Below are 115,343 nucleotides of genomic sequence, written 5' to 3'. Positions count from 1 at the left end.
ACCGGCCAGATACAACGCCGCATGAAAGACGTTGCTGACCCATACCAAATTGGTTTTTCGCCGGACCAGAAATGGTTTGTGTCTAATTCTTTGCGCCTGGATCGCGTCGATTTTTATAAGTATGACGGTCAGGACATGAAGCTGGTGCAGCGCGTCCCTCTGGCCAAGTTGCCTAGTCATATGGCATTTGATGCTGCCAGCACCACCGTCTTTATTACCCAGCAGGGTAGCGACCAGGTGTCGGCCATTGATTTGGCAACCCAAAAAGTCAAATGGACTATTCCTGTTGGTAAATTGCCAGCGGGTATATCCATGACGCCGGACGATAAATACCTGCTGGTTGGTATCATGGGTAGTAATTATGTCGAAGTCATAGACTGGCGTGCACAAAAAACTGTCAAGAAAATCAAGGCGGGCGAGGGTACGCATAATTTCCGCGCCCTGGGTGACAAGCGTCATATCTTTGTGTCTAACCGCACATCCAACGAAATTAACATCCTTGACCAGCAGACACTGGAAATGGTCGGCAACATCCAGGTGCCGGGCGGACCTGATTGCATGGAAGTCAGCGATGACGGCAAAACCCTGTGGACCACATTGCGCTGGATAAAAAAAGTAGCCGTGATAGATATTCCATCCCGCAAGGTCATCAAGATGATACCGGTAGGCCGCTCCCCACATGGTGTGTATTTTGCAAACCGTGCCGGCAATATGTAAATTGCCTTTGCGCATGACACTGGCCGTGGTGGCCATGCTGGCCTTGCCCGCAGTTGCCGCCAATGCTGTCACCAATGCCACTAATACCAATGCAGGTATCTGCAAGGGCACAATCTACCTGACTTTTGATACCGGCAGCCAGTCACAGGCTGAACTGATTGCAGCTACCTTGCGCCGGCATCATATCAAGGCGACGTTTTTTCTTGCGAATGAAAAAACCGTGCAGGGCGATTATTCCCTCGACATGAGCTGGTTACCCTATTGGAAAAGCCTGGCTGATGAGGGCCATGCCTTTGGCACCCATACTTTTGATCATGTCTACGTCGTCGGCGATTTGCCCGATGGACGAATTGCGGTGAAGCCACAGTTTGGGGCACATGCCGGGCAAACCCTGCAATGGACAGCACAAGAATATTGCCAGGAATTGCAGCGCGTTGATCTGCGGTTTTTTGCCTTGACCGGCAAAAAACTTGACCCTTACTGGCGTGCGCCGGGTGGGAAGCTGACCCCGGGTTTGCTAAAAGCTGGTCAGGCTTGTGGTTTTCAGCATGTGGGCTGGGCTCCGGCTGGTTACTCTGGCGATGAACTGCCCAGTGAAAAATTCAGTAACCCCGTGCTGCTCAAGCGTGCGCTGGATAAACTGAAGGATGGCGATATTTTTATGGCGCATCTGGGCATCTGGTCACGCAAACCAGCGTGGGCGCCAGAAAACCTGGAGCCGCTGATTAGCGGGCTTGAGCAAAAATCCTTTTGTTTTGCTACCCTGCGTGAGCATCCGGCTTACCGTAATTTAAATCAACCGAAAAAATAATGATGATTTCTGATCTGTTCACAAATCTGCAAGCCTGGATTTTTGAAACGATAGTGCAGCCTTTGATGTTTTATCTGGGCCTGGGTGAGTTTGTCGAAGATTCTTTCGAAGGTGTTGAATGGTTCATCTTCGGCGTGTTGCAACTGATCATATTGTTTATTGTGCTGCGTCCGCTGGAATCCTGGATACCGGTGCATGAAATCAAGAATCGCTATGCACGCTGGAATGATTTCATCTATACCGCCTTACACAGGCTGGGGGCGTTTTCCATCCTGATTTTTTTCGTGCTGGACCCCTTGCTTGATCAACTGGCAGCCATCTTGCATCTGCGAGGTGTGAACCCCTTCAATCTGGAAAACATCTGGCCCGATATGCTGCAATATCCGGTCTTGCTGTTTTTTGCATACCTGTTTGTACTCGACTTTTTTGACTATTGGTATCACCGCGCTGAACATCAGTTCAACTGGTCATGGGCGCTGCACAGCTTGCACCATAGCCAGCGCGACATGAACCTGTGGAGCGATAACCGCAACCATTTGCTCGACGATTTTATCCGCGACATCTACATGGGCCTGATTGCCCTGGCCATTGGTGTTGAACCTGGCCAATACGTGATGCTGGTGATGGCATCGCAGATGCTGCAAAGCCTGCAGCATGCCAATGTACGTATTCATTTTGGTCGCATCGGTGAATACCTGCTGGTATCACCGCGTTATCATCGCACCCATCATGCGATTGGCATAGGCCATGAAACCCATGGCAAGGGCACGCTGGGCGGGCATAATTTTGCAGTACTGTTCCCGATCTGGGATATATTGTTCGGTACCGCCTTGTTCAGCAAAGAATTTGCCATGACCGGCATCCGCGACCAGTTGCCTGCTCCGGAAGGCAATGATCGCAACTACGGCGAAGGTTTCTGGTCACAACAGTGGCTGGGTTTAAAGCGCATGACAGGATTTGACAAGGAACAACAGCAATGAATATGACTTCCATCATGCGCGCCTGGGGCAGGGCAGTGGCAGGGCAATTGCATTACCGCATGCTCTTGCTGACTTTTATCCCGTTTATTGCGGCTGTGCTGTTATGGGGCGCTGCCATGTGGTGGGGCTTGCAAAGCCTGATGGATTTTCTCCAGACATGGTTTGGTGAGCACAATGGTTTTCAGGCAGCAGGCAGCGTACTCAACATGCTTGGCCTGATCGCCTTTAAAACCATGGTGGTGCCACTGGTGGCAATGTGGGTCTTGCTGCCGTTGATGATCTTTACATCCCTGGTTTGCATCGCGCTGTTTGCCATGCCAGCCATCAGCAAGCATGTGGGTAAGCGGCATTATCCGGCGCTGGAACAAAAAAACGGCGGCAGTCTGTTTGGGAGTTTGGCGCATTCATTTTCGTCTTTCGGTATTTTTGCCATGATCTGGCTGGTGACCTTGCCGCTGACCCTGATACCGCCCATCAGCCTGATCCTGCAGCCATTTCTGTGGGGATGGCTGACCTACCGCGTCATGGTGTACGACGCCCTGGCCCAGCACGCCGATACCGATGAGCGAGAGGCACTGGTGAAGCAGCATCGCGCCTCGTTGCTGGCGATAGGCATCATCGCCGGCCTGTTTGGTGCAGCGCCGGGTTTGCTGTGGCTGGGCGGGGTCTTGTCGGTCTTGTTCTTGCCAGTCATCGCGGCAGTGGCAATCTGGATTTATGTGCTGGTGTTTGTCTTCACCGGCTTATGGTTCCAGCACTATTGCCTGGATGCCTTGCAGGTACATCGGCAGCAACAGGAACAGCCGGCAACATAGCAGACTGTTACGGTTAAATCGAAATTGGCGCACAATAGAGGCTTCATGCATAACAAGGGGAGTGGATTGTGGCGATAGGTTTGATCATAGTTGGGGATGAAATTTTATCTGGCAAACGCGAGGACAAACATATGTCCAAGGTCATTGCCCTGCTGAAGGCACGCGGCATGCAACTGGACTGGGTAGAATACATAGGCGACAATCGTGAGCGCATTACCGCAACCCTGAAGCGCAGTTTTGCCAGCGGCGATATCGTGTTTTCCACCGGCGGTATTGGTGCCACGCCCGATGACCATACACGCCAATGTGCGGCTGCTGCACTGGATTTGCCGATAGTCCTGCACCCGGAAGCCAAACTCCTGATACAAGAGCGCATCATCGACATCGCCAAAGAAAAAGGTGAAGTAGCTGATCTGAATACCCCCGATCATCTGCACCGCTTGAAGATGGGCGAATTCCCGCAAGGCGCGGCCATTATCCCCAATCCCTTCAACAAGATTGCCGGTTTCTCAATACAGAATCACTTCTTTGTACCTGGCTTCCCGGTCATGGCCTGGCCCATGCTGGAATGGGTGCTGGATACCTATTTTTCTCATCTGTTCCATCAGTATGCACAATATGAGAAATCGGTACTGGTGTATGAAATTGCCGAATCCACGCTGACACCCTTGATGGAAGAATTGGAAGCCGCCTATGCGGGCATCAAGGTCTTCAGCCTGCCCAGTGTGGGTAGCGCGACAGAACGCCGGCACATAGAATTGGGCGTTAAAGGGGGGCAGCAAGAAGTGGCAATTGCTTATGAAAAAATGCTGGAAGGCTTGCAGCAACTGAAAGCTGACTATGTCCCTACACCACAAAAGCATGCAGAAGATTAAATTCACCCTGTTCAATCTGCGTGATTTGCTGGTCGCCTTTGGCCCGGTCACACTGATGGTAGTGATTGTCTGTGGCGTGGGATATTGGTTGGTGGACCCGGCACCGCCGCGTGTCATCGATATTTCGACCGGGCAGGCTAACGGTGCGTATGAACGCTTTGCCAAACGTTATGCGCAAGAGCTGGCCAAGAATCAGATCGAATTGCGTCAGCAATCTTCGCTGGGTTCAGAAGAAAACCTGACGCGCATCAGTGATCCCGATTCCGAGATCGAACTCGGCTTTGTCCGTAGTGGCTCCACCGATGAAGCGCAGGCGCAAGAACATGGGCTGATCTCGCTGGGCAGTCTGTTTTATGAACCGATTTGGGTGTTTTACCGCAACCCCAAAGAAGTCACCACCATCAGCCAGTTCAAGGGCAAGATTGTGAATGTCGGCCCCGATGGTACCGGCGTTGCCCGCTTATTTGATCAGATATTAGATGTCAACGGCATGACCACAGATGATGTCAGCATACAAAAACTGGCAGATACGCCGGGGACAGTAGCTTTGCTGGATGGCAAGGTGGATGTGCTGATCTTCAGTTCTGCCAGCGATTCACCGCTGGTGCAAATGCTGTTGCAGACACCGGGCATACGCCTGTTTGATTTTGTCCAGGCCGAAGCCTATACGCGCCGCTTTCCGTTTTTGTCGCATGTGATTTTACCGCGTGGCATCGTCGATATAGGTCGCGATATTCCGGCCCGCGATTACCACCTGATCGCACCAACGGCAACCCTGGTTGCGCATGAAAGCCTGCACCCAGCCTTGATAGGCTTGCTGCTGCAGGCGGCAAGGCGCATACATAGCGGGGCAGACTGGTTCAGCAAGCAGGGTGAATTTCCATCCGATAAATACACTGAAATCCCGGTGGCGCGGGAAGCCGAAAAGTTCTATAAAAACGGCCCGCCCATGTTGCAGCGTTACCTGACATTCTGGGTAGCGAATTTCTTTGAACGTATGTGGGTGGTGCTGGTTGCGCTGGGCGCGTTGTTCCTGCCGCTATCCAAAATCATTCCACCGCTGTATGTATGGCGGATACGTTCGCGCATCTATCGCTGGTATGGTCAGTTGCGACTGGTTGAACAATCGATAGAAAGCGTACCCCCGGCAGAATTGCAGGCCGTGGCAAGCAAACAATTGCGTCACCTTGATGAAATCGAAGAAAAGGTCAACCGTATCACCATACCACTGTCCTATGCCGAAGAACTGTATGGCCTGCGCAGCCACATCAACTTTGTGCGTGCACGGGTCGAGGCGATGATGAAGGCAGGGGCAGCCCAGGCTGCGACTTGATGGAATGCGTTTCATTGTTTTGCCGCCTTCAATTCTCCACTTTATTCAATGCAGAACCGTTTTCTGACTGACATACTCACCAATCGTAATAACAACGCCATACTAGACCGTTGGGATGCCCTGGCACTTCCCGATGGCTGGCTGGTAGCCGGGTGTTTGTTCCAGACCATCTGGAACAAACAGGCTGGTCGTCCACCTGAGGCGGACATCAAGGATTACGACCTGTTTTATTATGATGCCAGTGATTTGAGCGAGGCGGGAGAGCAAAACGTGCAAGCCCGGGTTGATGGCGTGCTGGCTGATTTGGGAATTACGGTCGAAGCATGCAATCAGGCACGTGTGCATCTCTGGTATGAATCATACTTCGGCCATCCTTATGAAGTGCTGGCTTGTGCAAGTGATGGTATCGACCGCTTTCTTATTCCTGCTACCTGTGTTGGCATTCGCCCAGATGAGCTTTATGCACCCAATGGCCTTGCCATGCTATACGAAGGCATACTGACCATGAATCCACTGACACCTTACCGTGATCTGTTTGAGCAAAAGGCGGCGTCGTATCAAAGCCGCTGGCCGTGGCTCCATATTGATCAGGGTGAGATAGTCAGAGCGTAAATACGCCACTGATCATCTGTGGCTGTAATTTTGCTGCCCAGCCCTTGCAAATGGCATTTCATCGCATTTAATGAAATGAGAGGGACTTGTATAACTAAAATACCAGCATATTCTTTTTGCGATTGGAAGCCCCATGTTGCGATTGACGATGTTGTTGATAGCGCTGACCCCCGGATATGTGCTGGCGGCAGATGAAGAACAATGGCTGTTACAGCTTGATCGCTGGGGTAATCATTCTTACCAGGCCATGATCCTGAAGGCAGCAGGCAATGCCATCAGCGGGCAACTTGATGGTGATAGCCTGACGGGCACCCGCAATGCTGGCCGTATCGCTTTTGCCGTGAAGGACAAGGATAATGTCACCTATACTTACAGCGGCACGGTGACCCAGGATGCGATACAGGGCGTGGCGGATTTTCCTGATACAAATAATCCACAAGCCAGGGCCAGCCATACCTTCAGTGCCCGTCGCTTGCCTGAGCGCCCTGCGGGGCCAGCGCGCGTCTACGACTTCCAGCCAAAAGACTATTCGAATGAATTCAGCCCGCATCGCCTGCCGGTGCTGACGATCTGGCCCGGTGATACTGTACGCACCAAAACCATCGATTCAGGTGGTGTGGATGAACATGGCGTGACCAAGGCCCTGTATGGCAACCCGCAGACTGGTCCATTTTATGTGTCCACAGCAGAGCCGGGTGACACCCTGATGATTCATCTGAAACGCTTGCGCCTGAACCGCGATTATGCAGACAGTCTGGACAGCATAGTCGGCAGGGCAATGGGACCAGGTTTGGCGGCCAAAGCCGGCAATTTGGGCAAGCCCATACGCTGGAAACTTGATCGTGAACGTGGCCTGGCAAGCCCGGAAAAACCGACAGCAGGCTTGCAATCGCTCAGCCTGCCGGTCCGCCCCATGCTGGGTGGGCTGGCGGTAGCACCTGGCAATGGTTCACCGCCCATTTCTACCGGTGACACGGGGCGTTTTGGCGGTAATATGGATTTCAATGAAGTGGTAGAAGGCAATACGGTCTACCTGCCAGTGCAGCAACCCGGTGCCTTGCTTTACCTGGGGGATGCCCATGCCTTGCAAGGCGATGGTGAAACTTCACAATATGCGCTGGAAACTTCCATGGATGTGGAATTTACAGTGGATGTCATCAAAGGTAAATCAGTCGCGACACCCAGGGTAGAGTCACCAACCCAGATCATGGTACTGGGCCAGGCCGGTTCGCTGGACGATGCGTTACGGGTGGCAACCAGCGGCATGGTGCAGTGGCTGCAACAGGATTATGGACTCAGCCTGTCCGAATGCGCCCAGATACTTGGTAGTGCCATCCATTTCAGCATCCCCAATCTGGCTGGGCGCAGTGTTGGAGTTGCTGCAAAACTGGATAAGGCCGTGCTGGCGACTTTGCATCGCAAGTAAATCCTGCGTATGGGAGATGGCCTCCATGCAGAGACATCAAGCCCCATCTCCGCAGTCAAATTCAAGCAAAGACGATCTGGGTTTTGACAGGCCGCGGGTGTGCTATATGGCCTAGCGGAAGACAGGAAGTTTGCTTGATTGTTTTCAGTGTGACGATGGATTTGACGCTTGCAACACTGGGTAATGGCAATAATTTCTTTTCCATAAATTCAGAGAACGCAGTCAAATCTGGCAATGCAATGCGAAGTACATAGTCAGCTTCACCTGTGACGGAATGACATTCAAGTACTTCAGGCATATCCATGATGGATTTTTCAAACAGGGCTGCATATTCACCTTGCCGGCTTAAGGTGATGTGTGTAAACGCCGAGACCCCAAGTCCTATCACTTCAGGATTAAGTACCGCGACATAGTGGGAAATCACTTTGGTTTCTTCAAGTCTTTGCACGCGGCGACTGACTTGTGACGTCGATAAATGCACTTTTTCTCCCAGTGCGCTATTTGTTGCCTTTCCATCACGCTGAAGTGCTGTCAGCAAATTAATATCATAACCATCAATTGTAACGGTGCTCATATTTTTCCTTTGTTAGATGTTTTATGCAAATTATATGCATAAACAGCGCTGTTTTCCGTTTTATTTGCGCACAATTTGCGTACGAATCGCACTAAACTATTTTTCCTATAAAAGCTTGATAAAAATCAAGATGGTGTAAAAAGACTATTAATTGGATAAAAAATGATGAATTCAGACGACATCGCGCAATTTCTGCAATCACGACCAATGTGGAAACTTGAGGAGCAGCGCGAAGCCATGACGCGCGAATATGTTTTTACAGATTTCATGCAGTCATTTTCATTCATGACGCATATAGCCATGTTTGCCGAGAAAAAAGACCATCATCCTGAATGGTTTAACGTCTACAACAAGGTCGTCATGACATTGACGACTCATGATGCCAACGGCATTACCGGCAAGGATATAGAGCTCGCTCAATATGCTGACCAGGTATTTTCAAAAATTGTTTTCCCTGTTTCTTGTAACAACGGCTGAGCTTGATCCCATTGCGGAAATGCTTCACCCAATTTTGATATCCCCACTCAACGGAACGACACCATGAATTTAAAAACAGAGACCGTCATGATCACCGGCGCATGCGGTAATTTAGGGCGGGCACTTGCCCGGAGATTTTCTCAAGAGGGAAAAAATCTGGTGTTGGTTGACCGGCACTTTTATGATCTGGTGAACGTTTTTGGCGCGGTCAACGAGCAATGTCTGCTTGTCCCGGCAGATTTATGCAGCAGGGATCAGGTTGAAAAGCTGCTTGAAATGAGTTTGAAAAAATATGCATCAATTGACGTATTGTGCAACGCGGCAGGTGGTTTCAGCATGGGGCATTCAGTGCATGAAACTGCAGATGAAGATTGGAATTTTTTGTTCGATATTAATGTCCGCAGCATGTTGCAAATGGCGCGCGCTGTGGTGCCTGGCATGATAGGCCGGTCAGGCGGGAAAGTTGTGAATGTCGGTGCTTATGCCGCTCTCAAGGGAGTTGCCAGAATGGGTGCCTATTGTGCGGCTAAAGATGCGGTTATCCGTCTTACTGAGTCGATGTCGGCAGAGTTGCGTCAACATAATATCAATGTCAATTGCGTATTGCCCAGTATTCTTGATACACCACAAAACCGGCTTGCGATGCCGGACTCTGACCCAGCTCAATGGGTTTCTCCGGATGCACTGGCAGATGTCGTCGCCTTCCTTGCATCTGACGGGGCACGTGCGATTCACGGTGCTGCCATACCTGTCACAGGTAATTGTTGATTTGGCTTAATACGGGCTCATGTCGTTGCATTTTTCTTCGGCATGCGTCGAACCCATCGTGCGCTGAGTGATCATTCGAATCCCTGGTGCCAGTTGTTTTTCATTACCGAACTAGTGGAGCTATTGCCGTGAAAAAAAACGCTATGATGTACGCCAGACTGGTCTTTGCTTTCGCCTTGCTGTTAGTTGCAATACCTGGTTTTAGCAGAACAACAGATACGCTGACAAAAATTCGGGAAAACCAGACAATCACATTTGCCTACCTGCAGGCGGCGCCGTTTTCTTTTACCACTGAAGACAACCGGATTACCGGATATTCTATCGATTTGTGTCTTAAAATTGCCAATGCTGTCAAGAAGGAACTTAAGTTAGCTAATCTGAAAATTCAATATGTCCCGGTAGATTCCATTTCGCGGTTCACCAGCATCATGGAAGGTAAGGCGGATATTGAATGCGGAGCAACCACCAATACGGCAGAACGACGCAGCCGCGTCAACTTTACCATTCCGCATTTCTTTTCTGGTGTGCGCATGGTAGTCAAGAAAAATAAAGGCATCAGAAATTGGCAGGACTTGAAGGACAAGACTATCGTCATCACCAAGAATGCAACAACCATAGATCTGGTCAACGCCCGCAGCAATGTCCGGGCACTTAACATCAAGGTCGTGGAAGCGCAGGATCACGAAATAGCATTTCACATGGTTGAGCAAGAGCAGGCAGATGCCTTTGCCATGGATGATGTCCTGTTGTATGGCTTGCGGTCAAAAGCAAAAAATCCTGATGAATTCGTCATCGTTGGTGATCCGCTTTCGATAGAGCCGTATTCGCTTATGCTTCGCAAGGGGGACGCAGCGTTTAAAAACCTGGTGGACCGTGAGATGACGAGATTGATACTGGATGGTGAGTTCGAAAAGCTATACAATGACTGGTTCACGAAACCCATTACCAGCCAGAAAGTGAATATGGCCATGCCCATGGGTTTTCTATTGCGCGACTCTATTCGTTTTCCGTCGGACAAGACCGCAGATTGATCTTGTCCGCGACGTTCAGAAAAATTGCCGCTGATTTATGCTGTTGATGTTATAGCGTATTCATGAAAGCTTTGCGTATCTGGCGACCGCATTTGACTGAAGCGGCATAGGCACCGGTGTCTTTGTCGTGGCGTGACAGGATGCCATAGTATTTTCTGTCAGGCGAAATCCATGGGTAGAAGCCCCATTTTCCTGGGCTGGAATAGGCATCAACGCTGCCATTTCCATTTTCGGATTCTACCCAGTGGTTGTATGAATACGTCCATGGTTCGTTCAGCAATTGTATGGGTGAATACGCCACTTTTCCGGGGCAGGCAGATGGTAGTGTGCAGATTGCCTGGTCACCCAGATAACGACCGATTTCCAGTTCCTGCTTCATAATTTTTTTCAGGAACAGTGCATAGTCGGTGGCAGCGCCTAACATACCACCTGCCATCAATGGATCGAGCGGTGCCATGTTGAAACCCTTGCTCAGACCTATAGTATTTTGGTATTCAGTATCAAGCTGGGCGGCGGTGAAATTACCCAGGCCCAGATCAACGCTGGCCAGTTTCTGGTCATGCCCACCGTCATAGTCAAACAGGTTGACCGTAGTCGGGTCAGGCTGGCTGGTCTTGCCGCTTGTATTGGCCATGCCAGCGATAAAACAGGCATTGATACTTAATTTACCGACGCAGGCTTCTTCATTCAGGCCGGTATAACCAGAGGTAAAGCGCAAGCCATTGCTGAGTGAAGTATTGCTGCGTACCTGATCTATGCCTTTCTTTTCCAACACATAGGCACCAAAAATCCACTTCGATGCAGAGGCGATATTGAAATTAGTCGTTGCCGTCACACTGCCTGCACCTTGGGAGGCGGATACCACAGGCGTGCTATCTGTCGCATTGCCAATTTCCCAGTAAAAATCACCGAGCTTGTCCACGCTGCACAATGGATCCGTGCTGGCAGCTGTTTTGGCAGCGGCAACAGCGGCGGCAATACGGGGGCTAACGCTGCCGGTGCTGGTACCTGCTGTTGTACCAGTCGTGCTCGCTGTACCTGTCGTACCCGTTGTACTCGTTGTGCCTGCGCTTCCGGTATTGGTCGTGGTACTGGACGATGCTGGTGGTGCCGCAGCACCTGTGCTGTCAGATCCGCCACCGCAGGCGCTTAGCAGGCTGCCAGCGGTTATCATGGCAGCGACAGTTAGCAGAGAAGAGAAAGGCAGGGACGGGAAAGAAGGGTAGGTCATGGTTATCTCCAGTAACGGTAAAAACGGCAAAAGGGTCAGTGAAATCTTGCAGTTACTGTAACCAGCGATTCTGTAATTTTGATGGAAGCGGCTTCTGTTATTCGCAATATGGCAAAATGAAGGCAAATTCTTTGTTACTACTTGTTTCAGCACCTATGAATCCTGCAATTCAAGTCTTGTTTGTCGAAGACGATCCCATGATCGCCCGTACCTTGAGTATGGGGCTGCGCTATGAGGGTTTTGCGCTCAGCCATGCGGCCAGTATTGCTGCAGCCATGCAGTTACTGCAACAGCAGGCATTCGAATTGATATTGCTGGACGTTGGTCTGCCTGATGGTGATGGTATCGCTTTATGTAAGCAATTACGTGAACTGCATTCTGACACGCCAATACTGATGTTGTCCGCAAGATCCGATGAAAGTGCAGTGGTTGCCAGCATAGAGGGCGGGGCAGACGATTACATACGCAAACCTTGTGGCTTGCGTGAAGTCAGCGCACGCATGCGACGCTTACTGACACGTTCTCAGTCAAATAGTCATGGCCGGACAGTAATTTGTTTTGGTACTATCCAGATGGATATTCAACGTCGTACCGTGAATGCTGCTGGTACGTCACTGCAACTGGGCAAGAAAGAATATGATGTACTGATGTTGCTGGTGCGTGCCAATGGTGATGCGATTACGCGTCAACAGATACTGGATCAGTTTGAAGACAGCAATGTCATTTACGACCGCACAATAGATTCGCACCTCAGTCATTTGCGCCGGAAATTAAAAGATGCCGGTGCTGTTGAACGCATCGTCGCCATCTATGGGATAGGTTATAAACTGGAGTCTGCATGAGTCGTTCCCTGTGGTTACGTTTTTTTGTGATCAGTGTGTGTTTTTCTGTTCTATTAAGCCTGATTTATATGTGGGTGAAACGGGAGGTGGTTACGCGCCCCAGTGAAGAAGTACAACGTAGCATGTATCTGTTCATCGCCCGCATCGTCGAAGCATATGACTATGCCGAGGGCCTGCACAAAGTGCAGACGTATCGCAGTGAATCACCTGCCATTCCGCTGGAAATGTGGGTGGTCAATGCCGACAATCAGGTGCTGGCTAGCAGTGTCGATGGGGAAAAACCTCCAGCCAGTTTGCTGGAGCGTAAAAAGCCAGATTCCATCCATGAAGTGTTGGCGCGGGGGCGCTTCTTTTCGGGTAATGCGGCTTCAGCAATTGTTCGTCTGCAGTCACCAGAGCCGGTTTATCTGTTGATCCAGAATCCTGGTACACCAGCCCGTAGTGCCTTTCTGACGATGGTCATCTTGTTTGTATTAACTCTGGCCACTGCCATTTTGCTGGGCTTGTTATTGCTGACCCTGTATTTGCGTGGTCGTTCGACTGAAGCAAGACGCGTTATTCATAGTATCGAAGCTGGTGACCTGACAGCACGGTTTACATCCGACAAGCTGGATGCCATAGGCGGCTTGATGCAACACTTCAATGTCATGGCCGATGAAATACAGCGACTGGTGATGCAATTGCAGGCAATTGAAAAGACACGGCGTGAATTATTGCAGGAACTGGGGCATGATTTACGTACCCCACTGACCAGTCTGCGCACGGCAATTGATACGCTGGCCGTGCATGGCGATGATATGGAACAGCAGGAACGCCAGGAATTTTTCGGCGTCATTACCAGTGAACTGGATTATTTCACCCGGCTCATCGATGACCTGTTCTTTATCGCCAATATTGACGAGCCACGTTACCGCAACCAGGCCAGCAGCCTGGATTTGTGCGACTTGCTGAAAGCCGAAACTGGTCATGCAGTACATGCCCAGCAACAAACAGAGCAGCCCATCATTTTCGAATTGCAAATAGATGCCGCCTGCGCGCAGACTGGCTATGTCAATGGTGACCCCTATCTCATCTCCAGGTTGTTGCGCAATGTGTTTGATAATGCCGCCAGGTATGCACAAAGCAGAGTACGCGTACGGCTAAAGGCAGTTGCCGAAATGCTGGAACTGGTGGTTGAGGATGACGGCCAAGGTATGTCGACAGATGGACTTTCCCATTTTGGGCAAAGACGTGACACGCGTTTGATGTTTGCCGGTTTGCCCAGCAGACAGTCTGGCATTTCCCTGGGGCTGGGGTCGGTGATCATCAAGACCATTATCGAATTGCACGGCGGCTATGTCGAGATAGGCAATGGTGAAATCCGTAGTGAATTCCCCGGCGCACGTCTAACGCTGGTTTTTCCCAAACGCCCGGTCAATATTGGCGACTGACGGTACGTTCTGTATTTGCCGGGGATGTACGTTCCGTGTTCGTCGGGGATGTGCGTTCTGTACGGACCGAGGGGTTATGTGCAATGATTGGTTTCAGTTGCAGATCAGTAATCCGGAAGTGATCTCTTTTATCACCCATCAGGGCACGCAATTCCTTGATACTGAGGCCGCTAGCCTCATGCATACTGATCATCAGCGACGCCCCGACGGGTAAACGGTGATGACGGATTTTGCTGATCACCGGAGGTGCCACTTCCAGCAAGCGTGACAAGGCGGCATCACTTTTTAAATGCAGACGCTTTATCAACGTATCAAACAAATGATTAGGGTCGTACTTGAACTTGGCTGATTTTAGATTAATTAAATTCACCATTTTTTCTTTCTCCACTTCTGAGATTGCAAACAGGAAATTTGACCAGATGCATATTCAATTTTTCTTAAGAAGAATTGAAACAATGAATAGAAGAATAATGAAGATTTAAAGACTTGTATGTGCGATAACTCACATAGTAACCAGGCCTGTGGGTGGGCCAAGGCTGAAGAGAGTGTGTAGCCAAGGCTAGCTGGCTGCTGACCTGTCTTTCAAGGCATCTGCCAGCAGGGTTAATGCCTGCAGGACAGTTTCATCATGCATGCTCAGCAAATTGTCACCCACATACCATTCAAACATGCACTGTTCAGGCAGGGCAGTGTGGACTGCATTATTGAATAACCATATTCCGTGTTCTTGTGCGATGCGGTTGCGGATGGTGATGGCAGTATCTCTGTCTGTGGGCAGATACAGGTGCAACATATTGCATTGTGGTACAGCCGGATTGGTCTTGAATTGCGGATAATTGTGCAAGATATCAAACAACCACTGCGTGCGGGCAAAGCAGGCGGGCAGGGCGGCCAGTCTTTCATCAAATTGCATGGCGGCTGCCACTACATAAGGGCTACGCCGGAACACGCTGCCACCTTGCCTGTGCATCCAGACCCTGGCCCTGGCGATGAATTCTGCGCTGCCCAATAGCATCGCACCACCCAGGCCGCCTATACCTTTGTAAAACGAAACGTAAGCAGTATCGAATCCGCGCGTAACATCGGCCAGGCTGCGTCCATATCCAACTGCGGCTTCCCACAGCCGGGCACCGTCCATATGCAGGTGGATATCGGTTTCACGACACCAGGATTTGATGGCTTCCAGTTCTTCCCATGCCGGCAATTGCCCACCGATTTCCCGCATCGGTAATTCATATTGGGCGGCGGCGAGTTTGTCCGGTATGGCCTGCAAGTCTTTCAGTAACCAGGGACGATGTGGGTTGCCGATTTGCAGGGCATTGAAATGTTGTAGCAACTGGTAGTTGCTTTTTTCGTGAACCAGGATGTGTGAACTGGTATGCAGTGCTACCAGGTCACTACCTCGTTCTTCACAAGCCAGTCGCAAGGCGGTGACCTGGGTCATCGTACCAGTCATGCAAAACAGGGCAGCTTCCATGCCCAGCAAGGTGGCGACTTTTTGTTCAAATGCCTGCACCAGTTCACCTTCGCCGTAGGTGTCGTGTTGCGCCTGATGCTGTTCACACCAGGCTGCCATGCGGGCAAAAGTCTGAGCGGGGGTCAGGTGCTGATGGCCGGGAAGTGTGGTGTGGCAGCTCAGGCGCAAGTCCAGAATGTCGGCGTCGGTCAAGATGGGTTCTCCTGCAATGCATAGTTTGCAAAATACTTGATGCAAAATGTTTCAATCGGACATGAGTATGCCACGCCAGTTGGCCTACTTGTGAGATAAAATCTCGCGCATCAACTATTTAAAAGTTTGCCCAGCATATGTCATCCGAGCCAGTCAGTGTAAGCAACGAAGCTAATCCAGCCAAATATATCAGTTCATATGCGACACCCGCATTTGGCACTCCCGGATTCGTCACGCCATATGAGGCAGGCAACCAAAACCAGACCACAAGCTGGAATGACTGCATTGCGTTTTATGAAATGTTGGCGACGCAGTTTCCTGCGATTTTACAGTTTTCGCAAATCGGTGTATCGGATAACGGGCGACCCATTCATGCCGGCATAGTGACCGCCGATGGCGTGTTTGACCATGACCGCATCAAGCAGGAACGGCGCCCGGTTTTTTTCAATAACAATGGTATCCATCCGGGTGAGCCAGAAGGTATTGATGCCTGCATGGCTCTGGTGCGTGATTTTTGCACACAACCTGAACGACTGGCGGCATTGGGTAAAACAGTCTTTTTGTTCATCCCCGTCTATAACGTCGACGGCTGCCTGAATCGCCAGAATACCTCACGCGTGAATCAGGATGGGCCAGAACAATTTGGCTTTCGCGGCAATAGTCTGCACCTGGACCTGAACCGTGACTTTATCAAATGCGATAGTGAAAACGCCCAGGTATTCAACCGCTTCTTCAGTGAGTGGAGCCCGGATGTGATGGTTGATACCCATACCTCGAATGGTGCTGATTACCATTACACCATGACCCTGATACAAACCCAGGCCGACAAGCTTGGGTATGGTCTGGGCCCATTCTTGCGCGACAGCATGTTGCCAGCGATTTATGCCGACATGCAGCAACGCGGCTGGCCCACCTGCCCATATGTCAATCCGGTCAAGGACAGTCCAGATCATGGCATAGAAGATTTTCTGGAAACACCACGTTTTTCCACAGGTTATGCGGCACTGCATCACACTATCGGTTTCATGCCGGAAACGCATATGCTGAAACCTTTCGCAGACCGCTACGCATCCATGCGAGCATTGGTGGAAAGTGTCTTGTCCTTCACCGTCGCCAATGCAGCACAGATACAAGACTTGCGCGCCAGGGCGCGTCAGGCTGCCAGCCAGTCGCAGCAGGTAGCGGTGCATTGGGTGGCAGATCACAGTCGGCCTTCGCAATTTTTATTCAAGGGCTATAAGGCAATATATATCCCCAGTATATTAGGTGATTATCAGCGCCTGGCGTATGACCGCAGTCAGCCCTGGGAAAAGCCAATTGCTTATTTTGATCGCTTCGTTGCCGACATCAGCGTGCAGCAAGCAAAAGCTTATCTTATACCGCAAGCCTGGCGTGCCGTAATAGAGCGTCTGCAATGGAATGGCGTACAGATGCAAAGACTGGAAGAAGACTGCAGCCTGCGGGCCGAGGCGTATCAGATACTTTCCGTTACATCACGCCCGCATGCTTATGAAGGTCACCTGTTTCATGATGACGTGCAATTGCAGGCAGATACCATCAGCATTGCTGCACATGCTGGTGACTATGTAGTACCGCTGAATCAGGATAAGGCCCGCTATATCGTTGAAACCCTGGAGCCACAGGCGCATGACAGTTTTTTCCGCTGGGGATTTTTCAATAGCGTGCTGGAAAAGAAGGAAGCCTATTCTGACTACGTATTTGAAGACACTGCCAGCGAAATTCTGGATGCCGAACCTGAAGTAAAACAGGCATTTGAGCAATGGAAGCAGAGCAACCCCGCGCTACTGGACAATCAACAAGCGGTACTGGATTTCATTTTCAGTCGCTGCCAGCGTTTCAATGAGCCTGAATGGCGTCGTTACCCTGTGTTGCGCCTGATGGCGTAAATGCTTGAAATTTGTTACAACTTTTACAGAATCATAATAGAATCTTTAACAGCATTACCTCGTTTCTTAACCCACGAAGTTAACTGGAAGGTGAATCAACATGTCTAAACTGCTTGAGTATTTGAATACGCTGGATAAAGATGGTTCTGCATTGGCCGCACACAAGAGCGACCCCGCCGCCGCCATGGACAGTTTTGGTCTGACGGCTGAAGAGCAGGCTGCTGTTTTGTCAGGCGACAAAGAAGTGGTTGCTGGCTTGCTGGGGATTTCTGCTGAAGAGCTTCCAGCGCTTGATTCGATTGAATATTAATAATGTAGTTGCAATAACTTTTTCGGTATAAGCGATGATATCAGGCTTGAAGCTAAAATTTTTCACGGCCATTTTGCTTGTTACCGGATTCTGCGCAGGCATGCCAGTGTCTGCGCGTGACGCGGAGAGTGTTGATGGAATGCTGTCGCAAATGGCGCAGGAAATCAGAAGCGCACCCGATGTGGTATCTGCAACCATTGCCCGCTTAAGCGAACTTGAACCCACATTCAGTGAAGCACAAAGAAATCGTTATTTCTTGCTGGCGGCTTCCGCCTATGGCTATAAAGGCCGTCACAAAGAACGTGTCGAACTGGTCGAATCACGTTTGAATTTTGTAAAAGATCCTGATTACCGGGTTCGTTACCTGTATCAGTTATCTTCCGGCTACACCAGCCTGGGTGAGTATGAAAAAGCATTGTTGGCAATCAATGAAAGCATCGTACTGCTGCCCAAATTAACCAACCAAATTGCCAAGGTAGATACGCTGCAATCGGCTATTACCTTGCTCAATTCCTTGCGTGCGTATGACGAAGCACTGAGTTATGCAGACCGCATGATGGCACTCGATGGTGATGTCGAAAGAAGTAGCTCCAGATGTGTAGCCATGGGAGATCTGGTTGAAATCAATTTTCTCAAAGGCGAGCGGCAAAAGGCGAGATCACTTTTGCCGGATGCCATCACACTTTGCGAATCGCATGGGCGGAATTTTTTCTCTCTATTGCTTCAGACTTTAGCCTGCATTGATCTGATAGATTCGGGCAATTATCAGCAAGGTAAAGGAGCAGGTTTGGGACTGCTGGCCGAATTTGCCAAAACTACGCAAAGCTCGGATTATCTGACGATGCTGGAAGAAGCAATTGCGCGATCGTTTCTGCATACCGGCAACCTGGAACAGGCGGAACGCTATGGCTTGCAAGCCTATCAGCATGCCAAATCAGGCAATGCCGTTCAGCTAATGGAAAAAACTGCTGAGACCATGGCCAGTATCAAACGCGCACAAGGACAGTTTGCCAACTCACTTGAATATTTTGAGACTGCACTGGCACTTAAAAACCGCGTGCTGGATGACCAGTTGCATAAAAATCTTGCGTTCCAGCGCGTTAAATTTGATACTCAGGATAAAGCCAATCAATTGAGCTTGCTGGAGCAAAAAAATAAAATCCTCGCCGTTGAACGCGAGCTGGAAAAAAAGAGTAATCAGAATTTGTGGCTGGTCATCATTCTCGTCATCATCATCATGGTGTTGATGATTTTGTGGTTGATCAAGACCTTGCAGCAAAAAAACCAGTTCCGTGAATTCTCGCAAACAGACGGTTTGACACAGGTGGCCAACCGCATGCATTTCATGGTTTCATCGAACGATGCCTTTAAAATGCGTACCAGTAGTATGAGCATTATTTTGTTTGACATGGATTTGTTCAAGAATATTAATGATTCTTTTGGCCATGCCACCGGTGACTGGGTGCTGAAAAATGTTTGTGAAACCATTAAGACCCACTTACGTAAAGAAGACTTGTTTGGACGTTTGGGAGGGGAAGAATTTGGTATCTGCATGCCGGATTCCAACCAGTCTTCTGCCTTGCAACTGGCAGAGCGTTGTCGTATGGCTATTGCCATGATAGATACAGAACCTAGCGGCTATCGCTTTCCGTTGTCGGCCAGTTTTGGAATCGCTACGGTGGATACCAATGGGCTGATCACTTTCGATGCCACGCTGGAGGCAGCAGACAAGGCTTTATATAATTCCAAAGCAGAAGGCAGGAATTGCGTAACAGTGTATCGATAGTTATTCTCAACATCAATAGTTAAAAAATGTAAAAATATGTTCTGTGCTGTCTAAAAAAAGTGATATAGAATCCTTGATGGCAATATTGCCAAATGTTTTACTCATCAAGGAGAATATGATGTCCAAGCTTTTAGATTTTCTGAATGCCTTAGATGCAAATGCTGCTCTGATACATGCATACAAACAAGACCCACACCAGGCGACCCGCGATTTTGGCTTGTCCGTTGAAGAGCAGGCTGTTTTGCTAAAGCAGGACAGAAAAGAAATTTCGGCTTTCCTCGATATTCCTTTCAAAGACTTCGATTCATTAGATACTACAGAAAGTCCTTTCGATATGGGTGGCAGTAGAATGTGTTTCGAAGAAGAGGCAGTAGCTGCCTGACGGCAGTTATGTTGTTTTCTATCGCTGAAGAACGAGTGTAAGGAAAATAATCAAAGAAATGAGCGAGGCAATATGGGTTGCCCTGCTCATGGTAGTCCGTTCACTATGCCGCATTGTTCAAAGTTGCCCTTATTGTAAAATCTATGACAAATCAAACTCAAGGTTCACTGGTCTGTGTTGGTACTGGCATGCGTATGGGAGGGCAATTGACGCCTATTGCGCAAAGCTATATTGAAAATTTTGATATCGTTATTGCAGCGATACCAAATGTCTTCGCCCGTAAATGGTTACAAGGTGTTGCCAAGGAATATGTTTGCCTCAACGATCACTACGATGACACCAAAGTGGATGGCAAGACACGTCGCGATACTTACCGCCGCATGGCTGATACCATCTTGAAAGAAGTCAGGGCAGGCAAGAAAGTCTGTGCAGCCTTTTATGGTCATCCTGGCATTTTCGCCTGTATCTCGCACATGGCGATCGCTGACGCGCGAGCCGAAGGTTTTGAAGCCCGTATGGAACCTGGCATTTCAGCACTCGATTGCCTGGTGGCAGACTTGGGCATGGATCCAGGCAACCATGGCATGCAGTCCATGGAAAGTACTCAGTTCATGATTTATCAGCGGCAAATAGATCCGACAGCGCTGCTGATTTTATGGCAGATAGGCATTGCCGGTGATTTGAGCCTGAAACGTTTTGATACCGAGCCCGCACACTTGCAGATCGTGGTAGATAAGTTGAGTCGCCATTATCCGCTGGACCATGAAGTGATATTGTATGAAGCCGCCACTGATCCACTGGAAAAAACGCGCAAGGAAAAACTCTTGCTGCGTGATTTGCCTAACGCAGCCTTCCGACAAATCACTACCTTGGTGATACCACCGGCACAGACCTTACAAAAGGACCAGGCTGTGATTGATCAGTTGAATGCCTTGGCCGCAAAAAGAAGTCAGGCGCAACAAGCGGCTTGATAAGCTTGGAGACAGGATGGGAATATAAGCTTTTACGGTTGATTGATGATTATTGCCGCATGGAAATTTCTGTAAATGGTTTAAAAATTTTTATCCGAAAATACTTTCCAGGTTACAAATATCCGCTTTCAATTTGATTTACTCTTATTTAGAATTGGTTGCGGAAGACAAAATGGTTTGTCGACATGTTGGGGGACCCTATGAAAAAAATGCTTAAGAACACACTTATTGGTCTGGCTTTGGCCGGTGGTTTGTCAGTCGCTTATGCTGAAGGCGTGGACACTTCTGTCGATGGCATCTTTACTGCCTTGACCAGCAGTTCCAACCTGCAGGCAACGGTAGACAGCCTGGTTGCCAGTGGCGCCAATCCGCAATCCATCGTTTCTGTAGCTGCTGCAGCCGGTATCCCTCTCGATACCGTCAAGGACTTGCAAGTCTGCACCAATTCCGCACCCGATGCAGCGGTATTGAGCGCTTCTTGCCTCAGACAGCGTAGCTTGGTGACTGCCTATGCGGTAGGCGTCAATGACCCGATGAAATTCCTCCCAGCCACCGCTGCGGGTAAGCGTCAAAGTAAAGAAGTCAGCAAAACGAACTAAGCTAAGTAAGTTGGTTGAACTGATTTAAAAGGCAGGCATGCTGGACATGTCTGCCTTTTGTCGTTTTGCGCTTTGGATGGGGGCGATGATTTGACGGTGTTGGCCAGTAGACCTGAATCAACATGCTGTTCTGAGTTACTTGTTCAGGGTTTCTTCCTGAGAGGGGCCAGCAATTCGCCCAGATCATTATGGTCGATCTCGTACATCAATTCCAGCAGCCGGCCTATTTCCCCCTTTGGGAAACCTTCTCTGGCAAACCAGCCTAAATAATGCCCTGGCAAGTCGGCAATGACTGTGTCTTTGTACTTGCCGTATGGCATTTTGAAACTCAACAGGCGTTGCAGGTCATCAGCTTGCATGGGGCTTATCTATTCTTACTTATTTGTTATTCGTCTGACTGCTTGACTACCGTTTCCGATGCCGTCGCCGGAGCCGCCGCATGTGTTGCTGACGGGGCGACCGTCACGGTTTTCTTGTCTTCTTCTGTATCGGGTATATTCGGTACGCTGTCCAGATAGCGTTCTAGCAGTTCAAAAAATTGCTCATAGAATTGGCCAGTGGGTATGGTTTCGCTGGCGACCTTGACCAGGGCATCATCGGTAGAACCAAAGGGCAGGGATACCGAACCAATCGCGCTGACACCGATACTGGCCGAGGTATTGCTTTTCTTTAAAGAATAACGGTCACGCACAGCATTGGCAAACACGGTAGTACTATTACTGCCCTTGCTGTCGGCAACGCAGACAACATTGAATTCGATCTCTGCATGCACGTCCGCATCCGGCTGGTATTTCCTGCGCCCCTTGAGGACAGAAGGCTTCCAGTCGCTGATGACATAGCCCTGGCTAAGCAGGGCGCGGCGGGCTGATTCACAAGCAGTTTTTTCGCTGCCAGGAAAGCTGCGGGTAAACACACCAGTGGCACCAAATTCTTCATGCTGGGTGCCTGCATGCTTACCGAAGCTGGTACAGGCGCTCAAGGTCGCCACGGAAAGTACTACAGGTAATAATACTAAGCGGTGAATCATCGTCATTTCTATTTTTTTGTTTCGTTTACGGCATGAAGGTAGTGGTGGCAAGCATGCTGGCATCAGGCCAGTGCTTCCTTGGCAGCTTCTTCCGGGCTGAGTCCATCAAAAAATAAATCGGTGAACCATTCGATCTGTTCTTCTATATGGTCTTGTGCCTGATGGACTGTGGCACCACCGGCAACCAGAAAGCCTTCGACTTCCGTGCACCAGGCAATCAGCGCCTCGGTTTCTGGATCCAGTTCATTTTTTTTAGCCATAATGTGTCTTTCTTGCAATTCCAGCAAATCGCTGCATAGCCGACATTTTAACTTGCCAGCCTGTTTGAGGTGTTACCAGTTGGTTACTGTATGTGCCTGATGACCCATAGATAACGCAGCAGGCGGTGATTCGGGTGACAGGGTGGTCGAAATATTTAAGACTGGAAAGCTCAAATAAGACCGTAATGCTCAACACAGAGACACAGAGGGGCACAGAGAAAAGCGGATTTTCAATTTACATAAGAATATCTTCGTTTTTAAAATCAAGTTTTTTGCCACCATGCCGCATACACATACAAAGACTCAAAAGATTTTCTCTGTGCCCCTCTGTGATAACTCTGTGCCTCTGTGTTGAGAGGTCTTGCAGTTAAAAACTACCCGCAAATTGATAGCGCTTGCCCGGGTGCCACATGGTGACGCTGGTGGCGATCATGTTTTGTGAGCGGGTTTTTCTGTGCAGGACCAGGCAGGCTTCTTTGGCCGGGATGTGCAGCATGTCGGCAATTTGTTTGGGAGGCAGCACGGCTTCTATGCGGTAATCAACGCCTTGCAAGGGGGCGACGGCGACCAGGTATTCATTCGGCGTCATGGTGCTGAAGTCTTGTTGCAGGTATTCTGGTGTCACGCTGGAATTGACCCAGCGGTCTTCGACCTGTATTGCCACTTCGTTTTCAAAATGAACAATGACCGAATGAAACAGCGGGTGCCCGGCCTTGACCTGGAATTCTGCGGCCAGCAGTTCAGTCGCCGCTTCTGCCTTCAGCTTATGCAATTCGCTGCGGTGGGCATGGCCACGGGAGCGGATTTCTTCGGCAATGCTTTTGATTGCCACCAGCGTGGCCTGGTATTTTTGTTGCGCCACATAGGTGCCTGAACCCTGTATGCGCGTCAGTATCTGCTCGCTGGTCAATTCGCGTATGGCACGGTTAACCGTCATGCGCGACACCCCAAACTGGCTGGCCAGGGCAGTTTCTGCCGGTATGGCATCACCTTCTTTCCACTTGCCTGACTGGATTTCCTTCAGCAGGGTATCTTTGATCACTTGAAAGGCTGGAATGTCTGGCTTGCTGGGTTTCACAGTATGGGCGGCAATAGAAAAATGGTGGATGCCTGCATTTTCTCATAGGCGGGCAGGGATGGCGAACATATCCACCGGTACCGCTTATTTTTTTCGCGGCAAGGCAGAAAATTTACCGGCGATATCCAGTTCACGAAAGCGCATGAGGATGAAGTCGACAAACAGCCGGGTCTTGGCGGGCATCAGTTTGCTGCTGGCATAGTACAGCGCAATAGGGCCAATATCTGCATGCCAGGCAGGCAGCACACGCACCAGCGCACCACTTTCCAGATAAGGCAGGGCATGCAGTCGCGGCACCATGGCCACACCCATGTCGAGCAGAGCAGCGCGGCACATGGCTTCGGGGTCATCCATGATGATGCGCGTCTTTAGTTCCATCGCCGCCTCTTCACCTGCCGCATTGCGCAATGTCCACGAGCGCAGCCTGCCACTTTGCGGTGAGCGCCGGATGATGCCATCCAGTGTCGCCAGGTCGGCAGGTGTGGTTGGCATTTTGTGGGCCGCCAGATAAGCGGGTGAAGCGACCGGTATCACATGGGCGCGCCCGATTTCACGCGCAATGACGCCAGGCACCAGTTCTATGCCACCACCGATGGCGACATCAAAGCCTTCAGCAATCAGGTCTACGCTGCGGTTATCAAAATGCAGGTCAGGGATAACATCCGGATAAGTCTTGGCGAAATCATTCACTGCCGGTAAGACATAATCGCGTCCGAAGGCCAGCGCAAGGCTGATCTTCAATACTCCAGCGGGTTTGCCAGCAACGTTTTCCACATTGGCCAGGGCCGCCTGTATGCTGTCCAGCCCACCCCTGATCTGGGTCAAAAATACTTCCCCTGCCTCTGTCAGCACCAGGCTGCGCGTACTACGCTGGAACAGCCGTATGCCCAGCCGCGACTCCAGCTTGGCGACATTCTTGCTGACCGCTGCCGGTGTCAGCCCCAGATTGCGTGCCGCTTGCGAAAAACTGCCTGCCTCGGCACTGCGGACGAATGATTCAATACTCGCTAACGTCTCCATGAATACACCTCTATTTTCAACCTTTGGTTGAAGGTAATGTAATCGATTGTGGACTATTTGTAATCATTTTAAAGGTACAAAATAGCTTCATCCAATCACGGATCTAAGAAATTCAACCAGAATCAAACAGGAGAGCGACATGACACAAATTTTGAACACACAAACAACACCCTCACTGACTGGCAAAGTGGCCCTGGTCACTGGCGGTTCACGCGGTATCGGTGCCGCCATCGCACAAAAGCTGGCACGTGATGGTGCGGCTGTGGCAATTACCTATGCCAGCAGCAGCGATCAGGCAGAGCAGGTCGTTGCCAGCATACGTGCTGCCGACGGCAAAGCCCTGGCAATACGCGCCGATGCCCAGGATGCAGATGCCGTCAGGCAGGCAGTCAATACCGCAGCCGCAGAATTGGGTGGACTGGACATACTCGTCAACAACGCTGGTGCAGTTGCTTTCGGTGGTATCGCCGACTTCAATATGGCCGACTACCAGCGCCTGCTTGCCATCAATGTGACCGCAGTGTTTGTCGCTACGCAAGAAGCGCAACGCCACATGAAAGAGGGAGGCCGCATCATCACCATAGGCAGCGTCAACAGTGATTTTGTACCTGTACCCGGCCTGTCTGTATATGCACTGACCAAGGGCGCGGTAGCATCCTTCACCCGTGGCCTGGCGCGCGACCTGGGCCCACGTGGCATCACCGTCAATAATGTGCAGCCTGGCCCGGTCGATACAGAAATGAACCCTGCCAATGGCCCCTTTGCTGACACCATGCGCACTTACATGGCGACAGGTAAATACGGGACCGGCGCACAAATCGCCAGTCTGGTGGCTTACCTGGCAAGTGAAGAGGCGGCATTTATCACTGGTGCCAACCTGAAGGCGGATGGCGGCTTTGATGCTTGATATTGCTCCTTCCCCCTTGAAAGGGAAGATTTGCAGGGTTTCGCAAAGCATGCTCGTCGGTGGAAGGCTCAATAGACATCGCATTGACCACGACGAGTATCGCTTGCGGCAAGGTATTCGCTTCAGGTTGATACTTTTCCAGGTTATCGGTCAAGCCTGAATTGTCGATGAACGGCACAGATAATTTTCAAGCAAAGTAACCAGCTCTGTAATCAGACTTGGATGACTGAGTAGCTCTGGTCGTTCAGCAGTCACATCATGGATGATTGCATGCACCGTGACGCCCATCATGTAAATTGCCAGATCTGGATCGGGCACATTCTTCATGAATGGTTTTAGTACCTCTGAAAATTGTTCCCGAAGCGCTTTCCTTCCTTCTTGCTTGCAGCGCACGGTGCGAGGCAGTTCTTCTGTAATGGCCTTATGCAAGGCTGGCGCGACACGATGCTCATCGACGACAAGTCTGACTATCAGTGTGAGCGCACTTCTGAGAGAGGGCTGTTGCGGCAATAGTTCAAGTGCTTTGTGTAAATCTGTATGTGTTGCTTCTGCGTGTCGGCGTTGCAATTCTGCAATGATTGCCTCTTTGTTAGGGAAAAACTGGTAAAGCGATCCGATATTGACACCTGCCCGTTCTGATATGGCATTTGTCGTCAGTCCTTCCCATCCAACTTCCGTCAAAATGTAAGTAGCAGCTTGAATAATCGCGTCAACTGTTGCCCGCGAACGCGCCTGCGCAGGGATTTTCCGGGGGATAGTGGCGGATCGGCTTTTGCTCAAGGCTTGCTCCAGAATGTGAGTATTATAAATTAAAGCTTTAGCTTACTATTTGAGGCATGAATACACAAGATACCTCGCGGCATTGGGCCGCATTCCAGGCCTCGAATCGTTTTCGCAGAGCGATTCGTCAATTTAATTCAACCCAGGTTCCAGAGGAGGATGTTTATGCTTTACTGACTGAAGCCGCATTTGCCCCTTCAAGCGGGAATCTGCAACCTTACGAACTCCACTGGATTCGGGATCCTTCCGTGAAGGCCAGTGTTGCACTGGCCTGCAATGGACAAAAAGCGGCTCAGTCAGCGTCTGATCTTGTTGTGGTTGTGGCAAGCCCGGCTTTGGGGGAGCAAACAGCGTTGGCGCAACTAGCCCATGTAGAAAGCTCTGCAGCGCTAGAGTCGAAATCAAAAGCCTATTATCGCAAGCAGATTGGTAAGTTTCAGAAAATTCTTGGGATCGGGTCTTCCGCGTTGTGGTCACCACTGCTCTTTATTGCTGCACTGATACGCCCCAGTATGTCCCTGCTTCCCGTGGGGCACATTGGCAGCCGACACTGGGCGGCGCGTAATGCAGTTTTTGCAGCGCAAACGCTGATGCTGGGGGCCGCGGCAAAAGGGATAGATTCTTGTCCGATGGAAGGATTTTCTGCGTCGAAGGTCGCTAAATGTCTGGGATTGCCGCGTGGTGCAGTGATCCCGCTGGTTATCGCACTTGGGTATCGTGCGGATGATGCAAGAATAGAAGATCAGTGGCGCAGACCAATGTCAGACGTAGTGGTTTCACACTAACTTGTTTCCATCGTGGGGTTGTTGCTCGTGGTTGTGATTTCATCGCAAAGGCAGTATCCATGCCTCCCAGCCGATATCTGGCTGCCCACCAAAGCGGCGATAAAATTGCCTGGCGTTTTCATTGCCAGGCAATACATCCCATTTCAAACGTCCGCAGCCACGTGATCTGGCATGGGCCAGCACGGCCTGCATTAATGCCGTGCCCACGCCCAGACCCCGGGCAGCAGGGCTGACATACAATTCCTTTAAGCGACAATCCGCGAGCAAATCATAGGTGAAGGCGATTTCTACCAGCACCGCATAACCCAGCAAGACGCCATCGGGGGATTCTGCCAGCAGGGCATGGAATTGGGCTGGCTCATGGCCCAATCCGCGTGCCAGCAAGTCTTGCTCCTGCACGCGAAAGCCTTGCAGATAGCCTTCAAATGCAGCCAGTTCACGCATCGTTGCCAGCAGGGCTGCTGCATCTGTTGCCTCTGCGTAACGCACGCCGCAAGTCGGTGGGTGAGGGACAGCCATACCTTATGCCAGTTCTGTCACTTCTGTCGTCAGGCTGAAACCTTCATCCAGCCAGCCGGTGATGCCACCTATCATGATTTTGACCGGGCGTCCCAATTGTGCCAGCTTGATTGCGGCCCGTGTCGCGCCATTGCAATGCGGGCCAGCGCAGTAAGTCACAAACAAGGTATCCGCCGGATAGCTGGCCAGTTTTGAGGCGATGATTTTGCCCCCGAGCAGGTTGATGGCACCCGGCACATGGCCCTTGGCATAGGATTCAGGACTGCGCACATCAAGCAGCACGAAATCGGCCTTGCCTTCGGACATGGCATGGTGGGTATCCCAGCAATCTGTTTCAAAACGCAGGCTGTCTGCAAAATGGGCGATGGCTTCTGCGCTGCTGGCAGCGGCGACTTCAGTGACGACGGACATGGGGGTTGCCTTTCATGGTGTGGTTGACGATGTATCCATTGTCGGCTTGCTTGCTGATCGCGCATAGTGGCGTTAACGGCATGAAGCGGTAAGATCGCGCCAATGTTGCTGCTATCAAAAAATATTCTTAACGCCATAAATATTCGCTTGCAAAAGTTGTATATACAACTTAAACTTTCTCTCAATGGTTCAAATCGGATCCGGTTTTATCTTTTGACTGGGTTTCTATATTGCATTTTTGCATTTGATGATGGAGATAGACATGAATAACGACCCTCGCTGGGATGCCAGCCGCGAAATCCACGCCCCGCACGGCGCAGAAAAAACCTGCAAGACCTGGGTAGCTGAAGCGGCTTACCGCATGATCCAGAACAATCTGGACCCTGCAGTTGCAGAAAACCCCAAGCATCTGGTGGTGTATGGCGGCATAGGCCGTGCTGCGCGCAACTGGGAATGCTATGACCAGATCCTGGCGTCGTTGAAAGAGCTGGATGAAGATGAAACCCTGCTGATTCAATCTGGCAAACCGGTCGGTGTCTTCAAGACCCATGCAGATGCGCCACGTGTGTTGATCGCCAATTCCAACCTGGTGCCCAAGTGGGCAAACTGGGAACATTTCAATGAACTCGACCGCAAGGGCCTGTTCATGTATGGCCAGATGACTGCAGGCAGCTGGATCTATATCGGCACCCAGGGCATTGTTCAGGGCACCTACGAAACCTTTGCCGAAGCAGGGCGTCAGCATTTCAATGGTGACTGGGGTGGGCGCTGGATATTGACAGCAGGCCTGGGTGGCATGGGCGGCGCACAGCCCTTGGCTGCCAGCTTTGCCGGTGCCGTGTCGCTGAATATAGAATGCCAGCAATCGAGTATTGATTTCCGTTTGCGTACCCGTTATGTCGACAAGCAAGCCAAAGACCTTGATGATGCCCTGGCCCTCATCAAGCATCATTGCGACCGCAAAGAAGCGGTATCCATCGCCTTGCTCGGCAATGCCGCAGAAGTGTTGCCAGAACTGGTCAGGCGCGCCAAAGCCGGTGGCATGAAACCTGATCTGGTGACTGATCAGACATCAGCCCATGACCTGATCAATGGCTACCTGCCTATAGACTGGACTGTCGCACAATGGAAGGCTGCGCAACAAGATGTCAGCCAGCATGCCAAACTGACTGCCGATGCCGCACAAGCCTGTGCCGTACACGTGCAAGCCATGCTGGATTTCCATGCCATGGGCATACCGACTGTGGACTATGGCAATAACATCCGTCAGGTGGCGTTTGATACCGGCGTCAAGAATGCCTTTGATTTCCCTGGCTTTGTGCCAGCGTATATTCGCCCCTTGTTTTGCGACGGTAAAGGCCCGTTCCGCTGGGTAGCCTTGTCTGGCGACCCTGAAGATATCCGCAAGACCGATGCCAAGATCAAGGAACTGTTCCCGCACAATAAAGGCGTGCACAAATGGCTGGACATGGCGTCTGAGCGCATAGCCTTCCAGGGGTTGCCAGCGCGTATTTGCTGGCTGGGCCTGGGCGAACGTCATATCGCTGGTCTGGCCTTCAATGAAATGGTCAAAACTGGTGAATTGAAAGCGCCTATCGTTATTGGTCGTGATCATCTGGACACAGGTTCAGTCGCCAGCCCCAACCGCGAAACCGAAGGCATGCGCGATGGCACCGATGCAGTATCCGACTGGCCTTTGCTGAACGCTTTACTGAACACTGCTGGTGGTGCCAGCTGGGTATCGCTGCATCATGGTGGTGGTGTCGGTATGGGTTACTCTCAACATTCGGGCATGGTCATCGTTGCCGATGGTACAGATGCGGCAGCCAAACGTCTGGCGCGTGTACTAGTGAACGATTGCGGTTCTGGCGTCATGCGTCATGCAGATGCAGGTTACGAGCAGGCTGTTGCCTGTGCAGAGCGTGAGGGTTTGAAGTTGCCTATGATTAAGAGTAGTAAATAAGCGTAAACCAGTCGTTGGATATTTAATCGGCGACAAAATTGTTTTTGCTTCTTTCCCTTGAAGGGAGAGGCATTTAGATAAGTTTAAGATGTTGCGAGTAGAGGGGCGTAGGTTGGGCTACGGTTTACCAGCCCAACACTCGGCGTTTAAAGAGCGTATTTTTTTCTAAGGACCAGTGTTGGGCTGGTAAACCGTAGCTTAGCGAGGCCAGGCCCAACCTACGAAGGTGGCAGCCCATCTAAAGGGGGGAATTTAAGAACTCAGTCACTTTGGAGTGATATTAGCGGTCTGGAAGGGATTTGATATTCCTGGCTGCACAAACGACACTGGGTTCCAGCCTGCGCTGGAACGACGACATTAAAAGTATTCAGGAAAAAATATGAGTAATCATTTTGAAATTCAACCAGGCGAATTCAGCCTCACTGATTTGCGTGCCATCTGGACCAAGGCACAACCGCTGAAACTGGTAGACAGCGCCTATGCCGCCATCAATGCCTCGTCTGCCACCATCGATAAAATCGTGGCGAAGGGCGATGCCGCCTATGGCATCAACACCGGTTTTGGCAAACTGGCCAAGACCCGTATCCCGGATGAGCAACTGGAACTCTTGCAGCGCAATCTTATTCTGTCGCATTCCGTCGGTTCTGGCGAACTGATTTCAGATGAAGTCGTGCGGTTGATACTGGCGATGAAAATCGGTAGCCTGGCACGTGGTTATTCTGGCATACGTGCGTCAGTCATCGATAGCATGATCGCCATGTATAACGCTGGCATCATGCCTACTATCCCGGTCAAGGGTTCGGTTGGCGCATCGGGTGATCTGGCACCTTTATCGCATATGACTCTGGCTTTGCTGGGCGAAGGTGATGCCCGTGTGAACGGCAAACTGGTGCCAGCCAAAGAAGCACTGGCGGCAGCAGGTATCAAACCCGTCGTGCTGGCTGCCAAAGAAGGTCTGGCGCTGATCAACGGTACACAAGTATCCAATGCGCTGGCCCTGAATGGCCTGTTTTTGGCAGAGCGCCTGCTGGAAGCTGCTACCATTACCGGTGCTTTGTCGGTCGATGCGGCAAAGGGCAGTGATGCGCCGTTTGATCCGCGCATTCATGCCAGTCGTGGTCAGCCCGGCCAGATCGCCACTGCCCAGATTTATCGCAGCTTGCTGGAAGGCAGCGAAATTCGTCGCTCCCACCTCGTCAATGATGAACGTGTGCAAGACCCGTATTGCCTGCGCTGTCAGCCGCAAGTCATGGGTGCCTGCCTGGACATCATCAACAATGCAGCCCGTACCTTGCTGATTGAAGCCAATGCGGTGACCGATAATCCGCTGGTGTTTGTCGAAACGGGTGAAGTCATTTCTGGCGGTAACTTCCATGCAGAACCGGTGGCTTTTGCGGCAGATACCCTGGCGCTGGCGATTGCAGAAATCGGCTCCATTTCTGAGCGCCGCATTGCCTTGCTGATAGATGCCTCGATTTCTGGCCTGCCGCCCTTCCTGGTGCCATCATCCGGCTTGAATTCCGGCTTCATGATTGCCCATGTAACGGCAGCGGCACTTGCGTCTGAAAACAAATCGCATGCCCATCCTTCTAGCGTGGACACCATACCGACATCGGCCAACCAGGAAGACCATGTCAGCATGGCCACCTTTGGAGCCCGCCGCCTGCATGAAATGGCACATAATACCGCCACCATCGTCGGCATAGAATTGCTGGCAGCTGCTCAGGGCATAGACTTCCATGCGCCCTTGCAAACCTCGGGCATGCTCAAGCAGGTACACCAGCTGTTGCGTGGCAAGGTGGCTTTCTATGACAAAGACCGTTTCTTTGCACCGGATATCGAGGCTGCAAAAACACTGGTGGTAGAAGGCCAATTGAGCGCACAATGTCAGCAGTTGTATCAGAACCTATACTTATTTTGATCTTGTTTCCAGACTAAAATAAGATAATGGCTTCTTCAACCTGAAGAAGCCATTCTGTGTTTTGTACTACAATTTTTGACGACTATGCGTAAGTGGACACGACAAGACTATCAAACCATGCCATGGAAAAATGGCGGTGGCAGCACGACTGAACTGGCGATTTTCCCGTCAGGCGCCAGTCTGGATCATTTTGTCTGGCGTTTGAGTACCGCCGAAGTCAGCAGCAATGGCCCGTTTTCGTATTTCAACCAGATTGACCGGACTCTGGCGATATTGTCTGGCGATGGCCTGATCTTGCATGGCGATAGCGAGCAGAGTCATGCCAGCAGCATATTCCTGAAAAAAGACAGTCTGCCGCATCAGTTCCGTGGAGAAACCCCGATCAATGCCGAGCTCTTGCATGGCACGGTGCTGGACCTGAACATGATGACCCGGCGCGATGTCTGCACCCACCATATGCAAAGGCTGGAAGCAGGTAGCCATTTCATCGAAGCCAATGACGCCCAGCAGCTTTTGCTGTTTTGTGCGGAAGGCAGTGCCCGCCTGTCCACCAGTGAAGTGCTGCAAGAGTATGATTGTTGCCTGTTTGATGAAGAGCATGAACACGGTGGCATACGCCTGAACCTGCATGCCGCTGAAGGGGCGGTGCTATACCTGATGCGGATACAATTTTTGAACATGGGTGACAGTTGATGGCGCAGACGGAATTAAGCTGGGACAGCCTGTGGATCAATGTCCATCTCGCGTGCATGACAGATGGTTATGCGGAAATCAAGGATGCTGCCATCGCTGTCAAGGATGGCAAGATTGCCTGGCTGGGTGTGCAAACTGAGCTGCCAGTTGGCTATGCCACGGCAAAAACCCATGATGGCAAAGGCTGCTGGCTGACTCCCGGTTTGATTGATTGTCATACCCATTTGGTCTACGCAGGCAATCGCAGCAATGAATTTGAAGCGCGTTTGAACGGCGTCGCCTATGAAGACATCGCCAGGCAGGGCGGCGGCATCAACGCCACCGTTCGTGCCACCCGCGCTGCAACCGAAGATGAATTGCTGGCAGTGACCTTGCCGCGCCTGCATGCCATGCTGGCCGAAGGTGTGACTACACTGGAAATCAAATCCGGCTATGGGCTGGACCTGGAAACTGAAGCACGTATCTTGCGCGTGGCCAGGCGCATAGGGTGCGAATTCCCGGTACGCGTCAAAACCACTTTTTTAGGTGCACATGCCTTGCCGCCAGAATATGCTGGTAAAGCGGACGATTACATCGAACTGGTCTGCACGCAGATGTTGCCAGCCCTGGTTGCTGAAGGTCTGGTCGATGCCGTTGACGTGTTTTGCGAAAAGATAGGTTTCACCCCGGCCCAGACTGAACGCGTGTTCCAGGCCGCACAGGCACTGGGCCTGCCAGTCAAGCTGCATGCCGAACAATTGTCTGACCAGGGCGGGGCGGCATTGACGGCAAAATACCGGGGCCTGTCTGCTGATCATCTTGAATACTTGTCGGATGCAGGCATTGCCGCCATGGCCGCCAGCGGCACGGTGGCTGTGCTGTTGCCTGGGGCTTTTTATTTTTTGCGCGAGACCAGATATCCGCCCCTGGCAGCATTGCGTGCGGCAGGTGTGCCCATTGCGCTGGCGACGGATTGCAATCCCGGTACCTCCCCCATGACTTCATTGTTGCTGACGATGAATATGGCCTGCACTCTGTTTCGCATGACCCCGCTGGAAGCCTTGCAGGGCGTGACTTGCCATGCAGCGCGCGCGCTGGGTGTCAGTGCAGAAACCGGCAGTCTGGAAGTCGGCAAGGCAGCCGATTTTGCATTGTGGGCCATCGCCAGACCGGCCGATCTGGCTTACCACATCGCGGGTAATCCTTCGCAGGCCAAGGTTTTTGCCGGGATTGTCAGTTGAAATTTTTTTGCTGATTGACATTCTTTAACCCCGTTCAGACGGGGGTTTCTCTTGGTACTCTGTCTATCGTTGCCAGTGGCGACTATAATGTTGTTCAGGTAGACACAAGCAAAGAATTGATCATGACAACAGTAAAGCAAAAAATCACGGGCGCGTATCAACGCTGGCATCTGCGCCGTTGGGCAATGGGTTTCGTGGGTTTGCTGTTATTGCTTGCTTTATTAAGCTGGGCCTTCCTGCCAGGTCTGGTCAGACGCATCGCTGCTGAAGAAGTGCAGCAGCAGATAGGCCGCAAGCTGGATATGACCGATATTCGCTTTTCACCTTTCCGCCTGGCGTTGACGATAGAGGGCTTGAACCTGTATGAAGCTGATCAGCACACACCGGCAGTCAAAGTCAAGGAGCTGGTGCTGAACCTGTCGATGGCATCCTTGTTCCGTCAGGCATTGATCGTCGATGAAGTCCGGCTCACCGAACCTTATGTGCACATCATCCGCACCTCAGGTGAGGGCTATGGACGCTACAACTTCAGCGATATTATCGACAAAATCGCGGCCATGCCCAAGAGTGATTCAAAGGCACGCTTTTCGCTGGCAAACTTACAGCTTGCAGATGGCAAGATAGACATCGACGACAAGGTTGTCAACGAACAATTCCAGGTGGAAGCCTTGCAAATCGGGGTACCTTTTGTCTCCAATTTTCCCAATCAGGTAGAGAGTTTTGTTGAACCCATGTTGTCGGCAAAGGTGAATGGTTCACACTTCGCCTTGAAGGGCAGGGCCAGACCATTTGCAAATACCTTAGATACTTCGCTGGCAATCGATCTCGATAACCTGGACCTGACCCAGTATCTGCCCTATGTGCCGGTGGCATTGCCGGTAAAAATCCAGAGCGCCAAGTTGTCTACCAAACTGGATTTGATTTTCAGCCGTAAGAACACCCATCCAGAACTGTTGCTGGCTGGTGATGTGCATCTGGATGAGGTACATGTCAATGACAAGGCGGATTCTCCTTTGGTGAAACTGGCCAGCCTGCACGCACAGATCAGGCAAGTCAATGTCATGACGGCTGCAGCCAGTATCGGCAAGCTGGAACTGTCTGCGCCAGAAATCTGGCTGGACATTAATCAACAGGGTCAGTTGAACTGGGCCAATATAACTGCACCCGCAAAAGTTGCTGGTAAAGTGGATGGCAAGACGGTTGTGGCGCCTGTTGTTGCGAATACTGCACATGCTGCTTCAGGTTCTCTGGCAGCCTCATCTTCAACATTAGCGGCAAGCAAGCCTGCGATGCCTTTGTTGCAACTGACTGAGCTGCAAATCGCCAAGGGGCAATTGCATTTCCGTGATACCAAACATGCGAGCCCTGCACAGACCATCAACCTGAAAGACATCAGCCTGACAGCGCAGCATCTGTCGTCTGCGGCAGATGCCAAAGCTGCCATCTTTAAATTGGCGCTCAGTGGTGAACATGATGAAAGCCTGAAGCTGGAAGGTGAAGTACAGCCACTGCATGCCACTGCCAAGGCACAACTCGTTTTAAGTTCCTGGTCGCTGGCGTCTTACCAGCCTTTGCTGAACAACTATATTCTGGCGAACGTCAGTGGGCAACTTGACGCCAAAGCACAACTGCAAGTGCAAAAAGGCGTAGTGCAAGTCGAAGATCTGGGTCTGAAACTCAGCCAGTTCAGCGTCAAGCCAAAATCTGCCGATGATGGCAGCATCAGCCTGAAAGCCTTGACGGTAGACAAACTCAGCATGAACCTCGAAAGTAAACAGGTCAATATCAACAGTATCTTGTTTGATGGCTTGGCGACGGACGTGCGACGTGATGAAAAGGCCGTGCTGAATCTGAAAAAATGGCTGCGGACGAATTCGACGCCCGCAGTCCCTGTCGCATCTCCAGCAGCAGTTGCAGCGGCCAGCACTACAACGATAGCAAGCAGCAATGCACCTGCCTGGAAAGTCAATCTGGCCAGCCTGGATTTTAAGGATGGGGCATTCAGTTTCAATGATAAATCCATGTCGCCAGAAGTAAAGCTGGCATTTGATACCTTTAATCTGCATGCAGAAAAACTGAGCAGCGATATGTCGCAACCAGTCAAAATGACATTGCAGACGAATATAGGGAAAAAATCCAAACTCAGCCTGGATGCAACAGCTTCCAACCAGTTAAAAAATATCACGGTCAACCTCGATGGCCAGGGTTTGCCGGTATCCGGCCTGTTCCCCTACGTGTCACCGTATGTGAATGCGGCGCTGACGCGGGGCAGGGCAGATGTTAAAGGTAAATTGAACCTGAACAATGTACTCGACAGTAACCGGCAGATCAATTACGAAGGCATGCTGGCGCTGAATGATTTCCATCTGCTGGAAAATGGTGCGGATGAAGATTTCCTGGAGTGGAAAAATATTGCCATGGAAGGTGTCAGCGCCCAGATCGGTGGTGACAAGCAATTGGTTACCCTGAAAAAGCTGGCACTCAATGATTTCTATGCGCGCGCCATTCTGTCTGCCAAAGGCAAGCTGAATATACAAACTATACTCAGCACAAAAAAGGCCGGTGCGGAAGAGGTCGGTGCTACAGAGCCTGCCACGACATCAGCAACGACATCAGCACAAACTGATGGTACAGCAGCCAAGCCCGTCACCAGCAAAACGGCGACCACGACCATCGTCACCGTACCATTGCCCGCCAAGCCGGAAAAAGCCAATCCTGTGGTGATACGTGTTGCCCAGACCACGCTACGTGGTGGCAATATCAACTTCACCGACAATTTCGTCAAGCCAAATTACAGCGCCAACCTGACCGGGGTGACCGGCACCATAGGCGCGATCGCATCTAACAACCCACAACCTGCGACCATAGAATTGAATGGCAAGGTCGATGATGACGCCCCATTGGTGATTTCAGGTTCGCTCAACCCGCTGTCCAATCCGGTTTTCATGGATATCAAGGCCAGCGCCAATGGGCTGGAACTGACCCGGCTGACACCGTATGCGGCCAAGTATGCTGGCTATGTCATAGAAAAAGGCAAGCTGTCCATGCAGGTCGCCTATCGCATAGAAAACCAGCAATTGCAGGCAGAAAATGAGGTGCGCCTTGATCAACTGACCTTTGGCGAACGGGTGGAAAGCCCAACGGCCACAAAATTGCCTGTCATGCTGGCGGTGGCCCTGCTACGTGATAATCAGGGGCGTATTTCCATCAACCTGCCGATCACCGGTTCTTTGTCTGACCCGCAGTTTTCAGTCGGCGGCATTATTTTCAAAGTGTTCGTCAATGTCATTACCAAGGCAGTGACATCGCCGTTTGCCATGCTGGGCTCGATGTTTGGCGGTGGTGGTGAAGAGCTTGCCTATAGCGAATTCTTGCCAGGTCAAACCAGCCTGACACCTGCTGCCACAGCCAAGCTTGACAATCTGGCCAAGGCGCTTAAAAACCGTAGTGGCCTGAAGCTGGACATCGTAGGCCGTGTCGAGCCAGCAAGTGATGCAGACGGTATACGCCAGTTATTGTTACTGCAAAAAATGCGTGAATTGAAATGGAAAGACGTGCACCAGAAAGACCGTACCGTCAAAAAAGACGATATTGTCATTACGGATGCAGAAAAAACCAAGTATATCGAAGAAGTGTATCAGGCGGAAAAATTTACCAAGCCACGCAATGCCATTGGCATGGCTAAAACACTGCCAACTGCAGAGGCAGAAAAATTAATACTTGCCAACACCGAAGTGACACCGGATGCCTTGCGCAACCTGGCGCAAAAACGCGCGGATACTGTGCGTGATTATCTGGAAGACGTGTCGGGTATTGAACGCGAAAGACTATTCCTGATCGCCCCCAAATTGAACGCCGACGGCATCAAGGACAAGGGTAGTCCGAACCGGGTGGATTTTAGCTTGAAGTAGACTGAACTTGCAGTAATGTGCGGGAGGCGATGGATAACCATCGCCCCCGCTGCAATCCCGTCACTTTGCTACACGTCTGTATGTTCCATTCTTTTTCCAGGCTGGCATCGTAGTATCGTTGCCAACTGCGTAACCCAGATTTAAAGTAAATTGCGCCTGTTGTACCATACCGCTTAAATCCCACGTCGGGTTGTAACGATCACGGGGGGTATGGTAGTCCTTTTTAAATGCTTTCATTCGTACTTCTTCTTGTTCTGCATCGTGATCGAACGCAAATGATCCGTCACCAGAAAACACGGCGGAACCAACATTAAATGCCGGTACGCCAGCCCGCACAAAATTGAAATGATCGGCGCGAAAGAAGGCACCACCTAAATCGGGAACGGACGGTGCAATGCGCAAGCCCATTTTTTTTGCAACGGATGCGGCGCTATCAAACAAGCTACTGTGTTCACTGCCAGCGACACCAATGTCACGCGTTTTACCGACAAAATTCATGCTATCCAAATTGAGATCAGCCGCAGTTTTTGCCAGTGGCCATAATGGGTGTTGAACGTAAAACGCGCTGCCAAGCAAACCCTGTTCTTCCGCAGCAGGCCACAAGAAAATTTGCGTCCGTTTCGCAGGATGTGTCACCGCAGCTTGTGCCATGGCCAGCAACGCAGCTGCGCCGGAAGCGTTATCGACTGCACCATTCCAGATTTGTGCGGGTTTGCCGGGTTCTTGCACTATACCCAGATGATCCCAATGTGCGGAATACACCACTGCCTGATCTTTAAGTTTTGCGTCATTACCAGGTACCATGCCGATGAGGTTTTGTTGCTCCACTTTACGCACGCTACTGTGCAATGTGACGCGAACTCTTGCATCGAGCGCGACAGGTTTGAAATCACGTGTTTCGGCTTGTGCACGCAGCGTGTCCAAATCTTGCCCCGCTGCGGCGAACAGTGCTTTGGCAGTATCTTCCTGTATCCAACCTTCCAGTGCGTTGCCGTTATTGTCATCGTTGGCAAGACTAAAGCGCTCGTGACTAAAAGATGTTTGTGGCACGTTCCAGGCGTAGCTGGCTGACGGTGTAGTGTGAATCAATAGCACACCCGCAGCACCTTGCCGGGCGGTTTCTTCAAACTTGTATGTCCAGCGCCCATAATAGGTGAGGGCCTTTCCCCCAAAACGGTTTGGCTCCGCCTTGGTCGGCTGCGGGTCGTTGACCATCATTACCAGCAATTTGCCTTTCAGATCGACGCCTTTGAAATCATCCCAACGCTCTTCTGGTGCTTGCACACCATAGCCGACAAACACCAGCGGCGCATCGACATCATTGTCGGCTTTGCCGTTGGACGATCCATACACAATGTCGGCACCCAAGGCTGGCGAGAGCGTGCCCTTGTTTGTTTCAAAACGAAGTTGACTGCTACTGAGCGTTTGGCTACCAACCAGTGTCACCGTTTGCCGGTAGCCATTTGCACCCGGTAGCTGCACCAGACCCATTGCCGCCGCTTGTGTTTCCAGATAGCGCACTGCGAGATCCCCTCCACGTTGTCCAGTACCACGTCCTTCCAATAAGTCGTCAGATAAAAATGCAAGATGTGCACGCAATGGTGCTTCCTGGACTTGCTGCGCTTGCGCCGACTGATTGAACAGAGCAAAATTTAAAACTATGTTGGTTATTGCGGTCAACATCGGGCGCATCAGAAATCCTGTAAGTTCAGTTAATTTGCCGCCAGATCATATTACAAAGCAGCTGTTTTTTTAACCAAAGATATGAAGTTTCCACGGAAACCGCAAAGCAGCCATTAAAACGCCGTTTTTACAGTACAAGATATTTTTACTCTCACATGGTCGTTATCATGCCAGAACATATGAGCAATTAAATTGAGAGATGTGTTCAGTTTCCACATTTCCAGCTTATGCTACGCGGGCGAACGCTCTGAAAAAAGAAACGTTAGCACCCCCAAAGGAGGGTAGTTTTTCCATCAATTACTTGCCTTGTATTAATGATAATCTGAATCGCTTGACAATCGAGTGCCTAATTATTTCAAAAAATGCATTTATTATGGGAGCAAAAAGAAGAATTTAGGCCCTGACTTGTTGCCAGGGACTCTGTGAATGATGATTATCCAGATAATGAACAGGATTTATTGTTGTTTTGTGGTTAATCTTGATTTATCCTGAAGCCATCCGTTTTACCTATCGCAATAAGGAGTAGTAATGACTTCTGCAACGCTCGCCAACATTCTGTATGTGGAAGACGATGCTGACATACAAACCGTGGCCCAGATAGCGCTGGAGGTTGTTGGTGGTTTCAGCCTGAAAACCTGTAGTTCGGGTGCACAGGCTATTATTGAGGTCAGTGGTGGGTTCGTGCCGGATCTGCTGTTACTGGATGTCATGATGCCCAATATGGATGGGCCGACAACACTGGCCGAATTACGTAAATTGCCCGGGACACAGGCAACACCGGTGATTTTTATGACGGCCAAGGTGCAGTCATCCGAGATGGAATTTTACAAGTCGCTGGGTGCTATTGGTGTGATCGCCAAACCATTTGATCCTATGGAGTTGTCAGCGCAGGTGCGTAAGTTATGGCAGGAGAAGCCGTAGATGTCAGACAAAATTGATAGTCTGCAAGAAAAACTGCTTGCTCTTGAAGCTGTTTTTTTGCAGAAGCTACCTTCAAAAATAGAAGAAATCCTGCATACCCTGAGGTCGGTGCAGGACCGCCCGGATGACAAGGAGGCCATGGTCGTTCTGCATCGGCATTTGCACACCATGGCAGGTTCTGCAGGGACCTTTGGCTTTGCCGAAATCGGCTCGCAAGCCAGGGTCTTTGAAGCCGTGCTGAAACCGCATCTGGAAGGCAAACCATGGACCGTGGAAGAGCTCAATGCCTATTCCAACGACATGAATCGTTATTTTGACTATGCCTTGAAACACGACACCACACCCGTGAACGGTGTAGCAGAGAGCGTGCAGGAAGAAGAGCGGTATTTGAGCGACCCTCACCTGATTTACCTGGTTGATGAAGACGAAGCGCAAAATCAGGAAATTACCGATCAGCTGGAACATTTTGGCTATGAAGTCATACGTATGAACCACCTGCGGGCATTGGCCACAGCGGTTGCTACCAGACGCCCGCATGTGATCGTGATTGAACTCAGCTTCCCGGAAGGCAAGGTTGCCGGTGCTGAAGAAATTGCCCGTATCAAGCAGATAGAACGCTTCCGTATTCCTACCATATTCGTGTCGCGTTCCAGCAGTTTTGAATCGCGCTTGCTGGCGGTGCGCGCCAGTGGGGATGGCTATTTCACCAAGCCAGTCGATGTGGTGGCATTGAGCGAGCGTATTGAAGGCATTTTGCAGCTCGATGAAAACAAGGGCTATCGCGTACTGATCATTGATGATGATGCCGTTACCTCAAAATTCTATGGCGCGATTTTGCGTGATGCCGGCATGAATGTGTATCTGCTGAATGACCCCACGCAGGTGTTGACGGTAATGACCGATTTCCGCCCCGAACTGGTGTTGATGGATGTTTATATGCCAGTCTGTAGCGGGGTTGAATTGTCACGTTTGATACGCCAGGATAATTCTTATGTCGATGTACCCATCGTATTTTTATCCAGCGAAGCCGATCTCACCAAGCAACTTGAGGCCGTACGCGCCGGTGCTGATGATTTCATCACCAAGCCGGTCGCACCAGAATACCTGAAGTCGTCGCTGACCAACAGGGCCGAGCGCTACCGATCATTGCGCACATTGATCATGCGTGACGGCCTGACCGGTTTGTATAACCATACTGCCATCAAGGAACAACTGGCAGCCGAGATATCTCAGGCCAATCGCAATGGCGCACCGCTGGCATTGGCGATGATAGACCTGGATCACTTTAAACAAATCAATGATACCTATGGCCATCCGGCAGGCGACCAGATTTTGCGTACGCTGGCGCGCCTGCTAAGGCAACGTCTGCGTCGTAGTGATATCGTCGGACGTTATGGTGGAGAAGAATTTGCCGTGATTTTCCCGGATACGACCGCGACCATGGCGCGCAGGGTGCTGGATCAGGTCAGGGTCGCATTTACCAAGATACAACAGCATTGTGAAAATGGTCATTTCTCTGCCAGTTTTTCTGGTGGTGTGGTCGACCTGGAATCAACGACAGATACCGATGAATTGATTGATGCTGCAGATGCCGCCATGTATGTTTCCAAACAGAGTGGCCGTAATCGTATCAGTATGGCTTAATTCTCTATGGTTGAATAAAATGGGCTGCCATCACGGTAGCCCTTTTATTTCGTGCACAATGTAATCGCACGTATGTTGTGCCAGGCAATGACGAAGATGCTGCATATTGCCTTGTTTTTTATCCTGCCGGAAGAATCTCACCTTTTTGTATTTTGTGCAGAAAGTCAGCGCTTGAAGGTAGCAAGCCGTAGTTGATCTGCATACGATTATGCTGGGTTCCGCATCTACATTTTACGTTCCAGACCCAAATCAAGCTTGAAGAACAGTTTTGCGAAACTGGATCACCAGCGGACGTTGTTCATCCGTGCGCCATACGAGGTGCACACTGACCCGCAGGTCCAGCCAGGGCAGTTCGCGAAAAATAACGTCTTCTGGCGTATAGTCATTGCCCAGGCTTGCCTGCACCAAGCTTAGCCCTACACCTGCACTGACCAGATGCAGCGACGACAGGGGATCTGAGGCTTCATAGACGATATCAGGCGTGAAACCTGCTCGCTGGCAGCCCGCCAGTAGTGCGTGGCGTATCGTATCGACAGGCTGACGGACAACGGCAATCCAGGGACGTTGATCAAGTTGTTGCGGCTGAATTTTTTTCGATTTACACAGCGGGTCATCCTTATGCATGGCGAGTAACAGTGGCTCGTCAATCATCACGGTGCTGCTCAGATCGGCTGATTGCTCCGGTGCCCGGTAAGTAAAACCGAGATCGAGGGTACGTTGGCGTAGTCGCTCGAATTGCGTCGCGGTGCCAAGCCCTTGCAAGGACAGCGCCGCCGATGGGCTGATGTGCCGAAACCGTCGCAGTACCGGGCTCAGGATATTCGCATGCAAGGCTCCTTCGACGTAGCCAATTGCCAGTCGTCCCACGGTACCTGAACCCAGGCGGCGACCAAATGCCTCGACACGCGAGGCATTTGCCATGAGTGCACGCACTTCACTCAGCAAGTCGTATCCTTCTTGTGTCAGGCGCAGCCGCTTCTTGTTGCGCTCGAAAAGCAGCACGCCGAGTTTGTCTTCAAGCTGCTTGATCTGGCGACTCAGTGGCGATTGCGAAATGTGGAGTATTTCAGCGGCGCGACCGACGTTTTCGGTCTCCGCCACTGCAATGAAATACCGGAGCTGACGCAAATCTAGCATAGTTGAGTCCTTTCAGGTCTTAACTATCCCACATTCCGTCTTGGACAGCAATCATCATTTGGCAGATTCTAGGCGCCTGTTCAAACACTTTTGACGATATCATGAAAAATTTGCTTGCCCTCGGGCTTCTGTCATGTACTTTTTTTACGGGGATGCTAGTCACCCCCGTTTCGGCGCACGCAAAGGAAGATGCACGCCCACACGCCGTTGCACAGATTGTCAAGGCCACACCAAATGTCACTGTCCACACTTTAGTTGCGCCGACAGCTGTTTTTGCCGTTACCAGCCACGTTATCGAATTCAAGAGCCAGTTGTTCGTCGTTGATGGACAATTTTTCGCACCCTATGCGGCAGATCTTAAGGCCTACATCAGCAAGCTCGGCAAGCCGGTCACCCGCTTCTACATTTCGCACGAGCATCCAGATCATTATCTAGGTATGGGCGACGCTTTCCCCGACGTCACAGTCTATGCCCTGCCTGGCGTCAGGCATCACATTGAAGAGGATGGCCCCAGGCAGATCGCCATATGGACAGCCCGGCTAGGCCCCAAGATGGTTGCACAGCACCTGACATTGCCAAGTCGCAATGCAACAGCGGGCAGCGAAGTCATCGAGGGCGTAACTGTAGAATTTGCGACTGTTAAGGATCATGAAGCTCCCGAGTCGCTGGTGATCAAGCTGCCGGAACTGGGTGTCTGCATTGCCCAGGATCTGCTCTACAACGGCGTTCACCTGTGGCTGCCCGGGTCAACCGATGGCTGGCGTGCTGCCTTGAAAAGTCTGCAGGCCGAGACCCGCTATACGAGTTTTCTGGCAGGACATGGGCAGCCTGCCGATCGTCAGGTCATTGAACAAAACCTCGCTTACCTCGATACGGTAGACCGGATCCGTCGCTCGGTAACTAATGCCGCTGATTACAAGAGCCAGTTGTTAAAGGTCTATCCGGACCTTGCCGGTGCAGCGCTGCTGGATATTTACTTGCCACTGGTCTATCCGGCCAACAAATAAGCAATTTTATTAGAGCAACTTTCCTTTTGGGAGCACTACCATGCAGGTTCTTCATATCGATTCCAGCATCCTGACGGATGCATCCGCGTCGCGGGCACTGACTGCCGCCATTGTTGACGAAATCCGGCGCGAGCACCCGGATGCCAGCGTGATTTACCGTGACGTCGTCGCCGATGCCATTCCTCATTTGGATGGCCCCATTGCTGCCGGTTTCCGACCTGTCCATAGCGATGTGCCTGCCGCCAGCGTGGCGACAGAGCATAACCGTTCGACAGCACTGGTCGCTGAATTGCTGGCCAGTGATGTGATCGTCATCGGTGCCCCGATGTACAACTTCTCGGTTGCGAGCCAGTTGAAGTCCTGGATAGACCGGGTGGTGCAACCGGGGCGCAGCTTCCACTATACCGACAAGGGGCCGGTGGGCCTTGCCACAGACAAGCGCGTGTTGGTCGCATCTACCCGCGGTGGCTCTTATTCCACAGGGCCAGCGACCACCATGGATTTCCAGGAAGACTACCTGAAAGCTGTCTTCGGCTTCATAGGCATCACCGACATCCGCTTCGTGCGTGCCGAGAACTTATCGCGTGGTGCAGAGGCCAGGGAACTGGCCATGCATACCGCCCATAAGGCGGTTGCAGAAGTCGTTCGCCAAACGACTGCAATCTGATTGTTACCCTTTCATCCTTGATCTTACGGAGAAACGCATGCTTTACCTTGTCACATTGATCTACATTCGTCCAATTGAGGAAGTGAATGCGCATCTTGATACGCATCGCGACTGGTTGGTCAAACATATACGTAGCGGCCAAATACTCATCGCTGGTCCACTGGAAGACCGTAGCGGTGGTTTTCTGATGGCACGCTGCGCCAATCGCGACGAACTCAATCACATGCTCGCGCTGGATTCTTTCGCGATACATTACCTCGTCGAGCCTCAGGTCAGGGGCTTTGACGTTGCCTTGTGCGTCGAGGCCTTTCCTGCGGAATGGGTTCCCGGTGCCAAGACAATTCAGTAAAAAGGAGTCTGCTATGCACATCGCATTGTGTCTACAGCGGTGGTCAGCATGGTGTATGGTGCTGGCTGTCAGTTTTGCAATTCCCTTATCTATTGCGGCGACACCCACACGCACGCCAAGCATACGCAACATCGTACTGGTGCACGGTGCCTTTGCCGACGGTTCTAGCTGGTTGCCTGTGATTAAAATCTTGCACAGCAAGGGTTACCATGTGACTGCGGTACAAAATCCGCTGACTTCGCTTGCTGATGACGTCGCCGCAACGCGGCGTGTTCTTGAGCGGCAGAAGGGTGGCGTTATCCTGGTCGGTCATTCATGGGCCGGGGCGGTGGTGACTGAAGCCGGCAACGCCGACAATGTACAGGGGCTGGTATACCTGTCCGCACTCGTGCCGGATGCGGGAGAATCCGTGGGCGAGATGCTGGACCGCCTGGCATCACCGATGGAAGGGCTGGCACCGGATAGGGAGGGACTGATCTGGCTCGACGATCCGGTCACCTATCGACAAGTCATGGCAGGGGATGTGCCTGTCCCCACGGTACGACTGCTGGCGGCGACGCAACAGCCGATATCTACCCTTACATTTGGCGACAAAGTGACGACGGCAGCATGGAGCAGGAAACCCAGTTGGTACCTCGTGACAGAGAATGACCATGCCCTTCCACCGGGGGTGCAGCACGCCTTGGCCCGACACATTGGTGCCACGACCATTTCGGTGAAGTCGAGTCACATGTCGCTGGTCAGCCAGCCTGAGGTGGTGGCTTCCCTCATTGAACGCGTAACACGCTCACTGGGAAAATAATGGATTGTGGGGTACTTCGGGGGAAACAATCGACAAATTAATGGAAGCCAGCACGCCTCTTTTGATTTGCCGACGTCAGCTTATACAATGCGTGATCATCCTCCAGATCAGCGACAGTGCCGGTATCCGAGAGTTTGATACTGTCTTTTTTATAATATGGGTCAATTACGTGATCATCGTAACAGGCTATGCGATTGCTCGCGTAGGTGCAGAAGAGGAGATGCAGAGACTTGCCATTGAACATGTATTGCGTTCTCGTACCGAATTTGGATGCATTTCCCATGAGGTGAGTCGCGACGTTCAGCAGCTACGCCGCTTCGTGTTTGTCGAACGCTGGACTGATATGGCAGCGCTGCAACTGCATTTTCGCGTAGAGGCATCGCGGTAGTTTGCAAAATCCTTGACTCAACTCTCTGACGAAAAGCCAGAGATGGCTATTTATCAAGCGGACGCCATTAATTTAACGTGATGCAAATCCCATCCTCGAACCTGCCTTTGCGTGAGTTGTGCTGTAGGCCTATGATAAATATGGGGCACAACTCATGTGCAATCGACACATGTCCTTTGTTTCTTCTGCTTACATATTAAAAAGGCAAGTACGATCTGCGTTCGGTGTACACTGGAGTATCTTCATCGTTGTTCAGGTTGATTAGTGTTTTCAAATTTTCTTCCAGGCAGCCCCACTCTGGGGGCCATGTTGTTGCTGTATCTGCTGTTGGCTTTCGCGAGTGTAGGCGTAGGCAGGCACAGCGCGCCCCAAAGCCAGTTGCGCAAACAGGTGAACGCCTGGTGGTTTCTTTTCCCCGTGGTCAGCCTGAGTCTGTTTTTATATCCCATTGGCCCTTTGCTGATGGCACTGCTGATCGTGGTGCTGGCGGTGCGTGAATTGTCGCTGCACTACATTGGGCCACGCTGGCGCTTCTTGTTGTCTTGCCTGGTGCTGGTGTTGCTGCAAGTTGGCTTGCAATATGTGCATGCCTTTGATGCCCGGCTGATTTTACCGGCCTTGTTATGCCTGCAAGCCTTGCAATTTTTCGTCTTGCGGCAACGTAATCAATTGTTGCTGATGCTGTTTCTGTTGCTGTGCTATGGCCTCAGTTTCATGCTGAATTTATTGACCTTGCCCTTTTCAAACGAAGTCCGGCTGGCCTGGTTTTTTTATCTGTTTGTCGTCACTGCCCTCAATGATATTGCCCAGTTTGTCAGCGGGAAGATATTTGGCAAGCAAACCATCGCCCCCACCATCAGCCCGAATAAGACCCTGCAGGGTTTGATCGGCGGGGTTGCAGTGTCCATGTTGGTATCAGCCGGTCTGGGCACCTATCTGCACCTGGCTACACCCCAGTATTTGCTGTTGATGGGCATCTTGCTGTCTGTCGGTGGTTTTGCCGGTGACCTGATATTTTCAGCGGCCAAACGCTATTTGAAGATCAAGGATTTTTCTGAATTGATACCAGGGCATGGCGGTATACTGGACCGGGTGGATAGCCTGGTACTGACTGCGCCATTGTTATATCTGGGATTACTGTTTTAAAAAAAGAACGTGCAACAAAGGAATATGCATGACTACAGAACTACAAACCAAATGGCTATGCAGTGAATCCGGCTTTGACAGTCACGACAGCACCCGCCTGTTTTATCGCATCTGGAAACCGCTGGCCATCCCGGCAGAGCAGTCGCAAAAGCCACAGAAAGCGCTGATATTTCTGCACCGTGGCCACGAACATTCTGGCCGCATAGGACCATTGGTTGAGCAGTTCGGCTTTGTGAATGACTGGGCCTTTGCATGGGATGCGCGTGGCCATGGCAATTCACCTGGCGAGCGTGGTGATGCGCCTGATTTTCAAACCATGGTGCGTGATTTTGATAGCTTCATTGATCATATCAGCAGTCACTATGGCATTGCCAAAGAAGACATGCTCATCATCGCCAACAGCGTGGGTGCGGTCATCGCTGCCACCTGGCTGCATGATTATGCGCCGCGTGTGCGTGGTGTGGTCATGGCAGCGGCAGCATTTGACATCAACCTGTATGTGCCGCTGGCAAAACCGGCATTGCGTTTTGCCACCTGCTTCAAGCCAGATCTGTTTGTCACCAGCTACATACGCTCATCCATGCTGACCCATTCTGCTGAGCAAGCGAAGGCTTACGATGCTGATCCGCTGATTACCAAGAATATATCTGCCCGGGTCTTGCTTGACCTGGCCGATACCGCCAAACGGGTGGTGCAGGATGCACAGGCGATAGATGCACCAGTACTGATGCTGGTCGCTGACAAGGATTACGTCGTCAAGCAGGGGCCGCAAAAGCAGTTTTATGACCGCATTTCTTCAACCCTGAAGCGATATGTACTAATAGAAAATTGCCACCATGCGATTTTTTACGAGAGCGACACCCAGGTGCAGCAAGCCATACAAACGGCCAGGGAATTTATTTTTGAATGTTATGCACGTGATGTGACGTCTGTACAGCATTACTTCAAAGCGGATACACAAAGCCAGAGTGCACAGCAATACCTGGCACTGCAACAAGGCAAGTTGGGTGGGGCGCTGGAAAATGCCTTTTATGGCGTGCAAAAATTCATGTTGGGGCACCTTGGCAGGCTCAGCAATGGCATGCGGATCGGCCTGCAGCATGGCTTTGATTCAGGCGCGTCACTCGATTATGTCTACCGCAACCAGGCAGGCGGACGTTTGCTGATAGGCGGCATGATAGATCGCAGTTATCTGGATGCCATAGGCTGGCGTGGCATACGTCAGCGTAAAATGCAGATGCAGCAAACGTTGTCAGACCTGATACAGCAATGTCCGGCAGACCAGCCAGTGCGCATACTGGATATTGCTGCTGGTGGTGGCCGCTATGTGCTGGAAACCATCAAACGTTTTCAGAACCGTGATATAGAAATCAGCCTACGCGACTTTGATCAGGCTAATCTGGATCAGGCGCGTCATCTGGCTGAAGGTTTGCAATTAAAAAACCAGATCAATTATCAGTGTCGTGATGCCTTTGCTGGTACCAGTTATCCGGTAGAAGAGGGCGAATATGACATCGTCATCGTATCTGGTTTGCATGAGTTATTCAGCGACAACGTGCTGGTGTTGGCTTCTTTGCGTGGCATACAGCGGCAATTGAAAGTTGGCGGCCATCTGATATACACCGGCCAGCCCTGGCATCCACAACTGGCGATGATAGCCAGGACACTGAATAACCACAGAGGGCAATCATGGCAGATGCGGCCACGTCCACAGGCAGAAATGGATGCGCTGGTCGCCAGCATAGGTTGCCGCAAAGTGGCAACCCAGTTGGGCATTGCAGGGATATTTACGGTGTCGGTGGCGCAGCGTGATGCGGCAATGCCCGTTTTATCCGATTGAACAAAGTCCATAGCAAGAGCAACAGGACGACGACCAATTCGGCATTGAGCCATATTGCTGTCACTTGAAAAACCACCAGCAGTGCCAGCAAACCAAAGGCAAAGGCGCGATCGCTTTTGCCCATGGGGCCATCAAAACGCCGGGCTGAACCCGCGAGTAAAGCGGCCACCCCGGCAAATTCTGCCAGCAAAGCCAGCATGGCAACGGCAATCAACAAGGGCAGGCAGATGCCGCTCACCAGCGCAAACGGCAAGACCAGGGCCGCATCCGACACCTGGTCACCCACTTCATTCAAGATCGCCCCAAAGGCTGTTTTTTGCTGTGTAAAATTGGCCAGCATGCCATCAATCGCATTCAGCGCCATACGCACAAACATGAATACCGGCAGACCTAGCCACAGTCGTTCATCTTGCGGGAAGCATGCCAGAGCGACGCCATACGCAATGGAAAGCAACATCGCCAGCAGCGTTACCTGATTGGGGGTGACGTGCCGTTTTGCCAGACCAGCCAACAAAGGCTGCAGCAGTTGCTGGAAGCGCGGTTTCAGTTGATAGATGGAAAAGCTCATTGTTTGCTCATTGCCTGCTTATTGCCTGATTAAGGTCCCTTGTGACATATACAGTTTGGCCAGCAATATACATCGGCTATAGCCCATGGCGCAATGCAGATAGACTATTTTTCCAGCCTCCATTTCTGCGCGCATGTATTGCAATATCTCACGTACAGTATCCGGTGTCGGCGACAACAAATCCATCAAGGGGAAATACCGGTAGGTATGGCCGCGCAGGGCAGGGGTTTCGCTCAATTCACTGGCCAGGTCGATGATGCTGCAATTTGCTGGCAAGAGATTGGCTTCGGCATTGCTCAAACGGCGCCCTACCCATAATTGTCCGGTCAGTTTAATGACTACTGGCTTGTGTCGCTCACGCCAGACCACAGCATGCCAGGTCAGCCGGTAACCCAGCAAATAAGGCGCATACATGAGCCAGATCCACCATGGATGCTGTCCATTGCGCTTGTGCAGAAAATTGCGGTCATGCCGGAAATACGCCAGGCTGATCAGCAGCAGACTACCCGTCACGTATAAGGCTAGCGGGTTATGCCAGGCAATAACGCCGGTAGACAAAAGCGCACATGCCATTACCAGATAGTAAAAGGCGACGTGAGGTTCTTTTTTTCTGGGGGTAATCATGATGATGCAAAAAAACGCCAGCAAGGCACCTCCCACCAGATCCAGTAAATGATGCTGGAAAGTGAAGAGGGTAGAAAGTGCCGTCAGCATTAGCCAAGCGGCAAGCGCTAGGCGTCCCAGATTGGAACGTATGTGCGTGTGCAAGGCCTGCCAGAACAGGATGCAGTAACCGACATGCAGTGACGGCAACTGGTTGTACGGTTTGTCCATTATGGCCAGATACGCGTACAGAAAGGCAAGCCAGGATGATTCAATGGCGGGTCTGGGCCAACTGAATTGCAGCGGATAGATCACAAACAGGAAGGTAGCGACCACCGTTGCCAGCAGCAGTTGTTGGCTGATGACGCGTAGTTGATCCCGGGTTTTTACCATGAAGAAGACCAGGCAGAAAAATATGCCCGAACTCAGGTAGGGCAGGATCATCCATGGCAAAAATGGGATATTCGTTTCAAACGGTAAGACTGCATGGCGCACTATACCCTGCTGCTGTGCCAGCAAATTGGCGCTCAGATAGCACAGCGCAAACGTCAAGGCATTCAACAACAAATGACGCAAGCGGTGTTGCACAGTTGCAGGTAGAGACGGCATTTATGGTGCGAATAGTCTTAACAGTGTGCTATTTTAGCAGTATGGATCAAGTTAAAAAATATAAACGCTGCATGGTGTTGGCCGGCGGTGGGTTTCGTTTTGGCATTTATTTAGGAATGTATGCGGCTGCCTGCGAAGCGGGACGTGCACCCGACATCTTGCTGGCAAGCTGCGGGGGTGCACTCGCGGCCAGCATCATTGCGGGTTTGCCTGATGATGCCCAACGCAAAGCCTGGCTCAGTTCTGAAGACATGTACCATTACTGGGGCGGCCTGAAGTCATCACCCAGGGCTGGCATTTTCCGTACGCTGGCCATGGCGGCCAAACGTGGTTTCATACATGACTCTGCCACCGTCATCCCCGACCTGTTTAATGAATACCTGTTTGAAATCCCGCCTGAATTGCCGCTGCCACGGGTTGCTGTCAGTGAGCAGTCAGTCGCCACGGCCATCATAGGCGGCAAACTGCTGTTTGATGAAAGCGAAGCAGGGCAAGCGCGTGGTCAGCGCAAACTGTTTGCCGAAACCGTGTTTTGCCAACCCAGGGCTGCTGCGCTGCTGCAAGGTATGCCGTCGCCACTGGCAGACCCGCGCTGGGGTGAACATGCGATTTCAGAAGAATTGTTATGCGACGTGCAGACTTCAACCAGCCTGGCAGCCCGTATCTCGATTACCGACATGTTTTACTTCCGTTGTCACGCCCACACAGATGCCCATTATTTTGGTGGTGTCTTGGACCTGTTTCCCATCGAAGTGGCAAAACATCTGGCGGACGAAGTAATCATGGAATTCAAGCAAAGCTTTGACCAGGCTTTTTCCATCCCGGCCTGGCGCACGGTGCTTGGCCTGGACGGCAATGACCGCCTGCGTTATGTGAACGGCCAGCCAGTCGATGTGCGTATTGATACTTCAGATGTGGCGACGGTTCTGGACAAAGAGGCAGTACAAAAGAAACTGGACTGGCTGCACAACCGTATCAGCCTGCAGTTGCCCAAAGATTACGCCACCTATGTCGCCTATATGGATGCACAGTGGCAGTACGGCTATACACGCGGGATGGAAGCCTTTACCCGCCAGACTAGCTATGACGAAACCCATATCCGCAATAGCGACAAATACAGCCGGGGCAGTGCATGAACATCATGGTCATCGGTGGGACCAGCGGCATCGGTCTGGCCCTTGCCCGGTACTACTTGCAGCGTGGTGACAGGGTGGCAGTATGTGGCCGTGATCTGCAGCGGGTGCCAGCTGATTTGCATGGCGCTGCCGGTTTGCTGTCTTTTCAGCTCGATATCGCAGACCGTGCTGCTGTGAAACTGGCTATTGATGATTTTTCTATGCAAGGCCTGGACATATTGATTGTCACCGCTGGCATTTATTTCAATACCCGCAGCCATTTGCTGGATGAAGCCACAACCCTGCGTATGTTGCAAACCAATGTCAGCGGCCTTGGCCATGCATTTGAATTAGCCGCTGCCAAAATGTTAGAGCAAAAGTCTGGGCAACTGGTCGCCATTTCATCGATTGCGGGTTTGCTGCACGATTATCCTGGCGCTTCTGTCTACAGCGCAACCAAGCGCAGTGTGCTGAGTCTGTGCGACACCTATCGCATGGCCTTGAAGCCTTTCTCCATTGGCGTTACTGCTATCGTGCCTGGTTATGTGGATACGGCCAAATTGCGGGCTTTGAATGAGGGAGATGCCAGTCATAAGCCTTTTATCATGTCAGAGCAGCGGGCGGTGGAATTGATTGTGGACGCGATTGCCAGGCGCAGAGATAGCCTGGTGTTTCCGTGGCAGATGAGGTGGCTGGTTGGGGTGTTGAATTTGTTGCCTAGGTGGGTGTTGAGGGTGAGGAAGTAGGGGGCTTGTATTGCAAATACCTAGGCAGATTGCAAGCCACGTTTTTATCAATCAACGGCAATCAAAAGAACCTTATCTCCATCCCAACCTGTTCACTGCATTGCTTGCAAACTGTCAGGATGGAGCAAGCTCCTTCGCTCACCTATTCACTCACCTCAACCACTCGCCCATTCAATGGCTGCACTGGACGTGCATTCATTTTGTAGAGTTTGTGGAACGCAGCGATCTGGCTAGCAGACAATTCGACAGGCTGCTTCAGCACTTGCCAGCGTACGCCATCGCTGCACGGTGGTGTTGTCAGTGAGCCGGTAAATTTGTAATACGCACGTTTTTCTGGCAACACAGCGGACGGGTCGAAGCTGCTTAGGGCGGCAGGTTTTCCTTCGGCTGGCAAGGCTGCAAATACTGGAGCCAGGGCGGCATTTTCCTTACCTTTTTTGAACAGGACCGCGACGACAGATAATTTACCGTCGGGCAGTTTGTGCACGAAATGCGCCACCATAGGGTAGTTGACACCGTTGATTTTCTCTTCGCTTGGGGTATGAAAGTGGAACTGAAGCAGATTGGCTTCTTCGTCGCCGGTTTTCAAGCTATTGCCAACGGGGACGCTGACCTGAATGGTGTGACCATTATTGATCACTTCTGCACTACTGCTGGTGTACTTGAAATCCAGAGCGGGCAGGGTAGCTTTTTTTGCACTGCTTGCGACAATATTGATGGGGGACTGTTCTTTGCTGAGTTTGCAGGAAGTGTTGGCCTCATCCAGCTCGGACCAATGTGTGGGACCTGCTTTGCCCTCATATCCCCAATGCGGGGCATGCTCTTTGTCATTGGCCAGGGCGGCATTGACGGAAAGAGCCAACAGGCCAACCAGTGTGGTATTGATTATTTTATGCATTTTTCTCTCTTTTTCAAAAATTGATCAATTGATTTATAAGGTACTTCAAATTCACCTCTGATTAAGACTTGTTTTGTAAAAGTGCCCTGGTATTCATGCCGGTTACGACTGGGCTACACGTACTTAAGCAGAGGCTTTCTAACAAAAATCTGTAATACGTCATTCAATTTGCGATGTTGTTAAAATTCATCCCATTCGTCACTAGCGACAGCGGCGCTTGATTTTGACTGTTTGAGTGGACGAACATTGGTTGGGAGGCGTTTTGCAGGAGCGATTTGAGGGCCAGTTTTCCTTGCGGCAGGCTCAGCGCGCCGACTGGTTTTAATTGCCGGGGTAGATTCCATCAGATTTCCAGGTATCTTAAAGACACTGACAACTTGAGTCAGTATTTGCGCCTGTTCTTCCAGTGAACCTGCGGCTGCCGCAGCTTCTTCCACCAGAGCGGCATTTTGCTGGGTGACTTCATCCATGTGTGACACTGCCTGATTGATTTGCTCGATACCAGAAGTTTGTTCCTGGCTTGCCAGAGTAATTTCCCCCATGATATCGGTCACGCTCTTGATACTTGAAACAACTGAATCCATGGTTGAACCTGCCTGATCAACCAGACGGGAACCAATTTCAACCTGCTCAACAGAGTCATTGATTAAAATCTTGATTTCCTTGGCTGCCGCTGCTGATCGCTGTGCCAGATTGCGTACTTCACTGGCGACCACGGCAAAGCCGCGACCTTGCTCGCCAGCACGTGCAGCTTCAACAGCGGCATTCAGGGCGAGAATATTGGTCTGGAAAGCGATACCATCAATAACGCCAATGATGTCGACAATTTTTTTCGATGAAGTGTTGATTGAACCCATGGTACTGACGACTTCAGTCACGACCGCCCCGCCTTTGACCGCAACTTCTGATGCCGAGATGGCCAACTGGTTCGCTTGCCGTGCGTTCTCAGCATTGTGTTTCACGGCGGAAGTCAGTTCTTCCATTGATGAAGCAGTTTCTTCCAGTGAGCCAGCCTGTTGTTCTGTCCGGGATGACAGGTCCAGATTACCAGACGCAATTTCGCCAGTGGCTGTATTGATGGTATCGGTACCGTTACGAACCTTGCTGACGATGTTGATCAGGTTCTCGTTCATTTCTTTCAGCGCTTGCATTAACTGGCCGGTTTCATCGGTAGATTTGACTTCAATTTCCGAGGTTAAATCGCCTTTGGCGACCGTTTTTGCCAGTTCAACTGCAAGACCAATGGGCACGGTAATAGCCCGTGTGGAAAACCATGCGATTGCTATGCCGCATGCAATCGCAAGTGCAGTGAGGGAAATTGTCATTATCAAAGCAGATTGGTAAGTTTTTGCTGCTGTTTCTTCATCGGTTTTACTTTTCTTTTCTTGCAGATCAATGAATTCTTGAATAGCATCTTGCCATTTTGTATTGGCTGGCCCTGCTTCCTTCAACAGGAATTGTGTTGCCTCATCTTTATTTGTTTTTGCCATGTCGGCGAACTTATCATTGAGAGTTCTCGCCGCAATCTGGTCTTCTTTTATTTTGGCAAGAAAGTTTTTTCCAGCTTCGTCCAGAGGCATTTTTTCCAATGCAGTAAACGCCTCGTTATAGCGTGCCCGTGCATCTACAATTTTTTGATGCTCTTGATTTCCCTGTGCTTCGTCAGTCAGTAAAGCGATGGTACGTATAACACGCGAAACGATGTGGACCGACTTTGACATGTTCTGGAGAGCGTCAATTTTTTTAACATTGACAGTCACGACGTGGTGCAAGGCGTCATTGGACTGCTGCATACCATTAATCCCGAGATAGGCGACACTAAGTAACATCAGCAATACCAGAGCAAAACCTGCTCCGAGTCGTGTTCCAATAGGTAAGTTAGACAGTTTCATAAATTCATCCCAGGTTGTTTGATATAAAGCGGTATCGCGTCCCGCCTAGTGATTCAATTAATTATTTTCTTAATTTCAATATTTTTTGTAATACATTGCAGACTACTTTTTTGCATTTTTGTGTCAGTTCTCTTTCAAATTCTCAGTGGAGACTAATTCCTTGCATTTTGTTGCTTTTGCTATGGCATTGAGCAGAACATCATCATTGACTGGTTTTTGTAAAACTGCGGTTACAGCAGATAAACTGTTTTCAAGTTGCCCAATTGTTATTTGATGTGCTGTTATGATGATAACTGGCAAATCTGGCGCACAAGTCTTCAATTCTTCAAGAACTGCAAATCCCGACATTTCCGGCATATGTAAATCCATGACAACACAAGAGGGCATACCTTGTTGCAAACTTGATAAAAAAACATGACCAGAATGAAATGCCTGTGCTTCCAGTCCAACTGAACGGAAAAGTCGTAATAGCGCGCGACGAATGCTTTCTTCATCATCAACGATTGCGATATGTGTAGTTTTATTTCCCATGAGAATCATATTAGGCGTCGATTGGCGATGTGGATATAGGACCTTGGTCCTATATCCTTCTTGCGATATGGTGGAGTGCAAGAAGACGGGGGCTTCTTTTAGCGGCACTTCATGACGCCGCACAGATTGGGGGAGGGGGAAAGCTGGCTGGAAAACTGCAAAAAAACTGAATTCAGTTTTTCAGCCTTTCTAGCTGATGGATGAGGGCGGCTACAGATTTTGCTTCCATCTTGGTCATGACGCGTGCACGGTGAATCTTGATGGTTTTTTCTGCGATACCCATATTATCTGCAATTTGTTTGTTGAGTTTGCCTTCAGTAATGTGGAGCAAAACCTCGTGTTCGCGTGGCGTGAGTTCGGCCAGATGTGCGGCAACTTTGTCACGCTCTGCACGTATCTGCCGCGCAGACTGGTTGCGGGCAAGGGCAGTTTGTATGGCGGCCAGCAATTTTTCGCCATCGACAGGTTTGGTCAGAAAGTCGTGCGCCCCCTTTTTCATGGCTTGCACGCTGCTGTCTATGCTGCCATTCCCCGTCAAGAATATAATGGGCATGTCGCTTGATGCATTCGCAAGATGTTCTTGCAGCATCATGCCAGTCATGCCGGGCATGCTAAGATCCAACACCAGACAACCAGGCTCGCTTGCATTGCCGCTTGCCAGAAAATCTTGTGCCGAATTAAATGTTTCTACTTCCAGACCCATGGAAGTGATCAGTCGTGACAATGCTTTCAGGATACTTTCCTGATCATCAACTAAAAAGATGCGGGGACTCAAGCTCATAATGAGTTTTTGCTTTGACTTGGTAAGTTGAAATGGAAGCTGGCACCGCTCGTGAGATTATTCTCGCACCATAGCTGACCACCTTGCGCTTCAACAATATTTTTGCAAATTGACAGGCCCAATCCCATTCCCGTTTCTTTTGTCGTGTAAAAGGGCTCAAATAATTTATTGATGCTTTCTTTTGCTATGCCTTTACCGTTGTCAGTGATACTGACAGTGACCTGCGCTGAAGTGACTGGTCCGGTTTTGACGGTAACTGTTCTTTCGCCAATTTCAAGATGAGAAACGGCATCACAGGCATTCATGATCAAGTTAATGATGACCTGTTGTAGTTGCACTGCGTCAGCAACAACTCTGGGACTTACCGGACTTAGTTCTGTCAACACATTGGTGCCACGGTTAACCAGATCATTGCGCAATATGTGCATGACCTCCATGATCAGGGCATTGATGTCTATGTCTTGTTCAAGTTTGTCATTTTTATTGAAAAGACGGCGCAAGCGCTGAATGATTTCACCGGCACGCTTGTCTTCATCAACGATGTCTTGCAAGATGTCACGTACTTCATTCAAATCAACATTCTTATGCATGAGAAAGCGTTGCGCCGCCTGGGCATTGCTGAGGATGGCTGTCAGGGGCTGATTCAGTTCATGTGCCAATGCGCCGGATAACTCACCCAGCGTGACTACGCGTGACAGATGGGTAACTTCGGCGCGTTTTTGTTCCAGTTCCAGTTCGGATTGTTTGCGTATAGTGATATCCAGTAGCACGCCGCGTGAAAATTTAGGTCTTTGTTTTTCATCAAATTCAACTTGTGAAACCGCAGCAATCCAGCGAATTTCACCATTCTCTACAACTATACGAAATTCAGCCTGATAACGGGATTTTTCAGTGATGCTGAAATTGCTGGTAAGTTTTTGCATCGCGCTTCTGTCAGCAGGATGGATGCGTTGTAAAACATCGTTCATGCCCAGGCGCTGATCCGGAGGAAAGCCAAAGATGGATCGCCATTGAGGTGACGCCCAAATTTCATCACGCTCGAGGTCACGAACCCAGACTCCCAAGTTGGCAGCATCACTGGCCAGGGTGAGGCTTTGTTGTACGTTGTGTAAATCGTTTTCTGTCACATGCAAACGGTCATTCAATAATTGTTCGCGTTGTTGACGCTCGTGCTCAACCTCAGTGACATCCCTGACAATGGCGATGACTGAGTCAGCATTGCTAGGAGCGATTCTGGCTTCAAAGATCATTTCCTTTCCATTGATGATGTTGGTAGAGAATTGAATTTCCTGCACTTGCTGGCTTTTATGCGCAGTTTCCACTGCTTGTATCAAATGGTTTGCTATTTTGGATGGGAATACATCTGAAAGGTTTTTATGTATCAGTTTTGTTGGGTCCGTGAAAATCAGTCCAGATTTGGGGGCGTGGACATCCAGATATCTTCCATCGTGACCGATTGTAAAGATAAGGTCGGGTATGGCTTGTATTAATGCCCTATTTTTGGATTCGCTTTCGCGCAATGCGGCTTCAGTCTGTTTGCGTTCTGTCACGTCACGAATGACGCCAACAAAATCAGTAAATTCGCCAGAATCATCGTGTACAGGGGATATGCTTAACTCATTCCAGAATGGGTTACCATTTTTCCTGTAATTTAATATTTCACCAGAAAATGCTGCTTTATTCTGGATGGCATTTTGTATTTCATTGAGGGTGGTGTCATTTGTTTGTGACCCATTTAAGAAAACGCATGCCTGATCCAGTACCTCTGCTTCTGTGTAGCCACTGATTTTTAAAAAAGCTGAATTGACAGACCGGATGATGCTGTTACGGTCAAAAATGATGACTCCTTGTGAGACCGCTTTCAGGGCATCGGCAGCGACGCGCAATTGTTTTTCAGCTCTCTTGTAGGCACTGATATCTTCTCCTACCGCTTGAAAAGAGACGAGTTTGTTCTGTGCGTTGAAAAATGCCTGATTGGTCCATCGATGATAAATCAATTCACCATTTGGCATGGAGTAACAGTGTTCATGGGTCTCAAATGCATGGTCTGGCGTCAGTGAAGCAAGTTTTGTTTTCACCGTTTGTTGGTCGGCAACGGGCAGGAGGTCAAAAAAATTCCTGTCAAGCAAATCAGCTTTCGACGAAGAAACCGAACTTGCAAATAATTTATTGACGTAGGTCAGCGTACCGTCTGGTAAAAAGGTGGTGACAAACAGGGGCATATCTTCTGCCAGAGTGCGGTAGTGTCGCTCGCTCTCCAGCAAGGCGGTTTGCGTGCGCTTAAGCACGGTCACATCAGTAATCAGTGCAAAAAATCCCAGTACGACACCGTCCACTTTATGCACAATATATTGTGCCCAGGTGTGACCGGTTTCACCGTTCGCCTTAATCAATGAACGTTCAAATTGCTGGTCCATTCCTTTTAAAGCACCATTGATATACGCAATATTTTTTTGAAATAACTCAGAGCCCATCAAGTCTTGCATATGGATGTTGCGCATTTGTTCAATACTGCGCCCAAACCAGGTCAGGTATTGCTTATTGGCAAAGGTGCAGCGCAAATCGGCAGTCCAATACGCCAGCATACCTGGAATATTATCGGCAATCAGGCGGTTGAACTGCTCACCAGCAGGCAAGGCCATCCCAGTATGTTGCTGATGACTAATATCTGATAAATAAATGCTGATCCATGGCGGGTGCTTGCTGCTATCGAGTCTGTGAAAGCTGAGTTGCACCAGGATCAGGGTCCGGTCAGCTCTCATGATACGTAAGTCATGTTGTGGCGTCGTGCCAGTTGCCATTACTTGTTGATAAGCCTCGGTAAAGATAGCTGCATCAGTCTCAAAGAAATAAGTACTGAGGTCTTTATGCAGCAATGTCAGGAGAGATGTCCCAAGCAGATTTGCCGAAGCCAGATTAGCCTGTCTGATGACGCCATCTGCCGAGATGCCCAGATGCGCTTGCGGTGAGTGAAGGTAAAAATCCTGGTGCAGGTCTGCCCTGACAGGCAGATCAGCTTTGTTAACCGGAGAACTGGTATCCAGACTATCTGTTGGCTTTAGCATGCCGTCGGCAGTTACATTGACCTGTTCAGTCATTGACGTTGTCCCTTATACGTATGATGCACACGTGTTTGCTACGTCGATTTTTCTTTATCTGTTCATCATAGTGCAATATGAGAACCCATCTCATACAAGGACTTACATAAGATGGTCCTGACTGCATTGCAGTTCTCGCTCTTTTTACAAGTTTATGCTACTTGTACAGTCATCACTGTGTCTTGTTGTGACAACTTTGCGTAAACCCCGTAAAAATGGCTTCATTAAGTTGAAGGTACTGACTGAAGCCATTGTGTAAAGAGCGAGGGAGTGTGGTTTTTACGTCAGTTTTACTCTTTCGCCACTATCCTCTGCAAGCTGCTAGCCTTGATCTTGGCTTCCAGTGCCTTGCCCTTGCGTGCACGGGCACCAATGTGAATGCCCAGGCCGCTGGCGCTCAGACTGACCTCTTGCGGTTTGCCGCCACGGCCCAGGCCGACGACACGCACGCCGCGCTGGCTGATGGCCTGGGTGGACAAGAGGCTTTCCTTGTCTTCCAGTTGCATCAGGATAACGCCACGGCCACCGCTGGACAGCTGCTTGATTTCTGTCAGGCCAAAGACCAGCAGGCGGCCTTTTTCTGACAGACAGGCAATTGCACTGGCGTCACCAGCAACGATGGCGGGTGGCAGTGGCACATCGCCTTCTTCCAGTGTCATGAAGGCTTTACCGGCTTTCATGCGGCCTACCATGTCGCCCAGTTTGGCGGTGAAACCATAACCTGCGCTGGACGCCAGCAGCAGGGTGATGTCGGCGTTACCGGCAAAGTAATGCAGGATTTTTGTGCCAGGTGCCAGGTCGATCAGGGTAGTGACCGGTACGCCATCACCACGCGCACCGGGCAGGGCAGCAACGGGCACGGAATACACGCGACCATTGGAGCCAAATACCAGCATCTGATCTACTGTGCGGCATTCAAACGTGCCGTACAGACTGTCGCCTGCCTTGAAGGTGAACTGACCGTTGTCATGGCCATGGCCAGTACGTGCACGTACCCAGCCTTTTTCGGAGATGACAACAGTCACCGGTTCATCGACCACTTTTTGTTCTACCGATGCTTTGGCGGCTTCTTCGATAACGGTGCGGCGGGCATCGCCGTATTGCTTGGCATCGGTTTCGATTTCCTTGATGATCATGCGTTTCATCGAGGACGGGTTGTCGAGCAGGTCGTGCAAGGTCGCTTTTTCTTTACGCAGTTCAGCCAGTTCCTGTTGTATCTTGATGGATTCCAGTCTGGCCAATTGGCGCAGGCGGATTTCAAGGATATCTTCAGCCTGGCGATCAGACAATTTAAACGCCTGCATCAACGCCGGTTTTGGCTCGTCCGATTCGCGGATGATGCGTATGACCTTGTCAATATTCAACAGTACCGCTTCACGGCCTTCCAGAATATGAATGCGGTCATCTACCTTCTTCAGGCGGAACTGGGTACGGCGTGTGACGGTGGTAAAGCGGAAACTTATCCATTCACTGATGATGTCGAGCAAACCTTTCTGACGCGGGCGGCCATCGCCACCTATCATCACCAGATTGATCGATGCCGAGGTTTCCAGCGAGGTATGCGCCAGCAGCATCTGCATGAACTCGGTCTGGTCCTGGTTCTTGGATTTAGGTTCCAGCACCAGGCGTACCGGCGCATCCTTGCCGGACTCATCACGTACCGTATCCAGCACAGATAGAATGACCTGCTTCAATGCTTGCTGTTCTGGCGACAGGGCTTTCTTGCCCAGCTTGATTTTTGGATTGGTTAGTTCTTCAATTTCTTCCAGCACTTTTTGTGAAGAAGTTCCTGGCGGCAATTCTGTTACCACGGCTTGCCATTGCCCACGCGCCATTTCTTCTATCTTCCAGCGCGCCCGCACCTTCATGCTGCCACGGCCGGTGGCATACATGTCGTTGATGGTCGACTGCGGTGTGATAATTTGTCCGCCACCCGGGAAATCCGGGCCGGGGATGTATTCCATCAGTTCAGCATGCTTCATGGCCGGGTTGCGTATCAGGGCCACGGCGGCCTTGGCCACTTCAGTCAGGTTATGCGAAGGGATTTCTGTCGCCATGCCAACTGCAATGCCGGATGCGCCATTCAGCAAGACAAAGGGCAGGCGACTTGGCAGCAGTTTGGGTTCTTCCGTGGTGCCATCATAGTTGGGCTGGAAATCAACCGTACCCTGGTCGATTTCATCCATCAGCAGGCGCGAGATCGGTGTCAGGCGGGCTTCAGTGTATCGCATGGCCGCAGCACCGTCGCCGTCGCGGGAGCCGAAATTACCCTGGCCATCGATCAATGGATAACGCAGCGAAAAGTCTTGTGCCATACGTACCAGCGCGTCATAAACAGACTGGTCACCATGCGGATGCAGCTTACCCAGTACATCACCCACCACAGCGGCGGATTTGCGTGGCTTGGCAGCGGAGTTCAGGCCCAGCTCATTCATCGCAAAAAGGATGCGGCGTTGCACCGGCTTTTGGCCGTCACAGACATCGGGTAGGGCGCGGCCCTTGACGACGGAGATGGCGTAATCCAGATAGGCGCGTTCGGCGAAAGTCGCCAGAGTCAGTGCTTCACCATCGCCGGGTGGTGGCGGGGCTTGATCAAATAAATTTGCTTGTTCGCTCATAATTCTTTTTCGTATTTTTGATACTTGTGTTCGATTCTGTTCAAGGCAGGGGGCTGATTAGATATCGGCTTCAACTGTATTCCCATGCTCTTCCATCCAGGCACGGCGGGCGGCGGCTTCGCCTTTGCCCATCAGCATATTGAAACGATCTTCAGAAAATGCCTGGTCAAATTCACCTAGCGAGACTGGCAGCAGGCGGCGTGTGTCGGGGTTCATGGTGGTTTCCCATAATTGACCGGCATTCATCTCCCCCAGACCTTTGAAGCGGGAAATAGCCCATGCGCCATCCTTGACGCCATCCTTGCGCAATTTATCTTCTATTGCAGTCAACTCGCCCGCATCCAGGGCATAGATTTTTTGCGCCGGTTTTTTTCCGCGCGCAGGTGCATCAACACGGAACAGCGGTGGACGCGCCACACAGATATGGCCACGCGCGATCAGTTGCGGGAAATGTTTGAAGAACAGCGTCAGCAACAAGACCTGGATGTGCGAGCCGTCAACGTCCGCATCAGAGAGTATGCAAATCTTGCCGTAACGCAGATTGCTCATGTCAGCAATTTCATTGAGACCATGCGGATCGACGCCGATGGCAACAGCGATATCATGGATTTCATTGTTGGCAAACAGGCGGTCACGTTCAGATTCCCATGAATTCAAGACCTTGCCGCGCAGAGGCAGGATAGCCTGGAATTCTTTGTCGCGGCCCATCTTGGCAGAACCACCGGCAGAATCACCTTCGACCAGGAACAGTTCATTGCGGGCGAGGTCACTGGATTCACAATCCGTCAGCTTGCCTGGCAAGACCGCTACGCCGGAAGATTTTTTCTTTTCAACTTTCTGGGCTGAACGCAGGCGTGACTGCGCTTGCTTGATGACCAGTTCAGCCAGCTTTTTGCCATATTCAACATGGGAATTCAGCCACAGTTCCAGCGGTGGCTTGGTGAAGGACGATACCAGGCGTACCGCATCGCGTGAATTCAGTCTTTCCTTGATCTGGCCCTGGAATTGCGGGTCCAGCACCTTGGCCGACAAAACGAAGGATACGCGGGCAAACACGTCTTCCGGCAACAGTTTTACGCCTTTAGGCAGCAGCGAATGCATTTCGGCAAAACTTTTGACGGCACCAAACAAGCCTTCACGCAAGCCGGATTCATGCGTGCCACCAGCCGGGGTAGGGATGAGGTTGACGTAGGATTCACGCACCACATTGCCTTCTTCGGTCCAGGCCACTACCCAGGAAGCACCTTCGCCTTCGGCAAAGCCATCGCTTTCGGAGGTGGCAAACTGTTCACCTTCAAACAGCGGGATCAATGGGTCTCCATGTGAAGACTGGGCCAGTGCTTCGGTCAGATAGCCACGCAAGCCCTGGTCATATTGCCAGGTCTGGCTTTCGCCGGTCTTGGCATGGGTCAGTGTCACCTTGACGCCAGGCAACAAAACTGCCTTGGAGCGCAGCAGGCGTTGCAATTCACCTTGTGGGATATTGGCGCTGTCAAAATATTTGGCATCGGGCCAGATGGTGACGCGGGTACCGCTTTTCTTGTCGCCACGTGCCTGTGGCTGGCTGCGCAAAGGTTCGATGACATCGCCATCGGCAAAGGTCAACTGGTGCAGGCCGGCTTCACGCCAGACTGTGATTTCCAGGCGTTTCGACAGCGCATTGGTGACGGATACACCGACACCGTGCAAGCCGCCTGAGAAAGCGTAAGCCCCGCCCGAACCTTTGTCGAACTTGCCGCCCGCATGCAGGCGGGTGAAAACGATTTCTACGGTGGGCACGCCCTCTTCGGGGTGCAAACCAACCGGAATGCCACGACCATCGTCTTCTACACTGATGCTATTGTCGGCGTTGACGGTGACGATAATGTGTTTACAGTGTCCTCCCAATGCCTCATCTGAAGCATTGTCGATGACTTCCTGAATGATATGCAGTGGGTTTTCGGTGCGGGTATACATCCCCGGTCTTTGTTTGACCGGTTCCAGACCTTTGAGTACTCGGATGGATGATTCGCTATAGTCGGACGGAGAAGTATTTTTTTTAGTGGCCATGCGAATGAAAATCTGTTGTTTTGGTTAATCTTGTGATGATATTTTGCAATTTTTTTGTCAGGCTGGCAGAATAAAGCGGTATTCTTGCAGCGTTTTTGCAGCTATTGTAGCTGCAATGATCGTAGCTGCAATAAGTAGGTGGAAAAACGATGTCAACAAAAACTCCAACGATCGCGATCCGACTGCTTGGATTTTCCCCAAAAGAGGAAGAAACCTTTTCAACCGTTCTTGCCGTTTTGCGCGAGAAGGGTTACCGCTATCTGGTCTTAAAAACCGGTAGTCTACAAGATCCTGACCTCCATATTGTCAATGCAGAGGATATTAAAGCATTGGCGACGCTGTCGGACTTAAATTTGGGCGATGCGCAACCAGTGTTGCTTATTGGCAAAACAACCATCAGTTTGCCCTATCCATTCATGCCACGCCCAATCCGCTGGCGTAAATTGTTTGATGTGCTGGATGAATTGATTGATCGCCGACAATTGCTCCTGACCACCCTGAGTGCCTACAGCGCCGTTGCCGTGCCCGAACGCCGCCGTCGTGAACGTCTGGATCTGGATTTGACTGACCCCGTCGATTACCAGAAGATGCGCCGCCCCACGGTTACCCGGGGCGGTATCATGATCGTCGACAAAGACATGCGTTTCCGCGAATATGTGGCCATGATCATGGATAGATACAATATTTCCGTGACCCTGGCCTGTGATGAGCGTAGTGCCCTGATGCTGGACAAGAACAACCGGCATGCCATGACGATGATCAACACGTCCACCCCGGGGCTGGACCCATATCGTCTGTGCAGCGAGTTGAAAAAGCAAAACACTGACCGCAGGACGACAGTAATATTTCTGGTGGATAAGACGTTTAATTATAAAGTTGCTAATGCGCAACAGGCGGGGTGTGAGGGGTTTTTGACCAAGCCTTTATCGCGTAAGCAGGTGTTGTCGACGATACAGAAGTTTTTGGAGTTGAGGTAGGAGGGCTTGCGAGCGTAGCTTCCGTGTTCCAGCGAAGACTGGAGTCTACCGGGTTAGAGCCCGGCGGTGTTTGCTGTATATCGGCCCAATTGAAATTCCCTCCCCTTCAAGGGGGAGGGTTAGGGTGGGGATGGGTTTCTTTTGATAAGCGGCAATCATAGCTTCGTCGCTCCAGCGCAGGCTGGAGCCTAGCGGCGTTCGTTGCATACTTGTGTTGTGTGTAAAACGATTGCCCTTCGTAGACACAAGCCGGGTCTCGGCCCGGCGGCCGAATTCCTTTCTTTGCTTCGCCAAAGAAAGGAATCAAAGAAAGGCGACCGCAGACTTGCCCTTCGGGTGCTTGCGCTACGCTCCAGCACAATTTGTGCATCACAAAAAATGGGAAAGCTTCGAAACTCGCTACGCTCAAACAACGAAGCTTTCTGATCCATTTTCTGTGATGCACAAATTGCTACGTCCCAAGCGGATTTGAGTCAAAAGCAACCCACAACGTCAAAACCGACGGCAACAGCAACCCCCCAACGTCAAAAACAACGTCATTTCGACCGGCATTTATATTGCCCTGTTATGCACTTCCGCACTTTTAATCTCACTTACTCAACAACCTCATCCCCCGTTCCAGCCCCTCTATAGTCACTGGAAACATGCGGTTACTCATAATCTGTTTGATGACGGAGATCGATTGCCGGTATTGCCATAGCCCTTCAGGTTCAGGATTGAGCCAGATGTATTTGGGGAAGGCAGAGGTGAAGCGTTGTAGCCAGGTGGCGCCGGCTTCTTCGTTGTTGTATTCGACGGAGCCGCCAGCCTGCAGGATTTCATAGGGGCTCATGGTGGCGTCGCCGACGAAGATGACCTTGGTGTCGGGGGTGTATTTGCGCAAGACATCCCAGGTCGGGAATTTTTCTGCGTGACGGCGGCGGTTGTTTTTCCAAAGATAGTCGTAGACGCAGTTGTGGAAATAAAAGAATTCCATGTTCTTGAATTCGGTCTTGGCGGCAGAGAATAATTCTTCGGTCTGGGCGATGTGGTCATCCATGGTGCCGCCTACGTCCAAAAGCATGAGCACTTTGATATTGTTCTTGCGCTCTGGCTGCATCTTGATATCGAGGTAACCGGCGTTATTCGCGGTGGCCTTGATGGTGGCGTCCAGCGCCAATTCTTCTTCTGCGCCATGGCGGGCAAATTTTCGCAGACGGCGCAGGGCGACCTTGATGTTGCGGGTGCCGAGTTCACGTTCATCGTCATAATCGCGGAAAGAGCGCTCTTCCCACACCTTGACGGCAGTGCGGCTACCGCCTTTGCCTCCTATGCGTATGCCTTCGGGGTTGGTGCCGCCGTTGCCAAAGGCCGAGGTGCCGCCGGTACCTATCCACTTGCTGCCACCTTCATGGCGTTCTTTTTGTTCTTTTAGCAGTTCCTGCAGTCTGCTCATCAGCTTGTCATAGCCAAATTTCTCGATGGCGGCTTTTTGCTCATCGGTCAATTCGCGTTCCATACGCTTCATCAGCCAGTCCAGCGGGATGTCGGGGCGCTTTTCAAAGATCGTATCTATGCCTTTGAAGTACAGGCCAAAGGCTTTGTCGAACTTGTCGTAATGCGCTTCGTCCTTGACCATGATGGTGCGTGACAAAAAGTAAAAGTCGTCCAGCGACATGCTGATCAAGCCTTTTTTCATCGCTTCCAGCAGCATCAGAAATTCCTTGATGGATACCGGGATCTTGGCGTCTTTCAGGGTAAAGAAAAAATCGATCAGCACTGGTCAGTCTCCCTATTTGCTACGCTTCATATTTAGTATGCATGTATTGCAAATTCTTTTTCACACCCGCCCATTCAGAATTCAGGATGCTGTATACCACCGTATCACGGACGCGGCCATCAGGCAAAATCATGTGATTGCGCAAGACGGCATCACGCTTGGCACCCAGGCGTTCAATGGCTGCCTGCGAGCGGCGGTTGAACCAGTCGGTACGGAATTCGACGGCAATACAGCCAAATTCTTCAAAGGCATGGCCCAGCAACAGCAACTTGCATTCGGTATTCACCGGGCTGCGCTGCACTCGTTGTGCATACCAAGTGTAACCAATTTCCAGGCGTTTGTTATTCATATCCATATTACAGTATCTGGTGGCCCCGACGATTTGGCCGCTGGCGTTTTCGCGCACGACAAAGGGTACGGCTTTTTGCTGCTGTTGCATCTCCAGTGCGATATTCAGCCAGTTCTGGGTATTGTCGGGCGCAGGGACGGAGGTAAAAAACAGCTTCCACAATTCGCCATCGGCAGCTGCAGCCTGGATGTCAGTGATATGACGCTGTTCCAGCGGCTCCAGCGTGACGTGTTTTCCGTGTAGTGTCAGTGGTGTGCAATTCATGGCTAAGCTTTCACATATAAAGGATTGAACAGGTAAACCAGGTAAGTAGGCGGTAAAATAGCGCATTGGTCACTCAGTACATTAGTTTTGCATCGTTTGCCCTCTGGCGCATAGATACAGTCAGGCATTTATTGAGCATGACAGTTGGGCAAATCCTGTCTTATTGCAGCATATAGGCACGGATAATTGCAAGAATCGACAGGAATGCTTGCTAACAAAAATAAATCCAGTTATACTGCAAAGCTGTATAGAATTTTTGCGACGTGGCATTTAATCAAATGTTTTGACCTCGTCGCTTTGACCACGTTTAGGAAATCTCATGGCAAATACCGCACAAGCACGCAAACGTGCTCGTCAAGCAGTTAAACTGAATGCACACAACTCCAGTCAGCGCTCCACGCTACGCACAGCGATCAAAGCTGTTCGTAAAGCAATCGAAGCTGGTGACAAAGCTGCTGCAACTACAATTTTCCAAAGCTCCGTATCGGTTATTGACCGTATCGCTGACAAGAAAATCATTCACAAAAACAAGGCAGCTCGCCATAAGAGCCGTCTGGCATCTGCTTTGAAAGCACTGGCTTAATTCTTTAAGCCTGCTTATAAAGCTTTTTGCGTTGGCAGTGCAGACTGCCAAGCTAGCCTGAAGTGAAAAAAACCGCAATCTATTGCGGTTTTTTGCTTTTGGCGTTGCCATTATATTTGTTAGTGCATGGAGGTAAGTGTACCTGCTACATGACAGTGGCTTGAAGTTGGCGGATTGATAATGGAGAAATGGCGAAATGCCTGGAGGGGTGAGAGGGTTGCTTTAATGCAATAAAAAAGGCAGGGGATAAGCCTGCCTTGCTCTTACACCAAAAAGTGAAAGAATTACATAGATGCAGAAGCGGATGCAGATGCTGCTTTTGCTTTTTTATGTTTTTTCGCTTTTTTAGCTGGTTTGGATGCATCAGTAGATGCAGCCGCTGCGGCAGATGCTGCAGGAGCAGACGCTTTGGCTGAAGGAGCGGATGCTTGGGCGAAAGCAGCAGAAGCAAACAGGCATGCAACCAGAGCGGCGATCAATTTTTTCATTTTAATGTCCTTCAAAAAAGAGTTGGTTAATAGTGATTCAATTGAATCAAGGTCAATAACGCGTCCGGTTACCCGGGCGTTGACAGGGATTCTAATTAATTTATATGGTTTCGGGCATTTTTTCTGAAATTTCGTGCAACTATTGTTTAAAGTTTAACTTCTTGCCATTCTCCGGGTAATAAAGGGTGGGTTTCGAGTGAGTATCCACCTATGCTACTTCTGACCAGGCGCAGGGTCGGCAAGCCAACTGCCGCCGTCATGCGTCTGACCTGGCGATTTTTCCCTTCGGATAAAGTCATGCTTAACCAACTGGTGGGAATGCTGGCCCTTTCACGTACGGGCGGCGTGCGCGGCCATAGCCATTCGGGTGGGTAGATGTGCTTGACGATACATGCCTGTGTCACAAAATCACCCAGGTCTAGCGGTTGGCGTAGTTTCTCCAATGCTTCCTTGCTCGGCGTACCTTCCACTTGCACCAGATAAGTCTTGGGCTGTTTGTGGTCAGGGTGACTGATACGGTTTTGTAATTGCCCGTCATCAGTCAGCAATATTAGTCCTTCACTATCTGCATCAAGCCTGCCTGCCGGATAGATATGTGGAATGTTGACGTAATCAGCCAGGGTAGGGCGGGTGGGATGTGCAGAGAACTGGCACATCACATTAAAGGGTTTATTGAGCAAAATCAGTTTCATGGCAATATGGTAACCGCAAAATGCCAGAAGCAAAACCGCAAGCCTGGCTTCATCTTACAATGCGGAATCAGTGACGCTGGAAACGAGAGAGTAAAATTTACTCTCTCGCTCGTTACCTATATCGGCGCACGAGGGCTCTTACCCACCGGAACAGGAATTTCATTGTTACGACATGGCTGCCGTTGCGTCGCACCGCATTTCGGCAAGTCTTTTGCGTGCGAGTAGGGCAGATACCCCAGTACAATGCTGGAGGGATGCGATGGATCATGCCAGATAGTATTTGTTGAAGCCACATCCAGGTTGCCGAATTGCCAGTACCCAGTTTGCGAGGGGGTATCAACAGTGATGCGAATACTCGATCCCTCCCGAAAAACATGAGCAAATTTAAATATCTCCAGACGCAGCAGAGCGGGTTCGTTTGGCGTCATAGGTTTTGCGGCACCTTGAGTGAAGTCTCCCCAGGCGCGTAGCGTGCCGGAGCGGGTGCTATCCAATTGCCGTTGCGAGGCCCTTAACCAACCCCGTTGCACAAACATTTCCATGCCATCCGGTCTTACCTCGGACAGGGTGACCTGGACATCGGTGTCAACGGCGGTTGTGCTCAACCATAGATCAGCAGAGCCCTCGCCATAAAAACTCAGGTCCTGCGTCAAGGCTGCTGTGGTAAAGGTGGCTTGTCCCTGAGTCGCTTTCACCATGCCCCAACCTTCATCGAAGGGATTGTTGACAGCTGGGCTGGTAACTGGGTATTGATAGTGAGATGTTTCACCAGTATTCGCAGGGATGACATCATTCAGGCCACCGCCGGGCTGCAGCCATAGCCGCATCGGCGTGACCTTGACTGGCAATCTGTCGAACTGTGTGACGTTTGTGGGTGTCAGTGCCGTCTTGCCGTCTGCCCCCTTGCTTGACTGCATTTCTTGCAGCAAATGGACATGCGGTTCCTGTTCGAAACCATTGTTCTCACCTTTGAGGAAATGGGCGTAAAAACGTTTCAAGGTATTGAACATATAGTCCGATCTTTCGCTCGTATGGTGGTCACCGTTGGAGCTGATTAACCACATCTTATCTGGTGCAATGGTTTCTTCGTAATACCCCATACGCGTTCCAACCTCTTCATCTTGCCATGCCTGCGTCCCCAGGGTGGGAATGTTGATTTTGTTGGTGATCAGTACCGCACTTTTCCCGGCGTAACGTGTTCCATAGTAATGATCTTCATTCAGCCACTTGTTCAAATCGATGTCCGGGCGCTGAAGTTTGGCAATATTGTCGGCGACCGTTTTTTCACAATCCATATCGCCGTCTACCTCTTTCGCAATCTTGGCTGCCGCTGCCCAATGCAAGGGAAATTGACTCCACCAGAGAGACGGAAAGCCTACGTTTTCAATTCCTCCGGGGTAGGCAACATCGCGGTATACGTCGGCGACATCTTTGCCAGGTGCAATTGCCACCAATCCTGCCGGACGTTGGGCTGCTACCCAGAGCTGGTCATAGCCAGCATAGGAATATCCAACCATGCCAACCTTGCCGGTTGACCAGGCTTGCCGGGCCGCCCATTCAACTGCCTGGGCACCGGCGGCTCCAACTGTCGCATCGAATATGTGATCGTCACCAGGGGAACAAGCTGTTCCTGGAACGCTTAGCCCCATGACAGCATATCCTTCTGCCACCCAGCGTTGTCCAACAGAAGTGGGTTCGGCACCGGCCGAATAGCCGTCATATTCGATCAAAACGGGGTAACTTCCCGTCGATGCCGGCAAGATGACTGAGTACCGCATCTTGCCACCGTCCGGCAGTGAAATATAACCCCATTTTTTAACCGGTCCGTCAGCTAGCGGCGGGTCCGATGTGACTGGCGGGGAACTGCTGCCGTGGCATGCAGCCAGACTGGTCGCTATCAGCACAAGACAGGTGATAAGACGCCAGCGTACTCTCTGGTTAAGAGTTCTCATAAATTTTCTCCATTAGAAATTTGGTAAGGTGTTTATTGCAGACAATAAATCGTCTCTAATCGGCCCAAACCGTGAAGCCATGAATTCATGTCGGCAGCGAATGAATTTTTAACAGCGCGAATACGATGCATCTGGGGGGGGGCTGGGTTGGTTCCTTAACAAGCAGGAGAGCAGGGAAGGTATCCGGTAGCAGCATGGCATTGGCCTCATAGAGTATCGAAAATGACGGATGCTTTTGTATCCGTTCTCAAGGATTTTGAACGAGGGATATTAAGAACTCTTTAACCTGGGCGGACTATCTACGCACGATGGGAAAAATAGTGATCGGATTGTCGCGGGATGATTTTTTGAATGTGTCAGGCAATATTGCACGGTACCGTTGCGGCTTGGACGATGTGAATTCGGGGGGGGGTCTACACTGGAGCGTGTGAAATATTTTCTATGTCATCAAAGTAGATCGATACGTTAAAGCCGCAACCATCCAATCCTTCGCCGGTTACTATCGCTGCCTGGTGCGAGTCTGCGATGCGCGCTACGAGTGACAAGCCGATTCCGCTACCATGCTGCCCGTTCCCTGCTACACGATAAAACCGGTCAAAAATGCGTGCTCTTTCTTCTTCCGGGATACCTGGCCCGTTATCGGAAACGGTCAGGCATATCTTGTTTTTTTCGCCAATTTTTGTATGCTTGCAAGACACGGTAATATGACCGTCTCTTTGTGTGAAACGACATGCATTGTCCAGCAGGTTGCGTAGCAAGGTGCCTATTTCATCGATGTCGCCCGACACTAAACAAGTTTCTGTATCAAGTGAAATCAGCTGATTTTTGCTGCTTGCAAAGAATTTACAGTCATCCAGCACGAGATTGATTAATCGGGAAATCTCAACAGGAGTATGTTGGCTGGTATCTGTAGAGGAATCAATTCTTGCAAGGTCAAGCAATTGTTCTGACAATCTTGCGCCGCGTTCGACCCCGGCTACCAGGTGCCGTAAAGCGTTATTTTTTTCATCCATTGTGGTAGCGCTGAGAGCAATATGGGCTTGGGCCGACAGTACAGCCAAAGGGGTACGTAGCTCGTGGGCGGCATCGGCAATAAAACGTCGTTCTCCAGCTATTGATTGGCCGAGTCGTTCAAGTAAGCGATTGAATGAATGCACCAAAGCCTGCATTTCTTTGGGTAGCCGGTTGACAGCCAGAGGAGTAAAGTCGAATGCTGGTTTGTCCTGTAGCGTGGCGCAAAGCTCTTTCACAGGTTTGAAAGATTTCAGGATGACCCACCAGATCGCTGAACCCAGTATGGTAAACATTAACGCAATATAGACTCCCCCTGAAATTAATCCGGATAGAATGTCTTGATAAGCGGTCGTGATCGGTCTGGCGATTTGAATCTGTATATGTTGATTGGGGTTGGATATGACATAGACCCGGGACGCTTCGTTATCTATGGTTTCGCGGGAAAAGCCGTCATTAAAATTCGCCTTCATCGGAGTGTCTGGCGCACCCGGTGACCGTATTGCAAGACGACGGTTGACCCACACCTGGAAAATGGTGGAATCTTTCTTGTATGAATCAGGAATAGGTGTCGCCCCTGCCCATGCAGAAGAGGTGCCAAGCACGTCTGTATTCGCTGGCAGCGAATAGAGTATGAGTTCTGCTGAACCGCGCAACATGGAATCGACCCATCCTTTATTCTCCCACCACATGAAATTGACCCAGAACAGACCCCAAAAAATCCAGAACATGACAATGGTCAGCATCAAAGCTGCCAGCAGGCGAATTTGTAATGATTTCATCGGTGATTTTCACCTAGTCGATACCCAAAACCGTGTACCGTGGTGATCAATTCGTCTCCCAGTTTACGTCGCAACTGATGTACATAGACGGCGATGGTGTTGCTTTCTATCGCAATATCTCCGCCATACATTGCATTTTCAATTTGTTCCCGCGTTACTACCTTTCCAAGACGTTCCATCAGCGTTAGCAAAGTACGGTATTCATGGCTGCTCAGTGCGACCGGTTTGCCAGCCTTCATGACGACACGTTGAGTTGGGTCCAACGTAACATCCTGATAGTTAAAAGAAGAGGATACGCGCCCCTGGGCACGACGTATGACGGCACGCAACCTGGCGTACAGTTCACTAGGCTGGAATGGCTTGACGATATAATCATCAGCCCCTGCATCCAGGCCACTTATCCGGTCACTCAACTGGTCGCGTGCAGTCACAATCAGCACAGGGGTGGGGTCGTAACTCGCCCGCATGGTTTTCAATATACTTAAACCCGACTCTCCAGGCAGACTGAGGTCAAGTAGTATGGCTGAATAATGGTGATCGATCAGGGCTATGCGAGCCGACCTGGCATCTGCGACCCAGGTCACTAACCAGTCATGTTGTTGCAAGCCAGTCCGCATGGCTTCGGCCAGCATGACATCGTCTTCTACTAACAAGATTTGCATCGTGTCCTCAAAATAATCTGACCCTGGCACTGGGCGAATTTACATACTTGTTTTCAATTTTGGAGGCGGATATCAACGTTGCTGCCAGTGACTGATGTTCACAAAGTGAAATGATGAGGTATGACTGCCAGCGACGCTTTATCGTTCCCGTCTGCTCAAGGATTCTAGTAGTCGCAAATTAAGAATTTATTAATACTGATTTGTTGATTTAGATACATATTGTTATATTGCTATTTCATATGCTAAAACGAGAATGGCAGAACTCGGATATTTATTATCTTGTTTGAAGCTTTGATCAGGGAATTGAGTATAAAGTTGCAAAGCTTGTATTTAACTTAAAAACAGGCATGTATTGAAATTTTTATAATTATCCTGCTGATGCTGGATCAAAACTCGTTGACGAGCGTTGTGCGCATCAGGTAACGAGGTATTAACTGCCTTGGCTACATGTTTTATTGAATTCAGGCACACCTGCCAATCACGCAATGACTATGATGGAAATTGCTGGAGGCAGGGTTTGTGAGGAAATCCTGTATATCTTGACGCCCGTAAAGCTGACAAACTGATGGCATACAGTAAAATAGTAGTGCATAATACGAAATGATGGTCTTGTGTCTTATAGAAGAGTGAATGCGCAAGTCATGCTGTCTTGATCTACCTGATCAGACAAATTGACGGCTGGCAATATATCGGCATGCAAGACAAATGAAGAGAAAAGCGCGACCCGCTTGATCGCCCAACTACGGAGAAAACGATGTATCAACATATTCAAGTACCTGCTGAAGGTAAAAAAATTACCGTCAATGCTGATTTTTCGCTGAATGTTCCTGACAATCCTATCATCCCTTTCATTGAAGGCGATGGTACTGGTGTTGATATCAGCCCAGTTATGATCAAGGTCGTTGACGCGGCCGTAGCGAAAGCCTATGCGGGCAAACGCAAAATCAGCTGGATGGAAATTTATGCTGGTGAAAAATCCACTAAAGTATATGGTCCTGATGTCTGGTTGCCAGAAGAAACACTGAAAGTCTTGAAAGACTACGTTGTTTCCATCAAAGGCCCACTGACTACGCCAGTTGGCGGCGGCATCCGTTCCCTGAACGTTGCTTTGCGTCAAGAGCTGGATCTGTATGTTTGCTTGCGCCCAGTACGCTATTTCAAAGGCGTGCCTTCCCCAGTGCGTGAGCCAGAAAAAACTGACATGGTCATCTTCCGTGAAAACTCTGAAGATATCTATGCCGGTATTGAATTCGCTGAAGGCTCTGACCAGGTTAAAAAACTGATCAAGTTCCTGGTTGAAGAAATGGGCGTCAAGAAAATCCGTTTCCCTGAAACTTCCGGTATCGGCGTCAAGCCAGTATCCCGTGAAGGTACAGAACGTCTGGTACGCAAAGCTATCCAGTACGCTATCGACAATGACAAGCCATCCGTGACCATCGTTCACAAAGGCAACATCATGAAGTACACCGAAGGTGGCTTCCGTGACTGGGCCTATGCTCTGGCACAAAAAGAATTCGGCGCAGAACTGATCGACGGCGGCCCTTGGTGCAAATTCAAGAATCCAAAAACAGGTAAAGAAATCACTGTCAAGGATTCCATCGCTGATGCCTTCCTGCAGCAAATCCTGTTGCGTCCGGCAGAATACAGCGTTATCGCTACACTGAACCTGAACGGCGACTATATCTCTGACGCGCTGGCAGCTCAGGTTGGTGGTATCGGTATTGCTCCAGGTGCCAACCTGTCTGACTCTATCGCTATGTTTGAAGCGACTCACGGCACAGCACCTAAGTATGCCGGTAAAGATTATGTGAACCCAGGTTCCCTGATCTTGTCTGCAGAAATGATGTTGCGCCACATGGGCTGGCTGGAAGCGGCTGACCTGTTGATCAGCTCGACAGAAAAAGCCATTACAGCCAAGAAAGTCACTTACGATTTCGCCCGTCTGATGGAAGGTGCTACCCAAGTGTCTTGCTCCGGTTTCGGCGATGTCATGATCGAAAATATGTAGGTTTTATTTGGTGACTGGGTTGCTGATGATGAAAAAGCCACGAGAGGTCGTGGCTTTTTCATTTTGCCAATAGAGGGTATTTTTGAAGGGAACGCATTTTATTGGCCGACACAAATCAAGCTTCTTAAATGTTTTTGAATTTTGTAAGATTTGATGGAATTTTTGCTTCTTCCAAAAAAACTCTATTTTTTGGATAAAAGCTGCATAATAGACAATCTGCTGCACTTCAGCTCTCTTTTGTTATGGTGAAAATATGAGTTTTTCTCCCTTCGATCCGCTTGAATTTAAAAATACAGTGGTAAGTGCTGCCGCTTTAGGTGCGCTAAAACGGGAAATAGAAAATATATTGAGTTCTTATGTAGGGTGGTACGATCCATTTTGCGAACTAATTCAGAATTCTCTTGACGCAGTGGAAGCGCGAACTGCTATGGAGATCGCCGCGGGAACAAATGCGGCATATTATCCCCTTGTTCGAGTCCGAATTGATCTAGATGATAACTCTCTTACTGTTAGTGACAATGGAATAGGTTTGGATCAAGCGAAATTCCAGCAGTTCTTGGCACCAAACTTTTCTTTTAAGTCAGGAGGTAAGACACGTGGACATAAAGGTGTTGGTGCAACATACGTCGCATATGGATTTAATTACATGCGTATTTCGACCAAGATACCAGGGTACATTGCTTCAGGAAGAATAATGGGCGCTAGGGATTGGCTTGGAAATAGTGCTAGCGCTGCGAATCCAAAGGTCGAACCTGACGATTCAGTTTTAACTGACACTGTTTTCAATGAATTTGATAGGGGTGTTTCAATTACGGTTCGATTTGATGCAAATACTCATCCAAAGCGACTGGACTGGCCTCAAGCGACTTCGGCAGAAACATGGGCGAAAATATTGGCTATCAAAACAGGAATTGGTTCAGCTATTCCAGATAAATCAATAAGAATCGAAGTTCTTGTAATATACCAAGGAAAAGTAACTACAGAAACCTTGAGTGGAACAGAATATTTTTGGTTACATTCTTCAGCACCAAAAAAATCTAGAGTGAGAGAGCTTTTTAACGCAGAGGAGATATCTTTTAAAAAATTTGGTATTGGTAGGCGGTTGTCGGATAAATACATGAATTTAGATTTTGTCTACGATACATGGCCCGCTGATGAAGTGGGTGTGTTGCTTGATAAGCGGTTGGATGAGGAAGAAGTTGATATTCTGAAAAAGTACAACCCAACAGTAAGTGTCGAATTTGGTTATACAGCAAAGATTTGGACGCAATTTAATGAGGCTTTGAAATTGCGGAGTGGTTATCGGGTGCTAAACAGTGGAATTCAGCTTGCGGCAAATAATATGCCGCAAGGTGAAACAATGCAGGTGCCACTAAATAAGAATATCGGACGCCAAAATCAGGTGCATTTCCTTATTCATTTTGAAAACTACACTCCGGATCTTGGGAGGAAAGGTTTTCATAGAGAGTTAGTAGATTTTGCAAAAAATGTAGCTCGACTTATAACTGACCATCACCTTTCAAGGCTTAAAAAATATCTAAAACCAAATACTGGTGTCGCACCAGACTTGATTCGTGAAATGGCAATTGGCGATTGGAAAAAGGACATGTTGGCACATGAAAGTGCTAGTCCAATTTTGTTGAAAAGTGAGCATTTTTTTATTCCAATCGAACGTATATCTATTACGTCTGCACCAACTAGGGAGCAAGATGTAATTGCATTGTTTCATCAATTAATCGCGGGTGGCGTCATTCGCGGGATAAATATAATGTCTACGAATGAGCGTTTTACGTATGACGGGTTATTTAAAGTGTGCTTCGATTTGGCGACAGATCTTTATGTATACGATGATTGCAAAAACCCGTTGGGGGTTCCGCAAGTTACTGCAGATGCCTTAGCAGGTAGGACTACTGATCCTCGGGTTTTAGAATACAAATTTTGCCTTGATGGACTTGTCGAGGATTTTGATAGTCAAGATAAGAACATTAAGGACATTGATTTATGTATAGTTTGGTCAACAGGAGACGTATATAAAGAGCGTTATGGAATAACATCTCTTTTGTTACCTGAGAACTCTGACCAGAGGCAGTATCACGGATTAACTCATATTTTGAGTGATATTGAAACAGGTGCAAAACACTGTGATTTGATTGTTTTGAGTGAACTTATAGATTATTTAAATGATGCTGAAGAAACTGCTGAAATTCAACGACAGAAATATGAATAGCATCTTCGGTCAAACAATCACATTATTCAACGCATACCGTATCAAATCCGCCTGACCCTCGATGTTGAGCTTGCGCTTGATATTCAGTCTATGGGTTTCCACGGTCCGGACACTCAGGCCTAATTCATTGGCGATGTGTTTGTTGGATTTGCCGGTGGCGATGCTTTTTAATATGTCTTTTTCACGCTGGGTCAGTATCTGGTTGTTGTCGGGTGTGCCGCTCTGTTTTTTCAGGCCGGAACTGAAATACGTGCCACCAGCGATGACGGTGTCAATGGCTTCGATGATTTCTACAGCAGGGGCGTCTTTCAGCACGTAGGCGCGGGCACCTGCCTGCATGGACTGGTTCACATATTCTGCTTTTTCATGCATGGACAGCATGATGACGGCAATGTCCGGGTATTCTGCCTTGAAGCGGGCTGTCAGGCTGATGCCATTGCCTGTGCCAAGGTTGATATCCATCAGCACCAAATTGATCTTGGTCGAGGCGGCAATGGCCAATGCCTCTTCAGCGTTGCCGGCTTCTCCGGCTACGTGAATGGAGGATATGGTTTCCAGTCGGGCGCGCAGGCCGTCCCTGACCAGTGGGTGGTCATCCACCAGCAGCAGATGAACCAGGGTTGGCTGTTCGTTGGTGCCGCCGGGCGCTGGTTCTGCCAATGCTGGCTGGACCGTTTGTTGGTCGGTCATGTGTCTTCTCCGTTTGGAATGAGGGCTATGACTGTCGTACCCTCGTTATTTGATAGTAGTTCCAGGCTGCCGTTGATGGCAGCCAGCCGTTCGCGCATATTACTCAGCCCTATGCCACGGTGTGGGTGGTTGGCTACGCCCTTGATGTCAAAGCCGCAGCCATCATCGGTAATGATGAGGCTGATACTGCTACCCTCGCAATTAAGTTGCATGTGCACGTGGCTGACTTTTTCGGCATGTTTGTGGATATTCATTAACGCTTCCTGCGCCACCCGGAACAACACGGTGTTGCTGATTTCACTGAGCGTGTGGAAATCGCCTTCGGCGTGAAAGCTGACTGGCAAGGAGGTGGCGCTTTCAAATTCGCTCGCCAGGTGCCCAAACGCGGCCACCACGCCCAAATCATCGAGCAGGGCAGGGCGGAGGTTGTGGGAAATGCGCCGCACCTCGCTAAGGGCTTCGTTGAGCTGATCGGTGGCACGCGCAAATGAAGTTTTTGCTGAATCCTGGTTGCCGCTGTTCTGGCTCAGTTTGGCCAGGCCGGATTCTATCTGCAACTTGATCGACACCAATAATTGGCTAAGGCCATCATGCAGGTCGCGCGACAGGCGGGCGCGTTCATCTTCCTGCGAGCTGACGACGCTTTGTGCCAGCACCTTGAGCTTGGCTTCAGCCAGGCGTGATTCGCTGATATTCAGCGCCAGACCGGATAAGGCAATCAATAAAGCACTGATCAGGGCGATGCCAGCAATCCATGACATGGTGCTTTGTATGTTTTTCGCCACTTGTATATCAATTTTATTGAGGGCATTGTCAACATCGTCGAGATAAATGCCGGTGCCCAGCATCCAGCCCCATTGATCCAGCATGACCACGTAGCCCAGCTTGGGCATGACCTTGTGCATGGAGGGCTTTTCCCACATGTAGCGGATGGCACCGCCGCCAGACTTGGCCTTGTTGATCAAATCCTGGATAGTGAAATTACCTTCGGGATCAGTCATACCCCATAAATTCTTGCCAACCATGTCTGGGCGGCGTGGGTGCATGAGGTTATTTCCCTGCATGTCATAGATGTAAAAATAACCGTCATCGCCAAAATCAAGTGCGGCCAGGATTTTTTTTGCCTCTTCGCGTGTGGCAGGGCTTTGCTGCTTGCTGTTATAAAGATGGGAAATGGCGGCTGTGCCCAGGGTTACGTAATGCTTGAGTTCGGCTTCCTTGCTGGCGATATAAGCCTGTTCGACGGTATTTCTTTGTTGCTTTGCGAGGAAGGTTGCCTGATAAAACACGGCTAACGCTATCCCGGCGAAGGATAGCAAGAAAGGCGCAACCGCCAGCAAGATAATTTTATACCTGAGTTTCATGAAGCGAATTGAGTTCCGGGTATTGCCACGACCAAAAGGAGTTCTACTTTAGCCTTGAACCGGATTTAAGGCAAAACGGAAGTGAAAGCGCTGCAAATGAAAAAAAACCCCGCGATAGCGGGGTTTTTCATAAAGCCAGAATCGGTATTAAGGATTTTGGATGTTGGAAGCTTGCTTGCCTTTAGGGCCTTGCGTGACTTCGAACGTTACTTTTTGACCTTCTTTCAGGGTCTTAAAGCCGTTCATCTGGATTGCGGAAAAGTGGGCGAACAAATCCTCACCGCCGTCATCCGGAGTGATAAAGCCGAAACCTTTGGAATCATTGAACCACTTGACGGTACCTGTTGCCATAATGCATCTTTCAAATAGAAACTAATCACACGAGCCGTAAAAGCAAGAAACCTAGCACTATGCTACCTCCCCCTTGACTTGCTCACTTCATATTGACGATTTAATACTAAACTTGTCAATAAATATCATTCTTGGCGGAAAAAAAGCTAAAGTCAAGAAACTTCTGGTTACAAATGGAGTAGTTTTGCAGTACTGTTGTATTTTTACTTAATGACAAGAAAATCCGGTAAATTAAGAAGAAATAAATAGATTTTTAAAAGAAACTTGATCTATGGGAATTAATCACCATCTGCGAGAAAGGCGGAAAGCGCGTAACATTTGATGAATGTGGAAATTAAGCTGTTTTTATTCACTTATTATTTATCTCTGGAATGAATCAACGTACTAGAATATACGTATGGGAAACAAGCAAGAAAACGGTACGATATTGGAACGTCAGGCTCAGAAGCTTAAGCCGCCTTCAATGTATCAGGTGATTTTATTGAATGATGACTACACTCCTATGGAGTTCGTGGTCGCCATCGTACAAGAATATTTTAACAAGGATCGTGAGACTGCCATGCAGATCATGCTCAAGGTGCACAGGGATGGCAAAGGGATATGTGGCGTTTATTCCAAGGATATTGCGCTGACCAAAGTGGAACTCGTTTTAACGCACGCTCGTAAGGCAGGACACCCCCTGCAATGTGTGATGGAGGAAGTATGATTGCGCAAGAACTGGAAGTTAGTCTGCATATGGCCTTTGTCGAGGCCCGGCAGGCTCGTTATGAATTCATCACGGTTGAGCATTTGTTGCTGGCCTTGCTGGATAACCCTTCCGCGGCGGAAGTCTTGAGGGCTTGCGCTGTCAATATTGACGATTTGCGCAAAACCCTGGGTAATTTTATTACCGACAATACGCCTACCGTGCCAGGTACCAGCGAGGTCGATACCCAGCCAACGCTGGGTTTCCAGCGCGTGATTCAGCGGGCCATCATGCATGTGCAGTCGGCATCGAATGGCAAGAAAGAAGTTACCGGCGCGAATGTGCTGGTGGCGATCTTTGGCGAAAAAGATTCCCATGCTGTGTATTATTTACATCAGCAGGGCGTGACTCGCCTGGATGTGGTGAACTTCATTTCGCACGGCGTGCGCAAGGATAGCCACAATGAACCGGCAAAATCGCCAGAGGGAAGCGAAGAAAACGCTGCCGAAGCCCAGGTCAAGGAAAATCCGCTCGACCAGTTCACGCAAAACCTGAACAGGGCTGCTGCCGAAGGCAAGATTGATCCGCTGATCGGCCGCGATAGTGAGGTGGAGCGCGTGATCCAGATCCTGTGCCGTCGCCGCAAAAATAATCCGCTGCTGGTAGGCGAGGCGGGCGTTGGCAAAACAGCCATCGCCGAGGGGCTGGCATGGCGCATCACCCAAAGTGACGTACCTGACATCCTGCAAAATGCCGTAGTCTACTCACTGGACATGGGTGCCTTGCTGGCTGGTACAAAATACCGTGGTGATTTCGAGCTGCGCCTCAAAGGTGTGCTGAAACAGCTGAAAGACACGCCCAACGGCATTTTGTTCATTGATGAAATTCATACCATTATCGGTGCCGGTTCGGCATCGGGTGGTACGCTGGATGCATCCAATCTGCTGAAACCGGCGCTGTCCAGCGGCCAACTGAAGTGCATCGGCGCAACGACCTACACGGAATACCGTGGCGTTTTCGAAAAAGACCACGCCCTGGCGCGTCGTTTCCAGAAAATTGATGTCAATGAACCAACCGTGGAACAAACCGTGCAAATCTTGCGCGGTCTTAAATCCAAGTTTGAAGAACATCACAACGTCAAGTATTCAGCTTCGGCGCTGGCGACTGCGGCTGAACTGTCTGCCCGTTTCATCAACGACCGTCATTTGCCCGACAAGGCTATCGACGTGATCGATGAGGCTGGTGCTGCTCAACGTATTTTGCCCAAGTCCAAGCAAAAGAAAACCATAGGCAAGGCCGATATCGAAGACATCATCTCGAAAATCGCACGTATTCCGCCACAGACCGTCAATCAGGACGACCGCAGCAAGCTGCGTACCATAGACCGCGATCTGAAAAACGTGGTCTTTGGTCAGGAACCTGCGATTGAAGCGCTGTCCTCTGCCATCAAAATGGCAAGGGCTGGCCTGGGCAAGACAGACAAGCCTATTGGTTCTTTCCTGTTCTCCGGCCCTACCGGCGTCGGCAAGACCGAGGTCGCCAAGCAACTGGCGTTCACGCTGGGTATAGAACTGATACGCTTTGACATGTCGGAATACATGGAAAGGCATGCCGTCAGTCGTCTGATTGGTGCACCTCCGGGTTATGTCGGTTTTGATCAGGGTGGTTTGCTGACTGAAGCCATTACCAAAAAACCACATGCTGTGCTGTTGCTGGATGAAATTGAAAAAGCCCATCCAGATGTTTTCAACATCCTGTTGCAGGTCATGGACCATGGTACGTTGACGGATAATAACGGTCGCAAGGCAGATTTCCGTAATGTCATCATCATCATGACCACCAATGCCGGTGCTGAAAGCCTGCAGAAACGCTCTATCGGTTTCAATGACAGCAAAGAAGCCGGTGATGAAATGGCGGATATCAAGCGTATGTTTACGCCTGAGTTCCGCAATCGTCTGGATGCTATCATCAGCTTCCGTTCGCTGGATGAAGAAATCATCCTGCGTGTGGTCGACAAGTTCCTCATGCAGCTCGAAGAGCAATTGCATGAGAAAAAAGTCGAAGCCACATTTACTGAGAATTTGCGTAAATTCCTGGGTAAAAAAGGCTTTGATCCGCTTATGGGTGCCCGCCCTATGGCACGTTTGATACAGGACATGATACGCAAAGCCTTGGCGGATGAGCTTTTGTTCGGTAAGCTGGTGACAGGTGGTCGTGTGATTGTCGATCTCGATGACAAAGACCAGGTCAAACTGGAATTTTCAGAGGGCGATGCAACTCCACCAGAAACATCACAAGAGGTGGTTGAAGTCGAATAAACTACCGGTATGGTCGATCCCGGGCATGGTCAATATGTCCGGTGCTTCCTTGTGGCAATGTACAATGGTCGCGTATCTATGCGCAAAGGAGACAAGTATGGCTGGTTTAAAGCTTCCCACCTATGTACTGGAATATACAACCAAGACCATCGATGCCGTGTTGTCTCAAGCGGCACTGGAAGGCAGCGAAGTAGAAATCGATGTGTATGAGCGCAGCGATGCCAGCAAAAAACATACGGCATCCGGCAAGCGTTTGAAAGAGGGAGATGGTGACATGTTTCGTGTTTCTGTCACCACACCAAACGGCTCGCATAGTGATGACTGGAATTATACTATCTTGCGAGAATCGGCAGGGCGTAGCCGCAAGATGAAAAGATAAGCAAGACAAAAAGCCCGGACACTCTCCGGGCTTTTTGTTTTTATCAGATTTTCTTCAGCCAGCGCTGGTGATGATCGTCGGTGAACTGGTGATGGTTTTGTGTACTGGGCATTTGGCAGCAATGGCTATCAATCTTGTGCGCTGTTCTTCGGTCAGGTCTGCACCATGCAGGATGACTTCTTTAGTAAATATATCCTGCACACCTTCTTTGTGGTGAGTCAGCTTGACTTCCACCTTGTCCAACGGCCAGGCATGTTGACGCGCATACCAGCGCACGGTCATGGCGGTGCATTCGCCCAGTGCCGCAGTCAGCAAATCATATGGGGCAGGGCCCAGGTTGCCACCTTCAGCATCCAGCGGTTCGTCGCCTTTTATGTGGTGGTTTGAAACGGTGATGTCAACAGCAAAATTGCTTTCGCCAGTTTCAATAACATGGGCAGAGATGGTCTTGTCAGTCATGGTTTTAATCCTGTTTTTATTGATGAACGTTATTCCGGGAGCGGTATAAATTCGTCGTCACCCGGCACTTTGCCAAGGCGACCCGCTTTCCAGTCCTCTTTTGCCTGTTCGATACGCGCTTCAGAGGTGGAGACAAAATTCCAGAAAATATAACGCTGCTCAGGCAGGGTAGCGCCACCCAGCAAGACCAGATGGGCATCGCTGGTGGCGGTGATCGTTACGTCTGCTCCTTCTTCAAACACCGGCATGCTGTGCTGTTGTATGGTTTCATCGCCGATACGCAATTCGCCAGATACCAGGTACAGGGCGCGCTCGGCATATTCGGCAGGCACCTGCAATTGGCTGCCGGCGGGCATTTTTGCTTCCACATAAAACAGCGGGCTGAATATTTTTACCGGTGCCGTATGGCCATAGGCAGAACCTGCAATCAGCTTCAATGCCACCTGGCCAATATTAAATGCAGGCAAACTCTCAGCAGCATGGTGATGGAATTCTGGTTCCACTTCCTCAAATTCTTTTGGCAGGGCGACCCAGCTTTGCAAACCGTGCAGGGTACGTGTCTGCCTACGCTGTTCCGGGCTGCTGCGTTCAGAATGTACGATGCCGCGTCCAGCCGTCATCCAGTTGACGGCACCGGCCAGTATCTCCTGTTCAGAACCCAGGCTGTCACGGTGGTACATATTGCCTTCAAACAGATAGGTCACCGTCGCCAGACCTATGTGCGGATGCGGGCGCACATCCATGCCTTGTCCGGATTCGAACTGGGCTGGCCCCATATGGTCAAGGAAGATGAAGGGCCCCACCATATGCCGTTTGGCAAAAGGCAGAATGCGGCCAACAGTAAAACCGCCAAGATCCTTGACGCGCGGGCTGATGATCAGGCTGATGACACTCATATGCATGGTCCTTTCCGGATGTGCCTGACAGAGAAGCCAAGGGGTAGTCCCCGGCAACCATCAACAGACATTGAAATTGTTTGTATTTGCTACGGATTGTAATTCCAAAGCATGTATCTTGCATTGCAACTATCTTGCACCGCAAAAATCCAGATTGAAATTATTATATTTGATATAATTTTTTGCATTGTATTGAAGGCAGTTCTTAGTGGCTTTCTCTTATTCCTCCGTAGAGATGTGACAGGCTCATGTCATCTACCACTCAACAGACAGCAGATCACTATGCAGGCATTAATAAAGCACTATTCAAGTTTGTTTTTCAGCCTGACTACACTTTTCAAGATGTTGCAAGGTCTGCTGAAGCATCAGTGGAATTTGTTGATCTGGATAATCTTATGTAATGGCTTGAGTGCCTGTTCCTTCGTCAAATTGAATGATGAGGCGAAGGTGTTTTATTCATCCACCGTATTTGTCGGCAGTATATCGAGTGACGTACCATGGGATAAGCCTGTCGTCGTTGCGGCCTACACCAAACATGATGGCCATCTGGAAATTGTGCACTATACCGTGCTGCATGAGCCCGGCGCCTATGAACTGATCGTACCCAAGGGGCAATACGGCGTGTTTGCCTTTGGTGACGCGAATGGCAACCTCCGGGTGGATGCTGGTGAGCCTGTCGGTCAGTATGTATCACCGTCGATTGAAGCATCCGGAACCGGTGTGGTGGCTGAACTCAATTTCGTCATTTCTGCTGCTCAAACTGCGGGACCTGCAGTATTCATACCGTTAGGTACCGTGATTGCCGAGCCACCAGCCAATGGCAAGCTACATAGCACACAGATAGGAGCGATTGCTGATTTGAATCAGCCCATATTTTCTTCAGAATCCGGCAAGAGCGGTTACTGGACACCAGTAGAGTTTTTCAAAAAGGCTGGTGGCAACATCTATTTTTTGGATAAATACGATCCAGCCAAAACACCCATCCTGTTTGTACATGGTGTCGCTGGTTCACCGCAAGACTGGAAATACTTTTTTGAACATCTGGACCGTAACAAGTACCAGCCCTGGTTCTTTTATTACCCGTCTGGCGCATCGCTGGATTCGATGTCTTACTTGCTGTACTGGAAGCTGGCCAACCTGCAAAGGCGCTACCACTTCGACAAAATTTACTTCACCGCACATAGCATGGGCGGCATGGTGGTGCGTTCTTTCCTGAGCAATTATGGCGCACAATTTCCTGCGGCCAAACTGTTTGTTTCTTTATCCACGCCCTGGGGTGGCGACACCATGGCTGACAATGGTGTGCGCTATTCGCCAGCAGTAGTGCCTTCATGGAACGATATGCAGTCGAAAGGGCGTTTCGTACAAACTCTGTTCCAGAAACCGCTGCCAGCTGATCTCGATTATTACCTGTTCTTTGGTCATGGCGGCAGTTATAGCCTGCTGCATTCCGCCAATACCGACGGTAGCATTACCCTGGCCAGCGAATTGCGCGCAGATGCACAGGCAGATGCCAGGATGGTCAAGGGCTTTAATGAAAGCCACGTTGGCATTTTGTCCTCGCCCGAAGTGTTTCGCCAATATACAGCGGTGCTTGCAGCTACCGACAAAAAGAATGCCGCCCATACCGATACCAAAGGCGCTAATGGTAATTTGAGCGTCGCCTTCACTTACGAAGTCAACGGTAGCGTACCCAAATCCGATCCTTTGTTGCTGCTGACACCGACTGATAGCAGCCATGAAAAAATCATCCTGCCCATGAGTACACGTGATAGCGGCACTGAGCTGGGATCTTTTCCACTGGGTGAATATACGGCAAACCTTGTTGCCTATGGCTTTAAAACCGTACCAGCCAACATTCCGGTTGTCATTGCTAACGGTAAAAAGGCCGAACTGAAATTTTCATTCGTCCCGCAAGGAGTGCTGTCGGGTTATATTGGAGCAGAAGTCAAATCTGGCGATAATCCGGCTGGCAGCTACCGTGCACCGCATCCACAACTACAGATAGAATCCATTACACTAATCGGCGAAAAAGAGAGCCGTACGCTGACAACAAAGAATGAAATCAAGGAGCGTGATCACGGTGCCGATGCTTACCTGGCAGGCCACGACTATAGTTTTCAATCCTTCTTTTCCTTCGTCGATCTGAAGGAAGGACAGTATGAATTACAAATTAAGGCGGCAGGGTATCAGCCATACAAACAAACGTATCATATCGTCCCCGGACAATATGCTTACCTGAAACCTATCGACCTGACGCCACTGAAAAACTGAAATATCCTGACCTTTTTGACTTTTTACCTGATACTGCCATGAAACTACTCGCCTTCGCTGCCAGCAGCAGTAAAAAATCCATCAACAAGCAACTGGTCACCTATGCCGCCCACATGGTTGCCGGTGCCGATGTGGAAGTGCTGGATTTGAATGACTATGAATTGCCGCTGTTCAGCGTGGATAAGGAAGCTGATCTCGGTAAGCCTGCATTGGCCCAGGCTTTCCTCGACAAGATTGCTGCCAGCGATGCCATCCTGATTTCCTTCGCTGAACATAACGGTTCTTACAGCGCTGCCTATAAAAACCTGTTTGACTGGTGTTCCCGCGCCAATGGCAAGGTCTTCCAGGGCAAGCCCATGGTCATGCTATCCACATCCCCCGGCGCACGCGGCGGTGCCAGCGTGTTGGCCGCTGCCACGACCTCTGCACCATTCTTTGGCGGGCAGTTGAAGGCAAGTCTGTCAGTGCCGACGTTTTATGAGAATTTTGATGTGGAGAAGCAGGAATTGAAGAATGAAGAGTTGAAGGGGAAATTGGTGGCGGCGTTGGCGACGTTGGCTTGAGGGCACCAAGCCGTTGCGCAGCTCTGCCAGATTGGTGTTGCGATTGAATGACGGCAATCATCATATCGTCGCTCCAGCGAAGGCTGGATACCACCGGACTGGCGCTCCAGCGGCGTTCGTTGCATGCTATCAACGTTAATTAAAACGATTACCCTTCGTGGACACAAGCCGGGTCTCGGCCCGGCGGCCGAATTCCTTTCTTTGCTTCGCCAAAGAAAGGAATCAAAGAAAGGCGACCGCAGACTCGCCCTGCGGGTGCTTACGCTACGCTTCAGCATAATTTGTGCATCCCAAAAAATGGGAAAGCTTCGAAACTCGCCTTCGGCTCAAACACGAAGCTTTCTGGTCCATTTTTTGTGAAGCACAAATTACGTCGTCCCAAGCGGATTAAAGTCAACGGCAAAGTCAACAGCAACAGCAACAGCAACCCCAACCCCAACCCCAACCCCATCGCTGATTAACGACATTCAGATAAATATGCATTACTGTTGTATTGACGTTGCTTTTGACGCTGTCTTTGACCTTAATCCGCTTGGGACGAAGCCATTTGTGTAGCGCAGAAAATGGATCAGAAATGACCGATGTTTGAGCGAAGCGAGTTGCGGGCATTTCCCATTTTTTGCGCTGCATAAATGGGAACTCCCGTAGGGAGCGAGTCTGCGGTCGCCTTTCTTTGAATACGTTCTTTGGCGAAGCAAAGAAAGTATTTCGGCCGCCGGGCCGAGACCCGGCTTGTGTCCACAGAGGGTGATCGTTTTAATTAACGAAACGGTGTACCATAAAACGAAACGGTGTACCATAAACGCCGCTGGAGCGCCGACCCAGTAGCTTCCTGCCTACGCAGGAATGACGTTAATGTGATTGCCGTTTATCGTCACCAAAGGACAGGCCCCATTCCCATCGCAACTCATCAACAGCCCAGATTGCAAGCTACCTGGATGCTACTGGCGCAAAACATGCTTTGCAAAAATCGGCAAGCTGGCCGAACCCAGCCACGTCAATGCTTCCCCGTACTCCCAAACCCCCCCTCACCACGCTCACTCTGCCCAAACTCGTCAACAATATTAAAGCCCACCTGCAGCACTGGCACGATGATCAGTTGTGCCAGTCTTTCCATGGGTTGCAGTGTGAATTCTGACTGGCCGCGGTTCCAGGTGGATACCATCAATTGGCCCTGGTAGTCGGAATCGATCAGGCCGACCAGGTTACCCAGCACGATGCCGTTTTTGTGGCCCATGCCGCTGCGTGGCAAGATCATGGCGGCGTAGCCCGGGTCGGCGATGTGGATCGCCAGGCCGGTAGGGATCAGGACGGTCTGGCCTGGTTGCAGGGTGATGGCGGCATCGATGCAGGCGCGCAGGTCCAGGCCGGCGCTGCCAGGGGTGCCGTAGGCGGGCAGCAGGTCTTTCATGCGGCTATCGAGGATTTTCAGGTCTATGTTTTTCATGGTATTGAGCAAAAAATAATGCCCAAAGAGCCTTAGCCCTTGGGCATGGATGGAAGCGTTAAATCAGGCTGGTACGCAGTGCGATTTCAGCCACCAGGTTTTGAGCCAGGGTTTGCTTGTCGGCGCGTGGCAGGGCGGTATGACCTTGCTCGTCAAACAGCACTAGTTCGTTATCATCCTTGCCAAAGGTGTGATGACCGATATTGCCAACCAATAGCGGGATGTTTTTCTTGAGTCGTTTGGCTGCACCGTATTGCAGCAGGTTTTCTGATTCGGCGGCAAAACCTACGCAGTAAGGTGCATCGGGCATGGCGGCAACGGCTGCCAGAATGTCCGGGTTTTGCGCAAATTGCAGTTGTGGGGTATCGCTGTCGCTGGTTTTTTTCAGCTTTTGCTCACTGGCATTGGCGACACGCCAATCGGCGACGGCAGCAACGGCGATAAAGATATCCTGCTTTTGCTGGCTTAATTGCGCCATCACTGCATCATGCATTTGTTGCGCGGTCTGTACTTGAACACGGCGCACACCATATGGGGTGTCCAGCGCAGTTGGGCCAGAAACCAAAGTGACGATGGCACCGGCTTCCCAGGCGGCCTTGGCTATCGCATAACCCATCTTGCCGGATGATAAATTGGTGATACCGCGTACCGGGTCTATCGGTTCAAAGGTGGGTCCTGCAGTGATCAATACGTGCTTGCCAGCCAGAGTCTTGGGCTGGAATGACGCGATGATTTCAGTCAACAACTGGTCGGGTTCCAGCATGCGGCCCATGCCGGTTTCACCGCAAGCCTGGTCGCCCGCAGCGGGACCCATGATCTGGATGCCATCGGCCTTGATCTGTTGTATGTTGCGCTGGGTTGCCGGGTTTTGCCACATTTCCACATTCATGGCTGGGGCGACTAGCAGGGGCAGACGGGCAGGGCGGGCAACGCACAGGGTGGACAGCAAATCATTGCAGGCACCATGGGCCAGTTTGAAGATGAAATCGGTACTGCAGGGGGCTATCACAATGGCGTCAGCATCCCGCGTCAGATCTATGTGTGGCATGTTGTTGCCAATGCGCGCATCCCACTGGTCGGTATAAACGGTATTGCCGGACAGCGCCTGCATGGTTACCGGGGTGATGAAATGGGTTGCCGATTCGGTCATCACCACTTGCACCTTGGCACCGGCCTTACCCAGCGCCCGCGTCAGTTCTGCAATTTTGTAGCAGGCTACGCCACCGGTCAGGCCCAGAACGATCTTTTTACCAGCCAGTTGCAGACTCATGGTGCTACTCCTTATTTTTTCACGCGGCGCAATTCATCCAGTATGAATAATGCCGCACCTACGCAAATCGCGCTATCGGCGATGTTGAAGGTCGCGAAATGATAAATTTCCTGGTAATGAAAATCCAGAAAATCAATTACATGGCCATACAGCAGCCTGTCGATCACGTTACCCAGCGCACCACCCATGATCAGTGCCAGCGCCGTACAAAACAGCTTTTGGCCAGAATGGCGCATCAGCAGGTAGATGATATAGGCTGCCGCTATCAAGCCAATAGCGGTAAACAGATAACGCTGCCAACCAGTTTCGGTCGCCAGGAAGTTGAAGGCTGCTCCCTTGTTGTAGGCCAGGGTCAGGTTGAAGAATGAGGTGATGCGAAGCGTTTCTGCATAGGCAAAGGCTTTGCTGATAGTGATTTTGCTGACCTGGTCAAGCAAGATAACGACGGCAGCCAGACCCAGCCATGGCACGAGGCCCGCGCCGGAAGAGCTGGAGCTTGAATAGTTATTTGAAGCAGCGGGACGTTTTTTGGTCGCCATGGGTATTGAACTCTTGTGAAGTCTTGGTGAATACAGGCTGGGTCAGCGAATTAATTATTGGCTACTGACCCAGCTTGCATGACAAATGCTTACTTATTTACTTACTTAGAACCTGTTTACGATCTGTAGCGAGCCCGCGTCAACGGGATCAGCGGGGTAAGGGTACCTAAGCGCAGCGCAAAAAGCGGAATGTACTTATAGTACATGAGCATTTTGAGCCGCACATGAGCCCCGCGTTGACTCCAATTGCGCACGCGCAGTAAGATCGTAAGCAGGTTCTTAGGCAAAGCGACGTGCTTCGCCAGAACCAAACAGATTGCTGACACAACGACCGCACAAGCCAGCGTGGTCCGCATGGCTACCGACATCTGCACGATAATGCCAGCAACGCTCGCATTTTTCATATTTCGATGGGGTAACGACCACGGCTTCTTCCGCTTCGCTGGCAACCTGTTCCACACCTGCTGCTGATGTGATCAGGGTAAATTTCAAGTCGTCGGCAAAGCTGTTCAGCACGTCAAACTTGCTGCCGCTGGCCTTGATTGTCACTTCTGCCTGCAAGGAAGAACCGATGCCACCGGCAACGCGTACTTCTTCCAGCTGCTTGGTGACATCATTGCGGACGGCACGCAGGGCCGCATACTTGTCAAGCAAGGCTGCGGCATCGGTGACCTCTGGCAAGCTGTAATAAGTTTGCGTGAAGATGGTTTCGTCACTGTCTTTATACGCATCGGCAGCAGCAAAGAACTGCCAGGCTTCTTCTGCGGTGAAAGACAACATCGGTGCCATCAGACGCAACAGCGATTGCGTGATATGCCAGATAGCAGTTTGTGCAGAACGGCGCGCATGCGAAGTAGCACCGCTGGTATACAGACGGTCTTTCAGTATGTCGAGATAGAAACCACCCAGGTCTTCCGAGCAATATGATTGCAATTTGCTGACCACAGGATGGAATTCAAACGCGTCAAAATGTGCCAGGATTTCTTTTTGCAATGCGGCCATATTGGCGATGGCATAGCGGTCGATTTCCAGCAGTTCATTGATCGCAACAGCATCTTTTGCCGCATCAAAATCAGACGTGTTCGCCAGCAAGAAGCGCAAGGTATTGCGGATACGGCGATAGGCTTCCGTCACACGTTTCAGGATTTCGTCAGAGATGGACAATTCACCTGAATAATCAGACGAAGCAACCCACAGGCGCAAGATGTCTGCACCCAAAGTGTCAGATATCTTTTGCGGTGCCAGCGTATTGCCCAAAGACTTGGACATTTTCTTGCCGTCACCATCAACGGTGAAACCATGTGTCAGCAAGGCTTTGTAAGGCGCACGGCCATCCAGCATGGACGCTGTCAACAGTGAAGAATGGAACCAGCCGCGATGCTGGTCAGACCCTTCCAGATATAAATCTGCAGGGAAGGCTGACTGCTCTTTGTGTGAGCCACGCAAAACTGTCTGATGCGTTACGCCAGAATCAAACCAGACATCCAGGGTGTCGCGGTTCTTCACATACATGGGGGCTTCATCGCCAAGCAAATCAGCGACTTCGATTTTTTGCCAGGCTTCGATGCCTTCTTTTTCTATGCGCGGGGCGATCTGTTCCAACAATTCTGGTGTGCGTGGATGCAATTGCCCCGTTTCCTTATGCAGGAAGAAAGCCATAGGCACGCCCCATTGACGCTGGCGCGACAAAGTCCAGTCAGGACGGTTGGCGATCATGCCATGCAGACGCGCCTTGCCCCATGCCGGGAAGAAGGCAGTTTCATCGATGGCCTTCAGTGCCGTTTGACGCAGACTGTCGCCGCCCGCTTTGGGCGTATTGTCCATGCTGGCGAACCACTGTGAGGTGGCGCGATAGATGATAGGCGTTTTATGACGCCAGCAATGCATATAGCTATGGTCAAACATTTTCAGCGAAAACAGGGTGCCTGCTTCGCGCAGCTTGTCGCAGATAGGCTTGGATGCTTCCCATATCGTCATGCCAGCAAAGAAAGGCAGGCTGGACGCAAACTTGCCATCACCCATGACAGGGGCGATGATGTCGTCATCTTTCATGCCATGTGCTTTGCACGACTGGAAATCTTCGATACCGTAGGCAGGGGCAGAGTGGACCACGCCGGTACCTGTTTCTGTACTGACGTACTCACCCAGATATACCGGTGAAAAACGGTCATAGCCAGCATCCATTGCTGCCAGTGGATGCTTGAATTTGATTTCAGACAAGTCCGCACCCAGGCAGGTAGCAATGACTTCACCTGTCAGGCCATAGTTAGTCAGGCTGGCTTCCACCAGGTCTTTTGCCAGGATCAGCAGGATGTCTTCACCGTCGCGCTGGGTCTTGACCAGTGCGTAAGTGATTTCCGGGTGCATGTTCAACGCCTGGTTGGATGGGATGGTCCATGGCGTTGTAGTCCAGATGACGCAATAGCCCTTGTCCAGCGGCAGCTTGGCCAGCTTGAAGGCAGCAGCCAGTTTGTCATGTTCCGCAAACGGGAAGCCAACGTCGATGGAAGGGTCACGTTTGTTTTCGTATTCAACTTCAGCTTCAGCCAGCGCAGAGCCACAGTCAAAACACCAGTTGACCGGTTTCAGGCCGCGATACACATAACCTTTTTCCAGTAATTTGCCGAGTGCACGTAACTCATCTGCTTCATTGCCAAAGGCCATGGTTTTGTACGGGTTGTCCCATCCGCCCAACACACCCAGACGGATAAAGCCAGCTTTTTGTTTTTCTATCTGTTCATTCGCATACACGCGTGCCTTGGCATGCACCTCGGCCACCGGCAGGTTTTTGCCAAACAGTTTTTCAACCTGGATTTCGATAGGCATGCCATGGCAATCCCAGCCTGGTACATACGGTGCATCAAAGCCAGCCATGGTGCGAGCCTTGACGATCATGTCTTTCAAGATCTTGTTGACGGCATGACCCAGATGGATATCGCCATTGGCATACGGTGGGCCATCATGCAGCACGAATCTTGGGCGACCGGCAGCAGCCTTGCGCACACGTTCATAGATTTTCTTGTCTTGCCATTCCTTGACCCACTTGGGTTCGCGTTTGGCCAGATCGCCACGCATGGGGAATGCTGTTTCGGTCATATTGACCGGGTATTTACTGGCAGTTTTTGCCGCTTTGTTTTCAGACATAATAAGTTTTCTATTTTTAAAATCAGGATGAAGTCACAAGCAACTACAACAAACAATGTGTGAGCTTCAAATTCGGTCAGTAGCAGAGCGTGCAGGGCGGTGGCTGTCAGCAAAATAGGCACGTGCCTGTTCCGCATCCTTATTGATGGCCGCCGTCAGGGTTGGCAAATCTATGTATTTTTCTTCGTCCCGCAGTTTTTTCAAAAATTCTATCTGCACGACTTTGCCATACGCGTGACCACTGTAATCAAATACATGCGTTTCCAGCAGCACGCGGCCACTGTCATCAACAGTAGGGCGCACACCCAGGCTTGCAACGCCGGGTAGTGGCTGATCAGCCAGGCCATGTACCTGTACGATAAAGATACCATTCAGGGCAGGGCGGTGATGGGCAATACGCAGGTTCAGCGTAGGAAAACCGATCGTGCGTCCCAGCTTTTGGCCGTGCACTACGTGGCCGGAAATACGGTAAGGGTGACCCAGCAAGGCTTCAGCTTCGTCAAAATCGCCGTTTGCCAACGCCAGACGCACTGCTGAAGAAGAGATACGCACGCCCTTGTTTTGAACCGAAGGCAGGGTCTCAACCGTAAAGCCGTGACGCAAGCCTGCTTCAGTCAGGGTGGCGATATCGCCAGCGCGTTTGGCACCAAAGCGAAAATCTTCACCCACCATGACCCATTTGACGTGCAGGCCATCGACCAGCACTTTTTCGATGAAATCTTGCGGGGACAGCGAGGCGAAGTGAGCATTGAAATGTTCAACGATCACCCTGTCCACACCGGCAGCCTGCAGCGAAGTCATGTTGTCACGCAAATTGGCGATGCGGGTAGGCGCTTTGGACAGATCGCCCATCATCTGGGCAAAGAATGCACGCGGATGTGGTTCAAATGTCATGACGGCAGCTTCTATACCCAAACGTGTCGCCGCATCCCGCAAACGGGCAAGCAAAGTCTGGTGGCCCAGATGCACGCCATCAAAATTGCCTATCGCCAGCGCACAGGGTGCACGGGAGGCTGCATTTGGAAGTCCGCGAAATACCTTCATTGTTTCCAGAAAACTGCTGCAAAGCCTTAGATTATAAATGTTTTCGTCTAGCTATAGACTTGATCTGAGGCGTAAATGCAAATTTTGCAAGGGAATTACTTGAGAAATTCCTGTTTTGCACGTCACTTGCTTGCCAATGAATTAATGATGATGCGACCACAAGACATCATTGGAGCTGAGATAGGACTGAACAGCTTCCTTGTTGCCGGTCGCGTGTTTCATGATTTCGCCGCAGCTGCAAATACCTTGATAGGGTTGAATGTGTGAGCAGGCAGAGACTTTTTGCAGAAAGACCTGGACGGATTTGCTGCAATTTTTGCATTTAAAGGTCAGGATGCGGGCGGGTTTGTTGATCATGATGCTAATTTTCTAAACAATTAATAAACTCAGGTGATAACTCGGTGGTCAGTGAATTGTGTCATCACCGACCACACAATACAGATTCTATTTCAGTTTCAGACGCCATAGGGAAGTCACTTCCTTCACGCGAGCAGCATGCAAGGGATCATTTTCGTCCGTGGATTTGGGGTGGCGTGGCTTGATATCCATCTTGCCAATGACCGTCAGGCCGCCAGCTTCTATCCAGCCTTGCAAATCTGTGGGGTTGCGCAGGCCCAGGTGTTCAGCAAAGTTGGACATAATCAGCCATGCTTCGCCCTGTGGTTCAAGATGTTCTGCCACGCCCGCCAGAAAGCCGCGCAGCATGCGGCTGTCGGGGTCATACACGGCATATTCTATAGGCGAATTGGGGCGTGCCGGCAGCCATGGTGGGTTACATACAATCAGGGGCGCACGGCCTGATGGAAACAGGTCTGCCTGCATCAATTCTATCTGGCCAGACAAGCCCAGTCTGTCGACGTTTTCACGTGCGCAGGCGAGGGCACGCTGGTCCTGATCGGTCGCCACTATCTTCTTGACGCCGCGTTTTGCCAGCAAAGCCGACAGCACGCCGGTACCCACGCCGATATCAAAAGCCAGCTCGGTCGATGGCAGTGGTGCTTTGGCCACCAAGTCTATGTATTCTCCCCGTACCGGTGAAAACACGCCGTAGTAAGGGTGGATTTTTGCACCCAGCGCAGCGATCTCCACACCGTTCTTGCGCCATTCATGTGCACCTATCAGTCCCAGCAATTCCCGCAGGGAGGCGACAAAGGCAGTAGTCGGTTCGCCGTACACTTCCTTGCAGGCTAGTGTAACGTCTGGCGCGCGGCGCAGGGTGATGTGGTAGTCAGCTTCAAAGGGTATCAATACCATGGCCAGCACGCGGGCGCGTTGTGATTGCGCCTGGCGGTGCAGGTTGAATGCTTCTTTTGCAGATTCAGGTACTTTTGCCTTTTTGCTGGCCTTGGCCGGTTTTTTATCGATGCGGCGAGCCAGTGCCTGCAATAGTTGTTTGGCATTGTGATAGTCGCCACGCCACAGTAAGGCCGTGCCTTCGCAAGCCAGCTTGTAGGCGGTTTCTACATTCATGCGGTCATCGGCAATCTGCACACGCTTGGGGGCAGGCGCTCCGCTTTCTGAATGCCAGCGGCATGAGCGTGCTTCGTCGTTTTCTGTCCAGTGCAATTGCATGATGGAGATGGGGGTGGGGGGGGTCATGTTGTTCTTTTTGTGATGCTGCAGGTTTGCCAGGTTAGGCCAAGGCTGGAGTGTAACAAAGAAAGCCCCTTGAATGAGTGTTCACTATAGGCAGCCAAAGTTATGGAGGGCTGCTGAAAGCATGTTTTCTTCGCCTGCTGACAATAAAAAAATACAGATGATAGCGTCGATCTTGTGTTAACCTCATGCTTCTTAATATATTAAGCCTGCGAGATACTCACCATGCCCATCCCCGTCCCGTTCCGTCCTGTATTGATTGCCACTTTGCTGTCGTCACTGGCACTGGCTGCACCTGTCAGTATGTCTTCCACGGTGGCATCGATAAATGTTACCAAAAAAGCTGATCAGGGGTTTGCCCAGGTCAAGGCCGCCTTTCTGGCCGCGTTGTGGCAGCAGGATCCGGATATGTCTATGGCGGCAGGTCGATATCAGGACGCCAATAAACTGGTGTTGCCAAATCAAGCTACCCGGGATGCCAGTGTGGCTTTTGCTGATAATTGGTTGGCACAATTAGGTAAGATAGATGCAGAAAACTTGTCTGCCAAAGAACAGACTGATCTGGCAATGATACGCAATTACCTGAATGGTACCCGCTGGTATCTCACGCAATTCCGCGAATTTGAATGGAATCCGACTCAACATAATATTGCCAGCGGTTTCGATGCCATACTCAATACCGATTTTGCACCAAAGACCAAACGGGTGGTGGTGGCGATACAGCGCTTGCAATCCGTGCCCGCTTATTATGCGGCCGCCAAAGCCAGCATCAAGAACCCTACGCCTGAACATACTCGTCTGGCGATCAAGCAAAGTGCCGGTGCCATTTCTGTATTGGCCGAACTGGAAAAAACTGCCGCAGAGGAAAAACTGACAGACAAGGACAAAGTCGCTCTTGATGAAGGGCTAAAAAATGCCCGTGCTGCCGTCAACGATTATGTGCAGTTTTTGGAGGCGTTGGAAAAAACTCTGGACCCAGCCACCGCACGTTCTTTCCGCATAGGCAAGGATTTATATGAAGGTAAATTTGCTGCCGACATCCAGTCTTCACTGACGGCAGAACAGACGTACCAGCGTGCGCTGAAGTACAGGGATGAAGCACATCTGAACATGGAAAAACTGGCAGATCAGCTATGGGATAAAACCATGGGTGCACAAGCCAAGCCGGCTGATCGTGTACGCAAGATTGCCATGGTCATCGACAAGCTGTCTGAAAAACATGTGGCAGCCAAAGATCTGTTTCCCGAAATTCGTAGCCAGTTGCCGCAACTGGAAAAATGGATACGCGAACATGATCTGGTTAGCCTGAATCTTAAAAAGCCCTTGATCGTGCGTGAGACGCCGGTGTACGAACGTGGTGTCAGTCTGGCGTCGATAGAAGCACCCGGCATCTTCAGGCCGAATGACAAGACCTATTACAATGTCACGCCTTTTGACGGCCAAAGCCCGGAACAGGTCGAAGGTATCTTGCGTGAACACAATCACTGGGTCTTGCAGATATTGAACATCCATGAAGCTATTCCAGGTCATTACACCCAGTTGCAGCACGCGAATCAGTCGCCATCAGTGATCAAGACCTTGTTCAGCAATGGTGCCATGGTCGAAGGTTGGGCCGTGTATAGCGAACGCATGATGCTGGAATCGGGTTATGGTGGTAATACACCTGAGATGTGGCTCATGTATTACAAATGGAACCTGCGCGCCATCTGCAATACCATTCTTGATTATCAGGTGCATGTATTGGGTATGACAGAGGCAGAGGCCAAAGACTTTTTGATGAACCAGGCTTTCCAGACCAAGGCAGAAGCCGATGGAAAATGGCTGCGCGTGCAGTACACCTCAGTGCAACTGGCGAGTTATTTCAGCGGTTACAGCGAGATACTGGAGTTTCGTGAACAGTTGAAAAAGCAGCAGGGTGATAAATTTAAGCTCAAGCAATTCCACGAACAATTCCTCAGCTACGGCAGCGCACCTGTGGGGATGATCAAGAAGCTGATGTTAAAGGACTAAATCAAATTACCATTTACAGGTGATCGTTTTAATAGTGTGCTGAGTTGCAAATTTGTTCAAGAATAAAATAAACAGGACACAAGCTTGCCGAAATCTATGCTGGATGCCGAGAAATTTGACCAGCTTTTCTCTGTGACACCTCTGTGTCCCTGTGTCCCTGTACCTCTGTGGTGAGTGGTTTTTGGGATGAAACGACCCGCAAGTGTAATGGCATTTTGGTGGTCATGCTTTCTCTATTTCGTATCAGCCGAGACGATATGGGGACAGTACTGGCGTTTTTGATCTGTAATTAGAACTCATTCCTATTGATGAAATGAGTTCTGGAAATGAGCGCCTGTTGCAAAAATATCGCAATTATTTGAATAAAATCGTCATGCCATGCTTGTTTTATTTAAAAACATATGGCAAGATAGCTACATCGAATACAGCAGCACCTACTTAATAAACCAATAGAGAAAAGGATTGATTGTGAAAACCACGCTACTCCAACAACTGAATCAGAACTTGCGCATTCATGCGCAGGGGCTGGCACAGGCTGGCGATGCGGTTCTCAATCTGTTCCCGCTATCGTCCCATTCTTTGTCTGCCAATCTGCCTCTGCAGTTAGTGCAACAAAGCTCGCATCTGGCATCGCCCTTATATCATCTGGGCGCATGCCTGCAATTCAACATCCGGGGGGAAACCCCACAGATATACCGCACCAGTTAGCGTGCTCCATATCTGTTGCGATAAGCCCGGATGCGATCAACGCACCGGGCTTTTTGGTTTTTTATACGGCTTGATTTTTGTGCTTGCCAGCGTGTGGTGGCAAGCAGGTATTTTTTACGGAGTGTGGCGCAGTCTGGTAGCGCAACTGCTTTGGGAGCAGAAGGTCCGAGGTTCGAATCCTCGCACTCCGACCATTGTAATAGGGGATTAGCCAAGCGGTGACGGCACCTGGTTTTGAACCAGATATTCCAAGGTTCGACTCCTTGATCCCCTGCCAGTTTGATGTGCTTGTCATTTCGTCGCCTATGCAACATGCACGCGATTGCAGGTAGAAAGTGAAACAGAAATAAGAGCTTCAGCCTGCTTTGGGGTGGCCATAACTTAACGGTGAAAGTCGTGGACTGTGAATCCGCTTATCTTGGTTCGATTCCGAGTGGTCACCCCAAAGCGGGTTAAAGTGAATGAGGTTTATGCGCGTGTGGTGGAATTGGCATACACGCTGGTCTTAGAAACCAGTGCCGAAAGGATTGAGGGTTCAAGTCCCTCCGTGCGCACCAAGTTGAAGTAGGGTGCACCATGTGCACCGGATGTTTTGTGCATATCGCTATTTGCGTAAGACAACGAACGGTGCACGTGGTGCACCCTACAGCAAATCGTAATAAATAAGGAAACGTGGCAGAGCGGCCATTGCAGCTGTCTGGAAGACAGTAGGGCCTTAGGGTCCCGTGAGTTCGAGTCTCACCGTTTCCGCCAGATGTTTCGACACATGTATGGTGAAAATACATGTCAGTGAAGAAGTTTGAATGCGCGTGTGGTGGAATTGGTATACACACTGGTCTTAAACCCCAGAGCCCGACGGGTATGAGGGTTCGATCCCCTCCGCGCGCACCAAGTTGAAGTAGGGTGCACCATGTGCACCGGTTTTTTGCGCAATACGATTTACATTAGATATGCGAACGGTGTGCGTGGCGGACCGACAAATTGGGTTCTGTGTTGACAAACCTGACCTGTAAACAAAGAATTTTGGAAGCGTGGCAGAGTGGTTGAATGCACCTGTCTACATACAGCATTGCTGTCGGGGGCCGTGAGTTCGAATCTCACCGTTTTCAATTTTGATTCGCCATGCCTGGAGCAAATAATGGGTACGCTCCAGGTATGACATTAAGGCTCATATCTGTCGATGAAATGAGTGCTAATTTACATGGAATGAATCCATAAATGCAGCAATCTTGGGTGAGTTTCCTTCTGCTTTTTCCGTGGCAGTTTCGATGATGTAAACGGTTTTTCCAATCACATAGTAATGGGCTAGTCTGACTATACCCTTGGTCTCCAACTGCAGGCTGCGACCGATGTTGCCATCCAGATTTATTTTTTGTTCTTCTGTGACGACTGTGTTGGGGCTTTGAGCAGCATTGTCGCGTATGGCGTCGAGCAGGCCAGACACATCTGCTGGGCGTGTCGGCAATTCGAAATGTGTCACGCCATAATGAAACTTACCTGCACGCAGCGAATAGCTGTGATTATTACTGACCCCCGGTTCAGCCTTGACTGGCTGCTCAACCAGTTTGCCAGGCAGGCGCACACTGAAGCTGTGATCAGGTGGCGAGAACTCGGCAATCGCTTCTTCTTTTTGACCCTTGCCTATCTTCGTCAAAATGCCATAACCCACTGCAGCCAGCAACAGACACACTATGACGAGGTTACGTAAATCATGGTTGTCATCAGGGATGGCAGAAGGCGCTCCAAGCAAGCCTACTTTATAACCTTCTGCTTTCAAACGCGAACTTGCCTTGAAATTCATGAACAGAAAAGTGAAGAGGTTTACGACCGGTACGCAAGACAACACAAACATCACCAGATTGGTCAGACCCGACCAGGCGAAACCTTTGGCCATTCGGAAGAAACCAAACAGGCCGGTACCGGCCACAAGCAGGCAAAGGAATACGGTGATCAGCACTTCAGTGGAGTCGAAGATATTGACATTTTTGGTCCAGTTTCCCAGAAACAGGGACAGCACAATACCAAAAATAAACAGTCTCTGTCCGCTGGCAACGTAGCCTACTTCCGCATCGCCATCTGATGTGGCGTTCGCTGTATTACCTCTGGAGGTACTCGCATTATTTGATGCGGAATTGCGTGAGCCAGAGCCGGATGGGCGACCCGTGCCACCAGCGCGACCACTGCTGCTGCCCATGGTTACCGCCGGATTGTTGATGTCGCAATGGCTGAAAATCCAGTGATAAACGGCACGGTTGGCTTCAAACACCGACGCCTTGGCCGTGACGGTGAAAGACAGCAGCAACTCGTCAGTGCGCATGCAGCATATGATCATGCAGGTGTCTTCTGTGTCGCCATGTACTCTGCCACGGTATTCGGCGGTCATGCCCTGTATGCCATAACTCCAGTTTTCACCCTTGATGACTGCCGGGCGTGTCACCTGTGTGAGGTGGGGCATTTCTTTTTCCAGCATGGGCAAGCGCATGCTCACCCATTGTTCTATCGATACATTGGCGCGGGCGAAACCGTTGGCTTCCATGCGGGTATCGGTGGCTGGATCAAGCAAATGGATGGAGCGGGTATTTTTCACTTCCTTCCAGGCACCCGGCGCGTAAAATTCCAGACCCAGGTTGGCGTTGTGAAATTGCTTGGGGTTCAGGTTGGATATGTCATGTCCGGTCAGTTCACGCTGGCTCGATGGCGCAGATGGCGATTCGGGTTTTTTGCTTGCTGGCTTGTCCCAGTCTTCCAGGCTAAGGGAACGGCCTCCAGAGCTGGAGGGACGGCCTTGCGGCTTAGGGGCGATGGTGTCGAAATCCATGGTACTTGTTTGTTGTAGTTATCGGAAGAAATTGACAGGCATCGTCAAAAATCAAAGCACGGATTAAAACATTTTCAACAGATTTGTGTCAAATCGTTTCAGTGCTTTACAAATGAGAAAATTTCCAGGTGGAAATTGTTTGGCTAGTCTGCTTTTGCCGTGCTCGAAACAGATAGTGCTGCGATAAAATTTTTTGCCAAATTCAGACGTGAAATACCATTGTTCCATTTAAAAATTATCAAACGCACAAAATTATCCTCTGTTTATTTTGGTGCAGCCTGAGAATATTTGCCAAAAATGCCCCAAAGCAGTTCAAAAAAAACAGCAAGAGTAGTTTTTTTACAAATCTGTTAAAAAAAGTAAACCCGGGTAACAAAATTGACACACGCCGATGTTAATCTAGTAATCGTTTGCGCAAACGATTGCTTAGTTGAACTGTCGTTAAATCTCGTTTCTGGAAGGTGCAAACAGCATCATGGTAAGAAGAATAGGTAGAGCTGTACAAGAATGGCTGCTTACAGATATCTGAACAAGGCTGGAATAAAAGAAGCGAGAAAACATGGGTTTTCCAATCTGGAAAACCTGCGTAAAAATGATTTTCTTCTCGGCTTTGAAGATTTCATCTGAATGAGGATATATGTGGGACAGCCACATAAATTAATTAATACTCATTGAGGGAATCATTTTATGCAAGGCCTACAAACTAACAGCAGATTGAAACTGCTGGCGTTACAACTAAGTCTGATTTTTGCAGTCAGTTTTACGGGGATGGAAGCTGCTTACGCATCCATACCGGACCATCATGAATTTGATGCAAGTCTGCATGTACCATATCGCTCTACTGCTAAAGCAGGTGCTGAATCCCGTTATTTCACGATGGAATTCGAATATCCCTATGTCACCAAAGAGCAGGCCATCACCTGGCGGCTGGAATTGCTGGGGCCGGATGGACGCGTGGTTGATCACTGGTATGGTGTAGAAAAACTCTTCAAAAAAACGGTGACAACGCAGATGTACTGGAGCGGTCGCGGTCCCAAAGGCGAAGTCTTGAAAGACGGTGTCTACCAGGTCAGGCTGACTGCCAAGGCGACAGATGCTGCGGTTCTGCAGGCAACTCCTGCGACAGACGTAGCGACTCTGGTTGAACGTGCTTTGGCCAAGCATGACACGGAAATCATTACTCAAAACTGGCCCTTGCAAGTTGGTAACGTGCCTGGGCCAAAAATGCCGGCCTTTGCCGCCATGCCGACCAAAGCCAGCAAAAATCTGTCTACCTCTGTTACGACGACAAGCCGTCAATCTGTCGCTGGCGCACCGCCACCAGTTGCTGCAACAGGTTCTTTGCCTTACACCGTGTATTACGGCAATCTGCACAGCCAGACCAATCATAGTGATGGTGGTGGTGAGCTGACAACCTGTGTCGGCGCGCAAAATCCGCAATCTGGTGCGTATGGTCCGACGGATGCGTATCAATACGCGCTGAACAAGGGGCTGGACTTTTTGATGACGTCTGAGCATAACCATATGTATGATGGTTCTGACAGCACCAATGCATCAGCCAATCCGGTCACGGCCAAAAATCTCTATCAATCCGGCCTTGCCGCAGCGACCAGTTTTAATTCTGCACATACTGGTTTCCTCGGGATTTACGGCATGGAGTGGGGGGTCATCACCAATGGTGGCCACATGAATATTTTCAACTCGAATGAATTGCTGGGTTGGGAATACAATAGCAGCAACCAGTTGATCGCCGACACACTGACCACCAAAAATGATTATGCTGGTTTGTATACACTGATGCGTCAGCGTGGCTGGATAGGCCAGTTCAATCATCCGTCCAGCAGCGGGCAATTTATTGTCAATGGTACCGCGCTGGGTTATACGGCAGACGGTGATCAGGCCATGGTTGCTTGTGAAGTATTAAATTCGTCAGCCTTCTCGACCAATACCACAGAAACAGAAACCAGCCGCAGTACATATGAAGGTGCTTGTAACAAGGCATTGGAAGCTGGTTATCACGTTGCGTTTACAACAGACCAGGATAACCACTGTGCCAACTGGGGAGCGTCTTACACTAACCGTAACGGTGTATTGTTACCGACTGGTGCAGCCTTAAATACCGCTAATTTCCTTGATGCGTTGAAAGCGCGCCGTGTCTTTGCCACGATGGACAAGACTTCGCAAATTGTCCTGACTGCCAATGGTCATCTCATGGGCGAACGTTTTACCAACAGTGGTGCGTTGACCCTGGTCAGCAATTTTGCCAGCACCAGTGGCCGTACGGTTTCCACAGTGGTTATCTATGAAGGCGTGCCTGGCCGTAATGGCACGGTAACGCAATTATCCAGCACAGCCACTACCACCATCACACCGGCAGTGGGCGAGCATTTTTACTATGCAAAAATCACTCAGGATGACGGTAAAATCTTGTGGTCGGCACCAGTCTGGGTAACGCAGTCTAACGGTAGTAGTGATACCACTCCACCTACTGTCAGTGCAGGTGAATCTGGCAGCAGCGGTACCATCACCTTGTCAGCCAGCGCGACCGATAATGTGGGTGTCAGCAAGGTTGAGTTCTACGTTGACAGTGCACTCAAGGGCACAGTCACCAGTACGCCTTACAGCATGACGCTGAACTCCACCAGTCTGACCAATGCCAGCCACAGTCTGGTCGCCAAAGCCTATGATGCTGCCAACAATGTAGGTACCTCGTCAGCGGTCAGCTTCACCATCAGCAATTCGACCAGCGACACTACCCCGCCAACAGTATCGGCCAGTGAAAGCGGCAGCAGCGGCAACATCACTCTGTCAGCCACGGCAACGGATAACGTCGGTGTCAGCAAGGTAGAGTTTTATGTTGATGGCACGCTGAAGGCAACCAGCACGGCGTCACCGTATTCAACCACGTTGAATTCAACCACGCTGTCGAACGGCACCCACAGCCTGACTGCCAAAGCCTATGATGCTGCCAATAATATCGGTACTTCGTCGGCAGTGAGTTTTTCCGTCAGCAACACCACTACGTCCACACAGCTGATTACGAACGGAGGATTTGAGAGTGGTGCGAGTTCCTGGACGACTAGTTCAGGTGTTATTAACAATGATACCTCTGAAGCTTCGCGTACTGGTAGCTACAAGGCATGGCTCAACGGTTATGGCAGTGCCCATACTGATACGCTGTATCAGCAAGTGACCATCCCCGCTGCAGCCACATCAGCCAGCCTGAGTTTCTGGTTAAGAATCAGTTCGGATGAAACCACGACCACTCAGGCTTACGATACCCTCAAACTGCAAATCCAGAACAGCAGTGGCACGGTATTGGCAACGCTGGCAACTTATTCGAACCTGAATAAGGGAACAAGCTATGTCAACAAGACCTTTGATTTGAGCAGCTATAAAGGTCAGACCATACGTGTGTATTTTGTTGGTGTCGAAGATAGTTCAACTATCACATCTTTCCTGATTGACGATGTGTCGCTGATCACGCAGTAAGTTTATCCTGCTATAAAATTGAAAAAGCCCGTCAGTTCATGAACTGGCGGGCTTTTTCTTGCCTGCACGCAGCGAGTAGCTATTATGCAGATCAGGAAATTACCAGGGTAAAGTAACCTGTTTCCAGCGTGGTGGTGTCTACAACAGCAGTAATCGCCGCTTGGGGATTATTGGTTTGTACGGTGTCGGTAGTGATGCCGTTAATGACAGCGTAGATGCTGTATGTATCACTGATGTTCAAGGTACTCATCATAAAGTTATCAGTAACCACGACATTCTGTACTACCTGATTATTCGGGCATATTGAAAAAATGACCGGCCCAAGACATGTCTTCTGAAACTGCAATTGATTGGGATTGCTATAGGGTACCTGAATCAAATCAAATTCAAATGTACCTTGTTGCATAACTTGTTTGACCTGCGCCAGAAAACCCGCAGCCCCCTCAAAACTGATGCTGGCGCTGGTATACGTATTACCTTCCAGGATGGTCGTGGCGGAGATACTGGTGGGTGGCAGATCAGTCACGAGTTCTGCAAGGGCATCCGGTAACAACGGTACATGCTCTGCTATCACCAGATCACCTTTCAACACCGTAAAATAGGCTTGGTAACTGGTTTTATTCGTCAAGTTCATGGACATTACACTCCCCCTGTAGTTGGTTTGCCTCGCTGATGTGAAGGCGCATGTGAGATTGTTTATTTTACGTTAACATGGTGGCGATACACAATGACGGTTTGGTTTGGTACACAAGACCATAGGCATGTTAATGACAGGTCAACGGTCAGATAAAGAGGAAAAGTCATGCACATCAGGTTTTATCATGCCCCAGATGCCAATTGCTGTGAACGCTTACTGTGGATACTCGATTACAAGCAGGTCCCCTATGAGCGCATAGACGTGGGTTTGACCAATGTGGGCGAGCATGTCACCCAGTACAGCCCTTTTGCCAGGGTGCCATTGATGGAAGTGGATGGCGTGCCCTTGAGTGAATCCATGGCGATGGCTGAATTTATCGAAGAACTGGTGCCCAACCCTCCCTTGCAATACACCGACTTGTTCGCCCGGGCCCAGGTCAGGGAAATTTGCGAAGCAGTCAACTCGTCCATCCATCCACAGCAAAACGGCAGCACCGTGCGGTTTTTCCATCCTGAATGGAGCAGGGAACAAATGCGCCCAACACGCGCCAACTGGCTCAATATCAATCTGCAAAAGTTGCAGGGGCACCTGTGGCACAGCAGCCAGTTTGCTGTGGGCACACAATTTACTCAGGCCGATATTTTTGTCAGCATCATTTATCGCAAGGCTGTTGACTTGGGTGTGCCAATCACAGATTTGCCACTGTATGAAAAACATTGGCAGTTTTTGATGTCGCATGAGGCTATGCGCCGGAGCTGCCCGATATCACCATGAACAGGCAGGGATAAGTGACGCAAAAAAAACAATATGTTTTTTTTGATGATGATCGTTTTCTATTGACATCGAATTCACCGTATTTTCATACTTGCGGTAATGTATTCTGTAGGAAAATATTTTGGAAAATACGAACGATGCTACTGAATTCTCGGCTGCAAGCCCTTTTCTTGCTCAACGCCACTGTACTGATCACCCATCAGATTGATGCTGCTTTCTGGCACGAATGGGAAATTTTCCATATTCCAGGTGGAAACCAGATCAACTTATTGCTGAATTCGCCGATTATTGCACTGGTCTTGTTTGCGCAGGGGCAGGTGACGGCGAATACCAAAGCTTCCATCTCGTACTATAAGCTAATCGCAATATTGGGCTTCCTCACTGCCGGAATACATTCCGTATTCTTTGCTGTCGGTAGCGAGGCATTTGTTCAGCCGGTATCGATTGCTTTGTTGATCGGGACAGCCTTGCTTTCAAGTGCACAACTTTTTCTTATTCCGACGGTACCTAAATAGTATTTATTTTCCCGGGAATGGTAAATGCGCTTACATTTTGATTTGAAATTAGGGCTTACGAAAAATTGCCCCGGTAAGGTAACAGTGACGAAGGCAGTACATTAGTCCACGGCCTCGAAGGGGAGCTGCAACGCAGCTGGGGCGACTTTGCGCAAGCCTTGGAAATAATAGAACTGACATAATGAATTCATTAGAACGTGCATTGATATCACTGGATGGTTTATCTATAGGTGACGCTTTCGGCCAGTGTTTTTTTCAGACAGACAACAAGCTTCTGCTCGATGAGGGAAAGCAGTTACCTGAAGCACCCTGGCATTTTACTGATGATACAGAGATGACGCTGTCCATCATTGCGATCTTGCACAATCACGGTGAAATTCAGCAGGACACGCTGGCAAAAAGTTTTGCGAAGCATTATAGCTATGACCGTGCCTATGGCCCATCCATGCATAGAGTTTTGGCACGCATCAATGCTGGCGAAGCCTGGCAGGATGTAGTTGCCAGTGCTTTTGAAGGGCAAGGCTCATATGGTAACGGCGCAGCCATGCGCGCTGCCCCCTTGGGCGCATATTTTGCTGATGACCTGAGTTTGCTCATGAAGCAGGCAAGCTTGTCTGCGGAAGTGACACATGGTCATCCAGAAGGAATCGCTGGAGCCGTCGCAGTTGCACTGGCAGCTGCCAAGTCTTGTCTTTACCGTGATGTGGGAATACGACCCAGACATGCAGAATTTTTGGGGGAAATTATCGATTTATTGCCGCAAAGTGAAGTGCGTTCCAAGTTGGTACGTGCACAGTCCATGACTACGGTAGGGAACATTGATTTCCCGGTCTCTATTTTGGGTAACGGTAATAATATGTCGGCACAAGATACCGTACCACTGGCGTCATGGTGCTGCGGACAAGCATTGGAAGATTTCGAGAAAGCGATGTGGCTAACGGTCAGCGCAGGTGGAGACCGAGATACCTTGTGCGCAATAGTCGGTGGTGTTGTCGCCTCGTTTGTTGGTCGCGAAGGCATTCCTGATAGCTGGAGAGCAAGGCGTGAAACTTTACCAGGCTGGCATCTTGGATTTGAGGACGTGAATTGACAACGAAAATCTTTTGGAACGACCCCTATCAAACCAGCCTGCTGACACAGGTCAGTGCCGTAGACGGCAATGATATTCGTCTAGCGTCAACGATATTTTTTGCGTTCTCAGGCGGGCAGGAAAGCGATCAAGGCACAATAGCCGGGCATGAAGTCGTTGTCGCACGCAAGGAAGAGCTGGATCTGGTGTACACCCTGGCAGATGGCCATGGCTTGTTGCCAGGGCAGGATGTCGAAGTCTGCATAAACTGGGACCGGCGTTACCGTTTGATGCGCCTGCATTTTGCAGCAGAGCTGGTGCTGGAATTGTTTTACAAGTCATTGCCTGGCATCGGTAAAGCCGGTGCCCATATCGCCCAGGACAAGGCGCGCATAGACTTTGTCTGGCCCGAAAGCATCGCTCCCTTATTGCCTGCGTACGCGAAAGAAGCGCAAGCCATCATTGATGCCAATCTCGATATCAAATGTGCTTTTGACGATGAGGCGACGCAACGACGCTATTGGGAAATCACCGGATTTTCGCGTGTGCCGTGTGGCGGTACCCATGTCAAAAAGACCGGGGAGCTGGGGCAGATCAGACTGAAGCGCAATAACATAGGGCGGGGCAAGGAGAGGGTGGAAATTTATTTGGCACCATAGGAAAAAACGCAATCCATAGTTACTTTTAATAGCCCTATATGTCTATAACATCAATTTATACAATTTTCCGGCATCCTAATATCCTCTACCGTTCCGCAGTTTTTTTTGGCGTTTTGCCAATGATAATTGGCACGCTTATTCTAGCTGGATTCTTGATATTCAGGTTTGACTGGCTGATTCTGGCGGGGTTGTATTGTATTTTTGGTGGGGTAGTATGTTTTGTTGTTGGTGTCGTTTGTTTGATTGGATCAATTTTTTTAGACAGACGTGATGTTGACACGCGCCCTCCAATTGCAAGCAGGACCAGGTTGCTAACCGGTCTTCTATTAATTTCGAATTATCCGCTTGCCATCATATATATTGTTTTAGCCTTCTACAGTTACTGAAAATCCGTGACGCAATTTCGGGTCATTCAAGGGAGGGCATCTTGAGTTTGTTTGTCGCATTCAATGGTATGAAAAACGGCGCTCAAGATTTACCTGGCGCCGTTTATTGTGTCCGTGAAATAGTTGCTACTACTTCCCAAACAACGATGAAAACTGTTGCAGCACATCCGCCGGATTGATATTGCCAGCTTCTGGCACCTGACCGTGTGGCGTCAGGTGATCAATGATGCCGGGCAAAAATTCAGCCAGATGACTTGCAGCACCTTCGTGGGAAATACCTGCGGCATCAGCCAGTTGTTGCAATTGTCCACCGCCAAGGGCTTGCTGTATCTGTGCGGCAGAAATCGGCAGGTTTTGCCCTGTGCCTACCCAGGATTGCACGATATCGGCCAGACCAGCCTGATGGAAGGCGCTAATCAGTGATTGCAAGCCACCACCAGACTGGTTATTGCTCAACATGCCTACAGCCGCCTGAAGCAGCATGGACTTGGGATCGTTGCTTTGGTTTGTGCCTTCCAGCATGCTTAATGCGCTATCAAAAAGCCCCATGATTATCCTTTCAGATGAAGTTAATGGTCAGCCGTGAGTGTATGTTGTCTGACGCACGGTAATTGTGAACTTTATATGAAATTTGACATTGTTTTACTGCCATGGCAATTTTTTGAATTACATTCCACCCCAGGCGGCATTCAACATGGCGATGGCGGCCAGGCCCGCTGTCTCGGTACGCAATATGCGTGGACCCATGGACAGGGCAAGCACGCCATGTTTAATGGCGAGGTTTTCTTCCTCTTCCGTATAGCCACCTTCCGGCCCTACCATCAGGCTGACGGCTTGCGCCGGGTGATGCCGTGACCAGTCGGCCAGTGATTGTTCTGCCCGTGGTGTCAGCAATATCCTTTGATGCATGTCTTGTTGGGCTAGCCACTGGCTGTAGTTCATCACCGGTGCCAGATTGGCCAGGCGATTGCGGCCGCATTGCTCGGCAGCGGCAATGATAATACCTTGCCAGTGGGTCAGTTTTTTCTCTGCCCGCTCTGCTGACAGTTTGACGACACAACGCTGCGCTGCCAAAGGTTGTATTGTGCTGACGCCGAGTTCCATGGCTTTTTCTATGACCCAGTCCATTTTTGATGCTTCTGGCAGGGCTTGCACCAGGCTCAGCGAATAGGGCAGCTCGCATTCTTCCGGCAAAAATACTTTGACATCTGCGGTCACATTTTTCTTGCTGACTTCGGTTAAAGTGGCAACATAGCTGCCGCCTTCGCCATTGAAAATGCTGATGTTGTCACCGACATTCTGGCGTAATACAAAAACATGATGTGCGACCTCATCCGGCAGGGTGATGCTGACACCTATGCTTAAGGGTAGTGGACAATAAAAACGTGACATTACTTTCTCGATTTACGTAAAACTAATTTTATTGGAACGCATCTCTATTTATGAAATGAGTTCTAGTAAGTCATGCAGGCTGCATTGAGCATACCCAAACCCAGGCTCAATGCACCCAGGAAAATACCGGAGGCGATTTTATTCTCCGGTATGTCCGAGACGATACCAGGTATAAGCAGACGCGCAATACCGAATGCCAGCAACTGTATGACCAGTGCCACCACTCCCCAGAAACACATGTCCACCAGGCTGATACTATTGGCAATGGCAGACGCCAATGCTGTGCAATAACCCAGTACGGCACCGGACAGGCTGGCTGCCGCCGCAATATTGCCGGCGCGTATCAGGGCGATTTCGCGATATGGGGTAATGCGGAGATAGATCACCACAAATACCGCCAGCAAGACAAAGGCTGCGGCGATATGGCTGAAGAAGGCGATCAGCCCGTGTGCCACTAATTGTTCGCTCATGGGTTATCCTATTCTACAAAATAATGGGGAATGAAACGGCTGGTGTTTTTGGTGATCAGCGTTTCATCTTCACGTATGCCTATGCCAGCCGGTTCGTCACCAACTATCCAGGCACCGATAGAGGTGTAGGCCGGTGTGATACCGTCATCAAACTTCGGCTGGGGGGCATAGGCCTGGTAGATATAACCCTCTGCACCATAATCACCGCCAGTATGCATTACTTCGCCATTGGCATAGATGGAAATGTTTTCACCCTCGCGCGAATACAGGGGTTTTTTTACATGGTTGCCACTGATACGCCATGCATCAAAAGACGCAGCCAGCAGGTTGGGGTGGTTGGGAAACAGTTCCCACAATATCGGCAGGATGGCCTTGTTGGACAACACCATTTTCCATGCCGGTTCAATGACGCGCATAGGGCGCTTCAGCAGATGGGAAGCAAAATCTTCGCGGCATAGCCATTCCCAGGGGTAAAGCTTGAACAGGTTGTCTATCCTGCTGTCCGCATCATCGACGAAGACGCCTTCTTCATTATCCCAACCCAGGCTTTCTATGGCACATTGTTTGGTGGCAAGGCCTGCCTGTATGGCGGTGTCGCGCAAATACGAGAGATTGCCTTCGTCTTCTTCATTGCCGCCTGCGCAGGTGAAATGCAACATGCCTTTGTTGGGGAATTTTTTCCATTGCTCTATCAGCTTTTCATGTAGGGAATTGAACTGGTCTGCATCTGGATGCACATCTTGCAGCCAATACCATTGGGCAACGCTGGATTCCACCAAACCAGTCGGGGTATCGGCATTGTATTCCAGCATCTTGGGTGCGCCTGTGCCATTCCAGCACAGGTCAAAGCGGCCATACAGAGAAAACTCTTTGGCGCGCCAGCTGTCTTCCACCAGCGACCAGAATGCGCTGGGGATGGCAAATTTTTCCTGCATGCCATTTTTGATGACATGTTCTACCGCTTGCAATGACATCTGGTGCAAATCCAGGCTGGCCTGTTCCAGTATGTCGATTTGCTCTGCGGTAAAGCAGTAGGCATAGCGTTCATCCCAATACAGGCCATCGATGGAATGATAGCTAAAGCCCAGCGATTCAAATTGTTGCTGCCAGTCATCGCGCGGTGTGAGTGAGTTGCGTATCATTAACCGCCCCCGGAAGAACCGTGAGACGTGCCGCCAAAACCGCCACGGCTGATGCTGCCACGACCTGTGCTGGTGCTGCGGCTGATGGCGTGGTCACTGCTGCCACCCTGAAAGCCAAAGCTTCGTTGCGCCGTTTCCCGACTGCCCGAGCTGTAACTTGGGCCAAAGTAATGCATGATGTAGCCGTTGTAATGTCCACCTGTGCCGGTATAGGATGAACCGGTATAACCATTGCCTGTGGAGGTATTGTTCAGATTCGTATCGGCATTCAGGTTACTGGTGGCGACTGCTTCGCAGGCCGGGCCATCGCCCCAATCCTTGCGGCAATCTTCCAGGGTTTTATACTGGTCGCGTATGGCGGTCAGTTCCTGGTTGCCATCAACGTCGCTGCTGCTACAGGCGGTTAGTGCAGCACTGGTCACTAGCATTAGCGGCAGGGTGCGACTCGCCCTGCGTTTGCCATGTTGTCTGTTTTTTCCGGCACTCACGGTTTCTCCTGGTTCAGGTGGCCGGCATCAGGTCTTTCACATAATTGGGTAAAGCAAATAATGCCTGATGCACATCAGCATTGTAATACCTTAGTAATGGCAAGCCACGGTGTTTGATGCGCTGATTTACCGTTGACGCAGGAATCGCCTGCGGATTGAGCCGTTTGCTGGCAATGGCCATGCCCCACAGGGCACCATACAAGGGAATGAACACGGTGTAAGGATGAATTTGGTCAAACGCCTTGCTCAGTTTGGTCAGCGTGGACCTAAAGCGATCAGGATGATAAAACGGGCTGCCCAGATGCAAGACCAGCATGCCGTCTGCTGTCAGGCGCTTTGCGCAGGTCTGGAAAAAATCTTCTGTCATGCAGGTGGCTGCCAGCGAATTGCCGGTTGGGCTGACGGGGTCGGTCAGGTCCAGCAAGATCAGGTCGTAGACATCATTGCATGAACGTATATAGGCAAATCCATCTTCGTAGCGGTGTTGTATTTTTGAATCATCCAGAGCGCCGCGATGGATCTTGCCCAGATGCTGGCGTGCCATGGTTACCACGTCGGCATCAATTTCACACAGAGTAATGCTGGTGATGCTGGGGTGCTTGAGCAATTCTTCGCATGAACCACCATCGCCACCACCTATGATCAGGGCGGTGCGTGGTTCCGGGTGGGTAATGGCGGCAGGGTGTACCAGACATTCGTGATAAAAGAATTCATCTTTTTCTGAAGTCATCATGGCTCCGTCCAGTCGCATGACTTTGCCGAAATCGCTGGTGTCCGCGATCTCTATGTCTTGCATGGCGCTGGTATGCCGCGCCACTACCTGATTGATGCGGGTGGCGGCAAAGCTGTTGTCGCTCAGGGCTTCAAACGCCAGGCC

General features: G+C 50.3%; 105 protein-coding genes and 7 tRNA genes (2 of these 112 cut by a window edge). 60 read left to right on the top strand and 52 right to left on the bottom strand.

Annotated elements, in window-relative coordinates:
* The 8 genes from AC1RVX_RS07000 to AC1RVX_RS06965 form a co-directional block, all read left to right on the top strand.
* On the top strand, positions 1-717 hold the 3' portion of the coding sequence (locus AC1RVX_RS07000) for a YVTN family beta-propeller repeat protein (protein ID WP_493215850.1). 258 nt of this gene lie to the left of the window's left edge; 717 of the gene's 975 nt are visible here — the last part of the coding sequence; its start codon lies beyond the left edge, outside the window; the stop codon is at positions 715-717.
* 34 nt (positions 718-751) lie between these two features.
* The gene (locus tag AC1RVX_RS06995; RefSeq protein WP_493216227.1) at positions 752-1,528 is read left to right on the top strand and encodes a polysaccharide deacetylase family protein; all 777 of its coding nucleotides are present in this window, start codon (positions 752-754) and stop codon (positions 1,526-1,528) included.
* The gene (locus AC1RVX_RS06990; RefSeq protein ID WP_493215849.1) at positions 1,528-2,508 is read left to right on the top strand and encodes a sterol desaturase family protein; all 981 of its coding nucleotides are present in this window, start codon (positions 1,528-1,530) and stop codon (positions 2,506-2,508) included. The genes AC1RVX_RS06995 and AC1RVX_RS06990 overlap by 1 nt, the downstream gene beginning before the upstream one ends.
* Entirely contained in the window at positions 2,505-3,323 is an 819-nt protein-coding gene (locus AC1RVX_RS06985; RefSeq protein ID WP_493215848.1) for an EI24 domain-containing protein, read from the top strand. Before AC1RVX_RS06990 ends, AC1RVX_RS06985 begins: the two co-directional genes overlap by 4 nt.
* A gap of 68 nt (positions 3,324-3,391) precedes the next feature.
* Positions 3,392-4,198, top strand: a complete 807-nt coding sequence (locus AC1RVX_RS06980) for a competence/damage-inducible protein A (RefSeq protein ID WP_493215847.1) — start codon at positions 3,392-3,394, stop codon at positions 4,196-4,198.
* Positions 4,185-5,531 carry a TAXI family TRAP transporter solute-binding subunit gene (locus AC1RVX_RS06975; protein WP_493215846.1) on the top strand — a complete coding sequence of 449 codons (1,347 nt, stop codon included), beginning with the start codon at positions 4,185-4,187 and terminating at the stop codon, positions 5,529-5,531. Before AC1RVX_RS06980 ends, AC1RVX_RS06975 begins: the two co-directional genes overlap by 14 nt.
* Before the next feature lie 48 nt (positions 5,532-5,579).
* Positions 5,580-6,143 carry a nucleotidyltransferase family protein gene (locus AC1RVX_RS06970; RefSeq protein WP_493215845.1) on the top strand — a complete coding sequence of 188 codons (564 nt, stop codon included), beginning with the start codon at positions 5,580-5,582 and terminating at the stop codon, positions 6,141-6,143.
* Between the two features lie 133 nt (positions 6,144-6,276).
* On the top strand, positions 6,277-7,569 hold the full coding sequence (locus AC1RVX_RS06965) for an acetamidase/formamidase family protein (RefSeq protein WP_493215844.1): 1,293 nt from the start codon (positions 6,277-6,279) through the stop codon (positions 7,567-7,569).
* 61 nt (positions 7,570-7,630) lie between these two features.
* Here the strand turns inward: AC1RVX_RS06965 and AC1RVX_RS06960 are convergent, their stop codons facing one another.
* Complete coding sequence (locus AC1RVX_RS06960; protein WP_493215843.1) at positions 7,631-8,143, bottom strand: Lrp/AsnC family transcriptional regulator; 513 nt, start codon at positions 8,141-8,143, stop codon at positions 7,631-7,633.
* 162 nt (positions 8,144-8,305) lie between these two features.
* On the opposite strand from AC1RVX_RS06960, the gene AC1RVX_RS06955 reads away from it, so the two are divergent.
* The 3 genes from AC1RVX_RS06955 to AC1RVX_RS06945 all read left to right on the top strand — a co-directional run bounded on the left by AC1RVX_RS06955 (position 8,306) and on the right by AC1RVX_RS06945 (position 10,419).
* Positions 8,306-8,620, top strand: a complete 315-nt coding sequence (locus tag AC1RVX_RS06955) for a 4a-hydroxytetrahydrobiopterin dehydratase (protein WP_493215842.1) — start codon at positions 8,306-8,308, stop codon at positions 8,618-8,620.
* Positions 8,621-8,683: 63 nt separating this feature from the next.
* Positions 8,684-9,388: an SDR family NAD(P)-dependent oxidoreductase gene (locus AC1RVX_RS06950; RefSeq protein WP_493215841.1), complete on the top strand. Its 705-nt coding sequence runs from the start codon at positions 8,684-8,686 to the stop codon at positions 9,386-9,388.
* 128 nt (positions 9,389-9,516) lie between these two features.
* Positions 9,517-10,419 carry an amino acid ABC transporter substrate-binding protein gene (locus AC1RVX_RS06945; RefSeq protein WP_493215840.1) on the top strand — a complete coding sequence of 301 codons (903 nt, stop codon included), beginning with the start codon at positions 9,517-9,519 and terminating at the stop codon, positions 10,417-10,419.
* A gap of 49 nt (positions 10,420-10,468) precedes the next feature.
* Here the strand turns inward: AC1RVX_RS06945 and AC1RVX_RS06940 are convergent, their stop codons facing one another.
* On the bottom strand, positions 10,469-11,650 hold the full coding sequence (locus AC1RVX_RS06940) for a hypothetical protein (RefSeq protein WP_493215839.1): 1,182 nt from the start codon (positions 11,648-11,650) through the stop codon (positions 10,469-10,471).
* A 155-nt stretch (positions 11,651-11,805) separates the two neighbouring features.
* Between AC1RVX_RS06940 and AC1RVX_RS06935 the strand changes: the two genes are divergently transcribed.
* Entirely contained in the window at positions 11,806-12,492 is a 687-nt protein-coding gene (locus tag AC1RVX_RS06935) for a response regulator transcription factor (RefSeq protein WP_493215838.1), read from the top strand.
* A complete protein-coding gene (locus tag AC1RVX_RS06930) occupies positions 12,489-13,922 on the top strand; it encodes a sensor histidine kinase (RefSeq protein ID WP_493215837.1) in 1,434 nt (477 codons plus the stop codon). Before AC1RVX_RS06935 ends, AC1RVX_RS06930 begins: the two co-directional genes overlap by 4 nt.
* Here the strand turns inward: AC1RVX_RS06930 and AC1RVX_RS06925 are convergent.
* On the bottom strand, positions 13,906-14,295 hold the full coding sequence (locus AC1RVX_RS06925; RefSeq protein ID WP_493215836.1) for a hypothetical protein: 390 nt from the start codon (positions 14,293-14,295) through the stop codon (positions 13,906-13,908). The genes AC1RVX_RS06930 and AC1RVX_RS06925 overlap by 17 nt on opposite strands.
* Before the next feature lie 186 nt (positions 14,296-14,481).
* On the bottom strand, positions 14,482-15,591 hold the full coding sequence (locus AC1RVX_RS06920; protein ID WP_493215835.1) for a threonine aldolase family protein: 1,110 nt from the start codon (positions 15,589-15,591) through the stop codon (positions 14,482-14,484).
* Between the two features lie 137 nt (positions 15,592-15,728).
* On the opposite strand from AC1RVX_RS06920, the gene AC1RVX_RS06915 reads away from it, so the two are divergent.
* From AC1RVX_RS06915 to AC1RVX_RS06890, 6 genes are all read left to right on the top strand, one after another.
* Complete coding sequence (locus tag AC1RVX_RS06915) at positions 15,729-17,498, top strand: M14 family zinc carboxypeptidase (RefSeq protein WP_493215834.1); 1,770 nt, start codon at positions 15,729-15,731, stop codon at positions 17,496-17,498.
* A gap of 100 nt (positions 17,499-17,598) precedes the next feature.
* The gene (locus AC1RVX_RS06910) at positions 17,599-17,808 is read left to right on the top strand and encodes a hypothetical protein (protein ID WP_493215833.1); all 210 of its coding nucleotides are present in this window, start codon (positions 17,599-17,601) and stop codon (positions 17,806-17,808) included.
* A 46-nt stretch (positions 17,809-17,854) separates the two neighbouring features.
* Positions 17,855-19,594, top strand: coding sequence for a diguanylate cyclase (locus tag AC1RVX_RS06905; protein WP_493215832.1), 1,740 nt, complete (start codon positions 17,855-17,857; stop codon positions 19,592-19,594).
* Between the two features lie 76 nt (positions 19,595-19,670).
* The gene (locus tag AC1RVX_RS06900; RefSeq protein WP_493215831.1) at positions 19,671-19,976 is read left to right on the top strand and encodes a hypothetical protein; all 306 of its coding nucleotides are present in this window, start codon (positions 19,671-19,673) and stop codon (positions 19,974-19,976) included.
* Between the two features lie 143 nt (positions 19,977-20,119).
* Positions 20,120-20,947 carry an SAM-dependent methyltransferase gene (locus AC1RVX_RS06895; RefSeq protein ID WP_493215830.1) on the top strand — a complete coding sequence of 276 codons (828 nt, stop codon included), beginning with the start codon at positions 20,120-20,122 and terminating at the stop codon, positions 20,945-20,947.
* Between the two features lie 200 nt (positions 20,948-21,147).
* Positions 21,148-21,546 carry a hypothetical protein gene (locus tag AC1RVX_RS06890; protein WP_493215829.1) on the top strand — a complete coding sequence of 133 codons (399 nt, stop codon included), beginning with the start codon at positions 21,148-21,150 and terminating at the stop codon, positions 21,544-21,546.
* Between the two features lie 143 nt (positions 21,547-21,689).
* Here AC1RVX_RS06890 and AC1RVX_RS06885 read toward each other — a convergent pair whose 3' ends face one another.
* The 5 genes from AC1RVX_RS06885 to AC1RVX_RS06865 all read right to left on the bottom strand — a co-directional run bounded on the left by AC1RVX_RS06885 (position 21,690) and on the right by AC1RVX_RS06865 (position 24,931).
* Positions 21,690-21,905 (bottom strand): DUF3820 family protein, encoded by a 216-nt coding sequence (locus AC1RVX_RS06885; protein WP_493215828.1) that lies wholly within the window; start codon positions 21,903-21,905, stop codon positions 21,690-21,692.
* A 26-nt stretch (positions 21,906-21,931) separates the two neighbouring features.
* Positions 21,932-22,573 (bottom strand): DUF2242 domain-containing protein, encoded by a 642-nt coding sequence (locus AC1RVX_RS06880; protein WP_493215827.1) that lies wholly within the window; start codon positions 22,571-22,573, stop codon positions 21,932-21,934.
* Between the two features lie 62 nt (positions 22,574-22,635).
* A complete protein-coding gene (locus AC1RVX_RS06875) occupies positions 22,636-22,833 on the bottom strand; it encodes a hypothetical protein (protein ID WP_422974851.1) in 198 nt (65 codons plus the stop codon).
* Positions 22,834-23,200: 367 nt separating this feature from the next.
* A complete protein-coding gene (gene hutC, locus AC1RVX_RS06870; protein WP_493215826.1) occupies positions 23,201-23,911 on the bottom strand; it encodes a histidine utilization transcriptional repressor HutC in 711 nt (236 codons plus the stop codon).
* Between the two features lie 84 nt (positions 23,912-23,995).
* Positions 23,996-24,931, bottom strand: a complete 936-nt coding sequence (locus tag AC1RVX_RS06865; RefSeq protein WP_493215825.1) for a LysR family transcriptional regulator — start codon at positions 24,929-24,931, stop codon at positions 23,996-23,998.
* 139 nt (positions 24,932-25,070) lie between these two features.
* Here AC1RVX_RS06865 and AC1RVX_RS06860 point away from each other — a divergent pair, with 139 nt between their 5' ends.
* The gene (locus AC1RVX_RS06860; RefSeq protein WP_493215824.1) at positions 25,071-25,838 is read left to right on the top strand and encodes a 3-oxoacyl-ACP reductase family protein; all 768 of its coding nucleotides are present in this window, start codon (positions 25,071-25,073) and stop codon (positions 25,836-25,838) included.
* Positions 25,839-25,988: 150 nt separating this feature from the next.
* Here the strand turns inward: AC1RVX_RS06860 and AC1RVX_RS06855 are convergent, their stop codons facing one another.
* Positions 25,989-26,618 carry a TetR/AcrR family transcriptional regulator gene (locus AC1RVX_RS06855; protein WP_493215823.1) on the bottom strand — a complete coding sequence of 210 codons (630 nt, stop codon included), beginning with the start codon at positions 26,616-26,618 and terminating at the stop codon, positions 25,989-25,991.
* A 56-nt stretch (positions 26,619-26,674) separates the two neighbouring features.
* Here AC1RVX_RS06855 and AC1RVX_RS06850 point away from each other — a divergent pair, with 56 nt between their 5' ends.
* Positions 26,675-27,403, top strand: coding sequence for a nitroreductase family protein (locus AC1RVX_RS06850; protein WP_493215822.1), 729 nt, complete (start codon positions 26,675-26,677; stop codon positions 27,401-27,403).
* A gap of 39 nt (positions 27,404-27,442) precedes the next feature.
* Here AC1RVX_RS06850 and AC1RVX_RS06845 read toward each other — a convergent pair whose 3' ends face one another.
* Together AC1RVX_RS06845 and AC1RVX_RS06840 are read right to left on the bottom strand one after the other, a co-directional pair.
* Entirely contained in the window at positions 27,443-27,922 is a 480-nt protein-coding gene (locus AC1RVX_RS06845) for a GNAT family N-acetyltransferase (RefSeq protein ID WP_493215821.1), read from the bottom strand.
* Between the two features lie 3 nt (positions 27,923-27,925).
* A complete protein-coding gene (locus AC1RVX_RS06840) occupies positions 27,926-28,333 on the bottom strand; it encodes a rhodanese-like domain-containing protein (protein ID WP_493215820.1) in 408 nt (135 codons plus the stop codon).
* 262 nt (positions 28,334-28,595) lie between these two features.
* Here AC1RVX_RS06840 and hutU point away from each other — a divergent pair, with 262 nt between their 5' ends.
* From hutU to AC1RVX_RS06815, 5 genes are all read left to right on the top strand, one after another.
* Complete coding sequence (hutU, locus tag AC1RVX_RS06835) at positions 28,596-30,296, top strand: urocanate hydratase (protein ID WP_493215819.1); 1,701 nt, start codon at positions 28,596-28,598, stop codon at positions 30,294-30,296.
* A 379-nt stretch (positions 30,297-30,675) separates the two neighbouring features.
* On the top strand, positions 30,676-32,217 hold the full coding sequence (gene hutH, locus AC1RVX_RS06830; RefSeq protein ID WP_493215818.1) for a histidine ammonia-lyase: 1,542 nt from the start codon (positions 30,676-30,678) through the stop codon (positions 32,215-32,217).
* 84 nt (positions 32,218-32,301) lie between these two features.
* On the top strand, positions 32,302-32,910 hold the full coding sequence (locus AC1RVX_RS06825; RefSeq protein WP_493215817.1) for a HutD/Ves family protein: 609 nt from the start codon (positions 32,302-32,304) through the stop codon (positions 32,908-32,910).
* Complete coding sequence (gene hutI / locus AC1RVX_RS06820) at positions 32,910-34,130, top strand: imidazolonepropionase (protein ID WP_493215816.1); 1,221 nt, start codon at positions 32,910-32,912, stop codon at positions 34,128-34,130. The genes AC1RVX_RS06825 and hutI overlap by 1 nt, the downstream gene beginning before the upstream one ends.
* A 122-nt stretch (positions 34,131-34,252) precedes the next feature.
* Entirely contained in the window at positions 34,253-38,041 is a 3,789-nt protein-coding gene (locus tag AC1RVX_RS06815; protein WP_493215815.1) for a DUF748 domain-containing protein, read from the top strand.
* Between the two features lie 60 nt (positions 38,042-38,101).
* On the opposite strand, the gene AC1RVX_RS06810 is transcribed toward AC1RVX_RS06815, so the two are convergent.
* The gene (locus tag AC1RVX_RS06810) at positions 38,102-39,724 is read right to left on the bottom strand and encodes a M28 family peptidase (RefSeq protein ID WP_493215814.1); all 1,623 of its coding nucleotides are present in this window, start codon (positions 39,722-39,724) and stop codon (positions 38,102-38,104) included.
* A gap of 528 nt (positions 39,725-40,252) precedes the next feature.
* Here AC1RVX_RS06810 and AC1RVX_RS06805 point away from each other — a divergent pair.
* Complete coding sequence (locus AC1RVX_RS06805) at positions 40,253-40,645, top strand: response regulator (RefSeq protein WP_493215813.1); 393 nt, start codon at positions 40,253-40,255, stop codon at positions 40,643-40,645.
* Entirely contained in the window at positions 40,646-42,289 is a 1,644-nt protein-coding gene (locus tag AC1RVX_RS06800; RefSeq protein ID WP_493215812.1) for a diguanylate cyclase, read from the top strand.
* 249 nt (positions 42,290-42,538) lie between these two features.
* Here the strand turns inward: AC1RVX_RS06800 and AC1RVX_RS06795 are convergent, their stop codons facing one another.
* A complete protein-coding gene (locus tag AC1RVX_RS06795) occupies positions 42,539-43,426 on the bottom strand; it encodes a LysR substrate-binding domain-containing protein (protein WP_493215811.1) in 888 nt (295 codons plus the stop codon).
* Between the two features lie 152 nt (positions 43,427-43,578).
* Between AC1RVX_RS06795 and AC1RVX_RS06790 the strand changes: the two genes are divergently transcribed.
* From AC1RVX_RS06790 to AC1RVX_RS06760, 7 genes are all read left to right on the top strand, one after another.
* Entirely contained in the window at positions 43,579-44,433 is an 855-nt protein-coding gene (locus AC1RVX_RS06790) for an MBL fold metallo-hydrolase (protein ID WP_493215810.1), read from the top strand.
* Between the two features lie 40 nt (positions 44,434-44,473).
* Positions 44,474-45,100, top strand: a complete 627-nt coding sequence (locus AC1RVX_RS06785; protein ID WP_493215809.1) for an FMN-dependent NADH-azoreductase — start codon at positions 44,474-44,476, stop codon at positions 45,098-45,100.
* 37 nt (positions 45,101-45,137) lie between these two features.
* Positions 45,138-45,449 carry a YciI family protein gene (locus tag AC1RVX_RS06780; protein WP_493215808.1) on the top strand — a complete coding sequence of 104 codons (312 nt, stop codon included), beginning with the start codon at positions 45,138-45,140 and terminating at the stop codon, positions 45,447-45,449.
* A gap of 13 nt (positions 45,450-45,462) precedes the next feature.
* A complete protein-coding gene (locus AC1RVX_RS06775) occupies positions 45,463-46,251 on the top strand; it encodes an alpha/beta fold hydrolase (RefSeq protein WP_493215807.1) in 789 nt (262 codons plus the stop codon).
* A gap of 40 nt (positions 46,252-46,291) precedes the next feature.
* Positions 46,292-46,639 (top strand): putative quinol monooxygenase, encoded by a 348-nt coding sequence (locus AC1RVX_RS06770; protein ID WP_493215806.1) that lies wholly within the window; start codon positions 46,292-46,294, stop codon positions 46,637-46,639.
* A 264-nt stretch (positions 46,640-46,903) separates the two neighbouring features.
* Positions 46,904-47,785: a phosphatidate cytidylyltransferase gene (locus AC1RVX_RS06765; protein WP_493215805.1), complete on the top strand. Its 882-nt coding sequence runs from the start codon at positions 46,904-46,906 to the stop codon at positions 47,783-47,785.
* A 28-nt stretch (positions 47,786-47,813) separates the two neighbouring features.
* Positions 47,814-49,625 carry a bifunctional alpha/beta hydrolase/class I SAM-dependent methyltransferase gene (locus AC1RVX_RS06760; protein WP_493215804.1) on the top strand — a complete coding sequence of 604 codons (1,812 nt, stop codon included), beginning with the start codon at positions 47,814-47,816 and terminating at the stop codon, positions 49,623-49,625.
* Here AC1RVX_RS06760 and AC1RVX_RS06755 read toward each other — a convergent pair.
* Positions 49,573-50,193, bottom strand: a complete 621-nt coding sequence (locus AC1RVX_RS06755) for a CDP-alcohol phosphatidyltransferase family protein (RefSeq protein ID WP_493215803.1) — start codon at positions 50,191-50,193, stop codon at positions 49,573-49,575. The two genes, AC1RVX_RS06760 and AC1RVX_RS06755, sit on opposite strands and share 53 nt — an antisense overlap.
* A gap of 18 nt (positions 50,194-50,211) precedes the next feature.
* Complete coding sequence (locus tag AC1RVX_RS06750) at positions 50,212-51,405, bottom strand: phosphatase PAP2 family protein (protein WP_493215802.1); 1,194 nt, start codon at positions 51,403-51,405, stop codon at positions 50,212-50,214.
* 41 nt (positions 51,406-51,446) lie between these two features.
* Between AC1RVX_RS06750 and AC1RVX_RS06745 the strand changes: the two genes are divergently transcribed.
* Positions 51,447-52,541, top strand: coding sequence for a patatin-like phospholipase family protein (locus AC1RVX_RS06745; RefSeq protein WP_493215801.1), 1,095 nt, complete (start codon positions 51,447-51,449; stop codon positions 52,539-52,541).
* The gene (locus tag AC1RVX_RS06740) at positions 52,538-53,266 is read left to right on the top strand and encodes an SDR family NAD(P)-dependent oxidoreductase (RefSeq protein ID WP_493215800.1); all 729 of its coding nucleotides are present in this window, start codon (positions 52,538-52,540) and stop codon (positions 53,264-53,266) included. Before AC1RVX_RS06745 ends, AC1RVX_RS06740 begins: the two co-directional genes overlap by 4 nt.
* A gap of 142 nt (positions 53,267-53,408) precedes the next feature.
* Here AC1RVX_RS06740 and AC1RVX_RS06735 read toward each other — a convergent pair whose 3' ends face one another.
* From AC1RVX_RS06735 to AC1RVX_RS06705, 7 genes are all read right to left on the bottom strand, one after another.
* Entirely contained in the window at positions 53,409-54,164 is a 756-nt protein-coding gene (locus tag AC1RVX_RS06735; protein WP_493215799.1) for a carbonic anhydrase, read from the bottom strand.
* A 179-nt stretch (positions 54,165-54,343) separates the two neighbouring features.
* Positions 54,344-56,056, bottom strand: a complete 1,713-nt coding sequence (locus tag AC1RVX_RS06730; RefSeq protein ID WP_493215798.1) for a methyl-accepting chemotaxis protein — start codon at positions 56,054-56,056, stop codon at positions 54,344-54,346.
* Positions 56,057-56,179: 123 nt separating this feature from the next.
* Positions 56,180-56,587: a response regulator transcription factor gene (locus tag AC1RVX_RS06725; RefSeq protein WP_493215797.1), complete on the bottom strand. Its 408-nt coding sequence runs from the start codon at positions 56,585-56,587 to the stop codon at positions 56,180-56,182.
* Positions 56,588-56,759: 172 nt separating this feature from the next.
* Positions 56,760-57,368 (bottom strand): response regulator transcription factor, encoded by a 609-nt coding sequence (locus AC1RVX_RS06720; RefSeq protein WP_493215796.1) that lies wholly within the window; start codon positions 57,366-57,368, stop codon positions 56,760-56,762.
* Positions 57,365-60,466, bottom strand: a complete 3,102-nt coding sequence (locus tag AC1RVX_RS06715; protein WP_493215795.1) for a PAS domain-containing sensor histidine kinase — start codon at positions 60,464-60,466, stop codon at positions 57,365-57,367. Before AC1RVX_RS06715 ends, AC1RVX_RS06720 begins: the two co-directional genes overlap by 4 nt.
* A 290-nt stretch (positions 60,467-60,756) precedes the next feature.
* Positions 60,757-63,084 carry a DNA topoisomerase IV subunit A gene (gene parC / locus AC1RVX_RS06710; RefSeq protein ID WP_493215794.1) on the bottom strand — a complete coding sequence of 776 codons (2,328 nt, stop codon included), beginning with the start codon at positions 63,082-63,084 and terminating at the stop codon, positions 60,757-60,759.
* A 57-nt stretch (positions 63,085-63,141) separates the two neighbouring features.
* A complete protein-coding gene (locus AC1RVX_RS06705; RefSeq protein WP_493215793.1) occupies positions 63,142-65,133 on the bottom strand; it encodes a DNA topoisomerase IV subunit B in 1,992 nt (663 codons plus the stop codon).
* A 149-nt stretch (positions 65,134-65,282) separates the two neighbouring features.
* Between AC1RVX_RS06705 and AC1RVX_RS06700 the strand changes: the two genes are divergently transcribed.
* A complete protein-coding gene (locus AC1RVX_RS06700; protein ID WP_493215792.1) occupies positions 65,283-66,110 on the top strand; it encodes a response regulator in 828 nt (275 codons plus the stop codon).
* Positions 66,111-66,699: 589 nt separating this feature from the next.
* Here the strand turns inward: AC1RVX_RS06700 and AC1RVX_RS06695 are convergent.
* Both AC1RVX_RS06695 and AC1RVX_RS06690 read right to left on the bottom strand, forming a co-directional pair.
* Positions 66,700-67,869: a vWA domain-containing protein gene (locus AC1RVX_RS06695; protein WP_493215791.1), complete on the bottom strand. Its 1,170-nt coding sequence runs from the start codon at positions 67,867-67,869 to the stop codon at positions 66,700-66,702.
* Positions 67,870-67,888: 19 nt separating this feature from the next.
* Positions 67,889-68,482, bottom strand: a complete 594-nt coding sequence (locus tag AC1RVX_RS06690; RefSeq protein ID WP_493215790.1) for a GNAT family N-acetyltransferase — start codon at positions 68,480-68,482, stop codon at positions 67,889-67,891.
* A 319-nt stretch (positions 68,483-68,801) separates the two neighbouring features.
* Here AC1RVX_RS06690 and rpsT point away from each other — a divergent pair, with 319 nt between their 5' ends.
* Positions 68,802-69,065, top strand: a complete 264-nt coding sequence (gene rpsT, locus AC1RVX_RS06685) for a 30S ribosomal protein S20 (RefSeq protein WP_422988391.1) — start codon at positions 68,802-68,804, stop codon at positions 69,063-69,065.
* Between the two features lie 284 nt (positions 69,066-69,349).
* Here rpsT and AC1RVX_RS06680 read toward each other — a convergent pair whose 3' ends face one another.
* From AC1RVX_RS06680 to AC1RVX_RS06660, 5 genes are all read right to left on the bottom strand, one after another.
* Entirely contained in the window at positions 69,350-69,553 is a 204-nt protein-coding gene (locus AC1RVX_RS06680; RefSeq protein WP_493215789.1) for a hypothetical protein, read from the bottom strand.
* Between the two features lie 146 nt (positions 69,554-69,699).
* The gene (locus tag AC1RVX_RS06675; protein WP_493215788.1) at positions 69,700-70,245 is read right to left on the bottom strand and encodes a pseudouridine synthase; all 546 of its coding nucleotides are present in this window, start codon (positions 70,243-70,245) and stop codon (positions 69,700-69,702) included.
* 116 nt (positions 70,246-70,361) lie between these two features.
* A complete protein-coding gene (locus tag AC1RVX_RS06670; protein ID WP_493215787.1) occupies positions 70,362-72,197 on the bottom strand; it encodes a CocE/NonD family hydrolase in 1,836 nt (611 codons plus the stop codon).
* A 413-nt stretch (positions 72,198-72,610) separates the two neighbouring features.
* Complete coding sequence (locus AC1RVX_RS06665) at positions 72,611-73,990, bottom strand: sensor histidine kinase (protein ID WP_493215786.1); 1,380 nt, start codon at positions 73,988-73,990, stop codon at positions 72,611-72,613.
* Entirely contained in the window at positions 73,987-74,652 is a 666-nt protein-coding gene (locus tag AC1RVX_RS06660) for a response regulator transcription factor (RefSeq protein ID WP_493215785.1), read from the bottom strand. The genes AC1RVX_RS06665 and AC1RVX_RS06660 overlap by 4 nt, the downstream gene beginning before the upstream one ends.
* Before the next feature lie 754 nt (positions 74,653-75,406).
* Between AC1RVX_RS06660 and icd the strand changes: the two genes are divergently transcribed.
* Complete coding sequence (icd, locus tag AC1RVX_RS06655; RefSeq protein ID WP_493215784.1) at positions 75,407-76,660, top strand: NADP-dependent isocitrate dehydrogenase; 1,254 nt, start codon at positions 75,407-75,409, stop codon at positions 76,658-76,660.
* Positions 76,661-76,663: 3 nt separating this feature from the next.
* Here icd and AC1RVX_RS06650 read toward each other — a convergent pair whose 3' ends face one another.
* On the bottom strand, positions 76,664-76,885 hold the full coding sequence (locus AC1RVX_RS06650; protein WP_493215783.1) for a hypothetical protein: 222 nt from the start codon (positions 76,883-76,885) through the stop codon (positions 76,664-76,666).
* A gap of 28 nt (positions 76,886-76,913) precedes the next feature.
* Here AC1RVX_RS06650 and AC1RVX_RS06645 point away from each other — a divergent pair, with 28 nt between their 5' ends.
* Positions 76,914-78,887: a hypothetical protein gene (locus AC1RVX_RS06645; RefSeq protein ID WP_493215782.1), complete on the top strand. Its 1,974-nt coding sequence runs from the start codon at positions 76,914-76,916 to the stop codon at positions 78,885-78,887.
* A 9-nt stretch (positions 78,888-78,896) separates the two neighbouring features.
* Here AC1RVX_RS06645 and AC1RVX_RS06640 read toward each other — a convergent pair whose 3' ends face one another.
* The 3 genes from AC1RVX_RS06640 to AC1RVX_RS06630 form a co-directional block, all read right to left on the bottom strand.
* On the bottom strand, positions 78,897-79,577 hold the full coding sequence (locus AC1RVX_RS06640) for a response regulator transcription factor (RefSeq protein ID WP_493215781.1): 681 nt from the start codon (positions 79,575-79,577) through the stop codon (positions 78,897-78,899).
* The gene (locus AC1RVX_RS06635) at positions 79,574-80,941 is read right to left on the bottom strand and encodes a cache domain-containing protein (protein ID WP_493215780.1); all 1,368 of its coding nucleotides are present in this window, start codon (positions 80,939-80,941) and stop codon (positions 79,574-79,576) included. Before AC1RVX_RS06635 ends, AC1RVX_RS06640 begins: the two co-directional genes overlap by 4 nt.
* Positions 80,942-81,088: 147 nt before the next feature.
* Entirely contained in the window at positions 81,089-81,292 is a 204-nt protein-coding gene (locus tag AC1RVX_RS06630; RefSeq protein WP_162021162.1) for a cold-shock protein, read from the bottom strand.
* A gap of 397 nt (positions 81,293-81,689) precedes the next feature.
* Between AC1RVX_RS06630 and clpS the strand changes: the two genes are divergently transcribed.
* From clpS to AC1RVX_RS06615, 3 genes are all read left to right on the top strand, one after another.
* Entirely contained in the window at positions 81,690-81,998 is a 309-nt protein-coding gene (gene clpS / locus AC1RVX_RS06625; RefSeq protein WP_110257372.1) for an ATP-dependent Clp protease adapter ClpS, read from the top strand.
* Entirely contained in the window at positions 81,995-84,295 is a 2,301-nt protein-coding gene (gene clpA / locus AC1RVX_RS06620) for an ATP-dependent Clp protease ATP-binding subunit ClpA (protein ID WP_493215779.1), read from the top strand. The genes clpS and clpA overlap by 4 nt, the downstream gene beginning before the upstream one ends.
* A 97-nt stretch (positions 84,296-84,392) precedes the next feature.
* Positions 84,393-84,674 (top strand): hypothetical protein, encoded by a 282-nt coding sequence (locus tag AC1RVX_RS06615; RefSeq protein ID WP_493215778.1) that lies wholly within the window; start codon positions 84,393-84,395, stop codon positions 84,672-84,674.
* Positions 84,675-84,728: 54 nt separating this feature from the next.
* On the opposite strand, the gene AC1RVX_RS06610 is transcribed toward AC1RVX_RS06615, so the two are convergent.
* Entirely contained in the window at positions 84,729-85,133 is a 405-nt protein-coding gene (locus AC1RVX_RS06610) for an OsmC family protein (protein ID WP_493215777.1), read from the bottom strand.
* A 29-nt stretch (positions 85,134-85,162) separates the two neighbouring features.
* Positions 85,163-86,029 (bottom strand): pirin family protein, encoded by an 867-nt coding sequence (locus AC1RVX_RS06605; protein ID WP_493216226.1) that lies wholly within the window; start codon positions 86,027-86,029, stop codon positions 85,163-85,165.
* 282 nt (positions 86,030-86,311) lie between these two features.
* On the opposite strand from AC1RVX_RS06605, the gene AC1RVX_RS06600 reads away from it, so the two are divergent.
* Positions 86,312-88,303, top strand: coding sequence for a lipase family alpha/beta hydrolase (locus AC1RVX_RS06600; RefSeq protein WP_493215776.1), 1,992 nt, complete (start codon positions 86,312-86,314; stop codon positions 88,301-88,303).
* A 38-nt stretch (positions 88,304-88,341) separates the two neighbouring features.
* Positions 88,342-88,866, top strand: a complete 525-nt coding sequence (locus AC1RVX_RS06595) for an NADPH-dependent FMN reductase (protein ID WP_493215775.1) — start codon at positions 88,342-88,344, stop codon at positions 88,864-88,866.
* Positions 88,867-89,863: 997 nt separating this feature from the next.
* Here the strand turns inward: AC1RVX_RS06595 and dut are convergent.
* The 7 genes from dut to AC1RVX_RS06560 all read right to left on the bottom strand — a co-directional run bounded on the left by dut (position 89,864) and on the right by AC1RVX_RS06560 (position 97,909).
* Positions 89,864-90,313 (bottom strand): dUTP diphosphatase, encoded by a 450-nt coding sequence (gene dut / locus AC1RVX_RS06590; protein WP_493215774.1) that lies wholly within the window; start codon positions 90,311-90,313, stop codon positions 89,864-89,866.
* A gap of 58 nt (positions 90,314-90,371) precedes the next feature.
* On the bottom strand, positions 90,372-91,577 hold the full coding sequence (gene coaBC, locus AC1RVX_RS06585; RefSeq protein WP_493216225.1) for a bifunctional phosphopantothenoylcysteine decarboxylase/phosphopantothenate--cysteine ligase CoaBC: 1,206 nt from the start codon (positions 91,575-91,577) through the stop codon (positions 90,372-90,374).
* Between the two features lie 17 nt (positions 91,578-91,594).
* Positions 91,595-92,122, bottom strand: a complete 528-nt coding sequence (gene lspA, locus AC1RVX_RS06580) for a signal peptidase II (protein ID WP_493215773.1) — start codon at positions 92,120-92,122, stop codon at positions 91,595-91,597.
* 279 nt (positions 92,123-92,401) lie between these two features.
* Complete coding sequence (gene ileS, locus AC1RVX_RS06575) at positions 92,402-95,266, bottom strand: isoleucine--tRNA ligase (protein ID WP_493215772.1); 2,865 nt, start codon at positions 95,264-95,266, stop codon at positions 92,402-92,404.
* Between the two features lie 66 nt (positions 95,267-95,332).
* The gene (locus AC1RVX_RS06570; RefSeq protein ID WP_493215771.1) at positions 95,333-96,310 is read right to left on the bottom strand and encodes a bifunctional riboflavin kinase/FAD synthetase; all 978 of its coding nucleotides are present in this window, start codon (positions 96,308-96,310) and stop codon (positions 95,333-95,335) included.
* Between the two features lie 141 nt (positions 96,311-96,451).
* Entirely contained in the window at positions 96,452-96,667 is a 216-nt protein-coding gene (locus AC1RVX_RS06565) for a hypothetical protein (protein WP_230413734.1), read from the bottom strand.
* 87 nt (positions 96,668-96,754) lie between these two features.
* Entirely contained in the window at positions 96,755-97,909 is a 1,155-nt protein-coding gene (locus AC1RVX_RS06560) for a methyltransferase (RefSeq protein ID WP_493215770.1), read from the bottom strand.
* Between the two features lie 222 nt (positions 97,910-98,131).
* Here AC1RVX_RS06560 and AC1RVX_RS06555 point away from each other — a divergent pair, with 222 nt between their 5' ends.
* The 9 genes from AC1RVX_RS06555 to AC1RVX_RS06515 all read left to right on the top strand — a co-directional run bounded on the left by AC1RVX_RS06555 (position 98,132) and on the right by AC1RVX_RS06515 (position 101,733).
* A complete protein-coding gene (locus tag AC1RVX_RS06555; RefSeq protein WP_493215769.1) occupies positions 98,132-99,916 on the top strand; it encodes a DUF885 domain-containing protein in 1,785 nt (594 codons plus the stop codon).
* 468 nt (positions 99,917-100,384) lie between these two features.
* Positions 100,385-100,624: a hypothetical protein gene (locus AC1RVX_RS06550; protein ID WP_493215768.1), complete on the top strand. Its 240-nt coding sequence runs from the start codon at positions 100,385-100,387 to the stop codon at positions 100,622-100,624.
* Positions 100,625-100,741: 117 nt separating this feature from the next.
* Positions 100,742-100,818 (top strand) — tRNA-Pro (locus AC1RVX_RS06545).
* Positions 100,819-100,825: 7 nt separating this feature from the next.
* Positions 100,826-100,901 (top strand) — tRNA-Gln (locus tag AC1RVX_RS06540).
* A 93-nt stretch (positions 100,902-100,994) separates the two neighbouring features.
* Positions 100,995-101,069: transfer RNA gene (locus AC1RVX_RS06535), tRNA-His, on the top strand.
* A gap of 27 nt (positions 101,070-101,096) precedes the next feature.
* A tRNA-Leu gene (locus tag AC1RVX_RS06530) sits at positions 101,097-101,181 on the top strand.
* Positions 101,182-101,290: 109 nt separating this feature from the next.
* A tRNA-Ser gene (locus tag AC1RVX_RS06525) sits at positions 101,291-101,377 on the top strand.
* Between the two features lie 52 nt (positions 101,378-101,429).
* A tRNA-Leu gene (locus AC1RVX_RS06520) sits at positions 101,430-101,515 on the top strand.
* Between the two features lie 134 nt (positions 101,516-101,649).
* Positions 101,650-101,733, top strand: a tRNA-OTHER gene (locus AC1RVX_RS06515).
* Positions 101,734-101,816: 83 nt separating this feature from the next.
* Here the strand turns inward: AC1RVX_RS06515 and AC1RVX_RS06510 are convergent.
* Positions 101,817-103,442, bottom strand: coding sequence for a hypothetical protein (locus tag AC1RVX_RS06510; protein ID WP_493215767.1), 1,626 nt, complete (start codon positions 103,440-103,442; stop codon positions 101,817-101,819).
* Between the two features lie 687 nt (positions 103,443-104,129).
* Here AC1RVX_RS06510 and AC1RVX_RS06505 point away from each other — a divergent pair.
* The gene (locus AC1RVX_RS06505; protein WP_493215766.1) at positions 104,130-106,934 is read left to right on the top strand and encodes an Ig-like domain-containing protein; all 2,805 of its coding nucleotides are present in this window, start codon (positions 104,130-104,132) and stop codon (positions 106,932-106,934) included.
* A gap of 91 nt (positions 106,935-107,025) precedes the next feature.
* Here AC1RVX_RS06505 and AC1RVX_RS06500 read toward each other — a convergent pair whose 3' ends face one another.
* The gene (locus AC1RVX_RS06500) at positions 107,026-107,568 is read right to left on the bottom strand and encodes a hypothetical protein (protein WP_493215765.1); all 543 of its coding nucleotides are present in this window, start codon (positions 107,566-107,568) and stop codon (positions 107,026-107,028) included.
* Between the two features lie 168 nt (positions 107,569-107,736).
* Here AC1RVX_RS06500 and AC1RVX_RS06495 point away from each other — a divergent pair, with 168 nt between their 5' ends.
* From AC1RVX_RS06495 to AC1RVX_RS06480, 4 genes are all read left to right on the top strand, one after another.
* On the top strand, positions 107,737-108,345 hold the full coding sequence (locus tag AC1RVX_RS06495) for a glutathione S-transferase family protein (protein ID WP_493215764.1): 609 nt from the start codon (positions 107,737-107,739) through the stop codon (positions 108,343-108,345).
* A 137-nt stretch (positions 108,346-108,482) separates the two neighbouring features.
* Positions 108,483-108,860: a DUF6713 family protein gene (locus AC1RVX_RS06490; protein WP_493215763.1), complete on the top strand. Its 378-nt coding sequence runs from the start codon at positions 108,483-108,485 to the stop codon at positions 108,858-108,860.
* 181 nt (positions 108,861-109,041) lie between these two features.
* Positions 109,042-109,950, top strand: coding sequence for an ADP-ribosylglycohydrolase family protein (locus AC1RVX_RS06485; RefSeq protein ID WP_493215762.1), 909 nt, complete (start codon positions 109,042-109,044; stop codon positions 109,948-109,950).
* Positions 109,947-110,588, top strand: a complete 642-nt coding sequence (locus AC1RVX_RS06480) for an alanyl-tRNA editing protein (RefSeq protein WP_493215761.1) — start codon at positions 109,947-109,949, stop codon at positions 110,586-110,588. The genes AC1RVX_RS06485 and AC1RVX_RS06480 overlap by 4 nt, the downstream gene beginning before the upstream one ends.
* A gap of 85 nt (positions 110,589-110,673) precedes the next feature.
* Here the strand turns inward: AC1RVX_RS06480 and AC1RVX_RS06475 are convergent, their stop codons facing one another.
* From AC1RVX_RS06475 to speE, 7 genes are all read right to left on the bottom strand, one after another.
* Entirely contained in the window at positions 110,674-110,868 is a 195-nt protein-coding gene (locus tag AC1RVX_RS06475) for a hypothetical protein (protein ID WP_493215760.1), read from the bottom strand.
* Between the two features lie 235 nt (positions 110,869-111,103).
* Entirely contained in the window at positions 111,104-111,523 is a 420-nt protein-coding gene (locus AC1RVX_RS06470; RefSeq protein ID WP_493215759.1) for a YidB family protein, read from the bottom strand.
* Positions 111,524-111,640: 117 nt separating this feature from the next.
* Entirely contained in the window at positions 111,641-112,366 is a 726-nt protein-coding gene (locus AC1RVX_RS06465) for a 16S rRNA (uracil(1498)-N(3))-methyltransferase (RefSeq protein WP_493215758.1), read from the bottom strand.
* 62 nt (positions 112,367-112,428) lie between these two features.
* The gene (locus AC1RVX_RS06460; RefSeq protein ID WP_493215757.1) at positions 112,429-112,836 is read right to left on the bottom strand and encodes a DUF350 domain-containing protein; all 408 of its coding nucleotides are present in this window, start codon (positions 112,834-112,836) and stop codon (positions 112,429-112,431) included.
* Positions 112,837-112,844: 8 nt separating this feature from the next.
* The gene (locus AC1RVX_RS06455) at positions 112,845-113,978 is read right to left on the bottom strand and encodes a glutathionylspermidine synthase family protein (protein ID WP_493215756.1); all 1,134 of its coding nucleotides are present in this window, start codon (positions 113,976-113,978) and stop codon (positions 112,845-112,847) included.
* Positions 113,978-114,466, bottom strand: a complete 489-nt coding sequence (locus AC1RVX_RS06450; protein WP_493215755.1) for a hypothetical protein — start codon at positions 114,464-114,466, stop codon at positions 113,978-113,980. The genes AC1RVX_RS06455 and AC1RVX_RS06450 overlap by 1 nt, the downstream gene beginning before the upstream one ends.
* 13 nt (positions 114,467-114,479) lie before the next feature.
* Positions 114,480-115,343: the 3' portion of a polyamine aminopropyltransferase gene (gene speE / locus AC1RVX_RS06445; protein WP_493215754.1), read on the bottom strand. Its footprint extends 378 nt past the window's final position; only the last 864 of its 1,242 coding nucleotides appear in the window; its start codon lies beyond the right edge, outside the window — the gene reads right to left on this strand; its stop codon occupies positions 114,480-114,482.

Source organism: Undibacterium sp. GW821-FHT11B02 (assembly GCF_058808955.1).
Note: the sequence above shows the minus strand (reverse complement) of the source record. Positions and strands in the feature narration are given on the sequence as shown.

Coding starts and splice junctions, on each gene's coding strand:
- AC1RVX_RS06995 (WP_493216227.1), top strand. CDS start 752: ATGCTGGCCTTGCCCGCAGTTGCCGCCAATGCTGTCACCAATGCCACT.
- AC1RVX_RS06990 (WP_493215849.1), top strand. CDS start 1,528: ATGATGATTTCTGATCTGTTCACAAATCTGCAAGCCTGGATTTTTGAA.
- AC1RVX_RS06985 (WP_493215848.1), top strand. CDS start 2,505: ATGAATATGACTTCCATCATGCGCGCCTGGGGCAGGGCAGTGGCAGGG.
- AC1RVX_RS06975 (WP_493215846.1), top strand. CDS start 4,185: ATGCAGAAGATTAAATTCACCCTGTTCAATCTGCGTGATTTGCTGGTC.
- AC1RVX_RS06970 (WP_493215845.1), top strand. CDS start 5,580: ATGCAGAACCGTTTTCTGACTGACATACTCACCAATCGTAATAACAAC.
- AC1RVX_RS06965 (WP_493215844.1), top strand. CDS start 6,277: ATGTTGCGATTGACGATGTTGTTGATAGCGCTGACCCCCGGATATGTG.
- AC1RVX_RS06960 (WP_493215843.1), bottom strand. CDS start 8,143: ATGAGCACCGTTACAATTGATGGTTATGATATTAATTTGCTGACAGCA.
- AC1RVX_RS06955 (WP_493215842.1), top strand. CDS start 8,306: ATGATGAATTCAGACGACATCGCGCAATTTCTGCAATCACGACCAATG.
- AC1RVX_RS06950 (WP_493215841.1), top strand. CDS start 8,684: ATGAATTTAAAAACAGAGACCGTCATGATCACCGGCGCATGCGGTAAT.
- AC1RVX_RS06940 (WP_493215839.1), bottom strand. CDS start 11,650: ATGACCTACCCTTCTTTCCCGTCCCTGCCTTTCTCTTCTCTGCTAACT.
- AC1RVX_RS06935 (WP_493215838.1), top strand. CDS start 11,806: ATGAATCCTGCAATTCAAGTCTTGTTTGTCGAAGACGATCCCATGATC.
- AC1RVX_RS06930 (WP_493215837.1), top strand. CDS start 12,489: ATGAGTCGTTCCCTGTGGTTACGTTTTTTTGTGATCAGTGTGTGTTTT.
- AC1RVX_RS06925 (WP_493215836.1), bottom strand. CDS start 14,295: ATGGTGAATTTAATTAATCTAAAATCAGCCAAGTTCAAGTACGACCCT.
- AC1RVX_RS06915 (WP_493215834.1), top strand. CDS start 15,729: ATGTCATCCGAGCCAGTCAGTGTAAGCAACGAAGCTAATCCAGCCAAA.
- AC1RVX_RS06910 (WP_493215833.1), top strand. CDS start 17,599: ATGTCTAAACTGCTTGAGTATTTGAATACGCTGGATAAAGATGGTTCT.
- AC1RVX_RS06900 (WP_493215831.1), top strand. CDS start 19,671: ATGGCAATATTGCCAAATGTTTTACTCATCAAGGAGAATATGATGTCC.
- AC1RVX_RS06895 (WP_493215830.1), top strand. CDS start 20,120: ATGACAAATCAAACTCAAGGTTCACTGGTCTGTGTTGGTACTGGCATG.
- AC1RVX_RS06890 (WP_493215829.1), top strand. CDS start 21,148: ATGAAAAAAATGCTTAAGAACACACTTATTGGTCTGGCTTTGGCCGGT.
- AC1RVX_RS06885 (WP_493215828.1), bottom strand. CDS start 21,905: ATGCAAGCTGATGACCTGCAACGCCTGTTGAGTTTCAAAATGCCATAC.
- AC1RVX_RS06880 (WP_493215827.1), bottom strand. CDS start 22,573: ATGATTCACCGCTTAGTATTATTACCTGTAGTACTTTCCGTGGCGACC.
- AC1RVX_RS06875 (WP_422974851.1), bottom strand. CDS start 22,833: ATGGCTAAAAAAAATGAACTGGATCCAGAAACCGAGGCGCTGATTGCC.
- AC1RVX_RS06865 (WP_493215825.1), bottom strand. CDS start 24,931: ATGGAGACGTTAGCGAGTATTGAATCATTCGTCCGCAGTGCCGAGGCA.
- AC1RVX_RS06860 (WP_493215824.1), top strand. CDS start 25,071: ATGACACAAATTTTGAACACACAAACAACACCCTCACTGACTGGCAAA.
- AC1RVX_RS06850 (WP_493215822.1), top strand. CDS start 26,675: ATGAATACACAAGATACCTCGCGGCATTGGGCCGCATTCCAGGCCTCG.
- AC1RVX_RS06845 (WP_493215821.1), bottom strand. CDS start 27,922: ATGGCTGTCCCTCACCCACCGACTTGCGGCGTGCGTTACGCAGAGGCA.
- AC1RVX_RS06840 (WP_493215820.1), bottom strand. CDS start 28,333: ATGTCCGTCGTCACTGAAGTCGCCGCTGCCAGCAGCGCAGAAGCCATC.
- hutU (WP_493215819.1), top strand. CDS start 28,596: ATGAATAACGACCCTCGCTGGGATGCCAGCCGCGAAATCCACGCCCCG.
- hutH (WP_493215818.1), top strand. CDS start 30,676: ATGAGTAATCATTTTGAAATTCAACCAGGCGAATTCAGCCTCACTGAT.
- AC1RVX_RS06825 (WP_493215817.1), top strand. CDS start 32,302: ATGCGTAAGTGGACACGACAAGACTATCAAACCATGCCATGGAAAAAT.
- hutI (WP_493215816.1), top strand. CDS start 32,910: ATGGCGCAGACGGAATTAAGCTGGGACAGCCTGTGGATCAATGTCCAT.
- AC1RVX_RS06815 (WP_493215815.1), top strand. CDS start 34,253: ATGACAACAGTAAAGCAAAAAATCACGGGCGCGTATCAACGCTGGCAT.
- AC1RVX_RS06810 (WP_493215814.1), bottom strand. CDS start 39,724: ATGTTGACCGCAATAACCAACATAGTTTTAAATTTTGCTCTGTTCAAT.
- AC1RVX_RS06805 (WP_493215813.1), top strand. CDS start 40,253: ATGACTTCTGCAACGCTCGCCAACATTCTGTATGTGGAAGACGATGCT.
- AC1RVX_RS06800 (WP_493215812.1), top strand. CDS start 40,646: ATGTCAGACAAAATTGATAGTCTGCAAGAAAAACTGCTTGCTCTTGAA.
- AC1RVX_RS06795 (WP_493215811.1), bottom strand. CDS start 43,426: ATGCTAGATTTGCGTCAGCTCCGGTATTTCATTGCAGTGGCGGAGACC.
- AC1RVX_RS06790 (WP_493215810.1), top strand. CDS start 43,579: ATGCTAGTCACCCCCGTTTCGGCGCACGCAAAGGAAGATGCACGCCCA.
- AC1RVX_RS06785 (WP_493215809.1), top strand. CDS start 44,474: ATGCAGGTTCTTCATATCGATTCCAGCATCCTGACGGATGCATCCGCG.
- AC1RVX_RS06780 (WP_493215808.1), top strand. CDS start 45,138: ATGCTTTACCTTGTCACATTGATCTACATTCGTCCAATTGAGGAAGTG.
- AC1RVX_RS06775 (WP_493215807.1), top strand. CDS start 45,463: ATGCACATCGCATTGTGTCTACAGCGGTGGTCAGCATGGTGTATGGTG.
- AC1RVX_RS06770 (WP_493215806.1), top strand. CDS start 46,292: ATGGAAGCCAGCACGCCTCTTTTGATTTGCCGACGTCAGCTTATACAA.
- AC1RVX_RS06760 (WP_493215804.1), top strand. CDS start 47,814: ATGACTACAGAACTACAAACCAAATGGCTATGCAGTGAATCCGGCTTT.
- AC1RVX_RS06755 (WP_493215803.1), bottom strand. CDS start 50,193: ATGAGCTTTTCCATCTATCAACTGAAACCGCGCTTCCAGCAACTGCTG.
- AC1RVX_RS06750 (WP_493215802.1), bottom strand. CDS start 51,405: ATGCCGTCTCTACCTGCAACTGTGCAACACCGCTTGCGTCATTTGTTG.
- AC1RVX_RS06745 (WP_493215801.1), top strand. CDS start 51,447: ATGGATCAAGTTAAAAAATATAAACGCTGCATGGTGTTGGCCGGCGGT.
- AC1RVX_RS06740 (WP_493215800.1), top strand. CDS start 52,538: ATGAACATCATGGTCATCGGTGGGACCAGCGGCATCGGTCTGGCCCTT.
- AC1RVX_RS06735 (WP_493215799.1), bottom strand. CDS start 54,164: ATGCATAAAATAATCAATACCACACTGGTTGGCCTGTTGGCTCTTTCC.
- AC1RVX_RS06730 (WP_493215798.1), bottom strand. CDS start 56,056: ATGAAACTGTCTAACTTACCTATTGGAACACGACTCGGAGCAGGTTTT.
- AC1RVX_RS06725 (WP_493215797.1), bottom strand. CDS start 56,587: ATGGGAAATAAAACTACACATATCGCAATCGTTGATGATGAAGAAAGC.
- AC1RVX_RS06720 (WP_493215796.1), bottom strand. CDS start 57,368: ATGAGCTTGAGTCCCCGCATCTTTTTAGTTGATGATCAGGAAAGTATC.
- AC1RVX_RS06715 (WP_493215795.1), bottom strand. CDS start 60,466: ATGACTGAACAGGTCAATGTAACTGCCGACGGCATGCTAAAGCCAACA.
- parC (WP_493215794.1), bottom strand. CDS start 63,084: ATGAGCGAACAAGCAAATTTATTTGATCAAGCCCCGCCACCACCCGGC.
- AC1RVX_RS06705 (WP_493215793.1), bottom strand. CDS start 65,133: ATGGCCACTAAAAAAAATACTTCTCCGTCCGACTATAGCGAATCATCC.
- AC1RVX_RS06700 (WP_493215792.1), top strand. CDS start 65,283: ATGTCAACAAAAACTCCAACGATCGCGATCCGACTGCTTGGATTTTCC.
- AC1RVX_RS06690 (WP_493215790.1), bottom strand. CDS start 68,482: ATGAATTGCACACCACTGACACTACACGGAAAACACGTCACGCTGGAG.
- rpsT (WP_422988391.1), top strand. CDS start 68,802: ATGGCAAATACCGCACAAGCACGCAAACGTGCTCGTCAAGCAGTTAAA.
- AC1RVX_RS06680 (WP_493215789.1), bottom strand. CDS start 69,553: ATGAAAAAATTGATCGCCGCTCTGGTTGCATGCCTGTTTGCTTCTGCT.
- AC1RVX_RS06675 (WP_493215788.1), bottom strand. CDS start 70,245: ATGAAACTGATTTTGCTCAATAAACCCTTTAATGTGATGTGCCAGTTC.
- AC1RVX_RS06670 (WP_493215787.1), bottom strand. CDS start 72,197: ATGAGAACTCTTAACCAGAGAGTACGCTGGCGTCTTATCACCTGTCTT.
- AC1RVX_RS06665 (WP_493215786.1), bottom strand. CDS start 73,990: ATGAAATCATTACAAATTCGCCTGCTGGCAGCTTTGATGCTGACCATT.
- AC1RVX_RS06660 (WP_493215785.1), bottom strand. CDS start 74,652: ATGCAAATCTTGTTAGTAGAAGACGATGTCATGCTGGCCGAAGCCATG.
- icd (WP_493215784.1), top strand. CDS start 75,407: ATGTATCAACATATTCAAGTACCTGCTGAAGGTAAAAAAATTACCGTC.
- AC1RVX_RS06645 (WP_493215782.1), top strand. CDS start 76,914: ATGAGTTTTTCTCCCTTCGATCCGCTTGAATTTAAAAATACAGTGGTA.
- AC1RVX_RS06640 (WP_493215781.1), bottom strand. CDS start 79,577: ATGACCGACCAACAAACGGTCCAGCCAGCATTGGCAGAACCAGCGCCC.
- AC1RVX_RS06635 (WP_493215780.1), bottom strand. CDS start 80,941: ATGAAACTCAGGTATAAAATTATCTTGCTGGCGGTTGCGCCTTTCTTG.
- AC1RVX_RS06630 (WP_162021162.1), bottom strand. CDS start 81,292: ATGGCAACAGGTACCGTCAAGTGGTTCAATGATTCCAAAGGTTTCGGC.
- clpS (WP_110257372.1), top strand. CDS start 81,690: ATGGGAAACAAGCAAGAAAACGGTACGATATTGGAACGTCAGGCTCAG.
- clpA (WP_493215779.1), top strand. CDS start 81,995: ATGATTGCGCAAGAACTGGAAGTTAGTCTGCATATGGCCTTTGTCGAG.
- AC1RVX_RS06615 (WP_493215778.1), top strand. CDS start 84,393: ATGGCTGGTTTAAAGCTTCCCACCTATGTACTGGAATATACAACCAAG.
- AC1RVX_RS06610 (WP_493215777.1), bottom strand. CDS start 85,133: ATGACTGACAAGACCATCTCTGCCCATGTTATTGAAACTGGCGAAAGC.
- AC1RVX_RS06605 (WP_493216226.1), bottom strand. CDS start 86,029: ATGAGTGTCATCAGCCTGATCATCAGCCCGCGCGTCAAGGATCTTGGC.
- AC1RVX_RS06600 (WP_493215776.1), top strand. CDS start 86,312: ATGCAGGCATTAATAAAGCACTATTCAAGTTTGTTTTTCAGCCTGACT.
- AC1RVX_RS06595 (WP_493215775.1), top strand. CDS start 88,342: ATGAAACTACTCGCCTTCGCTGCCAGCAGCAGTAAAAAATCCATCAAC.
- dut (WP_493215774.1), bottom strand. CDS start 90,313: ATGAAAAACATAGACCTGAAAATCCTCGATAGCCGCATGAAAGACCTG.
- lspA (WP_493215773.1), bottom strand. CDS start 92,122: ATGGCGACCAAAAAACGTCCCGCTGCTTCAAATAACTATTCAAGCTCC.
- ileS (WP_493215772.1), bottom strand. CDS start 95,266: ATGTCTGAAAACAAAGCGGCAAAAACTGCCAGTAAATACCCGGTCAAT.
- AC1RVX_RS06570 (WP_493215771.1), bottom strand. CDS start 96,310: ATGAAGGTATTTCGCGGACTTCCAAATGCAGCCTCCCGTGCACCCTGT.
- AC1RVX_RS06565 (WP_230413734.1), bottom strand. CDS start 96,667: ATGATCAACAAACCCGCCCGCATCCTGACCTTTAAATGCAAAAATTGC.
- AC1RVX_RS06560 (WP_493215770.1), bottom strand. CDS start 97,909: ATGACCCCCCCCACCCCCATCTCCATCATGCAATTGCACTGGACAGAA.
- AC1RVX_RS06555 (WP_493215769.1), top strand. CDS start 98,132: ATGCCCATCCCCGTCCCGTTCCGTCCTGTATTGATTGCCACTTTGCTG.
- AC1RVX_RS06510 (WP_493215767.1), bottom strand. CDS start 103,442: ATGGATTTCGACACCATCGCCCCTAAGCCGCAAGGCCGTCCCTCCAGC.
- AC1RVX_RS06505 (WP_493215766.1), top strand. CDS start 104,130: ATGCAAGGCCTACAAACTAACAGCAGATTGAAACTGCTGGCGTTACAA.
- AC1RVX_RS06500 (WP_493215765.1), bottom strand. CDS start 107,568: ATGAACTTGACGAATAAAACCAGTTACCAAGCCTATTTTACGGTGTTG.
- AC1RVX_RS06495 (WP_493215764.1), top strand. CDS start 107,737: ATGCACATCAGGTTTTATCATGCCCCAGATGCCAATTGCTGTGAACGC.
- AC1RVX_RS06490 (WP_493215763.1), top strand. CDS start 108,483: ATGCTACTGAATTCTCGGCTGCAAGCCCTTTTCTTGCTCAACGCCACT.
- AC1RVX_RS06485 (WP_493215762.1), top strand. CDS start 109,042: ATGAATTCATTAGAACGTGCATTGATATCACTGGATGGTTTATCTATA.
- AC1RVX_RS06470 (WP_493215759.1), bottom strand. CDS start 111,523: ATGGGGCTTTTTGATAGCGCATTAAGCATGCTGGAAGGCACAAACCAA.
- AC1RVX_RS06465 (WP_493215758.1), bottom strand. CDS start 112,366: ATGTCACGTTTTTATTGTCCACTACCCTTAAGCATAGGTGTCAGCATC.
- AC1RVX_RS06460 (WP_493215757.1), bottom strand. CDS start 112,836: ATGAGCGAACAATTAGTGGCACACGGGCTGATCGCCTTCTTCAGCCAT.
- AC1RVX_RS06455 (WP_493215756.1), bottom strand. CDS start 113,978: ATGATACGCAACTCACTCACACCGCGCGATGACTGGCAGCAACAATTT.